The organism is Alistipes dispar, assembly GCF_006542685.1.
GTDB lineage: Bacteria > Bacteroidota > Bacteroidia > Bacteroidales > Rikenellaceae > Alistipes > Alistipes dispar.
In genome coordinates, this window is record NZ_AP019736.1 from 1,162,952 (window position 1) to 1,278,294 (window position 115,343).

Consider the following 115,343-nt stretch of genomic DNA (forward strand, 5'->3'; position numbering starts at 1 on the left):
CAGCACCAGCACCCGGTACGACATGCCGTCGGGCAGGACGATCCGCCCGTCGCCGGCCACCGACAGCCTTTCGAGCACCACGCTCTTCGAACACTTGTCCCAGTCGTAGCCGAACGGAAAGCCGGCCTCTTCCTCCTTCAGAAACACCATGTTCGGCACGTCGTCGCCGTTGTATATCAGCACGTCGGCCACGAACAGTCCCTGCTGCAGAAGGTACGAACAACGGTCGATATAGCCCACGAAATCCCCGGCCTGCTCCCACCACGTCACGTTGCGGTTGAGGTGCGTGCCGGCGAAATACTCCACGCCGGGCCGCCCCCATTCCGCGGGCGAGGAGGTGAAGGTGTGCCACACGAGACGATTGACGCCCGAGCAGAAGACACGGTCGAGCAGCCCCTTGAGCTCCTTCGGCGAGCGCTCCCAATGGGGGCCGATGCTGGTCGGGCCTTCGGCCTCGACGAACCGGCGGCCGTTCGTGTGCGCGACACAGGCGCTCTGCCGCACGGAGAGGCGCGCCCCCTCCGAGGCGACGTGCGACGTGGCCCGCGCCCAGAACTCGCCGTGCGGAATGTCGCACGCGCCCAGGACCTCCAGCGCATCGACCGGCGTGTAGCAGGGTCCGCCCGCCTCCGGATCGGTCATCATGCCGTGGGCGTTGGCCAGTTCGCGGAAAGGTTTGTAGTGGTAGTTCAGAATACAGTCGCTCACCGTGCGGCGCACGTCCTGCAGGAAGCGGTTCGAGACCTCCGGACTCTCCACCACCCGCCCGGTCATCACGGGCAGGTAACGCCACAGGTCGTAGCCGCGGAAACGGCGGAACTCCTCCGGGAAACGCTCCGTCCAATTGACGAGACCCATCTCCCAACTGTCGGTCAGCAGGAACCTGACGCTGTTGCCGGCCTCCTTCGCCGTGCGGATCAGCGGCAGCAGCACGCTGTCGCGGTAGAGCGCGAAGGCTTCCGGGTCGAGGTGATCGAGCGAAAGGCCCTCCCAGCCATCGCTCGTCGTCGAGGTGCGCGCCCCGGTGCAGGTCCAGGCGTAGCGGATCACGGTCCACTCCCCTTCAGGAGCGTCCCATACGAGTTTCCGCCCGTCGAAACAGGAGGTGATGTCGAGAATCTCCTCCCCGCGGAGCGGCTCGGCCCCCGCATCGTGATCGAAATCCGCGCTCAGCAGCCCGAGCGGGAAAATCTCCTGAAATCCCAACCCGCTGTAAAACGCCTTCGCGGACCAGTGCGGAATGGCCGCATCCTTCATCGGGGCTCCCTCCGGCGCTTTCCGCACGGCCTGTACGCAGATGTCCCGGCAGACGTACCACGTGGGAGGCTGCGGCAGTTCGACCTCGACCCGCCCGCCGCCCCGGACGTCCGTCTCGGAGTAGGTCAGCCGCTTCAGGGCGCGCTCGGGCGTGACGAATGGACCGCCGGGATTCCATCCGCTCGTGGCATTGACGCTCAGCGTGATGCCCAGCCGGTCGGCCTCGCGGACGGCATGGCGGTACAGTCTCTTCCACCCTTCCGACAGGAATACCTCCCCGGGACCCGGTCTGGCGGTGACGGGGTTGAATCCTCCGGCGTCGATCAGCGACGCCGAACCGTACCCCTTGGCCTTCATCTCCTCCAGATCGCGCGTGATGGCCTCTTCGGTCGTGTGGCCGTTCAGCCACCACCAATAGCACGACATGCCGGCCTCGCCGGGCGGCGTGCGGAATTTGCGGGCCAGTTCGGCCGTCGGGGTATCCATGACGGGCTCCAGCCGGAAATCGGCCTGCGCCCCGGCCCGCGGAGCCGCCGCCACCGACAGCAGCAGCGTCAGCACGAGCGCCCGAATGTCGTTTTCCATAATGTCGTCTCGGATTTATCGTTTGCCATTCACAACGCCCTGCGGAGTCCCTCGCTGCGCACGACCCACCCCTTCTCCGGGAATCCGGGGGCATCGCCCGCCGGAGCGCCGTCCCAGCCTGCGGCCATCATCGCCACGGCATACAGCAGTCCGCCGTTTCCCGGGAAGTAGGGGAACGGAGCGCGGCCGCCTCCCACCAGCCCGTGCGGGTCGAAGTCGAAGGCCGGATAGTCGAGCAGGTACTCCACCGCCCGTTCGGGATCGCCCAGCCGCGCGGCGTACATGGCCAGCATCGGGAAGTCCCAGCCCCAGGTTTCGCCGAGCTTCCACTCCGCATGGACCTTCGCCAGCGTGCGCCGCATCGTCGGAATGTCCACGCCGTCGCCCGGTAACATGCCGTAGGCCCCGACGAGCGCCGGATGCTCCCAGTTGTAGCTGGTCCACATCCGCTCGATATTCTCCCACGAGACGTAAACCCCCTCTTCGACCGGAAGCGGGGAGAGCTTGCGGAGCACCTCGTCGTACTCCCTCTTTTCGGGCAGCCCCAGCCGGACGCGCCACTGCTGCGCGAGGCGCAGCCCCGTACGCCAGTAGCTCAGCTCGAACGCCGGATTGATCGTGGTCCGCGGATCGGCGTTCTCGCCCACCACCTGCAGGGGATACCCCAGCACATAGCGGTCGCGCACCGCGTCGTAATGCGCGTAGGAGGCCATGAAATCGGCTGTCCCGAACACGACGTCGCGCCACTTCTCCAATGTCTCGCGCGTCGGGCGGAGCCGGTACTCCAGCTCGGCGTAGAAGATCGGATGGGGTTGCTGCCAGATCAACAGGGCCGTGGTCTCGAGCGGCCACTCCCACCACGCGTGGTCTCCGATGGTCTTGGGCCAGCGCACGCCGGCATACCCCTGCGCCGCGGCCTTGCGGCGGAAAACGCCGAGGTTGTCCGTAAAGACGCGCATCATCTCCGAAGCCAGCTCCCAGCGGTTCCAGAGCGCATAGTGGGCGCAATGCCACCAGATCATCTCGTAGTGATACTTGCCGTACCAGCCGTTGTTCACCAGTCCGCTCTCCTGCGGAGGCAGCGAGCCGGCCTCATTGACCGCCATCACATACTGCGAAAGCACCACGCGCCGCTCCAGTTCGCGCCAGCGCGGATCGCTGCTCTCCGAGAGGTCGATCGCTCCGCCGCTCTCCCAGAAGCGCCGCCAGTGGCGGGCGCTCTCCTCCGCCGTGCGGTCGAACGAGGGCAGCGCGGCGTTGTCCACGATGCGGTCGAAACAGACGACGAACGCGATCTCGTTCCGGCCGGTCTCGGGGACGAACTCGTAGCAGTGTTCGGCGGTCCGGCGCAGCCGCACGGGGCTGTCCCAGGCGACGTGGACGTCGTAAACCGTCTCGCCGAGCGTCCGGTGGAAGCTGGCGCGGAAAGCCTCGGAACGCACGTCGGTCCGGTGCTTCCCGGGGCTGTTCCAGTCGGCGGCATCGCTGAATTCGACGTTCGTCGGAAAAGGGAAGCGGAGCGTAAGCCCCGCGGAGCCGTCGCCCACCTTCGCCGACTCGATCCGCACGGCCACGGCGTCCAGCTCGGGATGCCCCACCGTGGTCACCCGCACGGGAATCCCCTCGACCGTATATTCGCTCGTGGCGATGCCGCTCCAGAGGTCGAGCCGCTGCACGGGATCGCCCAGCTCCTCCAGCCGCACCCGCTCCCCGCCGGTCTTCGTCAGCAGCAGTCCCACTCGGCCGAGATTGATACGCTGGGGGTTACGCACCATCCAGTCGCACAACGCCTTCTGCTCGGGATTCGGAATGTCGTAACGCACCATGCGCCCCTGCGTCTCCCAGACGGCGCCCCGGAACTCCTCGGGGGTCTGCCCCTCGGGCAGCGGGAAACGATACCATCCCCAGTTCGACATCGTGTTCGCATTGTCGGAGAAGGTCTGCAACCCGCTGATATCGAATCCGAAGGCGAACTCGCCGTTGCCGACCTGCGTCGGACCGGGCAGGTTGCGGTCCCGGATCTCGGGATTGTGCCGCGTGACGACCGCCCGGCGGTCGATTCCCCGCGCAGCGGCGGGCTGCCACGACAAGAGCAGACAAAGGGCGAGAAGGCACATCGCGGCCGCGGTACGGCGCGAGCGGAAGGGAAGGATGCGGTTCTTCATAGCGTTTTTCGGGTTGCGGCACGGATCGCCGGGTTCGGACGGATACGCCTCCGCCGGACGGAATCACGGCCCGGCGGGGTTTCCATCATACAAAATTATTCGATATTTTCCGAATTTCGGTTCCAGAATTTGATTTTCGGACTGTAAATTTTGATTCCGGCGGAACGGCCACTCCGTCCACGGGGCGAGCTCCCGCACGCCGGAACGGGCAGCGAAGACGGAGCCGGACCGCAGCGGCGGCACTACCGGAGCTCGAACTCGTAGGTCCCCGAGCCCACCGAGTAACGTATCTTCCCGTCACCGGAGGAGGGAATCGGCGCAATCGACGGAATGTCCCGCAGGCGGACGCCGTTCACGCGGGGATTCCGTCCGACCGCCCCGGCAGGCAGAATCAGCTCGGCCACGGTATTCGCCGGGACGCGGATCGTCAGCATACCCCCGCCGTCACGCCGTTTCCATGCCGAGACGATCTCCCCGTAGAGCGACCGGCATCCGACGCTGACCTCCGCGAGCCCCGAATCCAGCCCCGGCTCGATGACGAACTCCCGGAAGCCCGGCTTCGCCTCGTCGGGACGGATTCCGCCGAGGTACTTGTAAAGCCAGAAACCGATATAAGCGCCGTAGGGATGATGGCCGCTTCCGGGTCCGTTCTGGTTGATGGATTCGGACATCGTGCTCCGCTCGCTCTGCACCATGTGGAGCCACCCGGGGCTTTCCGGCCGGGTCAGCATCCGGTAGGCCACGTCGAAGCGGCCGCTGCGGGGCAGGTAGTCCATCGTGAAATTGCCACCGATGAATCCGGCGCTGATATGCCCGTTCCGCAGGTCGATCGCATCGAGCAGCCGCTGCCCGACCTTCGCCTTCAGCGTGTCGGGCACGAGCCCGAGAGCCAGCGGCAGCGCCTGCGCCGTCTGCGAATTCTCCGCATAGATGCCGGTCCGGGGATCGAGGAACTCCCGGTTGAACCGCTCCCGGATCCGTTCGGCGAGCGCCCCGTAATGCTCCGACAGCCGCCGGTCGTAGCCGAGGATTTCGGCGTATTCGGCCAGACGGCGGCTCATCCAGTAATAGCCCGCGGTCGAGGTCTGCGCCACGGGCGTCAGGTTCGACGCCTGGCTGGTGGTGTCGGGATTCAGGTCGAGCCAGTCGCCCAGCGACCATGTAACGATATGGTCGCGGGCCGTCGAGGTCAGGAAGTCCACATAGGCCTTGAGCGCGGGGAAGGCGTACTCCAGCACCCCGACGTCTCCGGTGTGAAGATAGAGCTTGTCGGTCAGCAGGAAGATCGAACCGCCCCACCACGGATCGTCCCAGTAGTCCAGACTGCCGTCCTCGTGGACATAGCCCCACCCGGCCGACGGCACGGTGGAGGGGATGTGCCCCGACGGGGCCTGGGCGTCCCGGAAGTCCCTCAGCGCCTTCTTATAGGCGTTCAGCGCATCGAAATTGTAGAGGTAGGACTCCATGACCACCGCCGCGTCGAGCGTCCAGCCCATCTTCTCCCGCGTGGGTTCCTCGCCGGGAATGCCGTGGATGGAGTTCAATAGCGTCCGCCGAACCGCCGCGTTCAGCTCGTTCAGCTTCGGCATGGAGCAATGGAACGTCCCGGCCGACGGCAGGTCCGTATGAACGCATTTGGCCGTGAAATCCTCCGGAGACGGCTCGTAGGTCAGCCCCCGCACCTGCATGTAGCGGAATCCGTGATAGGTAAAACGGGGTTCGAACGTCTCCATGCCCTCCCCGCCGAGAATCAGCAGTCCGGTCTGATAGCGCCCGCGGGTGTGCCACGTGCTGTTCTGCGTATCCAGCGAGCCGTCGGCCTTCAGCACCTCGTTGAACTGCAATTCGACGGTCTGTCCCCGCTCGCCCCGCACCCGCGCCTCGACCCAGCCGGTGAGGTTCTCGCCGAAATCCACCAGATAGACCCCGGGAGAGGTCTGCACGACCCGTTCCGCCGGCAACTCCCCGGTCACGCGCATCGGCGGCATCGGGTCCGCCGTCAGACGGCCCAACGGAGCGGGAACCCGGCAGACCGGCCGCCACAGGCTGTCGCGGAATCCGACCTCGTTCCAGCCGTGCACGGTCCGGGTGTGGTCGATCGTCTCGCCCGACCGGACGCTGTTGTAAACGATCTCGCCGTGGCCCCACCGCCACGTGCGGTCGGTGGCGATCACCTCGCGCGCACCCGATTCGTACTCGACGACGATATTCAGCCTCACCTTCGGCGGCGTGCGCCAGTTCACGTCGTGCATGCCGAAGACATCCCGCGTCGGCGAGCTGTACCAGCCGTTGCCCAGCACGATGCCCACGGCATTGCTCCCCGCCGCCAGCCGGTCCGTAACGTCGTAGGCCGCATACACCACCCGCTTGTCGTAATCGGTGAACAGCGGGTCCAAGACCCGGTCGCCGACCTTGCGGCCGTTGATATAGAGTTCGTAATAGCCCAGTCCGCAGATGAACGCCGTCGCCCTGCGGACCGGCGAGGGCAGCTCCACCTGCCGGCGCATATATACGGCGGCACTGTCCTCCATGAACCAGTTCTCCCGCTCGGTCCGCCGGTTCGACTTGTACCTGCGGTGCGGCAGCACCTCGGCGAAACGGGAGGACACCCACTCCCCCTTCCAGTCGAACTCGTCGAACAGCCCGGTCCGCCACGATGCCACCGGACTCCAGTCCGATTCGGCGCCGTCCGTGTCCCACACCTTCACCTTCCAATAGTAATCGCAGCAGGGCAGCAGCGGAACGCCCCCGAATTTCACATGCTGGCTCCGCCCCTCCCGCACGACGCCGGAGTCCCATACATCGCCGCGGTCCGCCTCCAACAGCTTTCGGTCCGAAGCGACCAGCACCCGGTAGGCTCCCTGCAAATACCCGGGTCTTCCGGTGTCGATCCGCCAGCCCAGCGACGGACGCCGGTCCCCCATGCCGAGCGGCTCCTCCGCGTAATTGCAGGTCAGCCCCAGCGGGCGGGCATCGCGGGCGGCGGCCGCTCCGGCCGCAACCGCCGCAAGGAGAAATGCCAAGGATAAAAATCCGTTTTTCAGGTAATTCATAACACCGGTGTTTTTTTCAAGGGTGAACGCCTCCCGCCCCGGATTGCGGAACGGCAGGCCTCCGGGGTCCGAAGCCCCGCCACGATTCCACCGGCCTCGTTCCGCCCCGCTTCCGGGCGCATTCTCCGGGTTCCGTCCGGAATCCCGGCCGACGGTCCTTCGCCGAACCGGACGTTCCTCCGCCAAAAGGCCGGCAGAGCGTGTCTCACGGCAAAAATACAACGGCACGCCCTGCCGGCCGCCAACAAAAATGCTCTTATCCCATGACAAATTGACACGCGTAAACCCATATCCGCGCATCCGTCCGAAAAGTCGTCCGTCCCGACGCGGACGAACCGCTGCGACGGACACTCCCGGCCGCACGGTCGGCGCCGCGTTCCTTCCGGACGCGGCACGGTCCCCGGCAGGAGGCCCCGCGATGCGGGCAGAGGCCCCCGAAGTGTGCGAAAAGCCCTGCGCATGTTTGCAGATACGCGATTAAATATTACATTTGCGGACGCAGACCGCCTCCTGTCCGACACGGGCGCGGCCGGGCAAACGCAGCAGACGAACGGATGACAGCCGCCGAAATACAGGACAACCGGAGAGTTGTCGATTTGCTTCGCAGGGGCGACGAGGCGTGTTTCGACGCACTCTTCCGGCGTTATTACAAGCCCCTGTGCGCCTACGCCTCGCGGTTCGTCACCGTGGACCGGGCCGAGGAACTGGTGCAGGATACGCTCATGTGGGTATGGGAAAGCCGCGATAAGCTGCTGCCCGAAATGCCCCTCAAGTCGCTGCTCTTCACCATCGTCAAGAACAAGTCGCTGAACAGCGTGGCGCGCGACACGATCCGCAGCAAGATCATCCGCCGGCTGGCCGAACAATACGAGGCCCAATTCGACGACCCGGATTTCTACCTCGAAAACGAACTGGCCGACAGACTGGCCGCAGCATTGAGAAAAATGCCGCCCGAATTTCAGGAGACATTCCGGATGCACCGTCTCGAAGGAATGACCCACAAGGAGATAGCCTCCGCGCTGGGCGTATCGCCCCAGACGGTGAACTACCGCATCGGACAGACCGTCAGAACGCTCCGCGAGGAGCTGAAGGAGTACTGGCCTCTGCTCGTGCTGCTGCTGGGCCAGCGCCTTTCCTGAAAAAAATTCCAAAAAAATCGTTTCTCCGCTTAGCAATCCGCCGCCGCGGATTGTATTACTATACAGAACGACGAAAAAATGACGGATTTCAAACCAGACGAAGGTACGCTGGCCGCCTATCTCGAAGGCAGGCTCGACCCGGAAACGGCCGCAGCGGTCGAAGCGTGGCACGACGCCTCGCCCGAACACCGCAAACGGCTCGAAGAGATCTACTACGTGCTGTTCGTCGGCGACCGGATTTCGGCCGTAGCCGGAATCGACGTGGAACGCTCCCTGAGAAGGGTCAAACGGCGCATGGCCGCCGGCCGCCGGTCCCGCATCCGGCGGCTGGTCTTCCGGACCGCCTCGGCCGCCGCTGCCGTCGTCCTGCTCCTGACGGGCGGCATGACGGCCGTATCGGTCTCGAAACGGCTGTCGCAGCCGACGATCGTCTCGACACAGATGGGCGAACGCTCGCAGGTGGTACTGCCCGACGGCTCGAAAGTCTGGCTCAACTCGTGCAGCCGCGTGGAGTACTCCGCCCCGCTTCTTTCACGCGAACGGCGCGTGAAGATGGAGGGCGAAGCCTACTTCGAGGTGGAACACGACCGGCACGCTCCGTTCGTCGTCAGTACGAACGGACTGAACGTCCGGGTGCTCGGCACACGCTTCAACATCCGCAACGACGACACGAACCACCGCGTCACCACCGTGCTGCTGGAGGGGGCCGTAACGGCCGACACCCGGGAACACCGGTGCGCCCCGATACGCCTGCGTCCGGCGCAGCAGCTCGTCTATGACACCCGGAAAGGAGAGATGCGCCTGACCGACTGCACCTCGGCCGAGGCGTCGATCAGCTGGATCGACGGCCGCCTGCACTTCGACCGCAGCACCTTCGCCGAGATCGTCGCCGAACTGAAACGCTACTACAACGTGGACGTGCACTTCACGGACGCCTCCCTGCGCAACGAACGCTTCTCGGGCGATTTCCACGTCGAGGACGGCATCTACCACATCATGGCCGTACTCCGGCTGACACGGAAATTCTCCTACACGGTGCATGGCAACGACATTTACCTCCACGCCATTCCGCCGAAATAGAAAAGCGGCGGAACGCCGCACATGCACGACCGAAACCAAAAACCGAATTACAAAATGCCAACCGACCTGCCTATGACCGAAACTTAGATCGCCGACCTCCGAAAGCCGCCGTCCGCGGCGGCGCCTCTCCACAACTATTTCTTAACCTAAATTTCGACCAATGAAAAAATCTTATCCTGCAGCAGGCGGGAGAGACCGTGCGGCGTGCGCATGGTTCCGCTGTCTGCTCATCGTACCGATGCTGCTGTTCGGACTTTCCGGCACGGAGGCCGCAGCCCAGACGCAGCCGCTCCGCGTATCCGTTCAGGCGCAAGACGAAGCCATTTCGGAAGTGTTCCGCTCCATCCGGGAGCAGACGGGGTATTCGTTCGTCTATAATAACTCCGACGTCGATCGGGCGCGCCGCGTCACGCTCGACGTCACAGACCAGACGCTGCCGGCCGTGCTGGACAGACTCTTCGACGGTTCGGACATCGCCTACACGATCAAGGACAAACACATCATCCTCTCGAAAAAATCCGCTCCGCAGCCGTCCTCGGGCTCCGAGGGGGGGGGAATTTCCGGCTCCGTCAGAGACGCTGAGGGAGTAGGACTGATCGGCGCCAGCGTCATCATCAAAGGCACGACGACCGGCGCGGCCGTAGATGTGGACGGCAACTTCGTCCTGCCGCAGGCCAGGCCGGGCGACATACTCGTCGTCTCGCTGATCGGCTACCAGACGCTGGAAATTCCCGTGACGGGGCAACCCCTGCAAATCGTCCTGAAGGAGGAGAACGAGATGCTCGACGCGGTGGTCGTGACGGCCCTCGGCATCAGGAAGGAGGAGAAATCGCTGACATACAACGTCCAGGAAGTCGGCGGCGAAGTGGTCAATACGGTCAAGGACGCCAACTTCGTCAATTCGCTGGCCGGTAAGATCGCCGGACTGCAAATCAACGCAAGCGCCTCCGGAACGGGCGGTTCCACGCGCGTGGTGATGCGGGGCGTGAAGTCGATCAGCGGCAACAACAACGCACTGTACGTCATCGACGGCATCCCGATGCCCGACCTGCGGTCGTCGCAGACCGAAGGCATCTACGAAACCCCCGACGGCGGCGACTTCGAAGGCATCTCCAACCTCAATCCGGAGGACATCGAGTCCATGTCGGTGCTCTCGGGCGCGACGGCCGCCGCGCTCTACGGTTCGCAGGGCGCCAACGGCGTCATCCTCATCACGACGAAGAAAGGATCGGCAGGACGCGTCCGCGTGAACTTCTCGAACAACACCACCTTCTCGTCCCCGTTCGTGATGCCCGACTTCCAGAACACCTACGGCACGAGCTCCACCTCCCCGTCGATGAGCTGGGGCACGAAGCTCGACTCGCCGACCTCCTACGATCCGCGCGACTTCTTCCAGACGGGATTCAACACCACCAACTCCGTCTCGATCTCGGGCGGCACGGAGCGCAACCAGACCTATTTCTCGGCCGCTTCGCTCAACTCGCGCGGCACGATCCCCAACAACGTCTACAACCGCTATAACTTCTCGGTGCGCAACACGACCCAGCTCGTCAAGGACAAGCTGACGCTCGACCTGGGCGCCTCCTACATGCGCCAATATTCGCGCAATCCGCTGGTGCAGGGTCTCTACCACAACCCGCTGATCGCCGTCTATCTCTTCCCGCGCGGCGACGACATCCGCAAATACCAGATTTACGAACGTTACGACGCCACGGCCGGATACAAGAAACAGTTCTGGCCGCTGGAATTCATCACCGGCGTCGAGAACCCGTGGTGGGTGGTCAATCGCCAGCTCTTCGAGAACACGGCGTCGCGCTACACCTTCAACGCCACGCTCAAGTGGGACATCGCCGACTGGATCAGCGTCATGGGCCGCGTCAGGACCGACAATACGGCGATGAACTACACGCGCAAGATCTACGCCTCGTCGAACACCCTCTTCGCATCGGAGTACGGCAACTACCTCGACCACAAGGTGAACCACAACAACTTCTATGCCGACGCCCTGCTGAGCATCGACAAGCGGTTCGTCGATGACAGGCTCTCGTTGCAGTTCAACCTCGGCGCGAGCCTCATGGACGACAAGAACAACGGTTCGGGATTCGAAGGCCATCTGGCGACCCTTCCGAACAAGTTCTCGCTCTACAACATCGACATGTCGCACTCGCAGACCAAGCCCTACGCCGACCGTTACCACGACCAGGTGCAGGCCATGTACGCCACGCTGCAATTGGGCTGGAACGGGATGCTCTACCTCGACGTGACGGCCCGCAACGAATGGGCCTCGCAATTGGCCGGAACCCCCGACGTCAATATCTTCTACCCCTCGGTGGGTCTCTCGGCCGTCATCTCCTCGATGACCGACCTCTCGGCCGCGGGCATCTCGTTCCTCAAGGTGCGCGGATCGTACGCCGAAGTGGGCAACGCGCCGCAGCGGTTCATCACCGGCGTGAACATCCCGCTCGCCACGGGCGGCGTCATCTCGTCGTCCACCTACGCCCCGGCGGTCAATCTGACGCCCGAGCGTACCAAGTCCTTCGAGGTCGGCCTGAACGCCAAGTTCCTGGGCAACAAGATCTGGCTCGACGCGACCTATTACAACACCAACACCTACAACCAGCTCTTCGAGTACGATGCACCGCCCAGCACGGGCTACAAGAAGGCCTATATCAACGCCGGCAAGATCAACAACTGGGGCATCGAGGCCGTGGTCGGCTACAAGAACCGGTGGGAAGAGTTCGCATGGTCCACGAACGTCAATTTCTCGATGAACCGCAACAAGATCAAGGAGCTGGTTCCCGAAGGCACGCGCGACGTATCGGGCAACCTGGTGGATATCGACGAGGTGAACATGGACTACGGCGGCTACCGCATGAAGGTCAAGGCCGGCGGTTCGATCGGCGACTTCTACGTAACGGGCCTCAAAACCGACGACTACGGCCGCATCTACGTCGATCCCAACACGAATACCGTCACGACCGATCCCAACACGTGGATCTACGGCGGCAACACCGAAGCGCGCTTCCGCCTGGGATGGAACAACCAGTTCTCCTACAAGGGCGTATCGCTCGGCGTGCTGATCGACACGCGCATCGGCGGCCAGGGCGTATCGGCCACGCAGGCCCTGCTGGACCGCTGGGGCGCCTCGCAGGCTTCGGCCGACGCCCGCGACGACGGCGGCGTATGGATCTCGGAGGACCAGAAGCTGCCCGACGTGCAGACCTTCTACTCCAACAACGGAAACGGCATGTCGATGCTCTCGCACTACGTCTATAACATGACCAACGTGCGGCTGCGCGAACTCTCGATCGGCTACGACCTCCCTTCGAAGTGGTTCAACGACAAGGTGGGCATGACCGTATCGCTCGTGGGACGCAACCTGTGGATGATCTACAACAAGGCGCCCTTCGATCCCGAAATCACCGCTTCGACCGGAACCTATTACCAGGGACTCGACTACTTCATGCAGCCCAGCACCCGGACTTTCGGTTTCAGCGTAAGACTCCAATTCTAAAACCCAAGACCTCATGACACGAATCAACCATATCAAACTGGGACTTCTCTCCGCAGCGGCGTGCATGGCGGCCTCCTGCACGGGAGACTTCGACTCCTTCAACACCAACCCCGACGCGGTGCAGCAGATCGACGTGAAGAACTACATCACCACGATGGAGCGCGACGCCGTGATTCCCACCAGCGACGAGGGCGCGAACGAATACCAGCGCGCCTGCAACCTGATGGGCGACACCTTCGGCGGCTATTTCGCCCCGATCCAGGCCTTCAACGGAGGCAGCTACACCTGCACCTACGACCTCGACGGCACGGACTACAACAACGTCCCCTTTTCGGTGGCCTTCACCAACGTGATGCCCGCATGGCTGCAACTCAAATACGCCCATGAGAACGGACAGATCACCGACGACATCTTCGCCGTGGCCGAAGTGATCCGCGTGATGGCGCTCCAGCGCGCCACGGACATCTACGGCCCGATCCCCGTGTCGCATTTCGGGGAGACCGAAAACCCCTACGAGTCGCAGCAGACCGTCTATGAGAATCTCTTCCGCGATCTGGACGCGGCGATCGCCACCCTGACCGAATACGCCACCAACTCGGCCGACGCGCATCCGCTCGAAAAGGTGGACGCCATCTACCAGGGCGACTATCCGAAATGGCTCAAACTGGCCAACTCGGTCAAACTCCGTATGGCGATGCGCATCCGCTTCGTCGAGCCCGGCAAGGCGCAGGAGTATGCCGAAGCGGCCGTGGCGGCGGGCGTGATGGAGTCCTCCGACGACGGAGCATGGCTCAAAACCTCGGGGTCGATCGTGATCTTCAATCCCCTCGAGGAGGTGTGGAACGCCTACGAGGACACCCGCATGGGAGCGACCATCGACGCCTATATGAACGGGTACGACGACCCCCGTCTGCCGATCTACTTCAAGGGCAGCGAGCTGGACAGCAAGTACCACGGCGTGCGCAGCGGCCTGAAGTCGATGCTCAAGGAACACTACACGCGCCTGTCCGTACCCAATGTCGCAAAGACGACGCCGGTGGTGTGGATGCTGGCCTCGGAGGTGGCCTTCCTGCGCGCCGAGGGCGCCATGCTCAACTGGGACATGGGCGGCAAGGACGAGGATTTCTACAAGAAGGGCATCGAACTGTCGTTCCTGGAGAACGGCCTTTCGGCCGGCGATGCCGCCGCCTACGCCGAGAGCGACGCACAACCGGGAAAATTCGAGGACAGCTCGGAAAGCACGAACAAGTACAACTACGCCCAGCCTTCGACAATCACCCCGAAGTGGAACGCCTCGGCCGGAGACGAGGAAAAACTCGAGCGCATCATCACCCAGAAATGGCTGGCCATGTACCCCAACGGACAGGAGGCCTGGTCGGAATTCCGGCGCACGGGGTACCCCAAACTCATTCCGATCGTGGACAACATGAGCGGCGGCAAGGTGGCGACCGACGAACAGGTGCGCCGCATGACCTTCCCGCGCTCGGAGTACTCGAACAACCTGACGGGCGTACAGCAGGCCATCTCGCTGCTCGGAGGCCCGGACACGGGAGGCACGCACCTCTGGTGGGACAAGAAAAACCGATGACCTGAAAATCCTTAAAGCGACAAACAACCATGAAAAACTTCCTGAAATACGCAGTGAGCTGTCTTGCGCTGGGAGCGCTGCTCGCCGGCTGCTCGGACTGGGTGGAATCCGAGCGCGTAATCACCCAGCATCCCGACGAGCAATCGCCCATCCTGCGCGACAACGCCTATTACGCCGCCCTGCGCGACTGGAAACGGAACACCAAGCACAAGATCGCCTTCGGCTGGTACGGCTCCTGGACGGCCGTGGGCGCTTCGTACCAGACCCGTCTGGCGAGCGCCCCCGATTCGATGGACATCATCTCGATCTGGAGCCAGTGGCATTCGCTGACGCCCGAACAGATGGCCGACAAGGAGTTCGTCCAGAAGATCAAGGGTACGAAAGTGACCTTCACGATCTTCGCCCACGAAGTGCCCGACGAATTTCTGGTGGACGGCGAGGTGACCCCCGAAGGGCTGGCCACCTACGCGAGGGCTTACGCCCGGGACTCGATGAACAAGTACTCGTACGACGGCATCGACCTCGACTACGAACCGGGATTCGGCGGCACGGGGCCGCTGGTGGGCCATGACAACGAGAACATGAAGATATTCTGTCAGGAGCTGAGCAAGTACGTGGGTCCGAAATCGGGTACGGGACGGCTGTTCATGATCGACGGCGTACCCTATGCCGTGCACAAGGAGATCGCCGAACTGTTCGACTACGGCATCGTGCAGGCCTACAACTCGAGCGGTTATACCGACTTGCAGAACCGTTTCGACAATGCCTACGCCAAGGGCTGGAAACCCGAACAGTACATCTTCGCCGAAAACTTCGAATCCTTCTGGAAGAACGGCGGCGTGACGCACACGTGCCGCGACGGACAGGTGGTCAATTCGTTGCTGGGCATGGCCCGCTTCAACCCCGAGCAGGGCTACTGCGGCGGTTTCGGCGCCTACCACATGGAATACGAGTACGGCAACTCGGCGATGCCCTACAAATACATGCGCGAGGCGATTCAGGACGTGAATCCCGCCGGCGGGTCGATCGTGGCCTCCTTCACGAAGAACGACATGCCCGAATATTCGTTCCTGATCGAGAGCGACGGTTCGATCTCGGGGTCGATGGACGAGAAGGTGCAGCTCACGCTCTCGCAGAAGGCTCCGGCCGATCTCACGGTTTCGCTGGCGATGGACAACTCGCTCGTGGAGACCTACAACCTGAAGAACGGCAAGTCCTACCTGACCGTCGATCCGGAGCGGGTGTCGCTCGGCACGCTCGAAATCAAGGCCGGGGAATTCCTGTCCGGCGAAGCTCCGGTCGGGTTCGACGCCGCAGGCGCCGCGAAGGGCGAGTACCTGCTTCCCATCGTGGCGGAACTCCCCGAAGGGGGCGCATACGTCTCGAAGAGCGACCCGATGGTGCGCTACATCGTCATCCGGGTCTCGACCATGGACATCGACACCGAAGCCACGGCGCTCACGGGCACGAAGATCGAACCCGCGGCAGGCTGGACCATCTCCTGCTACCAGGGAACCAACTCGTCGGGCGCCACCGGCGTCTGGAACTGCGACACCGACGAACAGAAAGCCAAAATGTTCGACGGCAAACTCGACGAACAGTGCTGGTACGCAAGCAGCCAATCCTTCTCGTGGGGCTACGGCGGCAACTTCATCATCGGACTGGACAAGACGTACGACGTGAGCGGCTTCCGCTGGCACTACTACTACGAGGACTCCAACCCACAGATCACGGACGTCCGGTACAGCGAAGACGGAAAGAACTGGACCAGCCTGAGCAATCAGGTGGCGTTCGTTCCCAAAGTCACCGACCAATGGAAGATCTTCCAGTTCAAGGAGGCCGTGAAAGCCCGTTACATCCGGGTGTACGTGGGGAACGTCTCCGGTTTCACGAGCATGAACGAGGCGGAAATCCACACGCCCGCAAACTAACGACATAAAAACCCGACAAAACCATGAAACTGAAATATTCGATCGCTCCGCTGCTGTTCGCGGCCCTTCTTTCGGGAACGGGCTGTCAGGAAGAGGCGGAGGTATATCCGGCGGTCTATATGACCGACGCCCAAAGCAACCCCGACAAGTCGATGACGGTCGAAGAGGCCCCGGCCAAAACGTCGTTCACGGTCTCCTCCTCGGAGCTGGCCCGGCAGGACGTACACGTGAAGATCGAGGTGCAGCCGCAACTGATCGACGCCTTCAACCGGAAATACGGCAAGAACTACCGGGTTCCGGCCGAAAACTGCTATGCGATCAGCGCGACGGAAACCGTCATCGAAGCCGGCTTCAGCACGTCATCTCCCGTGGAATTCACGGTGACGAGCATCGACGGATTCGCCGAAGGCGTGACCTACTGCGTACCTGTCAGCATCACCTCCGTATCGGGCGGCATGCGGGTCCTCGAACCCTCGCGCACGCTCTACATCGTGCTGAAGACACCGGTCATCAGCAAGGCGATCTACCTCGGTTCGGGGAACGTCTATAAAGTGCCCTCGTTCCAGGAGGACACCAATCTCGCGGCGCTTCCGCAGCTCACGCTCGAGGCACGCGTTTACATGGAGCGCTTCGCCAGCTCGGATCCCTACATCAGCTCGATCATGGGCATCGAAGGAGTCTGCGGCGTGCGTTTCGGCGACGTGAAGATCGACCCGAACGTACTCCAGATATGCCACGGCGACTACCAGCCGGCAGCGACCGACAAACCCTTCGACACGGAGAAGTGGTATCACGTGGCCGCCGTATGGACCGGCTCTTCGTGGGACATCTACATCGACGGCATCTACGCCACCGGCGTTCCCACGCAGGGCGAGACCGTGGATCTTTCGAGCGACAACTCGGGCGGCTTCTATCTGGGCGCCTCCTACGGCGGCGGCCGCTACATGTACGGCTACATCGCCGAGGCCCGCGTATGGACCCGCGCGCTGTCGCAGTCGGAGATCGCCAACAACATGAACTACGTCGATCCCGCTTCGGACGGTCTGCTCGCCTACTGGCGCATGAACGAATGGGAGCCGAACGAAGACGGTTCCGGCAATGTCGTGCGCGACGAAACGGGTCATGGCTACGACGCCATCGGAGGAAGCTCCGACCCGCAGATGATCGACACCAAGTGGAACTGATCCGCCGTTCCACGGACTGAAACCCGAGCGGCCCGGCAGCATCCGTTGCCCGGCCGCTCGGTCGTTTCGGCCCCGGCACATCCCCGGCCGGTCCGGACATCCGCCCGAAGAGCCGTCCGCCCCGGGATTTGGCCCCCTGCGCAAAAATCGCTATCTTCGCGGGAGAGGAGAAACGGACACGGCCATGAAAACCAATCGGGAGGAGATTCTGCAGAACTGTCTGTCGGTCTTTGCGACCATGAACTACGAAAGGGCCAGCATCACGGAACTGTCGCGGGCCTGCGGGCTGTCGCGCATGGCCATACACCACTATTTTCCCAACAAGCAGGCCGTATTCACGGCCGTCGTGGACCGCTACGTCTTCGGAGTGCAGGACCCGGCCAACAAGTTCGGCGCCTCGGAGGGCTCGCTCGCGGACTTCATCGACAACTACCTCGACGGCATCGTCCGCACCATGCGGCAGATCGTCGGTCTCTGTGCCGGAAAAACGGAGGGGGGGGGAGCCGTGGCCCCGAATTTCCACTACTTCAACCTGATGCTCCAGACCCGGCGGTACTACCCCGGCGCGGAGCGGAAATTCGAACAGCTCTACCGGAAGACGCGCACCTACTGGCGCAAAGCCGTGCAGCGGGCCGCCGAGACGGGCGAAGTGCGCCCCGACATCGACGTCGCACGCATCGCCGACATGTTCCATCAGATTCACTTCGGGCTTTCGTTCGAGCAGGCCATGCTGCAAGGGCTCGACATCGGCACGCTGGCCGGGCAGTTCCGCCAGCTATACGAGCTTATCCGGGCCTGATTTCCGGAAAGGCCGACCGGCACGGTCGCCGGGAGCCCGAAGAGGCGCGAACCGGCAGAACGAATCAATATCCTGACATACAATAAATTGCCTTCGCACGAGGGGGGGGGTTGCGCCCGACCCCGGAAACGGGCCGTTTTTTTCTCAAAAAAACATACGACCGTATAATTATCTGCCGTCTTTTTCCTATATTTGTACTCGCAGACACAATCCGAAACGAAACACACACCGAAAAACACCATGAGAACCTTCAACTACACCCCGTCCAGCCCCTTCTCGGGCAAACTGACGAACCTCGGCATCTCCCTCGTGATGATCGTCTTCCCGCTCGTCGCCCCGTTCGGCATCCGCATCGGCAGCATGCGGATCCTCGGACCTACGGCCGTCACGATCCTCTTCGTCGCGGGAGGCGCCGTACTGCTCCTCTGCACGCTGCTCGAAATCCGGAAGGCCCGCGCGCTGGCCGCCGCCGGAGGCCGAATCACCATAGACGGCGACCGGGTGACCTTTCCCGTCGTGCGCAAGGGCGCGGTGACGGAGGAGACGCTGCTCATCCCGCAGGTCGAACGCACGAAATTCGACGAGGAGGAGAACGAATTCGAAATCGCGCTGCCGGACGCGCACCACACCTTCAACGCCGGGTACTTCGACTCGGAGGAGGAGTTCGAGGCGTTCCGCGCCCTCTTCGAAAAAGCCTGACACACGGACCGGAAGGATTCCCCGGAAATGCGGACCGCCTTCCGTTCCGGAAGACAGTCCCGCGTCCGCGGCATCCCGGCAATCTTTTCCGTATCATCTCAAAACCATAACGAAATATGCGAAAACCGCTTATCTGCGCCGTCGCGCCGCTGCTCGCCGCCGCGACCGTTTCCTGCTCGATGATCTCGGGCTATTCCACCGACGAGGCCGCGAGCTACGCCCGTGCCGTCGAGCTGGTGAAAACCAACGTGGACACCGACAAGTTCAAGATCTACTCGATCGACTTCTTCGAACGGGAGGCTCTGTCGGACGACCTGTTCCTCGTCTCGGTGAAGATGGTGAACCGGGACGACCGGGCCTTCAGCCAGACCTACTACCTCAACGGGCTGGAACCCACCGATCTGGACGACGTATCGTTCGACGCTCCGAAATACGAAACCACCGCGGGCATCGACCCCGGAACGATCGACCCGGAAGAGATCGCCGCTCAGATCGCCCGGGCCAAGACGATGCTGCCCGAGGGGCACACCTTCAAGTCGGTCGGCAACTACACGATAGAGGAGGCCGTTCCCTCGGACAACGATTATCTCAACAGGGGCAAAGAGTTCGGCGGACGGACCGCCTCGTTCGTCGTCCGCTTCACCGAGGACGGCAAGGAGACCGAATCGAGCGCCGGCAAGACCTCCTATATCTATTACGAAGCGCAGGTCACCGTCGGAGAGGACGGACAGCTCTCTATCGAAGCGAAATAAACCCACATAACGTTCCGAACCCATGAAAACCACACACGCATACGTCGCTCCCGCGATCGGCTCCACGCAGAGCAAGGTCAGCATGGAGGCCTGGGAGCAGAGCCTCGAACGCTACAACGAAGGCAAACACCTCGAAGCGTTCCACCTGCTGCTCGACCACCTCAATCCCGGATTCCGGGCCAAGTACGGCAATGCCGACGGCACGGAGTTCCACATCCCCCACGGCTCGATCCTGGTCAATATCCTCGTCCGCGACGGACGGCTGGAGGTCCATGCCGATTTCCTCCGTCTCCCCGAAAAGGGCCGCGTGGCCATGCTGCGCCAGGTCGCCGACCTGACACTCAACCGCCTGCTGCTGCCGCGCTTCCGCAAGGAGGGCGACCGCCTGCGCATGGAGTACGTCTGCCCGCTCGCGCAGAGCCATCCCCACAAAATCTACTTCGTGCTGCGCAACATCTGCCACGTCGGCGACCGCTACGACGACGAGTTCTGCACGAAGTTCGGCGCCGAACGCTGCTACGAGCCGCGCGTCACGCCCTACTCCGCCGAGGAGTGCGCCCGGATCGTCGAGGCCATCCGCGCCACCTGCCGCGAGACGCTCGACGCGGTGAAGGAGTACGACGCCGAACGCAAGTACGGATACTCGTGGAACGTGATCGACACGGCTTTCTACAAGATCAGCTACTTCGCGCAGCCGCAGGGACAACTGTCGAACGACCTGGACAAGGCGGTGGACGACATGGACCGGGAGCTGCCCGTGGCGGAGCTCGTCGCCAAAGGACGGGCCTTCCTCGAGAAGCTGCTCGCGACGCCCGGGGAACAGCTCGCCGCCGACCTCTACTTCGTCGATACGCTCGTCTCGACCAAGCGCCGTTCGTCGCTGGCCAACGTGCAGGAGAACATGAAGGACCTCTACCAGGAGGCCACCGAGGCGATCGAGGCGGAGAATTACGAACGCAGCGTGGTGCGCATCCTCTACAAGTTCTACGAAATGTACTTCTACAACGACGTGCAGGACGACATCAACACCGTCGTGGCCCGGGCGCTGAAACAGTCGGCCGGGAAACCGATGGAGGAGGCGTCGGAGATTCTCTACGCGGCGCTCGAAAAGCTCATGGACGACGATCTGGAAGAGGACGGGCCGGATTTCTTCTCCGGAGCCGCCGGCCTCGACGGCGGGACGGCGGAGGCCGCCGCGGAGCAGATCGCCCGGATGCAGCAGACGGCGGCGGAGATGCAGTCGCAGGTGGCCCGGATGCAGGCCGACATGCAGGCCGCCATGGCGCGCGGCGACATGGCCGAATACATGCGGCTGGCGATGGAGTTCCAGCAGAAGATGATGGAGCAGGCGCTCAAGGATCAGCAATAAACCGTCAAAAAACAGGCACATACCATGGAAAACAATATCTTTCAGTCGATCTTCAAGGTGACCCACTCGGGCGGGTCGGGCAGTTGCTTCTACCTCAAGTCGCGCGACCTGTTCGTCACCAACTACCACGTCGTCGAGGGTTACCGCACCGTGGCGATCCACGACAACGACCGCAACCCCTACCTGGCGCACGTGGTCGTGGTCAATCCGCTGCTGGACATCGCGCTGCTGGCCGCCGAGGGGGACTTCACGGCACTGCCCGAAATCCCGCTGGCCGACGACGAAACGGTCTCCGTAGGCCGCAAGATCTACGTCGCGGGATACCCCTACGGAATGCCCTTCACCATCACCGAAGGCTCCGTCTCCGCCCCCAGGCAGCTCATGGAGGGACAGTACTACCTCCAGACCGACGCCGCGGTGAACCCCGGCAATTCGGGCGGCCCGATGCTCAACGACCGCAACGAGGTGGTCGGCGTGACGGTCAGCAAGTTCACGCAGGCCGACAACATGGGCTTCGGTATCCGCGTGGAGACGCTGCGCAAGCTGCTCGACTCGCTCGGCGAGGTGGACCGCACGCAGTTCCAGGTGCAGTGCGGCAGTTGCGACGAGCTGATCGCCGAGGAGGAGGAGTTCTGCCCCTCGTGCGGCGACAAACTGCCCGAAGGGGCCTTCGACGAGCGCGAGGAGTCGCCCCTGTGCGGCTTCGTCGAGAGCGCCATCCGCGAAATGGGCATCGACCCCGTACTGGCGCGAGACGGCTACGACTCGTGGCTCTTCCACAAGGGCAGTTCGGAAATCCGCATCTTCGTTTACGACGGCGCCTACCTCTTCTCCACCTCGCCGATCAACCTGTTGCCCAAGAAGGAGGTGGAACCGGTGCTCGACTACATGCTCTCGGAGGATTTCGGTCCCTACAAACTCGGCATCGAAGGGCGGCAGATCTACATCGCCTACCGCATCCACCTGTCGGACATCACCGACGCCTCGGAGGAGGAGATCCGGCGCAACATCGTGAACCTCGCGCTGAAGGCCGACGAGATGGACAACATGATGGTCGAACGTTTCGGCTGCGAATTTTCGGAATACTCCAAAGCGGACGCCCGATGAAACGGCTAGCCGCGCTGCTGTTCGTCCTCCTGCTGCCGGGGCCGTTCCGCGCGGCCCCGCGACGGGCGACGCAGGCGGAATGCGTCCGGAGCGACGTGCGGAAGGCTCCGCCCGCGGAACGGAATCCCGACGCCCGGCGGGAACGGACGCCGGAGAGGGCGGAGCGCTACTCCTCGGAAAACTGGCCGACGGACGACGATGCCGCCGTGCAGCGGCGGCTCAGGCCCCTGCACCGCCCGCGCGTGGGATTCCGCATCGAACAGGCGGCGCACGCGGGCGATTCGCTGTGGATCGTCGTGCGCATCGCCGTCCCGCACGGAGCCATCCGCCGCGGTGAGTGTTTCGAGGCGTCCTTCCTTCTGCACACCGATCTGCGCGACCCGGATGCGGTCGGCACCGAGCTGAACCGGATCTCCCTCTGCGGCGGCAGGGGCGCTCCGCAGGAATCCCCCACCGACGGACAGGGACCGGCGGCGGAGTTCGAGACCCGGCGGCGGCAGGTCCGCCACCTCTACTACTCCTGCAAGCTGGCCTTCGACCCGCGGCTCGAAGAGCATCCCTTCGTCGGCATCGTCCCGTCGCTCGCCGGACGAGGCTGCCGGTTCGACTACCAGGAACTTTTGCTGCCGTTCGCCTGGCGCACCGGACCGCAGGAGTGGAAGGACGCCGAAGGGTTGCAGCAGCAGGAGCTGCTGGAGCATTCGCCCCGTTCCTATTGACATGAAAGGGCTGTTTCTGAGCATGACGCTGCTGCTCTGCCCGCCGCCGTACGGAAATGCGGAGGCAAGTGCGGCGACGGCATCGAAGGAAGCGTCCGATCCCCGCTTCCGTGCGGAGCTGGACACCCTCGGCGGCCTTCGTGCCGGAGTGGAGTACACGCTGCGCTACGAATGCACCGCACCCTGCGATTCGATCCGGCCGCCCTGTTTCCGGGAGCCGATCGAAACCGTCGGGGAGGCGACGCACTACCGCGGGACCCGCCTGGAGCTCATCGACGGCCGCCGGCGCAAATACACGACGCAGGGCCTCTCTCTCCGCATCCGGTTCACGCGGGAAGGAGTTGCCGAAGTGCCTTCCGCCACGACACGGATCGGCGGCCGGAAGTACGCGACCCCGGCGGTGCGCGTCCGTGTCGGACCGCCCCGGCAGGACTTGCGGGACATCCGCTGCCGCTTCGAGCTGCGTCCCGAACATCCGCAGGCGGGAAGCGAATTTACCGTCGCGCTCGTCTGCACGGCCCGGCCCGACAACGGCGATCCCGGAATCGCCGCCGACGGACTGACCTTCCGGCGGAGCGGATCCGGAGTGCAGACCGGAACGGACGCCCCCCGCTACGAATACACCTTCCGCGTCCGGGCCGAACGGGAGGGGCGATACACGATCCGGACCGCAGGTCTCCGCTTCGGCGGACGCGAATACGCCCTGAGCCGGGAGGTCCGGATCGGCCGGACCGGAGCCGACGCTCCCGACCCCGACAGCCCCGAATCCCGGGACGCCCGCCCCGCAACAGGCCGCGCCTCCGACCCGGAGCACCCGTTTTTTCTCCTTTTCGGAGGACTGCTGACGCTCATGGCGGCCGAATGGCTGGCCGTCAGGCAATTCGTCCGGCACGAATGCGACGAACCGCTGGCGGATTTCGTCCTCCGCACCGGCCGCCTGCCGCTGACCGCATGGCAGGCTTCGACCCATTACGGACTGCCGCTGGTCCTCGTCCTGCTGCCGGCGGTCATTCTCGCCATCGCCGGATTCACCGACGGATTCTCCCGCGCGACCTTCGCCGCCTTCCCGTGGAAACGGTGCGCCGCGCTGCCGCTCGCGCTGGCCGTCATCACGGCCCGCCGCCAGTACCGCAAGCTCCGCTGCACGCCGGTCCGCACACCGCTGAAGGCCGGGGATTTCGGCCCCCTGCTGGAGGAGCTGTGCCGGCTTCACGGGTGGGAACCGCTCCATTACGGCACGGATTGCTTCGTCGGACGCACGCACCCCGGATTCCCGATCCCTTCGTGGGGCGAACGGCTCTACGTCGTCTTCGGCAAAGGGGAGGTGCAGATCAACAGCATCAGCGATCCGGACGAGCGCACGGCGATCTCCTCCTTCGGCCGCAACCGCCGCAACATCCGCCTGATCCGGGAGGCCGTCGAACGCGCCCGGAAGGCATGACCCGGCGGCCGGCCGCCCCGGAAGCTACGCGGAGGCCGCCTCCGATCCCCGTTTCGGTCCGCCCGAGCGGAACTCCGTCGGGGAAATGCCCGTGTACTGCCTGAAATAGCGCCCGAAAAAGGACTGGTTCGGGAATCCGAGCGCATCGGCGATCTCCTTGACGCTCAGAGCGGGATCGGAAAGCATCTTTTTCGCCTCGGCGACGACCGTGGCCGTAATCCATCGCAGGGCGGAACGGCCCGTCTTCTCGCGCACGACCGTCGAGAAGTAGCGCGGCGTCAGACACTGCTGCCCGGCGTAGAAGGCCACTTCGCGGTGCACCCGGAAGTTCCGGTGGAGCGAGATGAGGAATTGCTGGAAAATCCGGTCCTTGCGCTCCTGCGGCAGCGGGCGGATCGGCCTGCTCGAGAAATAGGCCTGCATGATTTCGTAGCAGACCGCCTGCCCCAGCGCCGAGAGCAACTGCCGATAGACCGTATCGCCGTGCGCCGCAGCGGTATATTCGCCGGCCTCGGCCTCCCGGTTGCGGACGGCGGCGATCAGCTCCCCGATCCGGACCCGCTGCCTCCCGTCGAGCGAGATGCAGGGGTTTTCGAGGATGAAGACCTGGTTCCGCGCATTGGAGACCTGACTGATGACCGGAAGCACGAAATCGAAATCGGCCACTCCGACGACGCATTGCAGGTCGTCGCTTATTTCGTGGATATAAGTGTGCGAAAAGGGCGGATAGATGTAGATGTCCCCCGTCCGAATCTCATAGACGCGTTCGTTCAGGGCCAGGTCGATTCTCCCCCGCGTACAGTAAAGAAAGCCGTTCCGGTCGAGGTGCACCACCGGCCCGAAGGTTTCGATCGAGGCTTTGTCCATATCGAAAAGGCCGATGCCCGGAATATCCGACGGATTGATCATAGATTCGACATTTTGCACAAAATAACGAAGAATCCGGCTTCTTCCGATGCTTCGGAACAAACATTTTGACAAGAATCGAACAAATAGGACAACTCCCGCTCACTATCATACTTTCCGGGGTTGCCGCAACCCCGTACATTTGTAACCGAACAATACCGGAACTTATGAAAACGAGAATCGGACTTATCTGCGCCGCCGCGCTGCCCGCGCTCCTCCTGCAAGGATGCGCCCCGCACAGGGACGGCGACAACCGGCCGCCGGCCGTACAGGTCGATACGGCCGAAACGTACGGCTCCGGCCGTACGCTGGAGTTCCCCGGACGCGTGAAGGCCGCCGAGGAGGTAAACCTGGCTTTCCAGATCCCCGGCACGCTGCTGCGCGTCCACGCCGGACAGGGCACGTCCGTCCGGCAGGGAGAGCTGATCGCCGAACTCGACGAGAGGGACTACCGGCTCCGGCTCGAAGCCGTCGAGGCCGAATACGAAAGCATCCGCGCCGAGGCCGAGCGTGTCATCGCCCTCTACGCCGACAGCGTCGCCACGCCCGACGCCTACGACAAGGCGCGCTACGGGCTGCGGCAGATCGAAGCCAAATACGAAAGCTGCCGCAACCAGCTCGCCGACACGAAGATATATGCCCCGTTCGACGGTATCGTGCAGCGCCGGCTGTTCGATCCGCCGACGGTCGTCGCCGCGGGAATGCCCGTCGTCACGCTGCTCTCGGGTTCCGCACCCGAAATCGAGATCAACATCCCCGGCTCGGAATACGTCCGCCGCGGCGAATTCGCCGCATTCGAGGCGGCGTTCGACTTCTGGCCCGGACGGCGGATTCCGCTGCGGCTGCTGAGCGTCGCCCCCAAGGCCAACGCCAACCAGCTCTACACCGTCCGGCTGGGGATTCCCGCCGGAACGGACCCGATGCCCGCCCCGGGCATGAACACGATGGTCAGCGTCTCGTACCGTCCTGCGGACACCGGACGGACGAGCGTCCCGGCCACGGCACTCTTCCGCGAGGGGGACGCCTCCTGCGTCTGGGTCTTCGCAGCCGACAGCACCGTGCATCGCCGCGCGGTCGCCGTCGAGAGCCTGCACACCGACGGGCGGGCGGTCCTCTCGTCGGGACTCGACGCCGGGGAGCGGATCGTCTCCTCGGGCGTACACCGGCTGCATGAGGGGCAGAAAACCGCTCCGCTGCCCGCCGAATCGGAAACCAACGTGGGAGGACTGCTATGATCGACTTCGGAAAGTGGGCTTTCGCAAACAAGAAGCTCGTTTACTTCCTGCTCGCCGTGCTGCTGGCCGGCGGTGCGCTCGCGGCCTACGACATGCCCAAACTCGAGGACCCCGAGATCAAGGTCAAGATGGCGATGGTCGTGGCGACCTACCCCGGCGCCTCGGCGCACGAGGTCGAGATGGAGGTGACCGACCCGCTCGAAAAGAGCATCCGCGCGATCGGCGAGGTGGACAACGTATCCAGTTGGTCGTACAACGATCTGGCGCTGATCGAGGTGGAGCTGAAAAGCACGGTTCCCGACGCCGACGTAGAGCAGTCGTGGGACATGCTGCGCCGCAAGGTCGGCGACACGCGGACGCAACTGCCGCAGGGCGCTTCGGTGCAGGTGCAGGACGACTTCGGACTGGTCTACGGCATGCTCTACGCCCTGACGGGCGACGGACTGACCGAACGCCGGCTCTCGGACTACGCCGAACTCATCCGCCGCGAGATCGGCGATCTGGAGGGCGTGGCCCGCGTCACGGTTTACGGCGAACGGGAGGAGTGCATCGACATTTCGATGCTCCCGGAGAAGATGGCCACGCTCGGCGTCTCGCCGGCCGAGGTGCTGGCGACGCTCAACGGACAGAACGATACCTATTATACGGGCTATTACAACAACGGTCCCGACCGGATCCGGGTGACCGTCGCCGACAAGTTCCGGACCGTGGAGCAGATCGAACGCATGGTCATCCAGGGGCACGAAGACGACCAACTGCGGCTGGGCGACATCGCCGCCGTGGAGCACGGCTATGCGACACCCGTGCGCAACGCCATGACCTACGAGGGACAACGGGCGTTGGGCATCGCCGTCGCGGCCGCTTCGGGAACGGATATCGTCAAGGTCGGCGCCGAGGTCGAGCGGCGGCTGGCCGAACTGGAAGCCGAACGGTTCCCGGCCGGCATCGAGTGCCACAAGGTCTTCTTCCAGCCCGAACAGGTGACCGACGCGCTGACGACCTTTCTGGTGAACCTCGTCGAATCGGTGCTCATCGTCGTGGCGATCCTCATGCTCACGATGGGTTTCCGCAGCGGCATGATCATCGGCATCAGCCTGGTGATGATCGTCGTCGGTTCGTTCCTCATTCTGGGGCTCTTCGACGGCACGATGCAGCGCGTCTCGCTGGCGGCCTTCATCCTCGCCATGGGAATGCTCGTGGACAACGCCATCGTCATCGTGGACGGCATTCTGGTGGACCTCAAGCTGGGACGGCCGCGCCGCGAGGCGATGACCGCGATCGGCCGCAAGACGGCCATGCCGCTGCTGGGCGCGACGCTCATCGCCATCCTCTCTTTCCTGCCGATCTTTCTCTCGCCCGACACGGCGGGCGTCTATGTCCGCGACCTGTTCATCGTGCTGGCCGTCTCGCTGCTGCTGAGCTGGATACTGGCACTCGTGCACGTGCCGCTGATGGCCGACCGCTGGCTGAAGCAGCCCGCCGGCGCCGCACGGGGCGAACGCCTCTACGACGGCCGGATCTACGGCTGGCTGCGCTCCGCCCTCGGATTCGGCCTGCGCCACCGCATTTCGTCGATCCTGCTCGCGCTCGGGCTGGTCGCCCTGAGCGCCTGGGGCTACGGCTTCATGCGGCAGGGCTTCTTCCCCGACATGGTTTACGACCAGCTCTACATGGAGTACAAACTCCCCGAAGGAACGAACTCGACCCGCGTGGCCGAAGACCTGCACGAAATCGAGACGTGGCTAAAAACCCGCCCCGAGATCGGCGCGGTGACCGCCTCGATCGGCGGCACGCCGGCCCGTTACAACCTCGTGCGGAGCATCGCCACGCCGTCGCTGTCGTACGGCGAGCTGATTATCGACTTCGCCTCTCCGAAGGCGCTGGAGGAGAACATGGACGAGATACAGCGCATCCTGACGGACCGCTATCCGGACGCCTACGTGAAGCTCAAACGCTACAACATCATGTACAAGAAATACCCGATCGAGGCGCTCTTCACGGGGCCCGACCCGGCCGTGCTGCACGCGCTGGCCGACAGCGCCCGCCGGGTCATGGAGACCTCGCCCGAAGTGTGCCTCGTCACCTCGGACTGGGAACCGGCGCTGCCCGTGCTCGAAATCGACTACGACCAGTCGGCGGCACGGCGCGCGGGGCTGAGCCGCCAGGAGGTGGCCACCTCGATCCTTTCGGCGGCGGGCGGCATTCCCGTCGGGGCTTTCTACGACGGAACGCACAAGAATACGATCTACCTCAAATGCACCGATGCCGGGGGCGCTCCGGTGGACAATCTGGAGAACGTCCCCGTCTTCCCGATGCTCCCCTCGCTCGACGGACTGCTCGACGAGCAGACCCTCGTCAGGCTGAAAACGGGGACGATCGACCGCAGCGAACTGGTCGAATCGGTACTCGGCACCGTACCGCTCCGGCAGGTGAGCCGCGGCGTGGAGGTGGCCTGGGAGGACCCCGTCGTGCCGCGTTACAACGGCCAGCGCGCCCAGAAGGTGATGTGCTCGCCCGTCCCGGGAACCGAGACCGAAGCCGCACGCCGCGCCGTCGCCGAAAAGATCGACCGCATCCCCCTGCCGACGGGTTACGCCCTCGCGTGGCAGGGCGAGAAGGGAGCCAGCGACGAAACGATGCGTTACCTGTTCCGGAACGTGCCGCTGGGCATCGTACTGATGATTACGGTGCTGATCCTGCTCTTCGGCGACTACCGCAAGCCGCTCATCATTCTCTGCGGCATTCCGCTGCTGGCCATCGGCATCGTGGGGGCCATGCTCCTCACGGGCAAGACCTTCACCTTCTGCGCCATCGTCGGCGCATTGGGGCTCGTGGGCATGATGATGAAGAACTGCATCGTGCTGATGGACGAGATCGGCGAACAGATCGCCGCCGGGACCGATCCCGCGAAGGCACTCGTCAGCAGCTCCGAAAGCCGCCTGCGCCCCGTAATGATGGCCTCGCTGACGACCATTCTGGGCATGATCCCCCTGCTGGGCGACGCCATGTTCGGCTCGATGGCCGCGACGATCATGGGCGGACTGCTCTTCTCGACCTTCGCCACGCTCTTCTTCGTACCCGTGCTCTACGCCATGTTCTTCAAAATCCGGATCGACCGATGAAACGACTACCCATCATCCTCGCGGCACTGCTCTGCGGCGGCGCATACGCCCAGACCGAACCGCTCACCCTCGACGCCTGCCTGCGTCTGGCGCAGGAGAACAACAAGGCTCTCGCGGCGGCCGAACGGCAGGCGCAGGCGGCGCAGTTCGACCTGCGGAGCATGAAGGGAAACTTCTTTCCCTCGCTCTCGGCCGCGGGCGTCGGGCTTTACTCCACCTCGGACGGACGGCTCGACATCGCGGGCGGCTCGCTGCCCGTATTGGACAAAAACGGCGTACCCACGGGTAGCACGGCCTATTTCCCGGGACTCGGCCTCGATTACAGCCTGGGATGGATCTACGGCGGGGGCGTCACCCTCGAACAGCCGCTCTACATGGGCGGCAAGGTCCGCACGGGCTACCGCATGGCACGGATCGGCAGTTCGCTGGCCGCCGAAAACCGCCGCCTGACGGAAGCCGAAGTGATCGTCGAGACGTCGCGGGCCTACGCCGGCGTGGTGCGCGCACGGGAGATCCGCCGGGTGGCGGAAAGCTACCGCAGACTGCTCGCCGAACTGCTGCGCTCGGTGGAGAGTGCCCGCAGACACGGCATCCAGCCACAAAACGACGTGCTGAAGGTGCGCGTGAAGTTCAACGAGAGCGAACTGGACCTCCGCCGGGCCGAAAACGCCCTGAGGCTGGCGACGATGAACCTCTGCCATTACATCGGCTGTCCGCTCGGCACGCCTCTCGACGTGGCGGGCGACCTGCCCGAGCCTCCGGCGGCCGCGGCACCCGGGACCGGCGACATGACGGCGCGCCCCGAATACCGGATGCTCGCCGGGAAGAGCGACCTGGCCCGCGAACAGATGCGGCTGGCCCGCAGCGAACGGCTCCCGCAGATCGGGCTGGCAGGCAACTACGGCTACCTGCACGGACTCGAGGTGAACGGGCAGAACCTGCTGGGCAGTTGGGGATTCTCCGCCGGCATACGGCTTTCCGTGCCGATCTTCCATTTCGGAACCCGCTCGAACAGGTTCCGCTCGGCCCGGGCCAAATACGAGCAGGCGCAGGCCGAGCTGGAGAGCGGCGGCGAGCTGCTGGCGCTCGAAATGACGCAGGCGGCCAACAACCTCGACGAGGCGCTGCTCGAACGGCGCTTGGCCGACACCTCGATGGAGGCCGCCGAGGAGAACCTCCGCATGAGCCGCCGCCAGTACGAGGCCGGCCTGGAGACGCTTTCGGACTATCTCGAGGCACAGGCCGTGTGGCAGCAGGCGAGCCGCACGCAGGTCGAAGCGCGGATCGGCTCCTACCTCCGCTGGCTGGAGTACCGCAAGGCCGCGGGCCTTCTCGACTGAATCCCGCCCCGAAAAAAAATACGGTCCGCCCCTGCCGCAAATCGGTGCGGCAGGGGCGGATCCGCAGAACGGGAAAGCGGGGCGGAAGCCGCCCGCAGCGTTTACAGCATCGGAATCACGGTCACGTAGATCGCGGCGATGACGGCCGAGGTGATGACCCCCGTGACGTTGGCTCCAAGCGCGTCGGCCAGCACGAACGAAGACGGATTGTCGTGCGAGACGATCTTCTGCGCCACCTTGGCCGTCGTCGGGACGCAGCTCACGGCCGCGATGCCGATGACGGGGTTGAAGTTGCCCCGCTTGAAGAAATACACGGCATAGCCGCCCAAGATGCCGCCGATGCCCGAAATCAGCAGGGCGAGGATGCCCAGCACGAGCAGTTTGAGCACCGCGGGATCGAGCAGCGTGTGGGCGTCGCAGAGAATACCCAGCAGAATTCCCAGGAAGAAGGTCGAACCGTAGAGCATCGGCCCGCTGATGAAGTCGTTCACGTGCCTGAGCCCCGACTCCTTGATGACGATGCCGATGAAAAGCGAGAAGAAGAGCGGTGCGGCCACCGGAAAGAGCAGGCACAGGATGACGCACATCACGACGGCGAACGAAATCTTCGTCGCGGGACCGTACTGCTTAGGCGCTTTTTTGGGCGGCTTCATCCGGATGGCCCGCAGGCGCTTGGGAACCATCGCCCGCACCAGATAGGGATAGCCTCCGTAGGTAAGGCCCAGATAGAGGTAGGCGACGACGGTGATCGGCACGAAAATCTCCTTCGAGAGGTTGAGCGACGCGAAGAGCACCATCGGCCCGTCCGCTCCGCCCACCATGGCGATCGAGGCGCTGTCGCTGGGGCTCAGCCCCATGGCGTAGGCGATCGGCACGACGGCGAAGGTCCCCAGCTCGGCGCACAGCGCGAGGAACATGCTCTGCAACGGTTTGGCCAGCAGGAAATTGATGTCGAGCATCGTTCCGATGCCCATAAAGATCAGACAGGCTATCAGGCCGTTGCTGAAGGTGAAGGTATAGACCGGCTGCAAGAAGTCGATCTGCAGGATGTTCATCAGCGCGTCGGTGTCCGTGACCATCGGATCGAGAAAGAGGTTTCCCGGCGTGCCGCCGGGAAAGATCAGCACGCCGGCGTTCACGGCGGCCATGCCCAGCCCCATGGGAATCATCACCAGCGGTTCGAGAACGCCCCTGCGGCCCAGATAGACCAGCAGGATGCCGAGCAGGATCAGTCCGATGCGCGCGTACATGATCGCCGGATCGGACTGCAACAGGGTCGAGATGCCCTGGAATATGTTGTTCAGATCGAATTTTTCCATGACTGAAAAAGCGTGATTTAACGGTTTGCATATCCCCGTTCAGGAGTTTCGGGGTTGCCGAAATGATACTCCGTCAGGCCGTTCATGCCGTGAATCGACTCTTCCTCCGTCGCAGGGTCCATCGGCATTTCGCGCACAGAACGCTCGTCGCCCACGAAGGAACGGATGTAGCGGTAGGAGTGTGCGACCTCCATACGGTAGGCCCGTCCCCAGATCCGGCTCCGCCGGACCAGCGAGGGCAGGTCCTCGCCATTCAGGTAGGAGAAGAACAGCGTCATCAGTTTCAGCACATAGGCGAACGCCACCCCCACGACGAACGTGAAGCCCATCATCAGCAGCGTCTCCCGGATAATATAAGTCAGTGTCATCTTACGGATTTTTTCGAATGGTTGTTGCCCGGCCGCCCGCCGCACCGCCGGACGGGTCCCCGCCCGGAAACGGGACGGAGCACGCCGTCTCCGGAGCGCGTGCGGAAGGCCGGAATCGCCCCGCACGCAGGCCGGAGCGGCCCGTGCGGAGACGTCGGAAAGCCCCTACGGCGTCCGGTCATGCCGGAACCCGCACGGGAAAACGGATCGGAAAGGAAAAAGGCTAAATCCGCAGGATGCCGAAACGAAGGTAATCGGAACGATGGGACACGACGGCGCCGCGCCCGGCGAAGAGGCGTACGGCCGCACTACAGGGGCGGCGGCCCGGCTCCATGCAGAACGACGGGAGCCCGAAAGCCTCCGGCGCTTCGCCGCCGGTCCGCTGACGCGTCTCGGGACTTTTGCGCAGCGCGCGCGTCGAAGGCGCGGGAACGGAGGTCCGGACCGCCTCCGCGGCCAAATCGCCCGGAAATCCGGAAGCGTCGAAACAGTACTGCGAGAACGAACGCCGGGTATCTGCCGCCGCAGTTCCGGCGGAGCCCTGCTTCAGCAGGGCCGCCGAGCAGGCGGCCAGCACGACAAAGAGTATGCGCAGCGACGTTCTCATCTTCCGGAAATCTCTTCTGGCAAAATTAGGACAAATCCGAGAAAAGAGCAAGTCCGCAGACGGATTTCGGCCGTCGTCCGGCCCGATTTCACCCGAATAGCCCTATCTTTGCGACGGATTGCGAACGGACCGATGAGAAAACGCCTGCTCCATACGCTGCTGGGCATCCTGCTGCTGGCGGGAGGAACGGTCCTGTCCGGCAATAAGGCCGCGGCAGGAGGACCTTCCGTCCGCACGGAGCTCCGCATCCCGGCGGAAGAGGACCGTGAGGCGGCAACGGTCCGCGAAACGTGCGGCGCACCGCGGTGCGGACTGGCCGCCGCGGCCGAAACCGTCCCGCCTCCGTCCCGGATACGCACCCTTCCCGGATTCCGGAATCCGCTTCTCCCGGCGCTACGCCCCGGCATCGCCCCCCGGAACGCCGCATCCGGACAGTTCCGCGGAAAACGCGGAAACGGAACGGGGCCGGCCCCGAAACCTCCGCGGTATTACATCTATACCCTGGAGCGTATCCGGATTTAGCCTCCGGACCCTCCCGCCGCCGGAATCCGACCGGAATCCGGTGCGGCACACCCCGTCCCGCCGGCGCCCGGCGGGTCTTCCGTACTCATTCACGCAAACAATACCCGAAACATGGATTTTCTGCTGGATTTCATCCTACATATCGACCAATACCTGCTCCGCATCGTCCAGGAGTACCATTTGTGGACTTACGCCATCCTCTTCGCCGTCATCTTCTGCGAGACCGGACTGGTCGTCACGCCGTTCCTGCCCGGCGACTCGCTGCTGTTCGTGGCGGGCGCCATCGCGGCGCAGCCCGGAACATCGGTGAACGCACACCTGCTCGCCGCCATCCTCTTCGCCGCGGCCGTCGCGGGCGACTCCTGCAATTACACGATCGGCCGATTCTTCGGCCGAAAACTCTTCGCCGACCCAAACTCCCGGATTTTCAAACGGAGCCATCTGGACAAGACGCACGCATTTTACCGGAAATACGGCGGCAAGACCATCGTCCTCGCCCGCTTCGTCCCCATCGTGCGCACGTTCGCGCCGTTCGTCGCCGGAATGGGACGGATGCACTACACGCGCTTCATGGCCTTCAACCTGCTCGGAGGCGCGGCGTGGATCGCGCTGTTCTGCTACGCCGGGTATCTCTTCGGGGACCTGCCTTTCGTGCAGCAGAACCTCAGGCTGCTGATCGTCGCGATCGTTTTCGTCTCCCTGTTGCCGGCCGTCGCGGAGGTGGTCCGGAGCAGGCGCCGGACCCGCAACGCCTGACGGAATACCCCGCCGCAGATTACTGCGGCGGGGTATTTTCAGACCACCGGCTCCGGCAGCGTCCCGCGGGGGAGAGCCGATCGTTCCGGCTTTCCGCACAGGGATGCCGCCGAAGCGGATTCCGGGCCATCAGACGGACGTTCCGTCCACGATCCGCACCTGCGTCAATGGCTTGTATTCCAGATCGGCGTATTCGAAGGCCTGCATCGCCACGAACCGGTCGTCGGGCGAACGGTACATGGAAACCGTCACGGCCGGAACGCGGGCCTGCGGTTTCCCGAGGAGCTCCCGGAAACCGCCCTCCTCGACGCACCGCGCCACGGCGGTCTTCTCGTAAATCTCGAAAAACAGCTCCTCGTAGCGCAGGTAACAGCGTCCCGCGGGATAATAGGGATTACCGGCGCTGAAGAGGCGAGCGAAAAGCACGGCCACTCCCGCCAGCAGCAGCGAGGCCCCGACGAAGACGATCGCGGAACGCAGGTCGTTCGACAGGTCGGCCCTGAAAGAGCGGTTCAGAATCAGCAGAGCGATACCTGCGGCGACGAGCAGAACAGGCATCAGAAAGGATTTGCGGCGGCGTATCACAACCGCTCCGGGCAAGGCGTACATCGCCTCGCAGATTTTCGTTTTATCCATTTTATGACATTATTTGACGTTTCGTGTTTCGGGAAAAGACGGGAAAGGCACGAATCGCTAAATAATGAGCCGGCACAGGCGGAAAACGTAGAAATCCGCGACCGACGGTCCGGCGAAGGAGTCGCGGAACGGGAAAGTGAAGGCGGAACGGAGGACGCCGGGACACTTGCCGCACGGAACGCCCTCCCGCAGGAGAGCCGCACGGCCGGCCGACGCCGGCCCTTCGCGCTGCACGAGGCGGACGACCGGGCAGGTCTCCGTCTCGCGGAGGGTGCGGAGCCGGTTCAGATCCGAGTTGCCGATGCGCTCCAGCCTCCACTGGTCCGCGCACCCGGCATCGACCGAGAACTCGGCCACGGGGCTTTCATGCAGCGCGGACGCATCCGCTCCGCCCTCCGAAAAGAAGAGCCAGCAAGCCGCGAAGGCAAAGAACAGCAACAGCGACTTTCGCATCCGAATCGGTTTTCCGTTCCGCAAAGATACGTTTTTTTTCGCGTCGGTACGCACTGCGCGCCGGGAAAATCCGGACAGCGGAGACGGCGTTCCCCGTCCAGCGGCGCATCCGACCGGCCCGCGCCGCGGCGAAGGCACGAAAAAACGTCCCTGCCGCAGCCGTTGCGGCAGGGACGGAAGCCTCGTTCCCGGGCGTTGCTGAGAACGTCTCCGGCGCATCGGAAGCCGGACCGGCGGCAGCTACTCCCCGGACAGGGCGTGGCGGTAGCCGTCGATCTTGTTCCAGTCTCCGCGCGTGAAGTCCGGAACGGCGACGGGAGCGCTGTTGTGGTCGAGCGACATGGCCGTAAGCGCGCCGATGCACGACCACTCGGCCGCGTCGTACACGTCCTGATCCAGCGGCAGGCCGTTGCGCAGGCAGTAGATCAGCCGGTAGTCCATGATGAAGTCCATGCCGCCGTGGCCGCCGACCTCGCGGGCCTTATCCTCGATGTCCCTGACGATCGGATCCTTGTACTGCTCCATCAGCGCGGCCTTCGCCTCTTCGGGAATGAAGGAGTGCTCGCTCAGGTTCTCGTGGTCGGGCACACCGCTCCCGGCCAGTTGTCCGGCACGGAACGCATAGCCCTCGACGGGGTATTTGTTGGCGAAGCCCTCGGTTCCCGTAAGCTGGTACATGCGGCTGTACGGACGCGGCGTGTAAACGTTGTGCTGCAAGTGGATCGTGCGACCCTTCTCGGTCTTGATGAGCGTCAGCGTGTGGTCTCCGTTGGCGAAGGTATCGACGCCCATCTTCTCCCGGGCGGCCTTCAGGCCGTTCACCGACTTGGTGTCCATCGCCACCAGGTAGTTCATCTTGTCGCCGCGGTGGATGCCGAGCAGTTGGCAGGCGGGACCCAGACCGTGCGTGGCGTAAACGTCGCCGCGGTGCTTCTGGTCGAAGTCCAGACGCCAGTTGCCCTGGTAGTAGTCCCAGAACTCGTCGAGGTTGTGGATGTAGGAGCCCTCGACATGCAGAATCTCGCCGAAAAGCCCGTGGCGCGCCATGTTGAGCGTCGTCAGCTCGAAAAAGTCATAGACGCAGTTCTCGAGCATCATGCAGTGGCGCTGGTACTTCTCGGCGGTGTTCACCAACTGCCAGCACTCCTCGAGCGACTGCGCGGCGGGCACTTCGACGGCCACGTGCTTGCCGTGCTCCATGGCGTACACGGCCATCGGCACGTGCTTGAGCCACGGCGTGGCGATATACACCAGGTCGATGTCGTCGCGCTCGCAGAGCTGTTTCCAGCCCTCCTCGCCGCTGTACGACGCCGCCTCGGGGAAGCCGCGCTTCGAGAGAATCCCCTGCGCGCTCTCCACCCGCTCGGGATAGAGGTCGCAGAGCGCCTTGATCTCCACGCCGTCGAGGTGCGTGAACCGTTCCACGGCCCCCGGACCGCGCATACCCAGCCCGATAAAGCCCACGCGGACCGTCTCCATGGGCGCCGTGCGCAGCCCGAGCACCGACTTCTGGCCCGGTTCGCGTTCGGGCGTGTCGAACACGATCACGCCGTCCACCCGCTTCCAGCCCTCCTCTCCGCCGCCGCAGGCCGAGAAGAGCAGACCGGCGAAGGCGCATAGCAAAACGGAAAATTTCTTCATGTCATCAGGGATTTTTTAGTTTCACACAAAAATAGGAAATATTTTTGAAATCTAAGCCCGTTTGACTACTTTTGCCTCACGTAAAAACGTAAAATCACACACGGCCTTCCCATGTCTCGAAAACTCGCGGCGGCAACTCTCTCGGCTCTCCTGCTCTCGACGGGCTGGCTGGGCATGACGGGACTGACGCTGCTCGTCGGATTCGTCCCCCTGCTGTGGATCAGCGGCTCGTACGACGGCTCGCGCCGCTCGTGGCGGGGCATGTTCGGCTGGGCGACGCTGACGTTCGTCCTGTGGAACGCGCTGACCATCTGGTGGATATGGAACGCCACGCCCGTCGGGCCGTTCGCCGCGACGCTGGCTTCGACGACCCTCAACATGATCGCCTTCATGTTGTTCCACACCGTTTCGAAAAAAGCCCCCGCGGCGCTGGCCTACACCACGCTCGCCGCGGCGTGGATCGCCACCGAATACTGGTACACGACCGGCGAGTTCTCGTGGCCGTGGCTCGTGCTGGGCAACGGTTTCTCGCACGAGGTCTGGGCCGTGCAGTGGTACGAATACACGGGCGTCTTCGGCGGATCGCTGTGGGTGCTGGCGAGCAATATGGCCGTCTTCGAGGCGCTCCGGCGGCGCACGCTGCGGCGCAGTCTCGCGGCGGCGGCCGTCGTCGTCCTGCCGCTGGCCGCCTCGCTGGCGATCCGGTGCGGATGGAAGCAGCCCGACGAAGGGACGGTCCGCGTCAGCATCGTCCAGCCCAACGTCGATTGCTACGACAAATTCCACGGCGACGCGGAACGCCAGCAGCGCAACATCGCGGAGCTGCTGCACGAGGTTCCCGCCGGGGCGCAGTTCATCCTGCTGCCCGAAACCGCCGTACCGGAACACTACTGGGAGCCGTCACTCTCCGACGCGCCCGGCGGGCGGACGCCCGGCGCATTCTGGCTGGAGCTGACCGACTCGCTCCGCACGGCGCATCCCGAAGCGATGCTCGTCACCGGGGCCAACACGCTGCGGCGCTACGAGGCCGGGGCGCAGACCCCCACGGCACGCTACAACCGGCTGGACGGCAGCTACTACGACATCTTCAACACGGCCGTGGGAATCGACTCCGCGGGACGTGTCAGCCTCCACCACAAGGGACGGCTGGTGATCGGCGTGGAGAACACCCCGACGTGGGTGTTCGACGTGCTGAAGTTCCTCGTCATCGACCTGGGGGGCACGCTGGGCCAGATCGGCATGGGCCAGCACGGCACGGCGTTCGGGCACGCCGGGGCGACGGTCGGCCCGGCGATCTGCTACGAAGGGCTCTACGGCGACTTCTGCGGCGACTTCGTCCGGCGCGGCGCACAGTTCCTGGCCATCATCTCCAACGACGGCTGGTGGGGCGACACGCCCGGCTACAAACACCTCTTCTCGATCTCGCGCCTGCGGGCCATCGAGCACCGCCGCGCCATCGCCCGCTCGGCCAACACCGGACGGTCGGGCTTCATCTCGGCGCGCGGCGACGTGGGGCAGACGCTGGGCTGGGAACAGCGCGGCGTCATCACGGCCGACGTGCCGCTCTCGTCGCAGGAGACCTTCTACACCCGCTACGGCGACTACATCGCCCGCATCGCGGAATACGTGCTGCTGCTCTGCATGCTCTATTTCGTCGCCTACCGCGTCAAACGCCGAAACTACCTCGTCAAATAACACCGTACACCATGAATTACACCCAAACCCTCGAATTCCTCTTCTCGTCGCTGCCCGCCTTCGAAACCCAGGGAGCGACGGCCTACAAGCCGGGATTGGAGCGCATCGCCGCATTCTGCCGCCACCTGGGCAATCCGCAGCGCAACTTCTTCACCATCCATATCGCGGGAACCAACGGCAAGGGCTCCGTGGCGCACATCATCGCCTCGGTGCTCCAGCAGGCCGGCTACCGCACGGGGCTCTTCACCTCGCCCCACTTGCAGGACTTCCGCGAACGGATCCGCGTGGACGGCGAGATGATTCCCAAGCAGAAGGTGGTGAACTTCGTGGACAAGCACCGCGAAAAGATGGTCGATCTGGAGCTGTCGTTCTTCGAAATGACCGCGGCGATGGCCTTCGACTACTTCGCGCAGAGCGACGTCGAGGTGGCCGTGATCGAAACAGGACTCGGGGGACGGCTCGACGCCACGAACATCGTCGTCCCGATCCTGAGCATCATCACCAACATCGGGCTGGAGCACACCGCGCTGCTGGGCGACACGCTGCAAAAGATCGCCGCCGAGAAGGCCGGCATCGTCAAGAAGAGCATCCCGGTTCTCATCGGCGAGGCAGACGAACGCTACGACGGCGTGATCGAGCAGGCCGCCGCCGCGAACAAGTCGAAGGTGATCTACGCCGAACGGGAGTTCCGCTGCGAGAGCTGCACCGAGCGGGGAGACCGGCAGTCGTTCAGCCTGCGCCGCACGCGCGACGACCGGACTTTCGACGTGGAACTGGACCTGCGGGGCATCTACCAGAGCCGCAACGTCGTGACGGCCTCGGCCGCCATCGACTTCCTGCACGAAGAGACGCCGCTGACGATCTCGCGCCGCGCCTACCTCGAGGGAATGCGCGACGCCGCGGCCCACACGTCGCTGCACGGCCGCTGGCAGAAGATCGGCGATGCGCCCCTCACGGTATGCGACACGGGACACAACGCCCACGGCATCGCCTATGTGGCCCGGCAACTGAAGGCCACGCCCTGCAAACGGCTCTTCTGCGTCATGGGATTCGTCCGCGACAAGGACCTGGCGCACATCCTGCCGCTGCTGCCGCACGAGGCGCACTATATCTTCACGCAGGCGCACTCCGACCGCGCCATGACCGCCGGGGAGCTGACCGCGAAGGCCGCGATCTACGGACTGCGGGGCGAGGCCGTCGCCGACGTCCCGGCCGCAGTGGCCCGGGCCCGCGAGCTGGCCGGCGCGGAGGACATGATCTTCATCGGCGGCAGCACCTACGTGGTGGGCGAGGCGCTGTAAGAAATCCGCGCAAGCACATCGGCATCGGGAGCTTCCCGGACACCGGGGTTTCGCGTGGCCGTACGCTCCCGGCCGGACAGTCCGCATCGGATCATCGTCCGAGGGTGCGAGGGATCGCCAAGACGCCCTGCGACTGTTCGGAGAACAGCGAACGGGCTATGCCCGTCTCGAGCCCCCGCAGTTCGGCGAGGCCTCGCAAGCGTCCGACATACGAATAGCCGGGATTGCCCTTTTTCTTCAAGTCGTCTCCCATTTGGTGTCCGTGGTCGGGACGCACCGGAATCGAGACCTTGTACCGTTGTTCGACCTCCAGAAGGGCTTTCATCATCTCGTACATATCCGTATCGCCCTCCAGATGGTCCGTCTCGACGAAGTTTCCGTCGGCATCGCGCCGTGTGTTGCGCAGATGCACGAAGCGGACCCGATCGCCGAACTCACGCATCATGGCGGGAAGATCGTTGTCCGCACGCACGCCGAACGATCCCGTACAGAGACACAAACCGTTCGAAGAGCAGGGCACCTCGGAGACGAGCCGCCGGAAATCGGAGGCCGTAGAGAGTATCCGCGGAAGCCCCAGAATCGGGAACGGAGGGTCGTCGGGATGAATGGCCAGCACGACCCCCGCCTCGTCGGCTGCCGGAGCGACCTCCCCGAGGAAAAGGATCAGATGCCGCCGCAACTGCTCCGCGTCGATGTCGCGGTAACGGTCCAACGCCTCCTGGAACTGCCGCAAGGTGAAACTCTCCTCCGAACCGGGAAGTCCGGCGATCATGTTGCGCACCAACCGGTTCTTTTCGGTTGCGGACATCCGTTCGAACCGCCGGCGGGCGCGTGCCTTCGCCTCGTCGTCGTATTCAACCCCGGCTCCGGGACGCTTCAGAACGAAGAGATCGAATGCGACATAGGCGTCGCGCTCGAAACGCAGGGCCCGGGAACCGTCGGGCATGGCAAAGGAGAGGTCGGTGCGGGTCCAGTCGAGCACCGGCATGAAATTGTAAGTCACGCAACGGATACCGCAGGCGGCCAAGTTGCGCAAGGTCTGTTTGTAGTTCTCCGTATAGCGACGGAAATCGCCCGTACGAGTCTTGATCTGCTCATGGACGGGAACGCTCTCCACGACGCTCCACACGAGTCCTGCTTCGGCGATGAGCCGTTTGCGACGCCTGATCTCCCCGACCGGCCACACCTCGCCGTTGGGTATGTGGTGCAGCGCATGCACGACGTCGGTGGCGCCCGCCTGACGGATATCCCGCAAACCGACCGGATCATCGGGCCCGTACCAGCGCCAGGATTGTTTGCACAAATACATGTTCGTTCGTTTTAGAATCAATCGTCGTCCAGACCGTTCAGATCGAGAAGGCGTCGAATCCGCCGTCGATCACCGTCAGCGTTCCCGAAACGAAACGCGACGCGTCGCTCGCAAGCCATTGCAGCGTGCCGAGCAGCTCCCCGGGCTCGCCGAAACGCCCGAAGGGCGTATGGGCCAGAATCGTCCGTGCCCGGGGCGTGAGACTTCCGTCGGGATTCGTCAGCAGCGTGCGGTTCTGCTCCGTAAGGAAAAAACCCGGAGCAATGGCATTCACGCGTAGCCCGGCACCGAACTTCGTGGCCAGCTCCCCGCACATGTAGCGTGTAAAGTTCACTACGGCAGCCTTCGCCGCGCCATAGCCCGCCACGCGGGTCAAGGGACGCAGGGCCGATTCGGAAGCGATGTTGATAATCGACCCCTCGCCCCGTTCGGTCATCGCGCGGGCAAAGACCATCGTCGGAAGGATCGTTCCGAAAAGATTCAGATCGACGACCTTGCGCACCGCCTCGGGATCGAGGTCGAAGAAGGTCTTGTCAGGAGGGATCGTCGCCCCGGGCATATTGCCCCCGGCGGCATTTATGAGCACGTCGATACGACCGAAACGGTCCATGATCTCCGCATGGTTTTCCGCAAGCGACGCACGGTCCAGAACGTCCGTCGCATACGCCGCGGCACGGCCCCCCTCGGCCGCGACCTCTGCGGCAAGCCGCTCTCCCGCCTCGAGATTGCGGTCCAAGACGACGACCTGCGCTCCCTGCTCGGCAAAGTGGCGGACCATGGCCGATCCCAGAATCCCCGCCGCGCCCGTGATGACGATGACGCGGTCTCCGACACTGAAGAGATTTCTCATATCCGATGGTTTTTTGAATTTTCCGATAACGGAACGGTCATTTCCGCCGGCAGCTCCGGATCACCCCGAGAACAAAGCGGCATTTGCCGGCGATCCACATCCAGTCCCCCGCCTCAAGCCGCGGGGCGGGAAATAGCCGCGACCCCATGCCGACGCAGGCGACGCCCGCCTCAAACCACGCCCGGAGACTCTCTTCCGTAGGTTCCACGGCGCCCGTCGCCATAATCTGCACGCGCGGGAGCGGTCCGCGGACACTCTTCACGAACGAAGGTCCGCCCGCACATCCCGCCGGAAAGAGCTTCACCAGGTTGCAGCCCGCCTCCTGGGCCGCCACGATCTCCGCAACGGTCCCGCAGCCGGGAACGTAAGGGACAACCCGGCGATTGCACAGCCGCGCCACCTCTTCCACGAAACAGGGACCGACCACGAAGTCCGCCCCGCAGTTCAGATAGGACGCCGCCGTAGGCGCGTCGGTCACCGAACCGACACCGAGTGCCATTTCGGGACACTCCTTCCCGGCGTATTTCACGAGCGAGGCGAAAACCTCGCAGGCGAAATCCCCGCGGTCCGTGAATTCGAACGCGCGGACGCCGCCCTCATAGCAGGCTTTCAGGACCTGACAGGCCACTGCGGCGTCCCGGTGATAAAAGACGGGAACCATGCCCGTATCGCGGAGTGTGCAGAGCACCTCCAAAAAGTCGAATCGTGCCATATCGCCTGTTTTTATCGGGAGACGCGTCCCGAGCCGTTGCCCCGCATCAGCCGCTCGACCTCCTCCGCGGAGACGAGGTTGTAATCGCCGTCGATCGTATGTTTGAGACACGAAGCCGCCGCCGCGAACTCCAGAGCCCGGGCATCGTCTCCGGGCCAGGCGAGCAGGCCGTGGATCAGCCCGCCGGCAAAGGAGTCGCCGCCGCCCACACGATCGACGATATGCGTGATGTCGTAACGTTTCGAACGGTAGAGACGCCGTCCGTCGCAGAGCACCCCGCCCCAGGTGTTGCGGCTCGCGTTGATCGACCCGCGCAGGGTGACGGCCACCTTCCGCAGACGCGGGAAACGTTCCATGAGCCGGCGGCAGACATCCCCGAAACGGCGACTGTCGATCCCGCCGCCCGCAGTCGCAGCGTCGAAACCCTCGGGTTTGATACCGAAGACCTTCTCGGCATCCTCCTCGTTGGCGATCGCCACGTCGCAGCCCGCCACCAGGCGGGGCATCACCTCGGCGGCCGTCTTGCCGTATTTCCAGAGTTTGTCGCGGTAATTCAGGTCGCACGAAACGGGGACCTGCATCCGATTGGCCGCTTCGACGGCCTCCCGGCAGGCTTCGGCCGCTCCGGCGCTGATCGCCGGCGTGATTCCCGTCCAATGGAACCACGACGCTCCCTCGAATACCCGCTCCCAGTCGATCATCCCCGGGCGGATCCCGGCCATCGAGGAGTGCGCCCGGTCGTAAACGACCTTGCCGGGACGGCTCACCGCTCCCGTCTCCAGAAAATAGATGCCGAGCCGCTCGCCTCCGAAAACGACATGATCGGTACGGACTCCGTACTTGTGCAGGTCCATCAGGCAGGCCGCGGCAAGATCGTTCTCGGGCATACGCGTTACGAACTGCGCCACGTAACCGTAATTGGCGAGCGACACGGCAACATTGGCTTCCCCGCCACCGAACGTGGCATCGAACCGGTTCGCCTGGCAGAATCGCTGATTCCCGGGGGCCGCCAGGCGCAACATGATCTCCCCGAAAGTAACCACCTTCTTCATTCGCGGTATCTTAATATCTCGATCATGAAACAATCAGTCGGGCAATCCCTCCGCGAACTCCACTTCAAGTACGGCCTCGCCGTCGGGCGCCTCGGTCGAGATCTCCAGATAGAAACGGTCGCAGTTGAAAGGCCATCCCTGCGGATAGTACGAAAAACGGCTGTCGAAGAGGTCCTCCTGGATGTTGGCCGCAGTGCCGTCCACCGAGAAGACGACATCCCGTTCGGTCCACTTGCAGACAAAGGTATGGAATCCGTCGTACAAGTTCTCGACCGGCAGGACCGACCGCTTGATATTTTGCAGTTTCACCTCGTTCATCTGCATCGTGTTCGCACCGCAGGCCACAGCGCCGGGCCGCGATCCGTCGTAGTCCATGAGGAACAGGTCGCCGCTGTCGGGCCACGCTCCGAGCCGCTCCGTGACGGGCAGCAGGCGGATGCGGGCCTTCGCTTCGGGATTGCGCGAGCGGATGCGGGCCCGCACGGCGATCGTGCCGTATTGCAGATCCCACCGGCCGCGCGTGTCGAGGCGGGTCGTACCCTTCAACAGCAGGCGTCCGCGCCGCACGACGGCCTTGCCGCCCGGCGCCTCGTTCCACGAAGCCGTATCAAGGCGCTTTCCGCCGAACGTCTCCCGGAAGTCGGGTTTCGCTCCGTCGAGCATCCGATGCCGGCGGTCGCGGATGAAGTAGGCCAGCGTATCGATAAAGGCCCGGTCTTCGGGAGCCGTGGTCTTCGTAAAATAATATACCCCGCCGCCCCCTTCGTAGTAGGCGATCGCCGAAGAGCGGTAAACTCCGTTCCTGCGGAACGACGACATATAGCCCATGCCGCGGTCGCGGCGGCACTCCTCCGACTTCACCGAAGCCCGCATGTCGAACTCCATTTCGAGCCCCATGCCGTAGGTCCGGGCCAACTCACAGGCCCGATCTACCCGTTCGTCGCCGATCTTGCGGTTCCAGAAGTAGGTCGGCTGCAAGTAGGCGGCATCGAAACCCAGATCGCGCCACTCGCTGTAACCCTGGGCGGTGTAGTAGGGAATCCAATAGAAGCGCAGCCCCTTGCTCCGCACGTAGTCGCCCAGGGCGCGGGTCACCTCGCGGCTCTGCCGCAGTATCTCGGGCAGCCAGTAGAATCCGGCCAACTCGAGGTGCCGAAAACCGCTGCTGCGGAAACGTTCCTCGAGGAGATCCGCATACCATTTGCAGGCGGCTATGCGATCCTCCTCATTCGAGAAATCCAACTTGCGGCCTTCCAGTTCGCCCCAGTCTTTCTGACCGCGCGGAGGCTCGGGAATCCCGATCACCACCTTGTGACGGAAGGGCGGCTCTCCCAACTCCCGAACGGCCGCCGCGATGCAGTCGTCGAGCGCCGCAATGCCCTTGCCGCTCTCGAAATGCCGATCGACAAGCCAGGCCCAGTCCTCCTTTCTGGCCAGCAGCGCGGAGCCCCGTACATGGTACGAGACCCCCTTGCCGCTGTCGAACTCCAGAAAGAGGAAGCCGTCAAAGAGCCAGTCGCGGTTCCCGAAGCGGTCCTCGTGGACGACATAGGGACGCAGTTGTTCGGCGTTGTAGTCCATGCGGTGAGAACCACCCTGATAGATCAGCACCAGGTCGCGAATATCGGTCATCGGCAGATATTTCCCCGGGGCGGGTTGTGCCGAGACTTCGTATCCGGCGATCAACAGAGACAACACCCCATACAGGGAGACGAGCATTCTCCTTTGCATATCGTTAGTATATAATACGTTATGTTTTTATCCCATGCGTTTCCGACGCGGTGTCAGACGCGAATCTCCCACCCCTTTTCGTAGGTGCGGCCCCAGAGGTCGCCGGCTTCGCGGTCGTCGAGGATGCGGCCCGTCGTCGGGTCGATCCGCAGCGAACGGCCCACGCGCTGAGCGATGTTGCCCAACTGGACCAACTGCGTACTGATGCAGGCATCGACGATTCCCGAATTGAGTTTCTCGCCCTTGCGGATCGCATCGAACCAGTTCCGGAAGTGAATGACATCGAGCTGCTCGGAGGGATTGAGCAGATTGCCCTCTTCGAACTTCAGGGCGCTCTGCACCTCCTTGACCGTCTTGCCGCCCATGTCGGCGATCCGGTATTCGTTGCCGCCGCTGATGAAGAGCGTGCCCGTCTCGCCGTAGAAGGCCGTGCCCACACCGAAGCCGTCCACCGGCGTGCCGTTGCAACTGCGGCCCTCCCACGAACAGGAGGCCTCGTCGCCGAACTGATAGGTAATGAGTTGCGTGTCGGGCGTCTCCCAGTCGTCCTGAAAGCGGTAGCGACCGCCCACGGAGGTGACCAGCGTGGGATACTCGACCCCGAGACCCCAGCGGAGAATATCCACGAAGTGCGTACCGTTGTTCAACGCCTCGCCCGTTCCCCAGTGCCAGAACCAGTGCCAGTTGTAGTGTACGACATTGTCCCTGAAAGCCTTCACGCGCGGCGCGGGGCCCTGCCACAGATCCCAGTCCAGCCACCCGGGGACCGGAACCTCCCTGCCGATGCCGATCGACGGGCGGTTGTTCACATACCACGATTTGGCGTAGCGCACCCTGCCGATCTCGCCGGCGCGGATCGCCGCAACGGCCTCGATCACGTTGGGCCACGAACGGCGCTGGTTGCCCACCTGCACCACACGGTCGTATTTCAGGGCCGCGCGGATCAGCAGTTCGTTTTCCGCAGGGTTATGGCTCGTAGGCTTCTCGAGATAGACATGCTTGCCGGCCTTCATGGCCATGACGGCCGCGGCGGCATGCCAGTGGTCGGGCATGGCGATCACCACGGCATCGACATCCTCCGACTCGAGCAGACGGCGCAGATCCCGCTCGCCGCGGGGCTTGCGCCCGCAGACCTTGGCGATATCCTCGCGGCATTTGGCCAAAGCGCGCGAATCGACATCGCACACACAGGTTACCTCGCAGTCCCTCATCTTCGCAAAACCCTGAGCCAGGGCATTGCCGCGCGAATTCACGCCGATCACGCCGATCCGGATGCGCTCGTTGGCTCCGGCGGCCCGTGCCGACACCACGCCGGGCAAGACGCTTCCCAAGGATACGGCAGCCGCCCCCGTCATCAGTTTCTTAATGAAGTCTCTTCTCGTAGTCATAGGTCGTAATGTTTATCCAAAATTAGAGATTTTACGGGGATTACGGCTCGTCAATCCCGACAATGAACCTTCAAAAAACGCAAAAGTCATCCGCGGCGGCCTCCCATACGCGAAACGAGCGCCGCGAGCAGCCGCGGGATCCACAGCAGCAGGTAGATCACCGCCGTAATTACGACGACGTAACCCATCTGCGTGAAAAGCTCGTACCACGGACGGTCGAAACGCACGACGGCATAGAGATTCGTCAGGAAAGCGACGATGAAAGCCGCCGCCGCAAAGCGGATCTCGCGACGGATGCGGCGTGCGGAGATAACAAGATCTTTCATGGTCTAAAATTTCATGTAGGGAATTCGGTACTGCTCGGGGAGGCGGATCGTGCGCAGCTCCTCCATGGCCCGGTTGCCCAACAGGCAGAGCACCGTCGAACAGTAGGCCTCCTCGACGACATTGGGAGCCTTCTCGCCCGTGATGCACGAGTGGCAAAAGGCCGAGAGGATGATGTCCGATCCGTCCTTGTCGGCGCCGACCATGCTCTGACCGCCGTTCACGTGGATCGCCCCCTCGACGATCGGATGCGGCGGATACTCCACACGCGTTTCGGGACGCCAGCTCGGCCCCGCCGCCGGAATCGCCGCGAAAACCCGGTCCTTCATCTGCCCGATAAGCTGGCGGATGCCCGACGCCGAGCGGTCCTCCTCGAGGTAATAGACTCCCTTGGCCAGCTCCATCGTGCCGCGGCTTCCGAGAATCTGGTCTTCCATGCCGTTGAACTTGTTCGAGATAAGCGACTCGTAACAGATCTTGCGGCCGTCGCGGTAGCGGTAGATGACATTCACGCTGTCATAGACCTCGCGGCCGTCCTTCCAATGAACGATGTCGCCCATGCCCGCGATCTCCTCGGGCATACGCCCTGCGGCCCAGTTGCACACCTCCAACTGATGGCAGGCCAGCTCGGTCATCAGACCGCCCGAACTCTCCCGATAGAGGCGCCAGTTGATCCGCCGCTCCAGCTCGGGCGACGGCACTGCACGGCGCCAGTCGGCGTTGCGGAACCAGTGGCAGCGCATGCCGACCACGTCGCCGATCAGTCCCGAACGGATCAGCTCCATGCCCCGGATGTATTTCTCATCGTACATGCGCTGCATGCAGAAATAGAGCACCCGGTCCGTCCGCCCGTAGGCATCGTAGATCGCCCGGCACTCGTCGAGCGTACGGGCCATCGCCTTCTCGCAGAAGACATGCTTGCCGGCCGCCAGGGCGTCGAGCGTCATCCGCCCATGCCAGTCGAGCGGCGTAGAGACGATAACGCCGTCAATCGAGGGGTCCTCGAGCAGCCGGCGGTAATCCGTATAACATTTCGCCCCGGGGCACAACCGCTGCGCCGCCCGCAGGTTGGGTTCGTAGTCGTCGCACAGGGCGACCACTTCGGCATGGGGGATCGCCCGCAGGTTGTGGAGATGGTACTGGCCGCGCGACCCCGTGCCGATGAGCGCCACACGGGCCCGTTCGCCCGCAATCTCCCGATGCTTCTCAGGAGTGCAGAACGTCAGCCACGGCGTGGCGGCCAGCAGCGTCACGCCGCCGGTCAGGCGCCCCATGTTCTTCAAAAAATCCCTGCGACTTATCTCCGCTCCGCCATTCTTCCTATCCATGATGCAATATGTATGCGTAAACTTCCAGTTTGTCGAATCCGCAGGCAATACGCCGCCGTTGCGGTTCGCCGGCGATCATCCACGCGGTGCTCACCACTTCGGCATCGAGCGGATCGTCGGCGACGACCGCCACGATCTGCCGCGAGGCGTCACGCAGGCCGGTATGCGGATTCACGATATGTTCCGTATGGGCCGCCGTATTGCCCGACACGGAGAGGGCCCGGTCCACGAGGTCGAACTCGGCCAAAGCATTCCCCGTTGCAGGATCGGGCAGGCTCACCCGCCAGCAGGGGCCGTAAGGATGACGGCCGATGCCGAGAATGGAGCTGTTGCCGAAATCGACGAAGGCCGATCCGACACCGGCTTCGCGCAACAGCACGCCGATCTTCTTCAGCGCATAGCCCTTGGCGAAGCCGCCGAAATCGAGCGACGTTTCCTCCCCGTCGAAGCGGACGCTGACGACACCCGCCTCCGTGCCGAGACGAACGCGGGAGAGATCCCGGAGGGTGATGTCGAAAAGCCCCTCGGTCCGTTCGCAATACGTCCGGCAAGACTGCAACGCTTCGCCAAGTTCGGGCCCGACCTCTACGGGGGCGCGTGCGGCCGCGGCATTCACCCGTGCGACCTCGCTCGCGGGATCGAAGCGGTCGAAGACCCGGTTCAGATGCTCCAGAAGGGCCGTTGTCCGCTCCCAGAGCGCATCCGCCCGCGGCAAGTCGATACCTGCAATCAACAGATCGAACCGCGTGCCCATGACATGCGGCACGAAACCATGGAAGAACGACTCTTCCGCATAATACTCCCGTTCGGTCGTCAGCATACGCCTTCCGGCGGCCCTTTCGTTTTTATTCCGGCGACGCCGTGCGGGCCTGTTCCACGGCCATCGTCGTAATGTAGTATTTCGCCAGCGTATTGGCCTCCTCCCATGCGGGCATCTCGCCCGTGCGGATACTCCGAAGGAACCGCTCGGCCACCTGTCCGAAATGCACCTCATGCCCGGGACGCGCCGCAACGGGCAAATCCACCAGGAAACGACCCGGAATATCCGTCTCCACGACCCGCAGCCCGGGATAATCCGGCTGCAGGGCGGCAACGCGCCGCCGCAAAGCCGTCAGCGTCTGCGCGGGATCGGCCTCTCCGGCCGCCAGCACATAGAGCGACTTGACATTTCCCGTCGTCTCGTCCTGCACGACCTCGATCGAGGCCCGGCTGCCGCGCACCACGGACGAAAAGGCATCCTCGCCGTTCGGCGAGCTCCAATTCCAGACCACCTCCATGCCGACGTGCACCCCTTTTACGCGGAAGAGTATCCGGCCGTTGGCCATCACCTCGAGCACCCCGTCGCGGAGGTACTTCTCCAGATAGGGCGGGAACGGTTCGACACCCGTCGATAGACGGAAATCCTCCGCACGGACAGCGGTCGGCCAATGACTGGCCGCCAGCACCTCGACATCCGTCTCATAGCGTACGGGATTCTCGGGAAAGCACTGCCAGAAGACCAGGTCGATCAGATGCGTCGTAACGTCGGCGATCCCCTCGCCCTGCTGCTCCACGTCGTAATACCACGCCGGGCGAATCAGCGGCCGCCCCGACACCGACTTGAAGAAGTGGTGGATGCTGCGCATCGAAATCGACGGATCGTCAGCCGATCCGGGAAGCAGGTCCCCGAACAGCTCCGCATCGTGCATCAGATTGCGGGTCAGAACGTTGAGCGCATCATACCGCTCGGTCATCAGGTCGCAGATCCATACGCCGCGGCGGTGCGCTTCGGCATAGGCCGCACGCAGCGTATCGAAGTCTTCGCGGCAGACAGCCAGCGGCTTGTCAGACAACACATGATATCCGGCTTTCACCGACGCGAGGATATAACCGGTTTTCTTCCGGTTGTTTCCGGCCAGGACGACCAGGTCGCCGGCACGCTCGCCGACCATCCGCTCGAGGTAGTCGGGACCGGTATAGACCACCTCCCGCCAGGAGGTAGGCTCTTCCGCACGTCCGTTGTAGGAGGCTACGGCCGCCAAGTACTGTTCGACCTCCTCTCCTTCCGGGGCATAGACACGGACCGTGTCCGAAAGCTCCGCAAGGGCGTTCTTCTGCAACAGGCTCGCATGGAAATGGCCCGGATCGAGCACGACCAGACGCAGGGGCCGCTGTCCCGCACTTCCCGAGCACGAAGCGAAGAGGAGCGGCACGGCGGGCAGCAGGCGCAGGAGCGATTCGAAGCGTTTCATCGTCTTGCGTCTATTCGTCGTAAGCCTTGAGAAGCCTGCGCGCCTCCTTCATGCCTTCGGCATAGGCTTCATCCATCATAACGGTACGTCCGCCGCGTTCGAGACTCATGTTCGAAGCCTTCATGAAAGTGAAGATCTCGAGGGTCTCCTCCTTCGATACGGGGCTCGCACCGCTTTTGAAATAGCGGAGAATCTCGTCGAGCAGCACCTTGTAGCCGGCGTATCCGCCCGCGGCAACGGTCCCCTTCTCCGTAAAGGCCGTACCGCCATAGACGGCCGGGCCCTTGACGACGGCGCGGAACGTGCCGAGACGTCCGTCGTTCCAACGTCCCGACACGATGTCGCCCATCGGCGAGTGGATACGGCTCACGGCCTCACAACCCGTACCCAGCAGCGTGTAGAGCGTCTCCACGCCGTGGATGCCGTAGAATCCGAAATCGGGATGCGTCGGCTCGACCGTATGGGGCGAATAGCAGTCGGCACCCAGGATCTTGCCGAAGTCGCCGCGACGCAGCGCCGCATTCTGCGGCGAATAGCGCAGAGCCGAAGAGGTGAAGACGCTCGCACCGTAACGTTCGGCCATCTCGTAGATGGCGATGGCCTCGCCGAGCGTCGCGCCAAGCGGTTTGTCGATGTAGCAGATTTTTCCCGAGCGGAAGACCTCGACGGCCTGTCCGAGATGCAGGCGGCCGTCGTTCGTCTCGAGCAACACGCAATCGACCTTGTCGAGCAGTTCGGCGACCGACGCGGTGATCTCCACGCCGAACTTCTTCACGGTCTCGATATATCCGGGAATGCGGTCGCGGCTCGACCGGATTGCCGTCGATCCGTAGGGATAGGCCGCAACGACCTCGAACTCACGGACGAGCGGATCGTCCGACGTACCGTTGAGCAGTTCGGTAAAGGCGGTGGAATGCGACGTATCGAGGCCGATGATGCCGATACGGATCACCCCCTGGGCCCGTACGGTGAAGACCGCGGCGAGGAGGCATGCGATGATGAGAATCTGTTTTTTCATGGTCGGTAGTTTTTCGTTTCGGAACGGGTTCGTCATTCGGCGGGAAGCAACCGGGCGCTCTCCGCAGTCAGATAGAGGCACGCATCCGCCTCGTTGCGCAGCACACTCGCGGGACAGTGTTCCGAGATCTCTCCGTAAAGCGTGCACCGCACGGCTTCGGCCTTGCTGGCGAAGGGGACGATGCAGAAGAGCCACCGACCCCGCAGCAATGCGGGAACCGTCAGCGTCAGCGCCTCGGAGGGCACCAGATCGAGCCGCTCGAAACATTTCTCATTGACCTGCTGCTGACGGCAGACGGGATCGAGCGCCACAACCTTCACCAGTTTCGGATCGTTGAAATCCGCCACATCGGGGTCGTTGAAGGCAATATGGCCGTTCTCGCCGATTCCCATGCAAACGATATCGACCGGATAGCGTTGCAGCAGACCGGCATAGCGCGCACACTCGGCATCCCGGTCGGAGGCCAGTCCGTCGAGGCAATAGACCGAACGGAAAGGCACCCGGTCGAAGATCCGCTCGCGCAGGAAGTGCGCGAAGCTCTGCGGCGCCGAAGGGCCGACACCGATGTATTCATCCATATGGAAGGCATTGATGCGTGTCCAGTCAATACGGCTATCGGCAATCAGGCTGTTCAGGAATGCCTCCTGCGAGGGGGCGGCGGCGAAGATCATATTGACCTCCTCCTTTTTTCCGAGCAGTTCGACAATCTTGGCGGCGACCTCCGCGGCCGCGGCGCGCCCCATCTCCCCGGTCGTGGAAAAGACTTTGACGTTCAGCATTTCCCGGCTGAACGTACGGAAATTATTCGGTATAGAGAACATGACCTTCAGAAATTGTGGTTACGACATGAATTCGGGAATCGAAAACGACGATATCGGCATCCTTGCCCTCGTCGAGCGAGCCCTTGCGGGCATCCAGCCCGAGAATGCGGGCCGGCGTGAGCGACATCATCCGCACGGCCTCGACGAGCGGCACTCCCGCCGCACCGACCATCGTGCGTACCAGACGGTCGGTCGTCGCGACGCTTCCGGCAAATGCCGAACGGTCGGGAAGTTTCGCCACGCCTTCCTCGATCAGCACGCGCCGGCCGTTGCGGAGACTGCCGAGAACCGACTCTCCGTCGGGCATTCCCGCACCGCGCATCGCATCGGTACAGAGCGCCGTACGGTCCGCTCCCTTGAACTTGTAAACGAAACGCAGCAGCGCCTCAGGCAGATGCACGCCGTCGGCGATGATCTCCACGGTCATCGCGTCGATCAGATAAGCCGCTTCGACGGCTCCGGCATAACGGCGGGCGTTGCGCCGCGTCACGGAAGACATGGCCGAATAGAGATGCGTCATGTGGGTATATCCCGCCTCATGGGCGCGGACCACCTCGTCATACACGGCGTCGGTATGCGCCACAGAGGCCAAAATCCCGCGACGGCGCAGTTCGCGTCCCATTTCGAGAGCGCCGTCCAGCTCCGGAGCGACACTCCAGCGGATGATTTCCGGGGCGGCTTCGAGAATCGTCCCGTACTCCTCGCGGCGGGGGGTCTTCAGATAGTGCGGATCCTGGGCGCCGCTCTGCCGGTGCGAAAAATAGGGTCCTTCGAGATGCAGGCCGAGCAGCCGCGCCCCGCGCTTGTTGCACCGGCCGGCTTCGCGGAAGACCTCGAACACCCGGTAAAGTTCCTCGTCGGTACAGGTCAGCGTCGTGGGAACGAGCGCCGTGGTACCATAGCGCGCATGGGTCTCGGCCACGCCGAGGAAAGCCTCGACCGTCCCGTCCATGAAGTCGTGCCCGCCACCGCCGTGCACGTGCATGTCGATGAATCCCGGAGCAATATATCCGCCCCGGGCGTCGATAACCCGGTCGCCGGGTTCGGGCGTCACCCCATTTCCGGGAAGAATCCGCTCGATACGGCCGTTGCGGCAGACGACGGCCATGCCGGACTCGATCCGCGTCGGGCGGATCACGTTTCCGTTCGTCAGTATCAGACGTTCCATATCATCCGTTGTTTTCGATTCGTTGCCAGGGCCAGCGCACGATCTTGTACCCCTTCACGGCGAAGAAGACCAGGTAGAGGAAGCAGGGCACGAGAACCCAGTAGCCCATGCGCATGCCGCAGCGCTCGGCGACGAAGCCATAGACCAGCGGCAGAATCGCATTGCCGCACAGGCCCATGATGAGCAGCGAGGACCCCATCTTGGTGAACCGCCCCAGCCCCCGGATCGCCAAAGGCCACACGCCGGCGTAGATCAGCGCGTTGGGAAGCCCCAGCGCATTGAGCAGGAAGATCGAGGCGTTGGCCCGGTGTCCGAACAGCGTCACCCCGAAATCGCACAGCACGACCCCCAGCGAGAGCAGAAGTCCCAGAGTGGAGCAGACGACGAGCGCCTGCTTCTGCGTGACGTACCTCGGAATCAGAACGATGCCCGACAGAAAGCCGATCATCGTGCAGGTCAGCGTGAACGAGGGAAAAACCTTGGATTCGACAAGGTCCATGCCCATGGACCCCGCGTAGTTGATGATCGTGTCGATGGCGACGACCTGAGCGCCCACCTGACAGAAGATCGCCAGAGCTCCCAGCCAGAGATACGGAAAATCGAAGAGGCTCCGCCGCCCGGGCGTGTCGTCGGCCCCCGACGCGGAGTTCTGCGAGTCGGTGTCGATCTCGGGCAGAACGGAGTAGCGGATGCCCACGCCCACGAGCAGCAGCAGCACGCCCAGCACCGCATAAGGAACGATGACGCGCCGGATCAGGCCGTCGAGCAACGGGGCTTTCGCCGCGGCGTCGAGCGTCCCGGAGTCGATCAGTGCGAACAGCTCGCTGTCCTCGGGCCGGAGAATCAGCGCCGCCAGGATGAGCGGGGCGATGATGCCCGCCGTCTTGTTGAAGACGCCCATGACGCTCATGCGCTGAGCCGCGCTCTCGATCGGACCGAGGATCGTCACGTAGGGATTGGCCGCGGTCTGGAGGACCGCCAGCCCCGTACCGATGCAGAACAGTCCGAGCAGAAAAATCTCGAACTGACGGAAAAGGGCCGCCGGGACGAAAACGAAGGCCCCCAGGGCCGTAAGCATGAATCCGTACATGATTCCACGCTTGAAGCCCACCTTTTTCAGCAGGATGCCGGAGGGTACGGCCATGATGAAATAGGCGATGTAGAAGGCGAAGGAGACGAAATAGGACTCGAAATGGGTGAGCTCGCAGCATATCCTGAAATAGGGAATCAGGATGGAGTTCACCCACGAAACGGCTCCGAAGATGAAGAACATACCGGCCAGAATACCCAAGGAGAGGAGGTAGTTTCTGCGCGGGGCGGAAGCGGATTTTGTCATAGGTCGTTGTTTTGGTGGTTTTCCGTGAATGAATAAAAAACGATGTTTTCAGGTCGGGGGGGGGAGCGTGAGAAACGTTCAGAAAACGTCCTCCGGGCCCTTTCGGTGCAAATCGACGGCCGGGGCGACGTCCCGCACACGGCCCGGATCGCCTCGCATGTCGTCCGGACCGCACCGGGACGTCCGGATCGGACGGCTCACGACGAAGGAGCAGAACGCGTGGTAAAGCTCCCTGTCGGCCGCTGCGGCCGAATATTTCAGCGTCCGCAGCGACTGGCCGCCCTGATAGTAGGCCAGCCGTTTGTCAGACCACACTCCGTTACGCCGGAAAGCCGACATGTAATCCCGCAGCCGGCCGGCCTTGCCCCGGCTCTCGAGCGCATTGTCGTCAAACTCCAGTTCGAGATGCATGTCCGCCTCCTCGGCCATCCGGCACGCCTCGTCCAGGCGCGATTCGGGGACCGATTCGCTGAAGAAATAGTTCGGCTGCAAGTAGGCACAATGGAATCCGTAGGACTTCCACTGACGTGCACCCGAGGCGCCGAAATAGGGAATCCAGTTGAAACTTTCGTTCAGCCCGTCGAGGTAACAGGCTATCGCTCCCAGAATTCCGCTCGTATCCGAGTCCTTCTCGGCAAGCCAGTAGAACCCGCCAAGCTCGACATGCGCGTATTTCCGGCGGTCGAACTCGGCCCGCACCGTGTCGATGAACCATTTGCAAGCCTTCAACCGATCGTTCGCATCCGAAAAATCGAGCGCCTCGCCATCGACACTCCCCCAGTATCGGGTGACCTTCGAATCGACGTCCCGATAGCGAATCGGTTCCGGAATCGCGACCACCACCCGGCGTTTGACGGCCGGGGCGCCGAGATGCGCGGCGGCCTCAGCCACCGCGTCCTCCAGGGCGCCGATGCCCGTATCGTCGCCGAAACAATAGTCGATCAGACGCTGCCATGCGGCCCGGTCGGCCGAGCGGAGCGGCCGACCGTCGTAGGTGTAGCCGTCGGCGAATTTCACCCCGGAGCCTCCGTTACCGTCGGGATCCATGATCTCCAGCAGCAGGAAGCCGTCGAAGAGCCATTGCGTCCTCCCGTCCGGATCCGTATAGGTGACGTAGTCGGACAGACGCTCTCTGTCCCATTCATACGGAGTCCGATGGTGCCCGCCGCCATAGATCAGCACCAGATCCGTAACGGAGGGTACAGCCCGGCGGGAAAGTTCCCAATCGTAGGGTTCGGCCATGAGGGCATCGGGAGGGACAGGCTTCAGGTACGGAGGCGGAGAGGCCGACGTCTCTTCGCCGCAGAACGTACATTGCAGGGATAGCGTGCACAACAGCATCGCGGAAAACAGAAAGCGCATAACCGGCTCGTTTTATTTCAGTACGCGCCGGAGAACCGGATACAGCAGGTCGGCATAGCGCATCATTCCCAGGTCGGTGAAGTGGATGCCGTCCACGGTCGCCTCGCCGTCGTCGCCCAGCATATCCTCCGAGCTGACGTAGTAGATATTGCGCTCGCCGCTTTCCCTGAGCCGCCGGTAGTGTTCGGCAAGGGCCGCGTTGAGCCGGCGGACGGACGCGGCGGCCTGCACGTCGAAGAACGTATGGGGAAAGACAGGGTCCTCGACGAAGACGATCGGCGTGTCCGGATGGCGGTCTCGGAGAATGCGATAGAACGGAAGCAGCTTCGTCTCGATCTGTTCGACCGTCACGTTGGGAACGAAGTCGAGAACGAAGACTCCCGCATCCACTTCGGCCATCAGGTGCGCGATCTCGTAGTCCAGCTGCCCGTTGCCGCTGAAACCCAGATTGATCGCCTCGCGGTTCAGACGCCGGGAGAGGATATTCGTATGAGCCATCCCCGGACGGGATGAACAGCCGCCCTGCAAAATGCTCGTTCCGTAAAATACAATGGGATGCTCGCGAACGGGGTACGAAAGACGGGGCGCGCCGATCATCGCGCAGGAATCAACGCCGATCGAGAGGCTGTCGATGCCGTCGTAAAGCGGCAGGTAGAGCATGTACTCGCGCTCCTCCGGAACCATATCCGAAACGATCCTCGACTCCGTGGTCTTTCCACTTCCGGGACGAGCGCAGTTCACGAACCTCCAACCGCCGTCCACCCAGGCGTAGAGGTCGAGGCCCCGAACTCCCGTAGGGGCCATGTGGTTCATCGAATTGCAGAAGGTGTTGGTCCACCGCACGGAGATCGTCGTGGAGTTGGAGCGGAACCGAACGGCCAGTCCCGCCGAGTGCAGCCCCAGGTCCCAGACGGGACGCCGTGCGAAATCTGCAACCGATCCGGGCAGACGTGTGTAACGCCCGAAAGTGGATTCCCTGGATTTCCCGTAAACCGGAAAAGACGACCCCTCGTGGTAAACCAACTGGGATAATACTGAAAACGGGAAAAGCAAACCTGCCAAAAGGAAGAAACAGATGAGATTTTTTTTCATGGAAAGACAACTTTATAAACAAAATAACACAAAGCGCTTCAAAAATAGAAAAATTTTATCTCTTTTTAAAGAATCCTGCCGTAGAAACCACCGCCCGACTCGCTTCGGCCGTCGTATCGTTAAGATGTTTGCCGTCAATGACCATACCGGTCGAACCGCCGCCGTCGAAATTCACGGCATCCGTACACCCGAGCCCCTTCATGATGGCCGCCAATTCGGTGAGTGTGGCCCCTCGGCTCGATTCGATGCGTCCGTCGCAGACGAAGAGCACGATACGGCCGTCGGCAGTGCTACCTACGGCCGTGCGGTCGGGCGATACGCCGACACCGAAAATATCGTAAGGCATGATCTCGTAGTTGCTCAGATAGTAGTCCGCGCCTTTCGGGGTCTCGGTGAAATCGAACGGGCATTTGCCGTCCTTGAGCAACACGGGCCCCGCACTGAGGGCATACTTCGGCATCCAGGCGATATCCGGAGCGGGGTTTTCAGCACTCACGACGTCGTAGCGAGCCTCCCCCTTGACCGAAGGCAGCGGGCGATCGAAATAACGGGCCGCCCCCCGGGCGTCGGTTCCGGCCCAACAGACGCCGGGGGTTCCCGAAGCATCGACACCGAACAGGCCGCGCGTCACGTTATACATCGTATCGTACTCCTCGGTATCGGACGTGCGGAGCGATCCGCGGACGGCCGGGATCGTTCCCGCGGTCTCGCCATCGACCACGGAAATCCCCGTATGGCGGCCGTTGTAGAAGTAACCGCCGTTGATCATCACGTAGCAGTCGCCGCCGAAGGCCGCCGACTGCTCCTCGATCGTCGCGGCGCCTTCGGGCACCGAAACGCGGAACTCCACCGTACCCTTCGAAAGGTCGGCCACGGCATACCAGGCGTGGAAATTGCGGCCGTTGAGCTTGCCGGTCGTCTCGTAGAGCCCGATCTCGGCCGGAAGCGACTCGTGCGAGAGTTTCGTCCAGTCGAAGGTGACGGCCGGAGGTTCCTCGCCGAGAGAGGCTTTCGTTTCGGAGCTGTAACAGGTCGCACCGCCGGAGGTCAGGAAAGCACGGACCGTGTACTCCCTGCCGTATTCGAGCAGGGCGTTGGGAATGACCTGCAGCACGGCGCCGCCGTCCTCGGGAAGCGCCGGACCGTACTGCATCGCATCCTCCGTCGTGGGCAGGCCGTCGGCGCTCCAGCAAAGTCCGTAGCGGGCATCCGAAGGCGCATTGTCGATCCGGTACGTCACAGCGATACAGGTCGCCGTGGCGGTCGGCTGCCCGTCGATCTCCACCACGGGAAGCTCCGACGACGGGGTCAGCGTGAAGAACTCATAAACGACGCGTGAATCGCCGGCCTCGGACGTGCCCTTACCCTGCACGCCGAAGAAGTAGCTGGCACCGTCCTCGAGGCCCTGCGAGATCGTATATCGCGTCTGATCGGCCTCCACGGATCCGGCGATCCACCGGTTCGTGGCATCGGCGGCATCGCGCACCCAGATGTCGAAACCTTTTTCATCGGTACTGTTGTCCTGCCAGGAGACCCGCACCGAGGCGGCTCCCACCCGTTCGATCCGGATATCCGAAGGAACCGCAACGCGTCCCGAGGCGCGATTTCCGTCGTCGTCCGCGCACGCCGCACAGGCGCAAAGGGCCACGAGAGCCCAGAATGTCGTTTTCATACTATTATCGTGTTTCTGGTTTCACCGGTCAATACGTATGGCATCGAGCGCCGGAACCGTGATCCGCCGCCCGTCGGGAAGTTCCACGCCGCGCGCCGTGTCGCCCATGTTCACCACGACGCAGGCCCGGCGCCCCGAGCGGCTCTCCCACTCGGCGGCCAGCACCTCGGGAGTCGTCTCGTAGTTCGGAATCTCCCGGCGCGGATTGTCGCCCCGGGGAACGATCTCGCCGAGGAAACGTCCGCCGACGAACAGGTCGTGCTGCCGGCGGCGGAATGCGGACAGCCGCTTCAGAAACTCCGCATCGAGACGGTTCTCCTCACGCATCAGCATCTCGGGATCGACCCATCCGAGCTGCGATCCCCACAACAGGCTCTTCATCGTAATGAAACGGAGCGAGCCGTCGTCGAAACGCCACGGAATATAGGTATATCCGCTGTAGATGCAGCGGTCGGAGTAGATCAGCGGGAAGAGCGGCACCATGCGCACGGAGGCATTGTGAGGCGAATTGACCACGAGCATCATGTCGAAGAGGTCGATATAGCATTCGGCGCACTCCTCGGTGGTCATCGCCCGGTCGGAACCGAAGAGACCGCGGCGCATCCCTTCGAGCAGATCACGGTAGGCGGCCGGCCACCATCCGCCGCCGCCCGGAGCATGGGGATGATCCGGGGCATAGCAAGCCTCGCTGCCGGCGCATCCGATCTGATCCATATAGACGCCGTCGGTCTTCAGTTCGGCGAGGATCCTCCGGTTCAGGTCGCGCAGCACCTCCTGCCAGACGGGCGACGAGGGACAGGTCACCGTATTGGGCACTTTGGAACCGTACACCTCCGTATAGAGCGTACCGTCGGCCTTGCGGCACGAAGCCTCCGAACCGTGCAACGTCCGGTAACTGTCGGTCGCAGGATCCCACAGCCGCCCGTTGATGTAGGGCGTAACGCGCGCCCCGAGGCGCTGCGCTTCGGCGACGGCCTCGGCAAATCCCTCCTGCGCGGGGAAATACTCCGGATAGTTCGTATCGAAAGGACGGGCGTGCCAATGGTACCAATGCAGGCCGACACCGCGGCCGTAGAATCGCAACGCCTTGCGCAGAGCCTCCCGGGCGCCGGGTTCCGCACCGTTCGGGCGCAGCCACATGTCGGCCTTGCGGATCCACTCCACGACAGGACGGTCGGCAAGCGTACGGGCGCCCCAGCGGGTTTCGAACGTGAAGGGACGGTACCAGCGGAGCGCCGCAGCCTGCCATCCCCCGCGGCTGAATCCCAGCACCGTCGGCCAGGGCAGCACGAAGCGGCCTCCGTCCGACCAGGCATAGGAGGTCGTCATCTGCTGTACGAAGACGACGGCATTGCCCTCGCTCACCATGCAGAGGCACTTGCCGCACCCCCGGCCATCCTCGGCGGCGAAATAGGCCGTGCCTCCCGCATGGTGCATCATGACGAGCTGCATGGTTCCCGTGCAGGAGGGATAACGCGCCTGCAGCCGACCGGAGTTTCCGATCGCATACTCCGTACCGTAGCCCACGGGCAGGATGCCCTTCGCATCGCGGGGACGCGCCACGGCGATGCGGGGAAACTCCGCTTCGGTGAGCACCCACCCTTCGGGCAGATCGGCATCGAGACGCCACTCGGGAAGTTCGGAATCGGCCCCGAGCGCAACGGTCACGCGCACAGCACGGGCCGGACCGCCGTCGAGATGCACACGCCAGGTGAAGCGCAGCGCCGCCATTCCCAGCGTATCGAGACGCTCTCCGCCGTCGTAGTATCCGTTCCGCGGCAGCAGGTTCGGATTTTCGCCGTTCACGCCCCGATAGACCAGACGCCAGGGATGGGTCGCACTCCCCCCGGCAGGCAGCATCTCCGCACCTTCGGAGCGATAGGATTCGAACAGGAAGGTCTTGCCGCCGGAGAAGACGAGCTCCGCGCGGTCGTTCTTCAACACGAGTTTTTCGGTCGGGGGTTCCGCCGCTCCGGAAGCGGCGGTCAGGAACAGTGAGGCAAGCAACAGACAGTGTTTCATGCGTATCGTCATTTTTGGGGTTCGATCGGACGGTTTATTTTCCGTACGGCCCCGAGGAAGAGCCGTTCAGCCTCCTCCTCGGGAAGATCCAGTTCGAGAACGGCCCGTCCGGCGGCAGGCAACAGGCAGAGTCGTCCTTCGCGGCGGAAGGCGATGCGCCGCCCCCGGTCATCGGTCAGCGTCGGTCGCGATGCGGGAAGCGTCAGCCGCAACTGATCCTCACCCGAGGTATGCCAATAGAGGATGCAGCTCTTCGTACCGCGCCGAAAGAGGAAGGCCCGCACGCCCGACTCGTCGTCGGGCGTAAGCTGCCGGCAGGGATAGAGCTCGAAGCGTCCCTGCGAATCCTCGAAAAGGAAAAACTCCCGGTCGGGATCCTTGAGCCGCTCCTTCTGTTCGGGCGTGAAGACATCCGCAAGCTTGGCTCGCTCCCAGCGCTCCATGACCCGCAGGTTGTCCTCCGTACGGGGATGCCGGCGCAGCTCCTCCAGATTGCCCACGAGCGACACGGGAGCATCCCAGGCCAGCGCCTTGCAGTAGATATATTCGTACATGTCGGGCTGCATGCCGATCGTCGCGCCGCCCGGAGCCAGGTAGTTCACCCATCCGAAATCGACCGCCGTGAAGTCCTCGGCGTTGCGGGCAGCGCAGCGCAGCGTATATTTCTTCATCGCCGGACGGATATACTCCGGAGGGAAGATGTCGAAGGCATTGCCGCGCGAAAGAATATGCCATCCAAAATGCGACTTGAGCGCTCCTTCGGCGAAAAGCGGCGCAGGCCGCAGTGCATCATAGACGACCGACTGCGACCGCGAAACATTGTACCAATAAGGCATCGGGACATCCTCGGCCCCGTCGAAATAGACGAAGCGGAAACCCGCCTCGGCATAGATGCGCCCCAGGCGTCCGGCGATCTCGCGCTGGATGCCCGTATTCTGGTCGATCCGCACGAACAACGGCCAGTCGTCCACATCGAGCAGCCGGGCACGGCTTCCGGCGGCATGTGCGGCGGGCTGCGAGTTGTGCAGCCCCCGCCGGCATCCCGTCAGCATATAGGGCGGACGGGTCGTGCAGTCCGCGTAGGAGATCAGTTCGTCGCCCAGATGCAGCAGCCGGCGGCCTTCCTCCCGGCGCAGCCCCTGCGTGTTGCCCTCGACGACGAGCACCGTGTCGGCGACACCTGCCGGCTCGGCGAGGACCAGTTCACAGACGGAGTTCATCCGCGTATCGGGATGTCCGCCGTTGATGTAGGGGTCGTTCACCCCCACCTTCGAATAATGGAAATGCAGACCCGGAATCATGCCTGCGGCACGGATGCGGTCGGTGACGTAACGCAGGTCTTCCATACCGCCCGGGTACTCCTCGCGCCAGCCGTAGTGGCCGCACGAGCGGGCGAAATCGACGTAATAGACCATCATCGTGCGGAATCCGCCCCGACGGGCGTATTCGATATGGGCGTCGATGTTTTCGGGCGTCACGCCGCGCAACGAATAGTACGAGCAGCGGTAGGACCCGTCACGGCGGCTCTCGACACCCCGCGGCAGGTCGTAATCCCGCTCTATCTGTCCGATGGCCGGAAGCAGCCCCTCGCGCGAGGAGACGACGAGCGCCGCCCCCGGACCGAACAATCCCACCTGCGCGTCGAGACCCGCATAGAGGGTCGTCGCCTCCGCCGTCGGGAAGGCGTCGATACGCGTCCCGGGATGGGTCCCCAGCAGATTGACGGCCACCCGGTCGTCCCAGACTACGTTGAGCCACTCGCCGAAGTGCGCCCGCGGACGCAGGGGCAGTTGCAGGAGCGCGAATTCGTCGATCTCGGTCTGGCGCTTGACGCCGTAGGCCTCGATGCGGTAATCGACGCGCTCGAGCGAAAAGCCGATGTAGTCGTCCTCGATGTCGAGCCGGATGACGGCGATGTCATAGGTATCCTCGAACCCGACATAGAGCCGGTCGCCGCGCCGTTCGACCCGACAGGCCGGAAAAACGCGCGGTTTGGCCGGATAGATCAGAAAATTCTCGTTATCATAGGGCCGGTACTGCGTAATCGCGCAGATCGGGGTCCGCATCTCCGCGGCGAGGCACTCCTCGCCCGTGGATTTGTGGATCAGGCTGCGGGCCGCGCCGTCGGCACCGATCACGAGCCGCACAGCGGCATTCTCGATGACGACATCCGCACCGCCGGCCTGCGCCAAGAGCGGAAAGAGGAGCACACACAGAGTGGAAAGTACATGTTTCATGTGATTCGTCGTTACAGGGAAATCAATCGCGGAAATCCATCTTTTGCGGACGGCGCCCGACGATCCCGGGGCCCGCGGGTTCGGGACGGCGGGCCGGATCGCGCGGATCGAAACAGCGGATGCCCTGCCGCTCGGAAAGCGCGGACACGGAATCCATACGCCGCATGCAATCCTCATAGTCCTTCACTTCGGGCTGCGTCCGGACCGAGGCGTGCCGCGGCATAGGCGACGATATCGCGAATCTCCTCCCGCGCATAGAACCGTGCCGGCGTACCGGAATCGCGGCGGCTCCCGACTCCGCCGACCGACGCAAGACGCGGATAACCCTCGATCTCGATGCCGGGGATCGGAAGAACCGACCGGAAGGCCCCCTTGCGGAGAGCCTTCCGGCAGCCGGTTCAGACGTCAAATGTCATATCGCGTGATTTCGTAAGCCAGAATACCGTTATCGGTCGTCAGCATGTAGGCCTGCACGGCATTACCGTCCTCGCTGGCTCCGAAGGCCACGTCGCCCGTGCCGTTTCCGTTCGCGCCCAGCACGACATCGCCCGAAACGAACGGATAGGAGGAGGTCATGCCCGTGGGAGAGTAGCCCGTCCCGGGAATATCGGCCGTTCCGGTCGTAAGATTGCCCTCGCGCGAATCGAAGAGAAATCCCGAAATAAGGGCTCCGGCGGCAGGATCCGCAATATCGGCGACATAGAGTCGGGCAGACTTGATACCGCTGGCATTATCCTTATGGCAGTTCTGAATGCCGATAAGCCGCATGCCGTTGAAGTCGATGCAATCGACACCCGTGATCTTGTCCGTCAGCCAGAAGTGCGTCGTCGGCACCGTGAACTGCGTAGCGGATATTCCGTTCGCGGGAACATAGGTTACCGTACGCCGCTCGTTGCCCGATCCGTAAACATACCCCGGCGACAGGTTGTCGTCGCCCATCGAGAAGAGCACCGGCTTGGTCGTGTACCACATCGAGGCGAGGCTGTTGGAGCGGAACTCCACGACGGCCGTCGCGGTCGAAGCGACGCCATCGGCGAGCGGAATGAAGACCGAACGGATCTTCTGGATGCAAGAGGTACCGATTATGGCTTCGCCCGAGGTCACGTCGCCGATCACATCGACCATACGGCCGATATCGTAGGTCGTCGTACCCGGATTGGCACTGCGCAGCGGAGCAAAATAGGGATCGGACGGCAGGCTCTTCGAGAAAATCAGGGTCGGAGCGTCCCCGATGCCGTTTTTCCATACCCACACCTCGAAGTCGGGCAAAGTCGATGAGTTCGTATAGGCGACAGCCACCAGATGACCGGCAGAATCGCTCGTGATGGCGTGGATCGACCTCGATATGCCCGTCGCATTGACGCTCAGTCCCGTCGGCTTGCCCGTAAAGCGGTTCATGACAACCATCTTCGACGCATCGCCGCTGTTGCCGACGATCAGGTAGTCGCCGACAACGGCCAGCGTACGGTTGTTCACCGCTTCGAATCCGTATTCGTTGTTCTCCAGAATCTGGAAACCGAACAGGCTGGCAATATATCCCGCCTTGCCCGAAGGCACGAACGACGGAAGATCGACTGCGGTCTTGTAGGTCTTGCGAACGGACCCGTCCTGCGAAACCACCACGATGTCAGGGAATTCAGACAGGTCGATCGTGCCGTCCCCGTTCATGGCCCGGCATTCGATCGTCGCCCAGGGCGATACGGTGACCGTTGCCGCCTTCAGCGCTCCGTCGATCGAAGAGGAGGTCTTGTACACGGTAATAGATCCGGTCCCGTCTTCCGTCTCAGGTTCCTCGATCGAGACGACGGCATTGGGCATATCGGCTAACGAAACCCGCGTAGCGAAGGCCTGATCCGACTTCACATAAGCCGCATTGATCGTGTAGTGCCTGCTCGATCCGTCCACATCGGACACCAGCGTGCGCTCGATACCCGCAGCCAGATCGTGAATCCCCGAAAGGCCCGGCTCGAAACGGGTGCCGTAGGGAAGCGACCCACGGACCTTCATGGCCGTCAGATCGCCCTGGACGGCCTCCGTGTCGGAAATGTAATAGGGAACCTGCACGGTAATGATTCCTGCCGCTTCGTCCACGACGGCATCGTATTCGACGTTTTCGTCCGAGACGAGACGGCCCTTGACGGTAAGGGTCTGCATATTTTCACTGCCGGACATCACCAATTCATCCGGATCCTCGCAGGCCCCGAGGACCAGCGCCGATACGAACAGTCCGGTAATCAAATGTCGCATTTTCATAATTATCGCGTGTTGAATGATTTGTCAAATTATTTCCAGATCTCGTTCTGCTCGCACAACGTATTGTTCTGCAGCTCGGTGTAGGGAATCGGGAAGATCGTATATTTCTCGGAGAAGAGACGATCCTGCGTGTCGCACTCCACGCGCTCGTAGCTGAAGCCGTCGCCCGTCCTGGTAATCTTCACACCATGCAGACGCTTGTTGTTGAGCGTCTCGACGGCAATGCCCCAGCGCACCAGGTCGAAGAAGCGGTGGCCTTCGAGCCCCAGCTCGCAGATACGCTCCTTGGCCAGATCATGCAGGTAATCCTGCCAGTTGCCCTTCTGCGCCAGTACGGGAAGCCCCACGCGATCGCGAATCGTTCTGAGGTCTTCGTACGCCGGTCCGAACTGGTTCTGGCGCGCATAGGCTTCCGAACGGATCAGATAGATCTCGGCCAGGCGCATCTCGGTCCAGTAGGTTCCGGAAAGAATGTTCGTGAAGTTCACCTTGCCGCTGTCGTCCATGAATTTGCGGAAAATGTAACCGGTCGTCGATTTGTGCACGTTGTCCTGTCCGGTGATGGAGAAGTCCATGTAATTGTCCTTGCCTCCGGCATAGAGTTCGAGCTTGCGGCCGATCCAGGTGGCATCGTTATAGAGAATCGACGCATAGAAGCGCGGCTCGCGGTTGTCGAAGGGCTTATTGCCGTATTTCGAAAGGTTATCCCAATCGAAGGCCTCGTAGCTGCCGCCTACCCTGATGTCGAACGACGAGGCGTACTCGTCGGTCGGCGTGGCCGATGCACCCACCTTGTCGGCGGCGCCATAGGGCTGACCGTCGTACGGAGGGCAGAAATAGGTGTTGAAATTGTGCTGCTTCATGCTGATGCCCGACTGGAAATAGACCGGGATAATCAGTTCCTGGTTGTTAGGCGTCGAGAAGATCTTGTAGTAATCGGCCGCAGTCTTGCCGGGAAGCAGGTCGTAGCCCAATTTCAGCACCTCGTCGCAGGCCGTGACGGCATCGCCCCAACGCTCCGCATAGAGCGACGCGCGGGCGATCATACCCCAGGCGGCGCCTTTGGTCAGACGCCCGGCTTCCGCAGCCTCCCAACTTGCCGGAAGATCGGCCTCGGCCTTCCGGTATTCACCGATGATGAAATCCCAGCACTCCTCCTCGGTCGAGCGGGCCTTGGCGCGCTCATCGGGCCCGTCAACGGCCGTGTCGCTGTTGCGCAGGATCACCCCGCCGTGACGGATCACCAGTTCCTGATAAGCGAACGCACGCAGAAAACGGACCTCGGCCGTACGGATCTTCACCTGGTCGGGATCGAGCCTGATAAGCCCTTTGTTCAGGTCCTCCAGATATTCGTTGAGCTTGCTGATCCAGGTGTACATAGCAGACCAGTTGGAGCGGAAGTTGCTCTGCTCGGTGACGTAATTGGGCTGATAGAAAAACCTGTTCATCGCACCGGCCGATACGCCGTACCAAGAGTATTTCACCAGATCGGTCGCGCCGTCGTCCATCAGACACGAACTGCCGCAGGCTATATCGGCATTGGCATAAAGCACGCCGTAGAAGTATTTGACATACAGGTCCAGGTTACTCAGGGACGAATAAGCCGTAGTTTCGCTGTAGCTTCCCGTCGGCTCCACGTCGAGCACATCGCACGACGCCGCCGAAAGACAGAGGACCGAAAGAAGTCCCGCCGTATATTTTCTGATCTTGTTCATATCGTTCGTAGATTTAGAATGAGAGATCCACACCGAAGGTGAAGGTACGCTGCTGCGGGTAGTAACCCGTCGGAACGTTCGCGCTTTCGGGGTCGATCCATCGGAACTCGGTTGCCGTAAGCAGGTTGTTGCCGCTGAAATAGATACGAAGGTTGTCGATGCCGATGCGGTTCATCCAACGCTTGGGAAAGGTATAACCCAACACGACATTCTTCAGACGCAGGTAGGCTCCATTGCGTTTCCAGAAGTCGGAGACCTGGGCGTTGTTGCCCGCCGACGACTTGGTTACCGACAGACGCGGATACTCCGCATTCGTGTTGTCCGGACGCCAGGCTCCCTCGACCAGATAGAGCGGTGCATTGTCGTAATTGCCGTACCAGGGAACGGTCAGCGGGGTCTGGTCCGCCACGCCGTTGTTCCAGGTAGCCTGGAGCATACGGTCGCAAAGAGCGGCTCCCTGCAACTGCACGGAGAGGTCGAAACCCTTGTAGTCGGCATCGAGCGACAGCGAGAACATCATCTCCGGCATACGGCTGCGGGCAATCCGTACATAGTCGTCGGCCGTAATGGATCCGTCGCCGTTGATATCGACATATTTGATATCACCCAGACGGGGCTGCACGCCGATCGGTTTCGGCGCATTGGCCAGCTCCTCCTCGGTCTGATAGAGGCCGTCGGACTTCAGGCCCCAAAGAGCTCCGAGCGACGACCCGAGCACGTTCTTCCACGGCAGCGTATTGTCGGCCTGCTGCTTGCTCAGAATGCGGTTGCGGGCGAAGGTGAGGTTGCCCGTGACGCCGTAGCTGAACTTGCCGATACGGTTGCGGTGGCGGAGCACCAACTCAAAACCGCGGTTGTCGAAAGTACCGTCGTTGATATAGGCCGGATAGTGGCCGCCCAGCGAAGGAGGATAGATGCCGCCGATCGACTGCAGGATGTTGAAGGTGTACTTATAGAAGTAGTCGAACTCCACGCCCAACAGGCCGTTCCAGGCGCTCATCTCGAAGCCGATATCGTAGGTACGCGTCCGCTCCCAGGTCAGATCCTCAAAGGGGAAGGCCACCGAGTTGGAGAGCGTACCCTGCGAGGCAGGCGTGCTTCCGAAGGCCACGCTGCTGGCATTGTAGGCAAACTGTTTGCGGTAAAGGAATGCCGTTACGTTGTCGTTACCCAGCGTACCGATCGAACCGCGCAGCTTGAAGTATTCGATTTTCGGGAGTGCAGACTGGAAGAAATCCTCCTGCGACATCACCCAACCCACGGATACCGAGGGGAAGAAACCCCAGCGATGGTCCTTGTGGAAGAGGTACGAACCGTCGTAACGGAACGAGGCCTCGATGAGGTATTTGTCATCGTATGCATAATTCAGACGTCCCACGAAACCGGCAAAGGCCGACTTTCCGGACGAAGAGGCATTCGTGGCGGTCGTCGGATCACCGAAATTGAGCTCCGGAAGATCGAACACGGGGAAATCGCGGCGGCCGGCGTTCATCGATTCCGAGGTATAAGTCGTCTGCTCGTAGAGGAACAGGGCTCCCACATCGTGCTTGCCGAACTTGTTCGCATAGGAGATCTGCGGACGCAGCACCACGCGCTGGTCGTTCGAATGGGCCACGTAGAGGTTGCCGTCCGGAGTCAGATTGGCCGCATTTACGAGCGAATACTTGCTCAGAGGATCGGCTCCGATGCCCGAACCGCGCTGGAACGTATAGGCCAGCACTTCGTAGGAGTGCGAGAAGGTACGACCCGTATAGTAATGGTAGTCCCAACTGGTGAACATGCCCAGTTTCAGACCCTTCACGAAAGGAACCGAATACTCGACGTTGGCCGAAGTCTCCAGACGGAGGTTGCGCGACTTGCTGAAGCCGGAGTGGGCCGAACCGTATTCGGGGCTGGCGGCGGACCACGAAGCACGATATCCCGAGACAGGATAAACGGTTCCGTCCTTCTCCAGCCATTTCGGAACGAACGGTATAGAGTACATCATCTGATGGAAGATGTTGTAACCTTCCTGGTTGGCATACGAATAGGCTCCGGGCTGGTAGTAATCCTGCAAGGATGCCGCCACGTTGAGCTGTACGCGCAGGTTGTCGTGCGGCGTCAGGTCCACGTTCGAGCGGAGGTTGCCGCGCGAATCCTCATGTCCCTTGATGATGCCTTCCTGGTTGCGGAAACCGCCGCTGACGAAATAACGGGCCTTCTCGCTACCGCCGCTCACCGAAAGGTTGTGCTGGTGCATGAGCGTCAGACGGCGCATCGGCGACATCCAGTCCGTATTCTCATAACCGTCCGACGGATCGCCGTTGTAGGTCATGGCGATCTCCTCGGGGGTGAACTGGTAGTCGGGCACGTCGTCGCCGCCCAGCTTGTCGAGGGCAAGACCGGCATTATAGTACTCCATGTACTGCGTGCCGTTCATGAAATCGGGCATGGTCGTCATCTGCGAGAGCGTTACGTTGCCGCGGTAGTTGATCGACATGGCGCCCTGATGACCGCGCTTGGTCGTGATAAGGATGACGCCGGCGGCAGCCTTCATTCCATAGACGGCGCTTGCCGAAGCATCCTTGAGAATCGTTACGGTCTCCACGTCGTTCGGATCGACCGTACCCATCTGACGCTCGACTCCGTCCACCAGCACCAGCGGGCTCGAGCCGTTGTAGGAGGTATAGCCGCGCACGAGCATCGTTACGCCGTCGGATCCGGGAGCGCCGGTCGCCTGCTGCGTAATCAGTCCCGGGAGCTTTCCGACCAGGGCCTGCGAAATGGTGCTGACGGTCGATTTCTTGATTTCATCGTCGGAAACCGCCGCAATGGATCCGGTCAGATGCACCTTCTTCTGCGTACCGTAACCGACCACCACGACCTCGTCCATACGGGCCGCATCCTCCTGCATCACGACATTGATTTCCGTACGGCCGTTTATCGCCAGCTCCTGGCCTTTCATACCCAAGTACGAGAAAATCAGCACATCAGCCCGGGGGGGGGTATCCAGACGATACGATCCGTCGCTCGTGGTCATCGTGCCCACGGTGGTCCCCTTGACGATCACATTGACACCCACGAGCGGATTCCCCTGAGCGTCGGTAACGGTTCCCGAAATGTACGACTGTGCGAAAGCGGTTGACAGACCGGCTCCGAACAACATCAATACGCATGCGACGAAATGCCGCATCCGGGAAACGCGTTCTCGTTTCGAATAATTGTCCTTCATAGATTCATAGAATTAGGTTGATAGGTTGATTGAAAGCGCTTCATTGCGGATGTTCCGGTCTCCGGACACCGGCGGAAAACCGGACATGAGAACCGTCAGCACGAGTTCATAAGGCTATTTTTTTAAGGTTCGCTCATCGGATTCTCCGCAGGGGCCGCACCCGAAAAAGATGCGCCCTACGGATTTTATCCAAACAAAATTAGGCAGCAAAAACGGCATTTTACGCAGAAAAAAACGCAAACCGATATTCAAAAAACGAAAAACCCGCCCTTTTTCACCTGTTCACCGTCTCAGGATGTAACCAAAACTCGAAAAAGGCATAGGCCAAGGCGTTCGACAGCGAATCGGGATCGTGCAGCGGCCGATTCGTCATGGCGACACGCCCTTCGTATCCGAGCAGGCGGTTTACGGCCACCGCATGATTGAGTGCCGTCCAGCGTTCGGAACCGTCCGAACAGCCTCCCGACACGAGGAAAGGCCGGGGCGCCATCAGGGCGTGCAGCTCATGCAGATCGTGCCCGTCGCGGCGCAGCGAGGGATATGCGCCGCGGGCCTTCACGGCACCCTGCTCGTCCCAAGTATGCTCCCAGGGCGGCGGATAGTAGCCCAGATACCAGGGCTCCCAATAATTGACATACCCCCCTTTCGTCTCGTCGAAGACCACGCCCGGATCGCCCCAGACCGCACAGGCGAACTTCTCCCACAGGCACGAGGCGAACATCGCCCACTTGCCACCGTAGGAGTGGCCCATGACGCCGATGCGCGTGGAATCGACCTCGGGAAACCCGGCCAGCGCCTCCCAGGCATTCGCAGCGGCGTATGCCAACGCCGACAAGGGCTGCAACGTCGCGCTATCGACCGAGGGATAGTAAAGCGAATAGGTCTTCGTACGGGTGGTTTGCGTCGTCCCGAGCGAAAGGGCGACAAAGCCCCGTTCGGCAAGGCGGAGCGCAAAATCCCGATTCGGTTTGCCGCCCAGGCCGACGGCTGTCTCCGGTTCGTAGAAAAGGGTGATGACGGCGGGTTTGCGACCTTTGCGGTGCGGGACGAGCAGGTATCCTTCGGTCGTTTCCGAAGGCAGCCAGCGGAACCGGACGCGATAACGGTCGAAATCCTCACCCGGAAGCGTATCGGCATATTCGAAGCGCTGTCCCGCAATCACCGGCGGCCAGGCGCCCAGAAGCGAATCCCAGCGGGTGCGGATCTCCGCACGGCGGCGAACCCAATCGGCAGCCGTCCTTACGCTGTCGCCGTTGTAGAAAAGCAGCGGAGAACGATAGGTTCCATACTCCTCCCGATAGATTTCGGGAGGTTCGGTAAAGGGCCGCAATTCCCGCCCGAGCTCCGCTGTTCGGTCCCGGGCATCCCGACAGCCCGTCAGCAAAGCCCCCAACAGCAGGATACCCGATAAAAATTTCATGTCGCGCATAATGATCCGCCGGAGCTTCGCACCCCGTAGTACAAAGATACGGGGCACCGCCACGGATCGGTCGTCGAAAAACGAAAAGCGTGTTTCGAAAAACGCACTATTTGCCGGCCGAACGCCGCTGACGGTATTCGATCGGCGAGCAACCCATAAACTTCTTGAAAATCCGCGAAATGTTGTTGCAGTCGCGGAAACCCGCCTCGCCGGCAATCTCGGCCAGCGGGAGATCGGTCGTCAGCAGCAGGTTGGCAAAACGCTTCACGCGGCACTTCAGCACATACTGGTATATGGAGGTGTTCATGACGCGCTTGAACTTGAGTTCGATGTTGCGCCGCGAAAGCGGAATCTGCCCGATGATCGCATCGATCGTCAGATCGGCCGCGATATGCCGCTCGATGTATTTGACGATCCGCAGCACGTAGGGATCTTCGATATTGTGTTTCTCGGTCGATTGGCGCAGTTCGATGCGGATCGGGTTGATCACCACGTTGAAGGGCCCCACGAACTCCTTGCGGATCTGCCTATGGAGCAGCTTCCCGACAGCATAACCGCCCTTCTCGACCTCCAGCTCGATCGACGAGATCGGCGGATCGGAGATGTTGCAGATCAGCTCGTCGTTGTCCACGCCCAGCAGCGAGACATCCTCCGGAATGGGGATGTTCTCCATTTTGCATATCTCCGAGATAATGAGTGCATGGGCATCGTCGCAGCAGAACAACGCCACGGGTTTGGGCAGTTCGCGCAGCCAGCGGCCCAACACCTCGCGGTTTTTCTCGCTGTCCTTTCCGGTCTCGAAGGCATGGAACGTCCCGCCGATGCGCTCCACCTCGCCGCGGTACCCCTTGCAACGTTCGTCCGACCAGACGACCCCCTTGACGCCGAAAAAGGCGAAGTTACGGAACAGGCGCTCGGCAAAGAAACGGGCCGCCATCAGGCCCGTGCCCTCGTAGTCGCCGGTCAGATTCGAATAGGTCGTACTGCGGTGGCGGTAGTTCTGCAGGACGACCGGAATGTTCAGCTCCTTGAGCAGATCCATCGCGTCGTCGTTCCACTGGCCGATGATGGCGTCGGCCTTCCACGCCTTGGCCCACTCGAGGATGCTCCGCTCGCCGTTTTCGATGCTCCTGTAATAGGAGGGCAACCGGTAAAAGAGCCACGGACCGTTCTCGCGCGAATAGCGCACGATCCCCCGAAGCAGGTTGCGGTCGAAATCGTTCGCGCAATCGACGAGCAGCAGAATCCGGATCATAGCGTTTGTTCATTGAGAATCGGCCGCGGGTTCTCCGTCCGGCAGAAAACGGCCGCCGATCGCCGCCTCGAGACGGAGAAACGGGTCCGTCAGGACGTCGAACCGCGTCCGGTCCGACCGCCCCGCGTTCGCGCTGCCCTCGATCACTCCGCCGTATTCGCCAACTTGGGGACAAGCGCCCGTTCCGCACGGCAACAGGAGCCGCGCCCCAATCGAAAAGACTCGTTTTTTCAATTCAGATATTCGGAAATTTTAAACTCAAAGACCTTTCATCCGCTCGGAACCCGTCCGAAAACCCGCCGGTCGAATCAAAGCACCAATGCCTGCCGATGAAAAATACACGCATATCCCTGACATTCACCAAATAACAGCAATCGGACCATTAAATTACGAATCAGCGCATGCACAACGCCATCGTAAAGTTCAGAAAAAACCGTGACATCCGCAATCATTTCGCAGAAAATCGTGCGAACAATAACGACAACGCCCCCGATGCCGCGGGCTCCCCCTTTCGGATCCGGACGCGACCGCCTCTATCCCAGCCGGAGCGCTCGGCCATGACAGCGCGCCGCCGTGCCGGAAGGACGGCCGACGCAGGATGCACTCTACGACTCCAAGGCCATACCGGCGTCACCTGCCCGACAGCCGGAAACGGGCGGTTCCCGAGGACGCTACGGCAGAAGAAGTCGGGAGGGCGCTCTTCCGCCGGAAAGAGGACGCGGAGCTTGCCGCCCCGGACGGCCCGTCAGGCCTGCCCCATCTTGGGCCCCGCGTCGGGCGTCCCGGCCGGCGTCGGAATCTCGATCTTGCCCACGCTGCTCTCGTAGCGCACGATGTTCTCCTGCAACGAGCGCAGCAGCCGTTTGGCGTGTTCGGGCGTGAGGATGATGCGGCTCTTGACGCGCGCCTTCTGCACGCCGGGCAGGACCGCCGCGAAGTCGATGATGAACTCCGATGTGGAGTGCGATATGATCGCCAGATTCGAATAGTGGCCCTGGGCCACGGCTTCGTCCAGCTGGAGGTCGATTCCGAATTGTGTCGTCTCTGCCATAAGCGTTTCGTCTTTGCCATACAAAAATAGGGGCTTTCGGGCTCCGGTATGCGGCCCCGCGGCCAAAATTTCGACATTTTATCAACAGAACGCCCGCATCGGACGAAATCCGCAATATCGCGGACGAATCCGGGAACCGTTCCCCGAAAAGCCGCGCCGACGCCCTCCGGCCCGCATTTCCGCATCCGGCGGCAGCCCGGGGCGGGGCAAATAAATTTGTTTCTGCGCACGGGTTGTATTATCTTTGTTCCCTAAAAACCCGGTAAGCCGAGAAAATGACATTCGGAATCCTGAACGATCTCTTCCGCGGTATCTGCGTGGGGGTGGCGGCGTCGATCACGGTCGGCCCCGTGGCCGTGCTCTGCATTCAGCGCACACTCTCGAAAAGCCGCCGGTCGGGCATCGTCTCGGGTATCGGCGTGGCGTGCGCCGACACCTTCATGGCCATGGCCGCACTGTTCTTCTATTCGATGCTCCAGACGCAGATCGAACAGTACAACACGCTGCTGCGCGTCATCGGCGGCATCTTCGTCGTCATCGTCGGCGTCTTCATCTTCGCCCAGAACCCCGTGCCGCAGATTCGCCGCAACCGGGCGGGCAAAACCTCGCTCTGGCAGGATTTCGCCTCGATCTTCGGACTGACGATCGCCAACTTCATCATGGTCATCCCCTACATCCTGGCCTTCTTCGCCGTCTTCAAGATCTCGAGCGGCGACGTGACCGGCTCGGGATTCAGCGGCTTCGTGCGCTCGGTGTTCGTCATCGCCGGATTCCTCGGCGGCGCCACGGCATGGTGGACCCTGCTGGCGTGCGTCATCAGCCTGTTCCGCCGCCGGTTCCGTCCGCGGCACATGCTCACGATCAACCACGTCGCGGGCCTCATCATCGGCATCTTAGGCATTTACACCATATTATCCACCTTCTACGCCATCTTCCCCAATGTCGGACACTAAACAGCACAGAATCATAATCGCCATCGACGGCTTCTCGTCGTGCGGCAAGAGCACCTTCGCCAAGGCCATCGCCGCACGGCTGGGCTATATCTTCATCGACACGGGCGCCATGTACCGCGCCGTGACGCTCCATGCGCTCGAACACGGCGCGATCCGCTCGGGTATCGTGGACGAGGAGGCCGTGGTGAAGCTGCTCGGCGAAACCGCCATCACCTTCCGCTTCAACCCCGAACGGGGAGCCAGCGACATCTACGTGAACGGCGACCTGGCCGAAGGGAAGATCCGCACCATCGAGGTCTCGAACTGCGTGAGCCGCGTGAGCGCCATTCCCGAGGTGCGCCGCAAGCTCGTGGCCATGCAGCAGGAGATGGGACGCCGCCGCGGCGTGGTGATGGACGGCCGCGACATCGGCACGGTGGTCTTCCCCGACGCCGAACTGAAGATCTTCATGACGGCCGACCCCGCCGTGCGGGCGCGGCGTCGCTACGACGAGCTGCGCGCCAAGGGCGACGACGTGTCGCTCGAGGAGATCGAACGCAATGTCCGCGAACGGGACAGGGCCGACATGAGCCGCGCCGTGTCGCCCCTGCGGCAGGCGCCGGACGCCGTCGTGCTGGACAACAGCCGCATGAGCGTCGAGGAACAGATGGCGTGGTTCATGGAGCTGTTCGAAAGGAGAATCGCGGAATAACGACGCCGCATGGAGCCGGTGCACATAGAGATCGACGACAAATCGGGATTCTGCTTCGGCGTGGTCCGGGCGATCACCGAGGCCGAACGGGCCCTCGGCGAAGGCGGCACGGTCTATTCGCTGGGCGACATCGTCCACAACCGGATCGAGGTGCAGCGGCTCGAAGCGCTGGGGCTGCGGACCGTGACCCACGCCGACATGCCGCGGCTGGCCGGCTGCCGTCTCTTCATCCGCGCCCACGGCGAGCCGCCGACGACCTACGCCGCGGCACGCAGGCTGGGTATCGGGATCATCGACGCCACCTGTCCCGTGGTCGCACGGCTGCAACGGCGGGTCAAGCAGGCACACGAGGCGATGCGCGCCGTCGGCGGACAGGTGGTGATCCTCGGCAAGCGGGGCCACGCCGAGGTCGTGGGGCTGACCGGACAGGTCGCCGAGCCGACCGTCGTCATCGAGCGCGCCGAAGACCTCGCGCAGATCGACTTCGCACGGCCGATACATTTCCTTTCGCAGACCACGCAGAGCATCGCCCTGTTCGAAGAGCTCGGCGCCGAAATGCGCCGCCGGGCGGCCGATCCGGCGCAGGTGCGCCTCGACGACACGATCTGCCGGCAGGTCTCGGGCCGCGAGGCGCACCTGGCGCAGTTCGCGGCGCGTTTCGACGCCGTCGTGTTCGTCTGCGGCCGCAAATCCTCGAACGGCAAGGTCCTCTACGAGGTGTGCCGCCGGGCCAACCCCCGCTGCCGCAACATCGAGGAGCCCGCGGAGCTGGACCCGGCATGGTTCGAGGGAGTGCGGTCGGTGGGCATCTGCGGCGCCACCTCGACCCCCAAATGGCTCATGCAGCGGGTCGCGGAAGCGATCCGTGCGATGGGACCCGAAAGCGAATGACCGCCCGCACCGGAAACGGCCGCCGCTCCCGGCAGGGCATCCGACAGAATACACGACACGCAAAATTTCGAACTTATGAAACGTTATTTGATCCGCTCGCTGAAATATTTCGCCGCCCTCTGCGTTCTCTGTATGGCGATCATGGCGCTGAACCTCACGACGGGCATGGCCTCGCTCTCTCTCGAAGAGACGCTCTACGTCATATTCCACACCCCGCGGGGACTTCTGCTGCCCGCCGTCATCGTCCTGCTCGCGGCCTTCTATCCGCGGTTCGGATTCATCGTCCGGCGGGTCGAGGGCGACGTGGAGGAGCACCGCGAACAGATCGTGAACGCCTTCCGTTCGGCCGGCTTCGAGCTGCGCCGCGAAGAGGACGACGCACTGTTCTTCCGGGCCAAGGGACCGCTGCACAGGCTCCTGCTGCTGGGCGAGGACGAAATAAAGGTTTCGCAATACGGACAGTGGATCGAGCTGGAGGGTATCCGCCGGGGCGTGGCCCGGGTCATCTACCGCCTCGATTCGCACATACGCATGGCACGATATGACAAAGAGTAGAAAATACCGCATCCTGGCCCTCGCGGCCGGGCTGGCCGCCGTGGCGGGCGCGACGATCCATGCGTCGCACAACGACTTCGGGCTGGGCCGCAACATGGAGATCACGGTCAATATGATGCGCGAGCTGTCGCTCGGGTACGTGGATCCGATCGACCCCGACCGTCTGATGGAGGGGGCCGCGGCGGGCATGGTCAGCGACCTGGACCCCTACACGGAGTATATTTCCGAGGAGGGCATGTCCGATTTCGAGCTGCTCACCACGGGCAAATACGGCGGCGTGGGGGCGCTCATCCGCAAGAAGGGCGACTGGGTGGTCATCGCCCAGCCCTACCAGGGCACTCCGTCGGACCGCGCGGGACTCAGGATCGGCGACCGGATTCTCGAAATCGACGGCAGGGACGCCCGGGGCTTCACGACCGAGGAGGTCTCCTCGCGCCTGAAGGGCGAGCCGGGCAGCCGGGTGAAGGTGACGGTCCTGCACCTCGACAGCACGCGGCAGACGGTGACGCTGCGCCGCGAGCGGATCGCCATTCCCGGCGTACCCTACGCCGGCTGGGCGGCCGACGGCATCGGCTACATCCGCCACAGCGACTTCACCGAAGGATGCTACGAGGAGATGCGCGCGGCCGTCGAGCGGCTCCGCGCCGAGGGCGGGCTGAAGGGCCTCATACTCGACTACCGCTCCAACGGCGGCGGCATCATGCAGGAGGCCGTGAAGATTCTCTCGATGTTCGTCCCCAAAGGCACGGCGGTCGTCACGACCAAAGGCCGCAACGAACGGCAGGACTACCGCACCGAGTCGGAGCCGATCCTCCCGGACCTGCCGCTGGCGGTGCTGGTGAACGGCAACACGGCGTCGGCCTCGGAAATCGTGGCCGGCGCGTTGCAGGACCTCGACCGCGCGGTGCTCATCGGCCAGCGGAGCTTCGGCAAGGGGCTCGTGCAAACCACCCGCCCGCTGGGTTACAACACGATGCTCAAGCTCACCACGGCCAAATACTACATTCCCTCGGGCCGCTGCATCCAGGCCATCGACTACTCGCACTCGCAGGAGGGCTCGGTGCGCGTCGTTCCCGACTCGCTCGTTTCGGAGTTCACGACCCGTGCGGGCCGCAAGGTTTACGACGGCGGCGGCATCATGCCCGACATCGCCACCGAACCGGAGTACATCTCGCGCTTCGCCGCGACGCTCTACGCGCTGGGCTTCATCGAGGATTTCGGCGACGACTACACGCGCCGCCACCCGGGGCAGCGGATCGACCTGCGCACCTTCTCGATCACGGACGCCGACTACGCCGACTTCGTCGAGTTCATGCAGAACAAGGAGGTTCCCTACGAGTCGGACACGCGGCGGGCGCTCAAGGCGCTGAAAAAGGCCGCCGAGGACGACCGCTTCGCCGAGCTGAAGGAGCGTTTCGAGCGGGTGGAGGCCGAGCTGAAGGACGACACGCGGACCAACCTCGAAACCTACCGCGAACAGGTCGTCGATGCCATCAACAACGACATCGTGCTACGCCACGGCTACACGGCCGGGGTGATCGAGCACGCGCTGCCCGGCGACCGGGAGGTGACCGAGGCCGTCGCCGTGCTGCGCGACTCCGCGGAATACGCGCGCATCACCCGCGAGCAGGACACCCGGCGCAAATGACCCCGAAAAAGACGTCGCGATGAAAAAGTGGTGCACCAATCTGCTCTCGTTCCGCAACCGCGTGGTGGTGATCGTCGTCGGCATCTCGCTGGGGGCCATGTCGCTGCTCTACACCAACGACATGGCGCGGCGGCTCAGGGAGAAGGAGCAGCACGACGTGGCGCTATGGGCTCACGCCATGGAACGCATCAACCGCGACGTGCTGGGCGGCAGCACCTTCCAGGATCCGCTGCTGCGCGACATCATGTCCAACGGCAACAACATCCCGTTCATCATCACCGACGAGAACCTCCGGGTGGTGCACTCGCACCTCATCCCCGACCGGATCATCGAGCACCCGGACCGACTGCGCGAACAGATCGACCGCTTCACCGAGGAGAACACCCCCATCCCGGTCAAGGTGCTCTGGTCGGCGCAGCACTACCACATCATCTTCTACGGCAAGTCGGCGCTGCTCAAGTCGCTCTACTACTTCCCCTACGTCCAGATACTCGTCATCACGGCCTTCATCGCGCTGGGGTTCATCGCCTTCCGTTCGTCGAAGCACGACGAGCAGAACCGCGTCTGGATCGGCCTGGCCAAGGAGACCGCCCACCAGTTGGGCACGCCCACCTCGTCGCTGCTCGGATGGATCGAATACCTGCGCGCGCAGCCCGTGGACCAGTCGGCCGTGGACGAAATGCAGAAGGACCTCACGCACCTGATGAAGATCGTGGACCGCTTCTCGAAGATCGGGTCCGAAACCCCGCTCACCCCGGCCAACATCAACGAAGTCGTGGGCGAATCGGTCATGTATTTCCGCAAGCGCATCCCCCGCAACGTCACGCTGGACTACAACGGGCTGGCCATCGCCCCCGTGCAGGCCAACATCAACGCCGCGCTGTTCGAGTGGGTCGTGGAGAACCTGATGAAGAACTCGCTCGACGCCCTGCAAGGCCACGGAGCGATCGCCGTGCGCATCTCCTCGGACGAACAGCACGTGATGATCGACGTCAAAGACACCGGCAAGGGAATCCCCAAGAGCAACTGGAAGCGCATCTTCGAACCGGGCTTCACGACCAAGACCCGCGGCTGGGGCCTCGGGCTGTCGCTCTCGCGCCGGATCGTCGAGGAGTACCACCAAGGTAAGATCGCCGTGACCGAATCCGAAATCGGAAAGGGCACGACCATCCGCATCACCCTCAAACGCATCTTCGCCTGATGGATGCGCGGACGGCATATCCGGAAGACGCCGCGTTTCCCGCCGATTCCCTCTCCGGCGCACACGCCCCGGCCGGGACAACCGCCGGAATCCGCACCGCAGAGACCCGCGCCGCAGCACCATACGGAGCCGAGGTTCCGAAGGCCGCACCCCGTGCCATAAACGCCGCAGAGGCTTCGGACGCGGGACGCTCCGATTCGTCCGGAACCGCCCCGTTCCGGGCGGAGGTACGGACGGAAATGCCGGCCGGCATCCTGCCCGCACCCGCGGATTCGCTCCGCACGGATTCGCTGCACGCCGACTCGCTGCCGGCGTTCCCCTTTCCGGTGCAGTCCGGTCCGGCGGACCTTCCCGGAGAGACGCCCGCCGTCCGCTGGCGCGACACGACCGCCGCCGCGGTCTTCGGTCCGGCCTCGGTCGAAGCGGCCCCCCGCACGCTGCCGCCCTCCGGCGCGCCGTCGCTCACGGACAATGCCGTGTTCCAGAGCTTCGTCCTGCTGCTCGCCGCCACCTACGCCACCCTGCTCTACCGCAACATCGGCGACATCCGCACCCTCGTGGGCCACATCTCGCGCGACGCCGCCTCACGGCAACGTCTCTCCGAGGATCCGGGCAGCAGCGGATTCTCGCGGTTCCTGCACATCGTCACGGCGATCGGAATGCTCTTCCTGGGCGTCTTCGCCGTGAAATACGGCGACGCCCTGATGCCCCGCCTGCTCACCGACACGCTCTCGCACGGCGCCGTGCTGGCCATGAGCCTGCTGGCGACGCTGGCCTGCACGGCCATCGTCGCCTGTCAGGCCGCGCTCGTCCGCATCGCCGGGGCCGTGACCGTTTCGCAGCCGTTCGTCTCGCAACTGATGCTACTCCGCCGCACCTATTTCGCACTGGCGGTCATCGTCACCTCACCCGCGCTGCTGCTCTTCGCGCTCTGTCCCCGCGGTACGGGCAACGTGTGGTTCTCCGTCATTACCATCGAATTAGCCATGACGGCTTTCTTGTACCTCAAAGAGTCGCTGAATCTGTTTATTTCCAAAAAAATTTCAATTTTGCATTGGTTTTTGTACCTTTGCACCGTGGAAATCTTCCCGGTGAGCCTTCTGTGGCTGTCGCTGGTGAGGTGACCCCCGAAAGCTACAAACTAAACATCTCCGCAATTGAAAGTAAAGAGTGTGCTCATTTCGCAGCCGAGACCCGCTAACATCGAGAAGTCTCCGTTCTACGAATTATCCCGGAAATACCAGGCAGAGATCGCCTACAAGCCTTTTATCCGCGTAGTGGGCGTATCGCTCAAGGAGTTCCGCGCTCAACGGGTCGAAATACTCGACCACACCGCCGTCATCTTCACGTCGCGCACGACGGTGGACAGTTTCTTCCACATTTGCGAAGAGGCGCGCATCACCGTGCCCGAAACCATGAAATACATCTGCCAGACGGAGGCCGTGGCGCTCTATCTGCAGAAATACATCGTCTATCGCAAGCGCAAGATTTCGTTCGCCGACGGATCGTTCACTTCGCTCGTAGAGTTGATTATCAAGCACAAGGAGGAGAAGTTCCTCCTGGCGCTGAGCGAACCCCACAAGCCCGAGCTGCCCGAGACGCTGGCCAAACTCAAACTGCCGGTGGACCCCGTGATTCTCGCCCGCACCGTGGCATCGGACCTCGACGACGTGAAGCTCTCCGATTACGACGTGCTGGCGCTCTACTCGCCGACGGACATCAAAACCCTCGTAGAGAAGTTCGGGACCGACAACCTGCCCGCCGTGGCGGTCTTCGGCGAAGGCACGCTGCGCGCCGCCGTGGAGGCGGGAATCACCGTGCTGGCCAACGCCCCGACGCCCGAAGCCCCCTCGATGGCCAAGGCTCTCGACATCTACCTCGCACGGGTCGAGGCGGGCGAGGAGATCGAACCCGTCGCCGTCACGACCGACACGCGCAAGGAGGAGTTCATCCGCAGCCAGCAGCACAAGCTGACCAAGAAGAGCCGCGTGCGCCGTCCCGGAACGGCGGAACCCCGCAAATAGAGACCGCCATGTCCGACGACCGCTCGCTTCCCCGCACGGAACGGCTCCGTTCGCTCGGAGCCGTCCGGCGCCTGTTCGAGAGCGGCGAGAGCGGTTTCGTCTTCCCGTTCCGGTACGTCTGGTTCGCCGAGGCGGACAGCGTGCCGTCGGTGGAGGTGCTCTTCTCGGTCCCCAAGAAGTTCCACAAACGGGCGAACCGGCGGAATCTGCTGCGCCGCCGCACCAAGGAGGCCTACCGGCTGCAAAAAGGGATCGTCCGCTGCGGCGCACCGGTCAATCTCGACCTGGCCCTCATCTACTCCTCGAAGGAGGCGCTGCCCTACAAAACCATCGCACATGCGGTCCGCCGGATTCTGGAAACGATCGCGGAGCGTCTTTAGGCGGCTCTGCGCCCTGCCGTTCATCGTGCTCGTGCGCTTCTACCAGCTCTGCATCTCCCCCTTCACGCCGCCGTCGTGCCGCTTCACCCCCACCTGCTCGCAATACGCGCTCGAGGCGCTGCGAAAATACGGTCCCCTGAAAGGCGGCTGGCTCGCCCTGCGGCGGCTCGCCCGCTGCCATCCCTGGGGCGGCAGCGGTTACGACCCCGTGCCGTGACGTCGCAAAAAAGACCGCCGGCGCACGGGGCCGTCCGGGCTCCCGCATGAAAGCCGCGCCACCCCGGCCGGCTGCCGGGTTTTCCCCGCAACGGAGAGGAAAGCCCCCGGAACAGAAACTCCGGTCCGGGAACGACCCGAACCGGAGACTCTTCAGCATTCGTTATTTCAACCAATCATTTCAGTCGCACAGATCGCAGCAGCGGGCCGCCGCCGACTCGAATTCGAGCGTCGCATGGGGAATGCCCTCCCCGGCGAGCCGCTCCTTGAGCCGCCGTTTCACCTCCTCCAGCCGGGCGAGGTCCTCCAGCACGACATGCGCCGTGAGGGCGTTCTCGGTGGTGCTCATCGCCCAGATATGGATATGATGCACCGCCCGGACCCCCTCCACGGAGGTCATCTCCGCCTCCACGCGCCCGACGTCGATTCCCTCCGGCACGCCGTCGAGCGAGAGCCGCAGGCTGTCGCGGGTCAGCGACCACACCGAAGCCACGATCACTCCGGCCACGGCCAGCCCCACAACGGGGTCCACGACCGTCCAGCCCGTCCACGAGATCACGACGCCCGAAACCAGCACGCCGATCGACACCAGCGCATCGGCGGCCATGTGCAGGTAGGCGCCCTTCACGTTGAGGTCTCTCTCCTTGTCCTTCATGAAGAGCCACGCCGTAAAGCCGTTCACGACGACCCCGACGCCCGCCGTCCACGCGATCGCCCCGCCCGCGATCGGCTCGGGATGCAGCATCCGCCCGATACTCTCGGCGACGATGACGCCCACGGCGATCAGCAGGATCACGGAGTTGAGCAGCGAAATGAGCACCGTGCTCTTCTTGTATCCGTAGGTGTACCTGGGCGTGGCGTGCGCCTGCGCCAACCGGAACGCCAGCATGGCCAGCAGCAGGCCGGCCACGTCGGAGAGGTTGTGCCCGGCGTCGGAGAGCAGCCCCATCGAACCGTAGAAAAGTCCGACGGCGAACTCCACGACGACGAATCCCACGTTGAGGACGATCCCCACGAGAAACGCCCGGTTGAGCGACGTGATCCGGTGCTCGTGGTGGTGATGGAGCCCGGCGTGTGCGTGTTCGTGTGCCATGTCACAGATCCGTTATGGTGTCCTTGATCTCGGACAATTCGACCAGCTTATTGACGATGGCGTAGATCGTCAGACCCGCCGCGGAGTGTATTTGCAGCTTCGCGGCGATATTGCGCCGGTGCGTGATGACGGTGTGGGCCGATATGCAGAGCGCTTCGGCGATCTGCTTGTTGGTCATGCCCTTCACCACGCAGACGATGATCTCCCGCTCGCGGGCGCTCAGCGGCTCGGGCTTCTCGTCGCGGACGCCGTCGGCCGCCAGCCGCTCGACGGCCGGAATGAAGATGTCGTCCTCCACGGCGTTGTGCGACGCCAGCTCCTGCTCGCAGGTGAAGATGTCGAACAGCACGCCGTTGAGCTCGTTCGTGCTGCCCGAAGGGTAATACTTGATGATGATGTTCTTCAGCTCGCGCAGCTTCGCATCGACCTGGTCGTGCTGGCGGCGGAAGACGTCGATCGAATAGGCCGTATTCTTTTCACCGGCCAGCAGCGACTCGACGTACGGGAAGACGGTCTGCTCCTCGTAGGACATGTGCCGCTGCACCTCGGCGGCGTATTCGTCGAAAAAGCGCATGATGGCGAACGACACGTCGTTCTGCGCGCAGTCCACCGCCTCGATCAGCTTGCGGCGGATGGCCGGCAGGCGGAAGTCGAGGAAGTAGCCGTGCGAATTGTGGAGGTAGTCCGTAAGCGCCCGCACCGACACCCCGGCAGCCGCCTCCGAGGCGTTGCAGCCCGCATTCATCTGCATATTGACCACGGCGAGGAAGGTCGCCGTATCGACCTTGTTCTCGGCGCACACCTCGGCGATGGTCTTGTCGCCGAATCCCAGAGCGATTCCGAAGCGGCTCATCACCTGCAAAACAGGGTATCGGTCGCAGACCAGATCGCACATCCGGTCCTCGCCCGTGTATCCGCTATTTCCATACATACATATAGATATTTTTATCGTTTGCAAAAATAAGCCGGGCCCCGTTGCGGAACAATACCTAAAACAGGGTATTCTCAGCGCCCCGCGAGATCCGTGTAGGTCGTCTGCAACATCGTGCGCCCCACGTCCAGCAGCTCGGGGTTCGTCGCCGACACCACGCGGTCGCCCGTGGCGTCCCAGATCGCTTCGCCCGTGGCGTCCACGACGCCGAAGCCGTCGTTGAACGTGTAGTAGGCGAACTTGCGGGGGGGGGCCGGGGCGAAAATGTCCTTGCTGTACTCGAAATCGTCGTGCCCGATCCCCAACTGGCCGAGCAGCGTCGCGGCCAAGTCGATCTGCGAGGCGTACTCCTCCACGACACGCGGCGCGGCGACGGCCCCGCCCGTCCAGATCATCGGAATCCGGTGACGCAACGGCACGTTGTAGGGCAGCGTCTTCGGATAGGGATAGCCGTGGTCGGCGACCAGCACGACGAGGAGGTTCCGCCACGCCGGAGAGGCTTTCAGCCGGTCGATCATCGCCCCGACGCACGCATCGGAGAAGGCCATGGCGTTGAGCACCTCGTTTTCGAATTTCGCATAGGGAACGTCGAAGGGCTTGTGGCTGCTCAGCGTCAGCAGCCCCGCCAGAAAGGGCCGGCCCGCGGCGTCGAGCGCGATGACCCGGTCGGCGAACCAGTCGCACATGACCGCATCGTCGTAGCCCCAGTCCGCGGGCGGCGTGTCGAAACGCAGGTCCTTCTGCCAGACAAGTTCCTGCCATCCCGTAGCGTACATGTACTGCGCCTGGTTCGTGAAGTTGAGATCGCCGCCGTAGGCGAAACTCGTGGCATACCCCTCCCGGCCGAGCGACCGGGCCACGGAGGGCAGCGTGCGGCTCTTGGCCGGCAGCTTCATGACCGACGTCTTCGTCTGGGCCGGGAAACCGCTCAGGATCGCCACCTCGCCGCGGTCCGTGCGGAACGAGTTGGCGAAGAAGTTCTCGAACCACACCCCTTCGCGCTTCAGCCGCTGCATGTTGGGCATGACCGGTTCGCCGTCCACCTCCTCGTCCATCACCGTGCGGGCGAAACTCTCGAGAATCACCACCACGACATTCGGCCTGAGCGTGTCGAGCACCCGCACTGCGGGTTCCGCGTTCCGGCCGTTTCCGCGCAGGGCGTCGAACCGCACGGCCCGCGTCCGCTCGTCGAAGAAGGGATAGGCCGCAGCGTAATCCGCATTGTCGCCCAGACTCGACAGAAACGAAAAGACGGGGTTCGTCGCCGCATGGTTGAGGAACATCTCGGAGCTGAAATAGACCTTCGACACGTTGGCCACCGAAGCCCCCGTACCGCCGCGGATCGCCAGGAAGTCGCCCCCGGCCAGCAGCAGGAAGAGCAGCGTCGCGGGCAAAGCGCGCCGCGCGCCGCACGGCTCCCCGTCGAAGAGCCGCAGCACCCGGCCGTAGAGCCACAGCATCGCCGCCGTATATACGCCTCCCAGCAGGGTCTGCCGCACGCCCAGCGCCCAATCGACGCTCGCCATCGCCTCCTTCGGATCGGCCAGATAGATCAGAATCGTGGAATCGAGCCGGAACCCCCAATGCTCGTACAGGGCGACATCCACGGCGAAAACGACGGCCGTCAGAAGCGCGACGAGGACGAAATAGCCCGTCATCACCCGCCTCCAGAGGCGTTCGGGGAAGCGCACCCAGCACGACAGCAGGGTCAGAAGCAGCGGCAGCGCCGTCACATACCCCGCCACCGTCGCATCGAGCGACAGTCCGTGCCAGATCACGGCGCACCAGCCGCCGAAACCCGCGCCGGCCGCCTCCGCGGCGTACCACGCCAGAAAGACGGGCTTCTGCACCGCCATCGCAAGAAGGGTCGCGCCGAAAACGGCAAGAACGAACGTAATTTTTCTTTTCATCTCCAGTTTTTCCCGCGGTTATCGTTTCTCATCCGCCGCCCGGACGCCGGAATCAGAGCTTTTCGCCGTAGGCCAGGTCGCCCGCGTCCCCGATTCCGGGCACGATGTAGGAACGCGACGTAAGCTCCTCGTCCACGGCGGCGACCCAGATGGAGGTCGTCTCGCGCGGCATGTGCTTCATCGCGTAGTCCACGCCCTGCTCGCTGGCGATGACCGAAGCGACGTGCGTATGGGCCGGCGTCCCGCCCTTCTCGCACAACGCATTGTAGGTCAGTGCGAGCGACGTCCCGGTGGCCAGCATCGGATCGACCAGCAGCAGCGTCTTGCCCTCCAGGCTGCCGCACGAAATGTACTCGACCTTCACGGTGAACTTGCCGTCCTTCGTGCTCTTGCGGTAGGCCGACACGAAGGCGTTCTGCGCGTCGTCGAAATAGTTGAGGAATCCCTGATGGTAGGGAAGCCCGGCGCGGAGGATCGTGGCCAGCACGATCTCGTTCCCGATCGTCTCGACCGAAGCCTCCCCCAGCGGCGTCGTGACGATCTGCGGCCGGTAGGTGAACTCCTTCGAAATCTCGTAGGCCATGATCTCGCCGATCCGCTCCATGTTGCGGCGGAAGCGCATCGAATCCCGCTGAACCGCCTTGTCGCGGATCTGGGCGATGAACTTGTTGAGAACGGTGTTCTGCCGGGAAAGAATGTGCAATGTCATACGGTTATGTGCGGTTGGTTGGTTTTCAGTAGAGGAAATTGTTGAACGGGTAGCGTCCGGCGTGAATCTCGCGGACCATTCCGTAGAGGTCCGTGCGGAACTTCTCCAGATTGGTCTTCGCCAGCGCCGACAGGAAGATGCAGGGCGTATTGGCCCGGGCGATCCAGCTTCGCTTCAGGTCGTCGAGCGACAGGTTCTCGCGCGTCGGAGGCGTGAGGTCGTCCTCCTCTTTCTTTATATAGGTGTAGGCATCGACCTTGTTGAAGACCAGATAAACGGGTTTGTCCCCCGCTCCGATCTCTTGCAGGGTCTGCTTCACCACGGCGATCTGCTCCTCGAACTGCGGATGCGAAATGTCCACCACATGCACCAGCAGGTCGGCTTCGCGCACCTCGTCGAGCGTCGATTTGAACGACTCGATCAGCTCCGTGGGGAGCTTGCGGATGAATCCCACCGTGTCCGACAGGAGGAACGGCAGGTTGTCGAAGACCACCTTGCGCACCGTCGTGTCGAGCGTGGCGAAGAGCTTGTTCTCTGCGAAGACCTCGCTCTTCGCGATGAGGTTCATCAGCGTCGATTTGCCCACGTTCGTATAACCCACCAGCGCCACGCGGACCAGTGCGCCGCGGTTCGACCGCTGCACGGCCATCTGCCGATCGATCCGCCGGAGGTCCTCCTTGAGCTTGGCGATCCGGTTGCGGATGATCCGGCGGTCGGTCTCGATCTCGCGCTCGCCCGCGCCGCCGCGGGTTCCCGTGCCGCCGCGCTGCCGCTCGAGGTGGGTCCACAACCCCGACAGGCGGGGCAGCATGTACTCGTAATTGGCCAACTGCACCTGCGTCTTGGCGTAAGCCGTCTGCGCCCGCGACATGAAGATATCGAGGATCAGGCGCGTGCGGTCCAGCAGGCGGCAGGGCATCTCCTTTTCGATGTTGCGCGTCTGCGACGGCGTCAGCTCGTCGTCGAAGATCACCACGTCAATCTCCTCCTCGCGGCAGAAGTCGGCTATCTCCTGCAACTTGCCCGGCCCGACATAGATCCGGGCCGACGGCTGCGGCAGCCGCTGCGTGAAACGCCTGACGGCCCGGATGTCGGCCGTCTCGGCCAGGAACTCCAGCTCGTCGAGGAACTCTTCGGCCTGCCGCGGGTCCTGGTTGTCGCGGACGACGGCCACCAGCACCGCACGTTCGCACGGCGCTCCGGTCCCGGCTGCGGAAGCCGCGGCCGGCTTGTTGTTTTCGTTATTCTCTTTCAATCGTTTCGTTTTTTTGATCCGTCGCCGTTTCCGCCCGCCTTCCGGACCGGACGGGAAACGTCGCTCCAAACTACAAATAAGGGTATCCGCCCGAAAGCAGGATACCCTCAAAATCTGCGGTCCGCGACCCTATTGCTGCACGCGGAAATCTACCGGCAGGGTGTACTTCACACGCACGGCCTGGTTACGCTGCTTGCCGGGGCTCCACTTCGGAGACTTGCTCAGCACGCGGATCGCCTCCTCCGACAACGAACGGTCGGGCGTCTGCAACACCTCGATATTGGTCAGACGGCCGTCCTTCTCGATCACGAACGTAAGGACCACGCGGCCCTGAATGCCGTTCTCGAGAGCGATCTGCGGGAAACGCACGTTCTGCTGCACCCACGTACGGAACGTATTGAGGTCGCCGCCCTGGAACGAGGGCATCGTCTCGGCGATCAGGAAGGGCTGGTCGTCCTCGATCTCCTCCTCCTGCACCTCGACCTGCTGGATCACCTCCGTGTTCTCGTCGAACTCGGCGAAGTCCACTTCGGTCGTGATCTTCGTGTCGTTGGTCACCACCTGCAACAGGTCGGCGATCACCTTCACCTCCACCTTCTTGGGAGGCTCGGGCGGCTTCTGGTCCTGACGGGTGATCTCGGTGATCTGCTCCTCGACGATCGCGGTCTGCAGATCGAGCTTTTCGATTTTACGCTCCTTCGGCGTGTACCAGAAGGCCAGAATCACCAGGCCGAGCGATACGACGAGGCCGATTTCGAGCAAAAGACCCCGCTTGTTCTGAAGGTCCGCTTTGCGTGATTTCTTGATTTCCATCTATCTAAATTTTAATTGTTCGCTGAACGGGACCGGCGCATACGCGCGCTATCCACCACAAATATATGGATAAAAATTCAAAAATGAACGTTCCCGCGCAAAAATCTTCGGATTTTGCCTATTTTTGTTCCCGAGAAAAGGCCCGGAGAGGGCGGATATGACGGAAAAGGAGACATTGTACGGAAAAAATCCGGAGGAGCTCGCGGCTCTCTGCGCCGAGCTGGGGCTGCCGCGCTTCGCCGCGCGGCAGATCGCCCGCTGGCTCTACGTGCGCGGAACCGAAGACCCGATGCGGATGACCGACCTCGCGGCGACGGCCCGCGAACGCCTCGCCGCACGGTTCGCCCCGGCGCTGAGCGCCCCCGAGCGGGTCTCGGTCTCCGCCGACGGCACGAAGAAGTACCTTTTCCGCACGCGGCGCGGCCACTACGTCGAGTCGGCCTACATCCCCGACGGCGAGCGGGCCACGCTCTGCGTCTCCTCGCAGGCGGGCTGCCGCATGGGCTGCCGTTTCTGCGCCACGGGCCGCCAGGGGCTGCAGGAGTCGCTGCCGGCGGCCGAAATCCTCAACCAGATCGTCTCCCTGCCCGAGCGCGACCGTCTCACGAACCTCGTGTTCATGGGGATGGGCGAACCGCTCGACAACCCGGACCAACTGCTGCGGACGCTCTCCGTCATCACTTCGGAGTGGGGCTTCGGCTGGTCGCCCACGCGCGTCACCGTCTCCACGGCGGGCGTCGTGCCGCAACTGCGGCGGTTTCTGGACGCCACGAAGGTCCATCTGGCCGTGAGCCTGCACAACCCCTTCCGCGAGGAGCGCATGGAGATCATGCCCGTCGAACGGGCGTGGCCCATCGCCGAGGTGACCGCCATCCTGCGCGGGTACGACTTCACCCACCAGCGGCGGGTCTCGTTCGAATACATCGTCCTGGAGGGGCTCAACGACTCGCCGCGCCACATCCGGGGGCTTTCGCGGCTGCTCGACGGCATCAAGTGCCGCATCAATCTGATCCGTTTCCACCGCATCCCCGGCTCGCCCTACTTCTCGCCCGACGACGAAGCGATGCGCCGCTTCCGCGACGCGCTGACCGCGCGCGGCATCCAGACCACGATCCGCGCCTCGCGCGGCGAGGACATCCAGGCCGCCTGCGGACTGCTGAGCACCGAGGCGCTCGGCGGCCGGTAGCCGCCGCAATCTTTCTTGCAACCCCATACCCGAAACGGGCTCAAACCGGGCTCCATACCGCACGGCGCCGTTCTGCGGACGGGGAACGCCCGGCAGAAAAGACGGCGAGACACCTATTTCTTAGGCGTGTAAACGACCTTCTTGGTTTCGAAGAACGGTTCGTCGAAGAAGCGGGGAATGTCGTAAACATACCACCGCTTTCCCGTGAGGGCCAGTTCCTCGGCCAGATCGCCCCCCTTGAGATAGAGCACGCCGTTGGGCAGCGAACCGGCCTGTCCGCGCTCGATCCGGTTCCAGGTCAGTCTCAGGAACTCCGGCATGGCCGTCACGGCGCGCGAAACGACGTAGTCGAAACGCTCTTCGAGGGTCTCGACCCGCACGCAGCGGGGCGTCAGGTTCCGCAGCCCGAGCGCTCCGGCGACCCCTTCGACCACCGCGATCTTCTTGCGGATCGAATCCGCGGCGGTGAAGCGCGCCCCGGGAAAGAGGATCGCCAGCGGCACGGAAGGGAATCCGCCGCCGCACCCCGCGTCGAGGATGCGCGCCCCGTCGGCGAACGCGCACACCTTCGCGATGGCGAGCGAGTGCAGCACGTGACGCAGGTAGAGCTGGTCGAAGTCCTTGCGCGAGACGACATTGATCTTGGCGTTCCAGTCGGCGTAGAGACCGTACAGCGCGGCGATCCGCCGCCGCTGCTCCTCCGTGAGGTCGGGAAAGTATTTGTCGATGAGTTCCATGTGTCCGTGTTTTCCGGCATCAGTGTTTTTCGCCCTCCGAGATCATCCGGCACATCTGCTCGCGGGCGCGGTGTATCTGCGTCTTCACGGTTCCGAGCGGCAGCGCGAGCTTGGCGGCGATCTCCTCGTAGGAGTACTCCTCGAAGAAGCGCATCCGCACCAATTGCCGGTAGCGGGGCGTGAGGCGTTCGAGGTAGTGTTCGATCTGCGTCCGCTGCTGGAGGTTGATGAAACTCTCCTCGGGTGTCGGGGCGCTCGAGGCAGGCGCCGCAAAGCGGTCGTCGATCGACAGTCCGTCCTGCCGCCGCCGCACGAAGTCGATGAAGGTGTTGCGGGCGATGGTGTAGGCCCACTGCCCGAAGGTGTACTCCGCATTGTAGCGGTGCAGGTTGATATAGACCTTGATGAAGGTCTCCTGCAGCAGGTCGTCGGCGTCGTTCGCTCCGCCGAGCCGCTGGACGAACAGGCGGTGGATCGCGTCGCGGTAACGGTTGAAGAGGTACTCGAAGGCGTTGTCGTCGCCCTCCAGCACCCGTCCGACCAGCTCGCGGTCCGAGGCTACGATATAGTCGTCTATCTCCATACGCGTTCGTCGCGGCGCAGCAGCAGCAGTCCCAGCGCCGCAGCCCACAACGGGCTCAACAAGTCGTAGAGGAAATAGAGCCCCGCGATGCCGCTCTCGCCCAGCCGGCGGGCGATGCGCCGCACCTGAACGGCCACGACGGCATAGCGCGCGACGACCAGCGCAGCCGTCGCGAGCTTGTACTCGACCGGCATCACCGCGAGGGCGCAGAGCGCCGTGAGGAAGAAGAGCGCCCGCGATCCCAGCTCCCACCGCACGAAGGTCCGGACCGACAGCGGGTAGAAGCGGAACGCCGAGCCGTAGTAGCGCAGCCGGCCCATCCACCAGCCCATGCCGCCCCACGCCTTTTCGCGCAGCGTGGCCCGCGGCGAGAGGATGACGCTCACGTTGTCCGCCGTGATGACCTTTTGCAGGAAGAGGTCGTCCTCGCCGATGTTCATATTGAGGTGGCTGAAGCCGTTCGCCCCGAAATAGAGGCTCTTGGTGAATCCGAAGTTGTGAAGCGTGCCCCGGTAGGCGCGGCGCCGCACGGCCCGGGCGATCCAGTCCGCGGCGTGCATCATCCGCCAGGTGCGCATCAGGTAGTTCGCCAGCCCCTTCGCGCGCTCCACGCCGCAGTATCCCAGCACGATGTCGCCCCGCATGAACCCCTTGGCCATGAGCGACAGCCAGCGGTCGGTCTGGGGCACGGCGTCGGTCGAGGTGAAGACCATATGCTCGTAGTGCGCCGACTTGATGCCCACGTTGAGCGCCATCTTGCGCGAGATGGGAAAGCGCGGATCGAGCTGGATCTTCGTGGTGGAGATCTGCGGAAAGGAGTGCCGCAACTGCACGAGGTCTTCGTAGAAGTCCGAATCGTGGCCCACATAGACGATGACGACCTCGAAATCGGGATAGTTCTGGGCCAGCACGAGCGGCAGCCGCTCCTCGACGAACGAGTAGTCCTCCGCAAAGAGCGGAATGACGACCGACACGGGCGGCTCGGCGCCGAGCTTCGCCGCACGGCGGTTGTTCCTGTAGCCCGGGATGCGTCCATAGACGGCCAGATAGTAATAGAGCTGCACGCCCAGCATCACGAGCATCGCCCCCGCGAGAGCCGCGCCCTCCCAACCGTAGCACGCCAGAAAATGATCGAAGAACTGCATATAGGCGAATTGTCAGGCAAAGATAGTGCAAGCCGGGCGCAATGCCAAATTTATTTACGCATCTATTTTGGATTCGGGAATTCCGGAATCCGGATTTTTTTGCGTATTTTTGCCAAATATATCGAGTATGGAATTCACCCTGCAATACAAAGACCCCGCGTCGCAGGCCCGCGCCGGGGAGCTGCGGACCGACCACGGCACGATCCGCACCCCGATCTTCATGCCCGTGGGCACGGCCGCGACCGTCAAGGGCCTCTTCCACCGCGACGTGCGCGACGAGGCGAAGGCGCAGATCATCCTCGCCAACACCTACCACCTCTACCTGCGGCCCGGCATGGAGATCATCGAACGGGCCGGCGGCGTACACCGCTTCTCGACGTGGGAGGGCCCGATGCTGACCGACAGCGGCGGCTTCCAGGTCTTCTCGCTCGCGGCGTGCCGCAAGCTCCGGGAGGAAGGCTGCCATTTCCGTTCGCACATCGACGGCTCGAAACACCTCTTCACGCCCGAGAGCGTGATCGACACCGAGCGCACGATCGGCGCCGACATCATGATGGCCTTCGACGAGTGCCCCCCCGGAGACGCGCCGCGCGACTATGCGGCCAAATCGCTCGCGCTGACCGAACGGTGGCTGGACCGCTGCTTCGACCGCTACCACCGGACGCAGTCCAAATACGGCCACTACCAGGCCCTCTTCCCCATCGTGCAGGGATGCGCCTACCCCGACCTGCGGGCGAAGGCCGCCGAAAACGTCAAGCGGTACGACGCCGACGGATATGCCATCGGCGGACTGGCCGTGGGCGAACCCACGGAGGTCATGTACGAAATGATCGAGGTGGTCAATGCCATCCTCCCGGAAAACCGCCCCCGCTACCTGATGGGCGTCGGCACGCCGGTGAACATCCTCGAGGGAATCGCGCGGGGCGTGGACATGTTCGACTGCGTGATGCCGACGCGCAACGGCCGCAACGGGCAGCTCTTCACGTCGGAAGGCATCATCAACATCCGCAACCGGAAATGGGAGGACGACTTCTCGCCCATCGACCCCGAAGGCACGGCCTTCGTCGATACACTCTACACGAAAGCCTACCTGCACCACCTCGCGGTCTGCGGCGAAATGCTCGCGGCGCAGATCGCCTCGCTGCACAACATCGCCTTCTACCTGCGCCTCGTGACCGCGGCCCGCGAACACATCGCGGCGGGCGACTTCGCCGCATGGAAAGAGACGATGGTCGGAAAACTGCAAAGACGACTCTGAAAAGATGAAAGCGCGCTGGCCCGGGTTCAGGATACTGGACCGCTACATACTCGGAAAGTTCCTCTCGACCTTCTTCTTCGCCATCGCGATGATCATCGTCATCGTGGTCATCTTCGACTATGTGGAGAAGGTGGACAACTTCACCGAATCGCACGCGCCGTTCAAGGGGATCGTATTCACCTACTACCTCAATTTCATCCCCTACTTCATCAACCAGTTCAGCGGCCTGTTCACCTTCATCGCCTGCATCTTCTTCACCTCGAAGATGGCCTACCAGACCGAAATCGTGGCGATGCTCTCGGGCGGCATGTCGTTCCGGCGGCTCATGTGGCCCTACTTCCTCGGCGCGCTGATCATCGGTTCGCTCTCGCTCGCGCTGAACCTCTGGCTCATCCCGATCTCGCAGCGCAAGGTCGTGGCTTTCAGCCAGGAGTACATCGACAAGGAGAAAGGGTCCTACGAACGCCACATCTACCGGCAGATCGAACCCGGCACGTTCGCCTACATCCGCGGCTACAACGGCACGACGCAACAGGCGTCGTTCTTCGCGCTGGAGCACTACGACGGCGGTTCGATGACCCATTCGCTCGAAGCCGCCGACATACGGTTCAACCCCGAGACCAAACGCTGGACGGCTTCGCGCTACACCAAGCGCGAGTTCGACTCGCTGGGCATGGAGACCTTCGAACAGTTCCGCAACCTCGACACGCTCATCAACCTCGAGGTGACCGAACTGGGCGAGATCAACGACCTGATCCAGACCATGAACATCTCCCAGCTCAGCGAATTCCTCGACCAGCAGCGCGCCAAGGGCTCCGACTCGATCAACATCATCGAGGTCGAGCGCCACTCGCGCTACGCCTACCCCTTCTCGACCTTCATCCTGACGCTCATCGGCGTCTCGCTCTCCTCGCGCAAGGTGCGCGGCGGCACGGGACTGCACATCGGCATCGGCACGGGTCTGTGTTTTTCGTACATTCTCTTCAACCGTTTCTTCGAGGAGTTCGCCAAGAGCGGCTCCCTGCCTCCCGGACTGGCCGTCTGGCTGCCCAACATCATCTATCTCTGTATCGCCATTTACCTCTACCGGAAGGCGCCGAAATAACCCGTACTACTCTTCGCTCGCATGGAAAAACCGCAGAATTTCCTCACCCGGTTCCGGCGGAACCGCCTGCTCTGGAACCTTTCGCTCATCGCCGCGATCATCCTCTCGATGGCCGTCGCCGCGCACCTCGTCATGCAGGCCGGCACGCGCCACGGAGCACGCCGCATCGTGCCCGACTTCTCGGGCACGGCGCTCGACGAAGCCCGCCGCATCGCCCGGGCGAACGACCTCGAGCTGCATGTGAACGACTCGCTTTTCGTCCCGGCCTACGCCGGGGGCATCGTCCTCGACCAGTTGCCCGAAGGGGGTGTCGAGGTCAAACCCGGCCGCACGGTCTATATCACGATCAACTCCTTCCGGCAGAAGACCGTCCGCGTGCCCTACGTGGCGGGCCGGTCGCTCCGGCAGGCCAAGAACATGCTCGAGGTGGCCGGGCTGGAGATCGACGAGCTGATCTACCGCCCCGACCTGGCCACCAACTACGTCCTCGAAGAGTACTGCGGGGAGAAGCCCGTGACGCAGACGAGCCGCCTCGAAGCCGAGATCGGCTCCGGCGTGACGCTCTACGTCGGCGTGCGCGACGGGGACAGCCTCACGGTCGTCCCGCAGGTCGTGGGCGTACCGCTCGCGCAGGCGAAAGGGCGTCTCTGGGAGCTGGGACTCAACGTCGGACGCATCGACTTCGACGAAGGGGTGAACCTGCTCAACGAGAAGGAGGCCCGCGTCTTCGTGCAGACCCCCTCGGCCGAACGCGAGGCCAACCTCGGGTCGCGCGTGGACCTGCGCCTGACGCTCGATGAGAAGAAGCTGGCCCGGTTCCGCGCCGAGGCCGAGAAACTGGCGGCCGAGACCGCCGAGGAGCGTATCCGGGCCGAACGGGAGCGCGACTCGCTCGCCCGAGCCGGCGCGTTCGACCGCCCCGACACCGGAGAGGAGAGGCTCCCGGACACCGCCGCCCCCGCCTCCGAACGCCAAAGCCCGGAGCAGGCCGAACACCGCCGTCCCCGGACCGAACCCGACGAATTCTTCGACTGATGCGCACCGAACGGTACGATACGGAACGCTCCGGGGAAGAGCGGCTTCCCGCGCCCGGATTTCCGGACGCGACCGGCGATCTCCCCGCGTCCGACGGGGACGCCGTGACCGGGGAGGAGGACGAGGAAGACGGCGAGGAGGCGGGGCTGTACGAGCACTTCGCCGTCACGGCCGACAAGGGACAGACGCCCCTGCGGCTGGACAAGTTCCTGACCGTCCGCATGGAGCACTGCTCGCGCAACCGCATCCAGGCGGCGGCCGACAGCGGCAACATCCTCGTGAACGGCAAACCCGCCAAGTCGAGCTACAAGGTGAAACCGCTGGACCGCATCCGGATCGTGATGCCCTACCCGCGGCGCGAGACGGAGCTGCGGCCCGAGCCGATGCCGCTCGACATCCCCTACGAGGACGACGACCTGCTGATCGTGAACAAACCCGCGGGGCTGGTCGTCCATCCGGGCGTGGGCAACTACACCGGCACGCTCGTGAACGGTCTGATGCACCACCTCAACGCGCAGGGCATCCCCGCCGGGGAGCAGAACCGCGCCGGGCTGGTGCACCGCATCGACAAGAACACCTCGGGGCTGCTGGTCATCGCCAAGAACGAGCAGGCGCACGCCCGGCTGGCCAAACAGTTCTTCGACCACACGATCCAGCGCCGCTACGTGGCCCTCGTGTGGGGCAACTTCGAACAGGACGAGGGGACCATCACGGGCAACATCGGACGCAGCCCCCGCGAGCGGCAGAAAATGTACGTCTTCGCCGACGGATCGGACGGCAAGCACGCCGTGACGCACTGGAAGGTACTGCGGCGCTACGGCTACGTGACGCTCGTGGAGTGCCGGCTCGAAACGGGCCGCACGCACCAGATCCGCGTGCACATGGCCTGGATCGGCCACCCGCTCTTCAACGACGAGCGCTACGGCGGCGACCGCATCCTGAAGGGCACGACCTTCGCCAAATACCGCCAGTTCGTCGAGAACTGCTTCGCGGTGATGCCGCGCCACGCCCTGCACGCCCGGCTGCTGGGTTTCGAACACCCGGCGACGCACCGCCCGATGCTCTTCGACAGCGAGCTGCCGGACGACTTCAAGGCCCTGCTGACCAAGTGGGACGCCTACGCCGTCCGCCCCGAAGAGGAGTGACGGCCCGCCCCGGCAACGACCCATACCGGATTACGAACATGGAAAAACGACAAACTCCCGCCCGACATCCCGGCGACGCCCCGGCCGCCGGGACCTGCGACTTCGACCGCCCCATCGACCGGCGCGGCACGAATTCGGTGAAATACGACACGCTCGCGGAGCACTTCGGCCGCGGCGACCTGCTGCCGATGTGGGTCGCCGACATGGATTTCGAGACGCCCGACTTCATCGTCGGCGCGCTCCGCCGGCGGCTGGAGCACCCGCTCTACGGCTACACGGCGGAACCCGCCGACTACCGCCCCGCGATCACCGACTGGATCCGCACGCACCACGGATGGGAGGTGCGCGGCGAATGGATCGCCTACATCCCGGGAATCGTCAAGGGCATCGGACTGGTCATCGACCGCTTCGTCGGGAAAGACGAGAAGGTCATCATCCAGCCGCCCGTCTACCACCCCTTCCGGCTCGTTCCCGAGGGAAACGGCCGGCAGGTCGTCCTCAACCCGCTGCGCGAGCACCCCGGCGGGGGCTACTCGATGGACTTCGACCAGTTGGCGCGCGTGGCGGACGACCGATGCCGCCTGCTGCTGCTCTCCAACCCGCACAACCCGGGCGGCATCGTCTGGGACCCGGAGACCCTGCGCCGGCTGGCCGCCTTCTGCGACGAACGCGGCATACTGGTCGTCTCCGACGAAATCCACTGCGACATGGCCCTGTGGGACAACCGCCATACGCCCTTCGCCTCGGTCTCCGAAGCCGCCGCACGGTGCAGCATCACCTTCGGCGCCCCGACCAAGACGTTCAACATCGCCGGCATCGTCAGCTCCTACGCCATCGTGCCGGACGAGACGCTGCGCAACCGCTTCTTTTCGTGGCTCGCGGCCAACGAACTCGACGCACCCAACCTCTTCGCGCCCATCGCCACCGTCGCGGCGTTCCGCGAGGGCGAGGCATGGCGGCGGCAGATGCTGCGCTACGTCGAAGGGAACGTCGAACTGGTCATCGGCTTCTGCGCCGAGCACCTTCCCGCCATCCGGCCCCTGCGGCCGCAGGCATCGTTCCTCGTCTGGCTCGACTGCCGCGGGCTCGGCCTCCGGCACGAGGAGTTGCAGCGCCTGTTCATCGACGAGGCGCGCCTCGCGCTCAACGACGGCGCCCTGTTCGGCCGCGAGGGCGAAGGCTTCATGCGTCTGAACGTCGGCGCACCGCGCGCCGTCGTCCGCGAAGCGCTGGAACGGCTGCGCGACGCCGTGGCCCGGACCGTAAAATAACCCCCTGAAAAGATTCCGCCTTGTTCCTGCCCACCACCATAAAAGAGGTCCGCGAACGCGGATGGGACAGCCTGGACGTCATCCTCTTCTCGGGCGACGCCTACATCGACCACCCCGCCTTCGGACCGGCCGTCGTGGGGCGGCTGCTCGAAGCCGAGGGCTACCGCGTGGCGATCGTCCCGCAGCCCAACTGGCGCGACGACCTGCGCGATTTCACCAAGCTGGGACCGCCGCGCCTCTTCTTCGGCGTCTCGGCCGGAGCGATGGATTCGATGGTGAACCACTACACGGCCAACCTCCGGCTGCGCCACGACGACGCCTACACGCCGGGCGGCAAGGCGGGATTCCGCCCCGACCATGCCGTGACGGTTTACACGCGGATCCTCAAACGGCTGTATCCCCACGTCCCGGTGGTCGTCGGAGGCATCGAGGCCTCGCTGCGCCGTCTGACCCACTACGACTACTGGAGCGACTCGCTCAAGCCCTCGGTGCTGGCCGAGTCGGGCGCCGACCTGCTGATCTACGGCATGGGCGAACGGGTCGTGCAGCAGGTGGCCCGGGCGCTGCGCAACGGCTACAACGCCAAGCTGCTGCGCCGCATCCGGCAGGTAGCCTTCCTCGCCGACGAAAGCTATGTCGCGCGGCTCGACCCCGCCGCGACGATCCGCCTGCACTCCTACGAGGAGTGCGTGCGCGACAAACGGGCCTTCGGGGAGAACTTCACGGTGATCGAGACCCAGAGCAACCTCATGGAACCGGAGGCGACGCTCGTGGAACCCACGGGCGACCGGTACGTCGTCGTGACGCCTCCCAATGCGACGCTCACGACCGAAGAGCTGGACCACTCGTTCGATCTCCCCTACGAACGCGCCCCGCACCCGCGCTACCGCGGCAAGGGCGACATTCCGGCGTGGGAGATGATCAAGTTCTCGGTCAATATCCACCGGGGTTGCTTCGGAGGCTGCTCGTTCTGTACGATTTCCGCCCATCAGGGCAAGTTCATCAACTCGCGCAGCGAGCGGTCGATCCTCGACGAAGTGCGGCGCGTCGCCGCCATGCCCGGATTCAAGGGCTACCTCTCGGACGTCGGGGCCCCCTCGGCCAACATGTACCGCATGGGCGGCCGCGACCGGGAGCTGTGCCGCAAGTGCCGCCGCCCGTCGTGCCTCCACCCCGCCAGGTGTCCCAACCTCTGCAACGACCACCGGCCGCTACTGGCGCTCTACGAAAAGATCCGCGCGGTGAAGGGCATCAAAAAGGCCTTTATCGGCAGCGGCATCCGCTACGACCTGTTCGACGGACCCGCCTATCTGGAGACGGTGCTGAAGCACCACACCTCGGGCCGGCTCAAGGTGGCGCCCGAGCACACGGAGGACAACGTACTGAAACTCATGCGGAAACCGCCGTTCGCACTCTTCGAGCGGCTCAATGCGGATTTCCGCCGCATCTGCGATGAGGAACATCTGCCCTACCAGCTCATCCCCTACTTCATCTCCTCGCACCCGGGCTGCACCGAGCAGGACATGAAATCGCTGGCCGACAAGGTGCTGGGCCGCCTGCACTTCAACCTGGAGCAGGTGCAGGACCTCACCCCGACGCCGATGACCCTCTCGTCGGTAATGTTCTGGACGGGCGAAAACCCCTACACGCACAAACGGATCTACGTCGCCCGCTCGCAGGAGGAGAAGCGGCGGCAGAAAAGCTACTTCTTCGGCGGAAGACGCCCCGGACCGGACCGCAGAAAACCGGTCCCGGACAAAAGAAAGCCGGAAGCGGACGAAGGGAAAACCGGAACAGACGGTTTGCGGTCCTTTTCTCCGGCGGGAAGCGGGCAGGGGACGGAGGAGACACGGCGGAATTTCCGGCGTTCTGCGCCCCGGAGGGACGCATCCGCAACGAGAGACACGGACCGGGCAAAACACAGTTCAAGAAAAAAAGGCCGACCGAAATAAGGAAATCCGACCGATCCCGGAACAATGGGTTCCGGGATCTCCCTTCGATTCCAACGGCGACCGGACGTCCGCAAGCCGCCGGCAGCCCGGGACACGAAACCACATGGTTCGGACCGTCATGGTCCATGCACGTCCGATACCGAAGCTGTCTGAAATGGAGGACAGCTTCGGATCAGGTATTTCCAGCAAGGCCCTTCCGTATCGTACACCGCAGGATACGACATACGGGATACGACCGGACGAGGGTACGCCAATCTGCGGCGACAATCCTTTCGGCCAATCAATTTCCGGCTACGATGATGAGTCCCAATCCTCCGATGAAAAGCAGGAACATCAGGGCGAGCAGCCGATTGACAAGGGGTGTCGCGCCCTTGAACTCCTTCCAGATGAAAACGCCCCAAACAGCGGCGACCATCGGAGCACCCTGTCCGAGTGCATAGGAAATGGCGGGCCCCGCTTCGCCCGAGGCAATGTAGCTGAACGCCGTGCCCAGACACCAGACAGCTCCGCCCAGCATACCGACCAGGTGAGTCGGCAACGATCCTTTGAAATAGGTTCCGTAGCCTACAGGAGCGCCGACAAAAGGCCATCGCATGACCAGCGTATTGAAAAGCAGGTTGCTGACCAATACGCCGAGCGAAAAGACGAAAACGGCCGAATAGGGAGTCAGCATACCCGCAGCAGGATGATGGAAATCGGCAATGTCCATGCCCATGACGACGAATCGGTAGAAAAGAGACATCAGCACACCGGCGACGACTGCCAGCAACAGTCCTTTGCGGTTGTTTCTTCGGCTCTCCTCGCCATGCTGCACGCACCCCGAAGCGATGCCGTTGCAGACGATAGCCAGCACGATGAACGCAACCCCCAGAAACAACACCAACGGATTGCCCGAGGGCGCTCCGACGTAATTGATGATGACGCCCAGCACCAGTGCGATACCCACACCCAACGGGAATGCCACGGCCATGCCGGCCAGCGAGACGGAGGCCGACAACAAAATATTCGAGGCATTGAAAATCACGCCCCCCAGAACGACCCATCCGACGGATGCGCCGGCTGCCTGTCCCAGATCCGCAAGGAACGGACGGCCCGCATCGCCGGCGCTGCCCATCGTAAGCCCCAGCAACAGTGCAAAAAGCACCATACCGATCACATAGTCCCAGTAAAAGAGTTCGTAACGCCAACTCCTCGACGCGAGTTTCTGGGTATTGCCCCAGGAACCCCAGCACAGCATCGTGATCATGCAGAAAACGACGGCCGTAAAATAATTACCGACAATATACATAATTCATTTTTTTGGTTAGTGCCCGATCGATATAGCTTGTTAAAGAGCGGACAACGCTTCGCGCAGTGCCTGCCGGTGCAGTTCGGGAAATGAGCGGAAGCAGATGCCGAAGCTGCCCGGTCCGTCGGCCGGAGCGAAACGAAACAGTCCGCAGAGAATCGCCGAAACAGCCACGGGTCGCCGTTTCACGCCGAGAGTCCGACTGCCGGAGTACCCGCTTCCGGGGACCGATCGCCAAATTCCGTCGGAGCATCGGGTCGGTCTCCCGGACGTCGGGGCGAGAGACCGACCTGACCTTCGTACAAAGCACGGCGGCCCCAACGGAGGGCATTATCGGTCCGAATGTTCCCCCGAATCCATCTTCGGACGGATCACGGCGGCAAAACCGCCTCCCGTCGCCAATGCGACCGGAATCCGGTCGGCGGCCGTCACTTCCTGCCCGAAACATTTATAATCCCGGCCATTCACCTCGGCATTCACACCGTCGCAGAAGGCCGTCATGACATAGTTCCCGTTACCGAGAAACGAAAGATCGAACGTCACATTCTGGAGTGTGTCGCCGCTCATGATGCCGACGAACCATCTGTCACCGCTACGGCGCGCCACGCCGATATTGCGGCCGATCTCCCCGAACAGCGGACGCGTCTCGTCCCAGACGGTGGGGACCTGTTTCAGGAAATCGAAACACTCCGGATTCTCAAGGTACTTGGTCGGACTGTCCGAAAGCATCTGCAACGGGCTTTCGTAGACGACGTACATCGCCAACTGGTGCACGCGCGTACCCTGGCTCATCGGTTCCACCGCATTGACGCGGAACGATTCCCGCTGGGCGTTGAGCATGGCGCCGGGAGTGTAGTCCATCGGCCCCACCCACATCCGCAGGAAAGGAATGATCAGGTCGTGACGCGGGGTGGCGCGATCGCTCCATTTGTTGTATTCGAGACCCACGACTCCTTCGCGTGTCATCAGCAGCGGATATTTCGCCCGCATGCCCTCGTTAGGATACGACCCGTGGAAATCGACCAGCATACGGCACTCTTCGGCCTTACGGGCCACACGCTCATAGAAATTGACCATCTTGGCATCGTTCCGGTCCATGAAGTCGATCTTCACGCCCTTCACGCCCCACGACCGCATCATTTCGAATGCCTCGTCGAGCTGCCTGTCCACATTGATCCATTTGGCCCAAAGCATGATGCCCACACCTTTTTCGGCAGCATGGCGGCAAACGGCAGGCATGTCCACCTCGGGATTGAGCGTCAGAAGATCGTCACGCTCCGACCATCCCTCGTCGATGAGCAGATACTCGATACCGTGTTCGGCCGCGAAATCCACCATATAGAGATAAGTCGTGGTGTTGATGCCCGCCTTGAAGTCCACCCCGTAGATGTTGTTGTGGTTCCACCAGTCCCAGAGCACTTTGCCGGGACGCACCCACGAATAGTCGTTCCGGGTTTTGTCCGAGAGCAGATAGATAAGCTCGCTGCCGAGAATCGAGGCGTCGTCATCGAAAATACCCGTGACACGCCATGGAAAGGCCCGGTCGAGCCCGCATTTCACCAGATAGGGTTCACGCTCGGTAGCATAGATCTTGTTGGTGCCGTCGAAAAACTCCTCCTTGCGGGGATAGGCGGCCTGCACACCCTCGAACCCCCGCCCCGTGGGGCGCAGGTAGAGGCCCGGATAGTCGTAGAGGTTGGCCTCGGCCAGCAACACGCCGTAACGTCCGACACGGACCAGGACCGGGGTTATCGAAATACTGTCGGACGGGAGCTCGCTCAGCATCCGTTCAGAGTAGTTCTCCTCAAACCAGTTTTGCAGATTCCCGGTCAGCAGGGTATAGGAGGGGCAGTCCGCATCGAATGCGTAGGCGACTCCCTCCCGTTCCACACAGCCTTCGCGGCCGGTCGTCCCGACAAACCGATAGGCAACGCCGTCGTTATAGGCGCGCACTTCCACCCGGTAGCCGGAATAGTGTAGCGAAACCTCCCGGTAACTGTCGCGTACGGATGGGTATTTACGAGCGACGACGAAACGTTCGGTTCGGTCCGCGCCGCCGCACGAGATTTCGTTCGGCCGGGCGTCGGAGCCCCAGATACGACCGTCAACCGTCATGGTCAGCGGCGACGGCGCGAGGATGCGCTCTTCGTTACGGAAGACTTCGTAATGGAGCGTCTGCCCGTCGTAGAGAATGTTCACGATATTTTTGGCATCGGGCGAAGCCACGCTCGCCACGCGGTGTTCCTTCGCGGCGACCGGACACAATGATGCCAGGAGCAGCAGACAGGTCAGCAGACTTTTCATGGGTTCATGTCTTTAAGATTCTTGCCGGTCGTACAGTTCACGAGAGCCTGCAACGCAGCGGCGGCCTTTTCCTGCGGAATGACGAGGTATTCCTGCATACCCGTCTCGGACGCCTCGAACGAACTGCGACCGTCGGCGGCGATCCGGATCGTACCTTTCGGCGAACGGTCAAACCATTTGCCCGGTTCCACGGCCTCGAGCACAGCCGTCAGATCCCACGTCGGCCGGTCGTAGGGCATCTGCATGTAGTGACGGTAGGCGACGGGCAGCGGATGCGCTTCGGGATCGCCGAAATCCGTCAGGATGCTTTCATGGGGATACGGCAGCAGATTGCCGACTTCCCATCCGGTGGTGGTCAGGGGAACGGGACACAGTTCGAACGTGCGGTGCGAGGCCTCGAGGTCGCAGACGACGTTGTACTCCGGAAAATCGAATTCGTCCCCGAACAGCCCGGCCATCGTCACCACGCGGCGTACCTTGGCGGCGACCAGATCACGCCCCGAAAGGGATGAAAATTCGTCGGCTTCGCTGACCAGCAGGTTGCCGATATTGGTCAGCGGTCCCACGGCGACCAGCACGACCGATGCGTCGGGCTGGGCCGCAAGCAGTCGCCGCAGCAGTTTGTACCCTTCGGGCAGCCCGCTGTCGATGGTGCGGGCCGGTCGCAGCAGAGGTTCGCCGCCGAATGATGCCTCCAGCGTCGGCAACAGGTAGGTTCCGTCCTCCGGCGTGACACCGTCATAAGCGTAACCCAGCGGAATGTCGCCGCGTCCGTCGAACCGACAGTAGCCGTCGGTAAAGGCGATGGTGGCGGGATTGGCTTTGCAAAGGGTGATGCCCAGCAGTTCGGCCCGGCCTTCCTTCTCGTAGTTGAGAAGCATCTGCAGGGCCAGCACGTCGTCGATGTCGTTGCCCAGATCCGTGTCGAAGATGATCCGGACGGGTTCCCCGCCAGGTGCGGGGTCTTTTTGTCCGCACGAAACGGCGGACAGCAACAAGACGATAATCAGAAGTCGTTTCATGGTTTCAGGTCGTTTTTACGGTTTGTAATTCAAAGTCGTGTCGCTTCGAAGGTCGTCGAAGTCCGCCGGATCGAGGGCCGGAGCCGATTCGGACTCCCCGACACCGACATATCCCAACGGATGATAACCGCCCGTGAAATAGTTCGTATTGGCAAAACGGACGGTGGGACGGCCGCAGGCCGGATCGAGAATGCCCAGCGCCAGGATGTAACGGCCCTCGGGAAGGTCATCGCCGAGAAGAGGCCGTGCACGGACAGTCACGGTTTCGGGCCGGATGCGGTAGGACGTTCCGTCCCAATCCTCTCCGGGCATCCACTGCGAGAGACGCACGTCGTCGAGTACCGTCCCCCAGACCTTCGCATGCGTTCGGACATCGAGCAGGGCGACCTCGACGGGCCAGTCGTAATAGAAAGGCGAGGAGCCCGTGTTCCGCAGCGAAAACTCCATTCCGAACGCCTCGCCCCTGTCGATCCGGCAAGGGTAGGAAGCATCGGAGAGCACGAACCGGTACCCCATCGCTTTCTGCAATTCCGCGGCGTTGCGGGCAAAGACCGGATCGTTGAAGTCGGCCCAGGTGATGCCGCCCAGATGATTGCAGTGCAGATTGCGAATCTGTTCGATGACGGTATGCCGGGTCGTATCGTCGGCTACGACCGCCTCGAAACTACGGTATTTGGCCAGGTCGCCCCAGTTCCAGGTGATCTCGCCGCCGACGGGCTGCGTCCGCCAGTAATCGCCCCGACGAATCATCGCGTTGTAGCCGCGCTCCATCTCCTGGGGCTGGGCCCACGAATCCCAATAGATTCCGAAATCGTAATCCTCGAACTCATAGGCATAGCGCACCATCACCTTCTTATTACGGAACGCCTCGCGGAACGCGTCGCCCAGTACTTTTTCCATGCCGGGAATCCAGGTACGGCCGGCGACATGACGCGGCTCGTCATGGGGCGGGAAGACGGTCGAAAGGTCGGGATCGTGGTGCTCGCCCCACTCTCCGACGATACCCATTTCGACATAGGCCACGCGCGGATCGTTGTCCCATGCTTCTCCCAGCTTGCGAACCAGGTTTCGCACACGGTCGGGAAACGACGGATCGAAATAACCGCCCGAAATGGGCGTCAGCGAGTCCTGCGGCTCCACATAGGCGCCCACCGAACCGGGAATCTGTTTGTAAGGCCCCGTCTCTCCGGGAAGGTCCTCGGGCCAGTGCCAGCCGTTCAGGTCGTCGCGGTTGGCCGGGTCCTTGGCCCATCCGCCGTGCCACGGCTCAACCCACACGAGCAACACGCGCGGAATCACCTTGACATTCTGCTCCTCAACGCCCTGCCAGCGGTGGTCGCTGTAAGCGATGACGGTCGCTACGCTGTCCGCCGCATTGCGCTCGAGCAGGTTCCACTGCATGTATTCCTTGATGAGCGAACCATAGGGATAAGGGTATTCGGGCCGACGAGCGTCGGTCCCGACCATGAAGTACTCCCGGAATCCTTTCAGCGGATTGCGGAAAGCGGAGTCGTATTCGGCCATCGTGACGCGTACGGTCTCTCCGTCGGAAATGGCCGTATAATGCGCCGCGGAATGCGGGGTGCCACAACCTGCGCAAACGAAGGCACAGAACAGGGCGATCGTCGGAAAACGTGTCATGGGCATCGTCAGTCTACGATATATCTCAAGGTCTTGTCGCTCTGGATGTCGTCGAATTCGGCATTTTTGAGCTCATATTCGTCGCTGTCGGCCCCCACTCCGACGTATCCCATCGGATGGCGGCCTCCGGTAAAGTAGTTCATGGCGGCGAAGCGCAGCGAAGGCAGCATACCGGCAGGATCGAGGACGGCGAGCGACACGATGTATTTGCCCGGCCGCAGTTCCTCGTCGAGCGTCAAGGCGGCAGTCACCTCGTTCTCGGGAGCCGGCGTACCGTAACTGCCGCTCGCAGGATCCCAGTTCTCCCCGGGCATCCACTGAGAAATGTGCGCATCGGCGAGCGTGGCGGACCACACTTTGCGGTGCGTCGATACGTTGAGCAGCGCCACCTCGACAGGCCAGTCGTAATAGAAAGGCGACGAACCCGTATTGACCACCTTGAGCTTCACCTCGAACGGCTTACCCTGCTCGATGCGCGCGGGATAGCAGAACTCCTTGATGACGAAGCGGTATCCCAGCGCTTTCTGTACCGTGGATGCATTGACCTGGAACACGGGATCGTTGAAATCGGCCCATGTCACGCCGCCCAGATGGTTGCAGTGAAGCGAGCGAATCTGTTCGATGACCTTCGCGCGGGTCTCCGCATTGGCCAGACAGTCTTCGAGGCTGCGGTAGCCCTTGTCGTAAAGATCGCCCCAGTTCCAGGTTATCTCGCCGCCGACAGGCTGCGTGCGCCAATAGTCGCCCCGGCGCATCATGGCGTTGTAACCGCGCTCCTCTTCCTCGGAGATGGCCCACGAGTCCCAATAGACGCCGAAATCGTAGTCCTCGAACTCGTATGCATAGCGGATCATGACCTTCTTGTTCTTGAAAGCGGCCTTGAATGCGTCGCCCAACGTCTTTTCAATGCCGGGAATCCAGGTCCGGTTGGCGACATGCTCCGGCTGCGAATGAGGTTTCCAATAGGTCGTGATGTTGGGGTCGTGGTGTTCGCCCCATTCGCCGACAATGCCCATTTCGACATAGGCCACACGCGGATCGTTATCCCACGCCTCGCCCAGTTTGGCGACGAACTTCTTGACACGCTCCTGGAACGTCGGGTCGAAATATCCACCCGTAGAAGGAGTGTTGTCATCGTCCGAACGCACCTCGCGCGGAATGTCCGAAGGCCAGTGCCAGCCGTTCAGGTCATCGGGATGATCCGTGTAGGTATTCTTCTCCACGCCACCCTCGTAAGGCTCTATCCATACGATAAAGGGGCGCGGCACGACCTTGACGTTCATCTCCTCGACGCCTTCCCAACGGTGGTTGCTGTAAGCGATCACTTTGTCCACGCCGTCCGATTCGACGTTCTCCATCATGTTCCACTGCATGTACTCTTTGATGAGCGAACCGTAGGGATAGGGATATTCCGCCCTCTTTTTGTCGATGCCGGGACCGAAGAACTCGCGGAATCCCTTCATCGGATTGCGGAATGCCTGGTAATATTCGTAGGGAACGACCTTCACGACACCGTTCTCTACGGTCGTGCTTCCCGTGTCCCCGCCCTGCGGGAAGTGTTCGCCGCTATCTTTTTCGCATCCTGCCCCGGCGGCGAACAACAGGCAGAATCCCAACCGGAAGATTGTCTTCATAAACAGATTGAATATCGTGAGTTTTCGGAACGGGGAGGCGACGGAACGCCTCCCCGTCAGAACCGTATCAATAACCCGGATTGTTTTCCGTAATGGCATCGTTCGCATCCATGGCGCTCTGCGGAATCGGATAAAGCACATGGAAGTCGCGGATCGTGATATCGTAGGCAGCCTTCACCTGTTCGGCCAGCTTGCCGAAACGGATCAGGTCGAAACGACGCACGTGTTCGCAGCACAGCTCGTGCAGGCGCTCTTCGAGAAGGACATCGGCGAACTGCTGCTTCGTAAGGTTGTCCGCCGCGGTGATCTCGCCCAGCCCGGCGCGTCTGCGCACCTCGTTGAGGCAATCGTACTTGGCATCGGTCTTGTCGTCGATGGCGTTGAGCGCTTCGGCCCGCATCAGCAGCACGTCGGCATAACGGATGTAGATGAAGTTCAGATCGTCGTTCTCGATCTCATTGCCGTATTTCGGATCCCAGAACTTCTTGATCGCCGGCGGAGTCTGCGGAATACCGGCAAACTCGGTCCAGAAGAAAGCCGTCTTGCGCTTGTCCTCGGCGTCGTAACTGTCATAAAGATACTGCGAAGGGCCGAATCCACCCCAGCCTCCGAAAGCCGTCGTGCTGCCCGGAATGTTGCGCGGTCCCCAATAGCTGTGCTGAAGCGAACCCTCCTCGCCCCATTTGCCCGAGTGCTTGAACTGCACCTCGAAAATGTTTTCATACTCTTCGTTCTTATGGTCAGGCGAGAAAATGTCGGCATAGTCGTCGTAGAGATGGAACTTGCCGTAAACCTGATCGAGAGCGGTCAGCGCCTCGCCGGGACGCCCCCACTGCAACAGGACACGGCCCAGCAGGGCATAGGCCGCATAGCTGGTTGCGCGGCCCTTGTCCGATCCGGACTCCCACGACGGGGGAAGTACGCCCGCGGCATCGCGCAGGTCCTGTACGATGACTCCGTAAACGTCATCGGCCGTCGAACGCGGTTTCATGATCTGGTTCTTATCGACCGACGCCGAGGTCCAGAGCGGCACGCCGCCGTACATGCGCACCAGATCGAAATAGAGCAGCGCACGCACGAATTTGGCCTGGGCGATCATCAGACTGCGCGCCTGTCCGCTCACAGGAGCCTCGGAAGGCATGTCGATGACGATATTGCAACGCTTTATACCATCGTAGCAGAGGGTATAGTGATTATCGAAAAAAGAATGCGAGGCCGAAAAAGTGTAATAATGCAACTCGGCATAGGCTGCCCATCCGAGGTCGAACGGCAGTACCTCGTCGGTGCCGAATTCACCCAACGTAATGGCATATTTCGCCTCGAATCCGGCGGTGATGTTCTGCAACGCCCCGTAAGCGGCCGTCAGGGTGTTGTCCCAATCGTCCTCGGTCTTGAACGAGTTTTCGGGAGTCAGCTTGCTTTTGGGGGTTTCATCGAGAAAACTTTCGCAGGAAGTGACCGCACCCAGCATCAGCAGGAATCCCGCGGCACATATCATCTTTTTCATGGTTCGTTTTTTTAGGTTGCGTGTTTTAGAAATTGACGGAAACTCCGCCGATGAAACTGCGCGAACCGGGATAAGGGTTCGTATTGTCCCACGCCTCTACGTCGTAGCCCGTGTAGGCGGTGAAGGTCGCGAGATTCTGCACCGAGAAGAATACGCGGATGCTGTTGGCGCGAATGGCATCGGTCCAACGCTTAGGCAGTGTGTAGCCGATCTCCAGATTCTTGATGCGCAGGTATTTGCCATCCTGCAGGTTGGCATCGGTGCCATCTCCGTTGGCATAGGCGCTGCCTACGCGCGGAGCCGGGTAGACGTTGCTCGGGCGGTCGATGCGCCAATAACCGAAGTAGTAATCCCGGCTCATATTGCCCCATACGTTGTAGGAATTCTGCGAACGCAGCAGCGTGTTGTTGATCTTGTGGCCGCCGGCGAAGTTCATGAACAGCGTGACATCGAAACCATAGAAGCGGAACGTGTTGGAGAAACCGCCGTACCAGGTCGGAGTGCTCTGACCGGCAAACATACGGTCATCGCCGTTGATGACATTGTCGGGCTCTCTGTCGAGGATCTTGCGATCGCCCGGATAGGCGCCGTAGACAGCGGCCTTGTCGGCTTCATCGAGCTGCCATATGCCCTGCGAGTGGAGCAGGTAAAATTCCCCGAGCGAGTGCCCCACGAAAAGCGATTTATTGACATCCTGCTTGCCGTCGTAAAGCTCGATAATCTCGTTGCGGTTATAGGAGATGTTGAACGAAGAGGTCCACTGAAAATTACGCAGATTCAGATTGACCGTGTTCAGCGTGAACTCAATGCCCTTGTTGTCGAGCACGCCCACGTTGGTCATCGAGCTCGTGTAACCCGACTCCTTGGGCAGCGGCACGGTCCAGAGCAGATCGTTCGTGCGTTTGTAGTAACCCTCGATGGTACCGGCGATACGGTTGCCGAACAGGCCGAAGTCCAGACCGATATCCAACTGTTTGGCTTTCTCCCAGGTGAGATCGGGATTGCTGATACTGCTGTAGACGGCTCCCGATACGAGGCTGTTGCCGAAAACGTAGTCAAGACCCGAACCGCCCTGGCTGATCTGCGCGGCATAGGAGTAATCGCCGATATTCTGATTGCCGAGCATACCGGCGCTGACACGCAGTTTGAGGTTATCCACCCATCTGGCTTTCTGCATGAACCGCTCTTCGGAGATACGCCATGCGGCAGCCAGCGAGGGGAAGTAGCCCCACCGGTGTCCCGGAGCGAAGCGCGAGGAACCGTCGCCGCGCATGGTCAGCGTTACGAGGTAACGCTCGTCGAAATTATAGGTCGCACGTCCGTAAAACGACACGAGCGTCGAAGCCGAAGCATAGGACCCGTTGGGACCGTGGGTGGTCGCACCGCTCAGGTTGTTGTATTTGGTCGTCGCATTGAGTCCCTTCGAGTCGGCCGTGACCTCTTCGTAGTCGGTCCGCGAAGCGGAGAATCCGCCCATGACCGTCAATTTGTGCCGGTTGCGCATAAAGTCGTAGGTGACGGTGTTCTCGGTTTGCCAGTACCGTTTCTTGTTGGTCATGATACGGGCATGTCCGTCAGCGGCATAGTGCTGACCCATGCGTCCGTCTTCGTATTCATTGACCTTGAAAAATACCAGCTCCCCGCCGTTGTCCGAACGGATGCGCAGGTTCTTGACAGGCTCCAGCTCCAGATAGAACGATCCCACGACACGGGTCTTCTTGGTGGGTTTGTCCAGCAGATCGACGATGGCTACGGGATTGGCCTTCGTATTGAGGAAACCGTCGAAATAACTGCCGTCGGCGTTATAGATCGGAGCGGTGGGCTGTGCAGTGATGGCGCTGTGCATCGTACCGTAACCCGAGTCGGACTCCTCGTTGATATTCATCAGTTTGGATTCGATGACATTCATCCTCACACCCGAACGCAGCCATTTGTTCAGCGTAGCGTCCATATTGTAACGAACGGTAAATTTGTTGAACGAGGAGCGCTTGACGGTTCCCTGCTGGTCGTAATAGTCGAGACCGAGGTAGTGGGTGGTTGTCTTGCCGCCGCCCGAAATCGAAAGATTATAGTTCTGGAAACTGCCGTTCTGCGTCACGGCATCCTGCCAGTCGGTCGATTCGCCGCGGCTGAGCTGGCGCAATTCCGCCGAAGTCCAGGTATAGGTCTGCCCGGTGGATTCGATCAGGTCGTAATACTGCTGAGCGGTCATCATGTCCTGCTTGTTCATGAGCTTTTGTACGCCGCCCGTGACGTTGAACGACACGCGGGTCTTTCCTGCCGTACCTCTTTTGGTGGTGACGAGTACGACGCCGTTCGAGCCGCGCGATCCGTAAATCGAGGCCGAGGAAGCGTCCTTCAGCACCTCGATGGACTGGATATCGCCGGCCGAAAGATCCTGCAGACCACCCTCCACAGGCACGCCGTCCACAATGTAAAGAGGTTCCGTCCCAGCGTTGATCGAGCCGGCGCCACGGATCAGAATGCTGGCATCGGCTCCGGGTTTCATATTGCCCTGCGTGACCTGTACGCCAGCCGCCGCACCCTGCAGAGCGGCCGAAACCATTCCGATCTTGCTGTTTTTGAGCACATCGGACTTGATGGAGGCCACCGAGCCCGTCAGATCGCTCTTTTTGGCCGACCCGTAACCGATGACCACCACATCGTCCATGTTGTAATTATCGGGGACCATGCGGATTTCCATTCGTGTATCTTTCCCCACGGGAACGGACTGATCGATCATGCCTATGAAAGAGAAAACCAGGGTCTCACCTCTTTTTGCATCGATCGAAAAACATCCCATGGCATCAGTCGATACACCCTTCTGCGTATTTTTTACGACAACGGCAACACCTGCGAGCGGTTCGGAATTTTCATTCATCACCACGCCTTCGACCTTGTTTTGGGCAAAACCGGCCGCAGCCAGCAGCAGTGCTGCCAGTAAAAACAATATCTTTTTCATTGTTGTTCTCGGTTAGTAGTTAGACGCTAAAATTGACGGATCGCGCGGATTCCGATGGCCCATCCCTCCTTGTCCGAAGCCGCCGTCACGAGATTCTCCGCTTCATAGAAGTTCACGTAGTAGGCGCTCCATATCGGCGCGCTGTCGTCGGCATCGCCTTCAGACGACGACCAATAGTTGTTGGCCGCAAGTCCGGCACCCTTTTCGGCAAGCATGTTTTTCTGGTAGAACAGTTGTACGAGTTCCTGCTGCGAAGGGAGAAACCAATCGTCGTACACGATGCCGTCCACGGTCTCGGTCTCCGCATCGCACTGTTCGGCAGCCGACTTCTTGCTCGACGGCCATGTCTCGAACTGCTGGTGGAAATTTTTCATGGCCTCCACGCAAATACGCGTGTTCTCCTTGCCGGCGTATATATCCTTTCTGGTTTCGCCGTGTCTGGAGGTCGGTCCCCATTGTTCGGTCGCCGAACCGGTATTGCTGCGCTTGGCGATCAGTCCGTGAATGCCTCCGTCGGAAATATAGTAGACGATACCTCCGCCTATCTCGTCTCCCACGGCGACGGCCACACTGACCTCTCCCAGACGTCCCTGCCGGTTTCCCCGGGTCAGCGTCAGCGTATTCACTCCATAGCATTCCTCGGGAACAACGATCTCGACTCCCTCGCCGGTCAGTGCGACGTCCGCCGTATGGGATACGCCGGACGGATAGGCGTCGGAAGTAAAGACGGCCTTGTCGCCCGCCTCGAAGCCTTTGCCTCCGATCCGGATTTTCGTACCCCGGGCCGCATGGTCCGTCGGCATCACCAGATCGTCGATAGCGATCACATAAGCCACTTTCAAGTAGTCCGGCAGCGTACTGACAAGACCCGCACGCTCTACGTCCACCTCGTATGTGCCGGCGGCATCGGACGGGATAACGATCGAAATGCCGTAATCGGTCACCTCGATTACCTGGGGTTCAAAGTCCTTTTCCTGCGAAAGCGACGTACAATAAAGTTTGTCCCCTGTGTCGAAACCCTTGCCGGAGATCGTTACCGTCGTGCCGGGAATCGTACTGCTCTCCGCCGGCATGACCACATCTTTCAGAATCGGGGCCACGGGCTCCGCTTTCTGTTCGTTCTCATCGTCGCATCCCGCGGTTGCGAGTGCGAAAAACGAGAAAAGAAGCATAAAGTTCAATTTTCTCATAGATGTTTGGGTTTTTAGGTTCGTGTATCTGATTTTGGATTGGTCAGAGCTGTGCGACCCGAATATCGTCGATTTCCCGGCGATAAGGAACGGAATTTTGCGCGCCGAGCCGAGTTACTGAGATCGAGGCGACGAGCGAGGCGAAACGGGCAGCCTGCACGAGATCGCGTTCTTCGGCCAGCGCAACACAGAGAGCTCCGCAAAAGGTATCGCCGGCAGCCGTAGTGTCTACGGTTTTCACCTTGAACGGAGCGATGTGCGTACATT

General features: G+C 62.6%; 91 protein-coding genes (2 of these 91 running past the window's edge). 36 read left to right on the plus strand and 55 right to left on the minus strand.

Annotated elements, in window-relative coordinates; translation table 11 throughout:
- From FME97_RS05100 to FME97_RS05110, 3 genes are all read right to left on the minus strand, one after another.
- Positions 1 to 1,842: the 5' portion of a glycosyl hydrolase gene (locus FME97_RS05100; RefSeq protein ID WP_141428180.1), read on the minus strand. Its footprint begins 1,320 nt before the window's first position; 1,842 of the gene's 3,162 nt are visible here — the first part of the coding sequence; it begins with the start codon at positions 1,840 to 1,842; its stop codon lies beyond the left edge, outside the window.
- Between the two features lie 29 nt (positions 1,843 to 1,871).
- Complete coding sequence (locus FME97_RS05105) at positions 1,872 to 4,007, minus strand: glycoside hydrolase family 95 protein (RefSeq protein ID WP_179954826.1); 2,136 nt, start codon at positions 4,005 to 4,007, stop codon at positions 1,872 to 1,874.
- A gap of 242 nt (positions 4,008 to 4,249) precedes the next feature.
- Positions 4,250 to 7,030 (minus strand): family 78 glycoside hydrolase catalytic domain, encoded by a 2,781-nt coding sequence (locus FME97_RS05110; RefSeq protein ID WP_162502055.1) that lies wholly within the window; start codon positions 7,028 to 7,030, stop codon positions 4,250 to 4,252.
- 584 nt (positions 7,031 to 7,614) lie between these two features.
- Here FME97_RS05110 and FME97_RS05115 point away from each other — a divergent pair.
- From FME97_RS05115 to FME97_RS05175, 13 genes are all read left to right on the plus strand, one after another.
- A complete protein-coding gene (locus FME97_RS05115; protein WP_141428182.1) occupies positions 7,615 to 8,199 on the plus strand; it encodes an RNA polymerase sigma-70 factor in 585 nt (194 codons plus the stop codon).
- A 78-nt stretch (positions 8,200 to 8,277) separates the two neighbouring features.
- A complete protein-coding gene (locus FME97_RS05120; protein ID WP_141428183.1) occupies positions 8,278 to 9,279 on the plus strand; it encodes a FecR domain-containing protein in 1,002 nt (333 codons plus the stop codon).
- A gap of 160 nt (positions 9,280 to 9,439) precedes the next feature.
- Complete coding sequence (locus FME97_RS05125; protein ID WP_141428184.1) at positions 9,440 to 12,793, plus strand: SusC/RagA family TonB-linked outer membrane protein; 3,354 nt, start codon at positions 9,440 to 9,442, stop codon at positions 12,791 to 12,793.
- 13 nt (positions 12,794 to 12,806) lie between these two features.
- Complete coding sequence (locus FME97_RS05130; RefSeq protein ID WP_141428185.1) at positions 12,807 to 14,381, plus strand: SusD/RagB family nutrient-binding outer membrane lipoprotein; 1,575 nt, start codon at positions 12,807 to 12,809, stop codon at positions 14,379 to 14,381.
- A gap of 29 nt (positions 14,382 to 14,410) precedes the next feature.
- Entirely contained in the window at positions 14,411 to 16,312 is a 1,902-nt protein-coding gene (locus FME97_RS05135) for a glycoside hydrolase family 18 (RefSeq protein WP_141428186.1), read from the plus strand.
- Between the two features lie 23 nt (positions 16,313 to 16,335).
- Positions 16,336 to 17,496, plus strand: a complete 1,161-nt coding sequence (locus FME97_RS05140) for a DUF1735 and LamG domain-containing protein (protein ID WP_141428187.1) — start codon at positions 16,336 to 16,338, stop codon at positions 17,494 to 17,496.
- A gap of 184 nt (positions 17,497 to 17,680) precedes the next feature.
- Positions 17,681 to 18,295 carry a TetR/AcrR family transcriptional regulator gene (locus FME97_RS05145; RefSeq protein WP_141428188.1) on the plus strand — a complete coding sequence of 205 codons (615 nt, stop codon included), beginning with the start codon at positions 17,681 to 17,683 and terminating at the stop codon, positions 18,293 to 18,295.
- Between the two features lie 240 nt (positions 18,296 to 18,535).
- Positions 18,536 to 18,994: a hypothetical protein gene (locus FME97_RS05150; RefSeq protein WP_141428189.1), complete on the plus strand. Its 459-nt coding sequence runs from the start codon at positions 18,536 to 18,538 to the stop codon at positions 18,992 to 18,994.
- Positions 18,995 to 19,110: 116 nt separating this feature from the next.
- Positions 19,111 to 19,746, plus strand: coding sequence for a hypothetical protein (locus tag FME97_RS05155; protein ID WP_141428190.1), 636 nt, complete (start codon positions 19,111 to 19,113; stop codon positions 19,744 to 19,746).
- A gap of 22 nt (positions 19,747 to 19,768) precedes the next feature.
- A complete protein-coding gene (locus tag FME97_RS05160) occupies positions 19,769 to 21,115 on the plus strand; it encodes a phasin family protein (protein WP_141428191.1) in 1,347 nt (448 codons plus the stop codon).
- Positions 21,116 to 21,139: 24 nt separating this feature from the next.
- Positions 21,140 to 22,222 carry a trypsin-like peptidase domain-containing protein gene (locus FME97_RS05165; RefSeq protein ID WP_141428192.1) on the plus strand — a complete coding sequence of 361 codons (1,083 nt, stop codon included), beginning with the start codon at positions 21,140 to 21,142 and terminating at the stop codon, positions 22,220 to 22,222.
- The gene (locus FME97_RS05170; protein ID WP_141428193.1) at positions 22,219 to 22,941 is read left to right on the plus strand and encodes a hypothetical protein; all 723 of its coding nucleotides are present in this window, start codon (positions 22,219 to 22,221) and stop codon (positions 22,939 to 22,941) included. The genes FME97_RS05165 and FME97_RS05170 overlap by 4 nt, the downstream gene beginning before the upstream one ends.
- Position 22,942: 1 nt before the next feature.
- On the plus strand, positions 22,943 to 24,382 hold the full coding sequence (locus FME97_RS05175; RefSeq protein ID WP_141428194.1) for a protein BatD: 1,440 nt from the start codon (positions 22,943 to 22,945) through the stop codon (positions 24,380 to 24,382).
- 24 nt (positions 24,383 to 24,406) lie between these two features.
- Here the strand turns inward: FME97_RS05175 and FME97_RS05180 are convergent, their stop codons facing one another.
- Complete coding sequence (locus FME97_RS05180) at positions 24,407 to 25,291, minus strand: AraC family transcriptional regulator (protein ID WP_141428195.1); 885 nt, start codon at positions 25,289 to 25,291, stop codon at positions 24,407 to 24,409.
- Between the two features lie 164 nt (positions 25,292 to 25,455).
- Here FME97_RS05180 and FME97_RS05185 point away from each other — a divergent pair, with 164 nt between their 5' ends.
- The 3 genes from FME97_RS05185 to FME97_RS05195 are packed head-to-tail and all read left to right on the plus strand — an operon-like array spanning position 25,456 to position 30,985.
- Positions 25,456 to 26,523, plus strand: a complete 1,068-nt coding sequence (locus FME97_RS05185) for an efflux RND transporter periplasmic adaptor subunit (protein WP_141428196.1) — start codon at positions 25,456 to 25,458, stop codon at positions 26,521 to 26,523.
- Positions 26,520 to 29,645: an efflux RND transporter permease subunit gene (locus tag FME97_RS05190; RefSeq protein ID WP_141428197.1), complete on the plus strand. Its 3,126-nt coding sequence runs from the start codon at positions 26,520 to 26,522 to the stop codon at positions 29,643 to 29,645. Before FME97_RS05185 ends, FME97_RS05190 begins: the two co-directional genes overlap by 4 nt.
- A complete protein-coding gene (locus FME97_RS05195) occupies positions 29,642 to 30,985 on the plus strand; it encodes a TolC family protein (protein WP_141428198.1) in 1,344 nt (447 codons plus the stop codon). Before FME97_RS05190 ends, FME97_RS05195 begins: the two co-directional genes overlap by 4 nt.
- A 101-nt stretch (positions 30,986 to 31,086) precedes the next feature.
- Here FME97_RS05195 and FME97_RS05200 read toward each other — a convergent pair whose 3' ends face one another.
- The 3 genes from FME97_RS05200 to FME97_RS05210 form a co-directional block, all read right to left on the minus strand.
- Positions 31,087 to 32,304 carry a sodium ion-translocating decarboxylase subunit beta gene (locus FME97_RS05200; RefSeq protein WP_141428199.1) on the minus strand — a complete coding sequence of 406 codons (1,218 nt, stop codon included), beginning with the start codon at positions 32,302 to 32,304 and terminating at the stop codon, positions 31,087 to 31,089.
- A gap of 17 nt (positions 32,305 to 32,321) precedes the next feature.
- Positions 32,322 to 32,672, minus strand: a complete 351-nt coding sequence (locus FME97_RS12455) for a hypothetical protein (protein ID WP_179954827.1) — start codon at positions 32,670 to 32,672, stop codon at positions 32,322 to 32,324.
- 223 nt (positions 32,673 to 32,895) lie between these two features.
- Entirely contained in the window at positions 32,896 to 33,279 is a 384-nt protein-coding gene (locus FME97_RS05210; RefSeq protein ID WP_141428200.1) for a hypothetical protein, read from the minus strand.
- Between the two features lie 633 nt (positions 33,280 to 33,912).
- Here FME97_RS05210 and FME97_RS05215 point away from each other — a divergent pair.
- On the plus strand, positions 33,913 to 34,557 hold the full coding sequence (locus tag FME97_RS05215; RefSeq protein ID WP_141428201.1) for a DedA family protein: 645 nt from the start codon (positions 33,913 to 33,915) through the stop codon (positions 34,555 to 34,557).
- 129 nt (positions 34,558 to 34,686) lie between these two features.
- Here FME97_RS05215 and FME97_RS05220 read toward each other — a convergent pair whose 3' ends face one another.
- The 3 genes from FME97_RS05220 to FME97_RS05230 all read right to left on the minus strand — a co-directional run bounded on the left by FME97_RS05220 (position 34,687) and on the right by FME97_RS05230 (position 37,287).
- The gene (locus FME97_RS05220) at positions 34,687 to 35,193 is read right to left on the minus strand and encodes a hypothetical protein (RefSeq protein WP_232522939.1); all 507 of its coding nucleotides are present in this window, start codon (positions 35,191 to 35,193) and stop codon (positions 34,687 to 34,689) included.
- A gap of 57 nt (positions 35,194 to 35,250) precedes the next feature.
- Positions 35,251 to 35,646 carry a hypothetical protein gene (locus FME97_RS05225; RefSeq protein ID WP_141428202.1) on the minus strand — a complete coding sequence of 132 codons (396 nt, stop codon included), beginning with the start codon at positions 35,644 to 35,646 and terminating at the stop codon, positions 35,251 to 35,253.
- A 240-nt stretch (positions 35,647 to 35,886) separates the two neighbouring features.
- Entirely contained in the window at positions 35,887 to 37,287 is a 1,401-nt protein-coding gene (locus tag FME97_RS05230; protein ID WP_141428203.1) for a Gfo/Idh/MocA family protein, read from the minus strand.
- Between the two features lie 111 nt (positions 37,288 to 37,398).
- Between FME97_RS05230 and lnt the strand changes: the two genes are divergently transcribed.
- Both lnt and FME97_RS05240 read left to right on the plus strand, forming a co-directional pair.
- Positions 37,399 to 38,982 carry an apolipoprotein N-acyltransferase gene (gene lnt, locus FME97_RS05235; protein ID WP_141428204.1) on the plus strand — a complete coding sequence of 528 codons (1,584 nt, stop codon included), beginning with the start codon at positions 37,399 to 37,401 and terminating at the stop codon, positions 38,980 to 38,982.
- A gap of 11 nt (positions 38,983 to 38,993) precedes the next feature.
- Complete coding sequence (locus FME97_RS05240; RefSeq protein ID WP_141428205.1) at positions 38,994 to 40,283, plus strand: bifunctional folylpolyglutamate synthase/dihydrofolate synthase; 1,290 nt, start codon at positions 38,994 to 38,996, stop codon at positions 40,281 to 40,283.
- 91 nt (positions 40,284 to 40,374) lie between these two features.
- Here FME97_RS05240 and uxuA read toward each other — a convergent pair whose 3' ends face one another.
- The 27 genes from uxuA to FME97_RS05375 all read right to left on the minus strand — a co-directional run bounded on the left by uxuA (position 40,375) and on the right by FME97_RS05375 (position 74,841).
- A complete protein-coding gene (uxuA, locus tag FME97_RS05245) occupies positions 40,375 to 41,592 on the minus strand; it encodes a mannonate dehydratase (RefSeq protein WP_141428206.1) in 1,218 nt (405 codons plus the stop codon).
- 37 nt (positions 41,593 to 41,629) lie between these two features.
- Positions 41,630 to 42,442, minus strand: a complete 813-nt coding sequence (locus tag FME97_RS05250; RefSeq protein ID WP_141428207.1) for an SDR family oxidoreductase — start codon at positions 42,440 to 42,442, stop codon at positions 41,630 to 41,632.
- A 37-nt stretch (positions 42,443 to 42,479) separates the two neighbouring features.
- Complete coding sequence (locus FME97_RS05255; RefSeq protein ID WP_141428208.1) at positions 42,480 to 43,154, minus strand: bifunctional 4-hydroxy-2-oxoglutarate aldolase/2-dehydro-3-deoxy-phosphogluconate aldolase; 675 nt, start codon at positions 43,152 to 43,154, stop codon at positions 42,480 to 42,482.
- A gap of 11 nt (positions 43,155 to 43,165) precedes the next feature.
- Positions 43,166 to 44,206: a sugar kinase gene (locus tag FME97_RS05260; protein WP_141428209.1), complete on the minus strand. Its 1,041-nt coding sequence runs from the start codon at positions 44,204 to 44,206 to the stop codon at positions 43,166 to 43,168.
- Positions 44,207 to 44,239: 33 nt separating this feature from the next.
- Positions 44,240 to 45,937, minus strand: coding sequence for a DUF4855 domain-containing protein (locus FME97_RS05265; RefSeq protein ID WP_141428210.1), 1,698 nt, complete (start codon positions 45,935 to 45,937; stop codon positions 44,240 to 44,242).
- A 53-nt stretch (positions 45,938 to 45,990) separates the two neighbouring features.
- Positions 45,991 to 47,325 carry a Gfo/Idh/MocA family oxidoreductase gene (locus FME97_RS05270; protein WP_141428211.1) on the minus strand — a complete coding sequence of 445 codons (1,335 nt, stop codon included), beginning with the start codon at positions 47,323 to 47,325 and terminating at the stop codon, positions 45,991 to 45,993.
- 86 nt (positions 47,326 to 47,411) lie between these two features.
- The gene (locus FME97_RS05275) at positions 47,412 to 47,651 is read right to left on the minus strand and encodes a hypothetical protein (RefSeq protein WP_141428212.1); all 240 of its coding nucleotides are present in this window, start codon (positions 47,649 to 47,651) and stop codon (positions 47,412 to 47,414) included.
- Between the two features lie 3 nt (positions 47,652 to 47,654).
- Positions 47,655 to 48,923, minus strand: a complete 1,269-nt coding sequence (locus tag FME97_RS05280) for a Gfo/Idh/MocA family protein (protein WP_394344260.1) — start codon at positions 48,921 to 48,923, stop codon at positions 47,655 to 47,657.
- Between the two features lie 46 nt (positions 48,924 to 48,969).
- Entirely contained in the window at positions 48,970 to 49,797 is an 828-nt protein-coding gene (locus tag FME97_RS05285) for an FAD:protein FMN transferase (protein WP_141428214.1), read from the minus strand.
- A 25-nt stretch (positions 49,798 to 49,822) separates the two neighbouring features.
- Positions 49,823 to 51,208 (minus strand): putative oxidoreductase C-terminal domain-containing protein, encoded by a 1,386-nt coding sequence (locus tag FME97_RS05290; RefSeq protein WP_141428215.1) that lies wholly within the window; start codon positions 51,206 to 51,208, stop codon positions 49,823 to 49,825.
- Positions 51,209 to 51,218: 10 nt separating this feature from the next.
- Positions 51,219 to 52,226 carry a Gfo/Idh/MocA family protein gene (locus FME97_RS05295; protein WP_141428216.1) on the minus strand — a complete coding sequence of 336 codons (1,008 nt, stop codon included), beginning with the start codon at positions 52,224 to 52,226 and terminating at the stop codon, positions 51,219 to 51,221.
- Between the two features lie 32 nt (positions 52,227 to 52,258).
- Positions 52,259 to 53,047, minus strand: coding sequence for a glucosamine-6-phosphate deaminase (locus FME97_RS05300; protein WP_141428217.1), 789 nt, complete (start codon positions 53,045 to 53,047; stop codon positions 52,259 to 52,261).
- Positions 53,028 to 54,215 (minus strand): N-acetylglucosamine-6-phosphate deacetylase, encoded by a 1,188-nt coding sequence (gene nagA, locus FME97_RS05305; RefSeq protein ID WP_141428218.1) that lies wholly within the window; start codon positions 54,213 to 54,215, stop codon positions 53,028 to 53,030. Before nagA ends, FME97_RS05300 begins: the two co-directional genes overlap by 20 nt.
- A 1-nt stretch (position 54,216) precedes the next feature.
- The gene (locus tag FME97_RS05310; protein ID WP_141428219.1) at positions 54,217 to 55,551 is read right to left on the minus strand and encodes a sugar MFS transporter; all 1,335 of its coding nucleotides are present in this window, start codon (positions 55,549 to 55,551) and stop codon (positions 54,217 to 54,219) included.
- Positions 55,552 to 55,629: 78 nt separating this feature from the next.
- On the minus strand, positions 55,630 to 56,913 hold the full coding sequence (locus FME97_RS05315; protein ID WP_141428220.1) for a DUF4855 domain-containing protein: 1,284 nt from the start codon (positions 56,911 to 56,913) through the stop codon (positions 55,630 to 55,632).
- A 12-nt stretch (positions 56,914 to 56,925) separates the two neighbouring features.
- On the minus strand, positions 56,926 to 58,005 hold the full coding sequence (locus tag FME97_RS05320; RefSeq protein WP_141428221.1) for an SGNH/GDSL hydrolase family protein: 1,080 nt from the start codon (positions 58,003 to 58,005) through the stop codon (positions 56,926 to 56,928).
- Between the two features lie 55 nt (positions 58,006 to 58,060).
- Positions 58,061 to 59,677: a phosphodiester glycosidase family protein gene (locus FME97_RS05325; protein ID WP_141428222.1), complete on the minus strand. Its 1,617-nt coding sequence runs from the start codon at positions 59,675 to 59,677 to the stop codon at positions 58,061 to 58,063.
- Positions 59,678 to 59,698: 21 nt separating this feature from the next.
- Entirely contained in the window at positions 59,699 to 61,699 is a 2,001-nt protein-coding gene (locus tag FME97_RS05330) for a DUF6259 domain-containing protein (RefSeq protein WP_141428223.1), read from the minus strand.
- A gap of 8 nt (positions 61,700 to 61,707) precedes the next feature.
- Positions 61,708 to 63,936 carry an alpha-amylase family protein gene (locus FME97_RS05335; protein ID WP_141428224.1) on the minus strand — a complete coding sequence of 743 codons (2,229 nt, stop codon included), beginning with the start codon at positions 63,934 to 63,936 and terminating at the stop codon, positions 61,708 to 61,710.
- 22 nt (positions 63,937 to 63,958) lie between these two features.
- Positions 63,959 to 64,159 carry a hypothetical protein gene (locus FME97_RS05340; protein ID WP_141428225.1) on the minus strand — a complete coding sequence of 67 codons (201 nt, stop codon included), beginning with the start codon at positions 64,157 to 64,159 and terminating at the stop codon, positions 63,959 to 63,961.
- Positions 64,110 to 64,283, minus strand: a complete 174-nt coding sequence (locus FME97_RS12710; RefSeq protein WP_141429953.1) for a family 20 glycosylhydrolase — start codon at positions 64,281 to 64,283, stop codon at positions 64,110 to 64,112. The genes FME97_RS05340 and FME97_RS12710 overlap by 50 nt, the downstream gene beginning before the upstream one ends.
- A gap of 58 nt (positions 64,284 to 64,341) precedes the next feature.
- Entirely contained in the window at positions 64,342 to 66,189 is a 1,848-nt protein-coding gene (locus FME97_RS05350) for a DUF5018 domain-containing protein (RefSeq protein ID WP_141428226.1), read from the minus strand.
- Positions 66,190 to 66,218: 29 nt separating this feature from the next.
- Positions 66,219 to 67,904 (minus strand): RagB/SusD family nutrient uptake outer membrane protein, encoded by a 1,686-nt coding sequence (locus tag FME97_RS05355; RefSeq protein WP_141428227.1) that lies wholly within the window; start codon positions 67,902 to 67,904, stop codon positions 66,219 to 66,221.
- 13 nt (positions 67,905 to 67,917) lie between these two features.
- A complete protein-coding gene (locus FME97_RS05360) occupies positions 67,918 to 71,115 on the minus strand; it encodes a SusC/RagA family TonB-linked outer membrane protein (RefSeq protein WP_141428228.1) in 3,198 nt (1,065 codons plus the stop codon).
- Between the two features lie 274 nt (positions 71,116 to 71,389).
- The gene (locus FME97_RS05365; RefSeq protein ID WP_141428229.1) at positions 71,390 to 72,544 is read right to left on the minus strand and encodes a prolyl oligopeptidase family serine peptidase; all 1,155 of its coding nucleotides are present in this window, start codon (positions 72,542 to 72,544) and stop codon (positions 71,390 to 71,392) included.
- Between the two features lie 97 nt (positions 72,545 to 72,641).
- Positions 72,642 to 73,790: an AraC family transcriptional regulator gene (locus FME97_RS05370; RefSeq protein ID WP_141428230.1), complete on the minus strand. Its 1,149-nt coding sequence runs from the start codon at positions 73,788 to 73,790 to the stop codon at positions 72,642 to 72,644.
- Between the two features lie 745 nt (positions 73,791 to 74,535).
- Complete coding sequence (locus FME97_RS05375; protein WP_141428231.1) at positions 74,536 to 74,841, minus strand: DUF3467 domain-containing protein; 306 nt, start codon at positions 74,839 to 74,841, stop codon at positions 74,536 to 74,538.
- Positions 74,842 to 75,116: 275 nt separating this feature from the next.
- On the opposite strand from FME97_RS05375, the gene FME97_RS05380 reads away from it, so the two are divergent.
- The 10 genes from FME97_RS05380 (at position 75,117) to yidD (ending at position 83,401) form a co-directional block, all read left to right on the plus strand.
- Complete coding sequence (locus tag FME97_RS05380) at positions 75,117 to 75,794, plus strand: LysE family translocator (RefSeq protein WP_141428232.1); 678 nt, start codon at positions 75,117 to 75,119, stop codon at positions 75,792 to 75,794.
- A complete protein-coding gene (cmk, locus tag FME97_RS05385; RefSeq protein ID WP_141428233.1) occupies positions 75,781 to 76,485 on the plus strand; it encodes a (d)CMP kinase in 705 nt (234 codons plus the stop codon). The genes FME97_RS05380 and cmk overlap by 14 nt, the downstream gene beginning before the upstream one ends.
- Positions 76,486 to 76,503: 18 nt before the next feature.
- The gene (locus FME97_RS05390; RefSeq protein ID WP_179954837.1) at positions 76,504 to 77,376 is read left to right on the plus strand and encodes a 4-hydroxy-3-methylbut-2-enyl diphosphate reductase; all 873 of its coding nucleotides are present in this window, start codon (positions 76,504 to 76,506) and stop codon (positions 77,374 to 77,376) included.
- Between the two features lie 75 nt (positions 77,377 to 77,451).
- On the plus strand, positions 77,452 to 77,931 hold the full coding sequence (locus tag FME97_RS05395) for a hypothetical protein (protein ID WP_141428235.1): 480 nt from the start codon (positions 77,452 to 77,454) through the stop codon (positions 77,929 to 77,931).
- Positions 77,918 to 79,579, plus strand: coding sequence for a S41 family peptidase (locus FME97_RS05400; protein WP_141428236.1), 1,662 nt, complete (start codon positions 77,918 to 77,920; stop codon positions 79,577 to 79,579). The genes FME97_RS05395 and FME97_RS05400 overlap by 14 nt, the downstream gene beginning before the upstream one ends.
- A gap of 19 nt (positions 79,580 to 79,598) precedes the next feature.
- A complete protein-coding gene (locus tag FME97_RS05405) occupies positions 79,599 to 80,780 on the plus strand; it encodes a sensor histidine kinase (RefSeq protein ID WP_141428237.1) in 1,182 nt (393 codons plus the stop codon).
- Positions 80,781 to 81,019: 239 nt separating this feature from the next.
- Complete coding sequence (locus tag FME97_RS05410) at positions 81,020 to 81,904, plus strand: DUF4271 domain-containing protein (protein ID WP_232522941.1); 885 nt, start codon at positions 81,020 to 81,022, stop codon at positions 81,902 to 81,904.
- 33 nt (positions 81,905 to 81,937) lie between these two features.
- Positions 81,938 to 82,804 (plus strand): uroporphyrinogen-III synthase, encoded by an 867-nt coding sequence (locus FME97_RS05415; protein WP_141428239.1) that lies wholly within the window; start codon positions 81,938 to 81,940, stop codon positions 82,802 to 82,804.
- A gap of 71 nt (positions 82,805 to 82,875) precedes the next feature.
- Positions 82,876 to 83,184 (plus strand): ribonuclease P protein component, encoded by a 309-nt coding sequence (locus FME97_RS05420; protein ID WP_232522958.1) that lies wholly within the window; start codon positions 82,876 to 82,878, stop codon positions 83,182 to 83,184.
- On the plus strand, positions 83,141 to 83,401 hold the full coding sequence (yidD, locus tag FME97_RS05425) for a membrane protein insertion efficiency factor YidD (protein ID WP_141428241.1): 261 nt from the start codon (positions 83,141 to 83,143) through the stop codon (positions 83,399 to 83,401). Before FME97_RS05420 ends, yidD begins: the two co-directional genes overlap by 44 nt.
- Positions 83,402 to 83,581: 180 nt before the next feature.
- On the opposite strand, the gene FME97_RS05430 is transcribed toward yidD, so the two are convergent.
- The 6 genes from FME97_RS05430 to FME97_RS05455 form a co-directional block, all read right to left on the minus strand.
- The gene (locus FME97_RS05430; protein ID WP_141428242.1) at positions 83,582 to 84,493 is read right to left on the minus strand and encodes a cation diffusion facilitator family transporter; all 912 of its coding nucleotides are present in this window, start codon (positions 84,491 to 84,493) and stop codon (positions 83,582 to 83,584) included.
- Position 84,494: 1 nt separating this feature from the next.
- Positions 84,495 to 85,424, minus strand: a complete 930-nt coding sequence (locus FME97_RS05435) for a helix-turn-helix transcriptional regulator (RefSeq protein WP_141428243.1) — start codon at positions 85,422 to 85,424, stop codon at positions 84,495 to 84,497.
- A gap of 74 nt (positions 85,425 to 85,498) precedes the next feature.
- A complete protein-coding gene (locus FME97_RS05440; RefSeq protein ID WP_141428244.1) occupies positions 85,499 to 87,334 on the minus strand; it encodes an LTA synthase family protein in 1,836 nt (611 codons plus the stop codon).
- A gap of 52 nt (positions 87,335 to 87,386) precedes the next feature.
- Entirely contained in the window at positions 87,387 to 88,043 is a 657-nt protein-coding gene (upp, locus tag FME97_RS05445) for a uracil phosphoribosyltransferase (RefSeq protein WP_141428245.1), read from the minus strand.
- A gap of 25 nt (positions 88,044 to 88,068) precedes the next feature.
- Entirely contained in the window at positions 88,069 to 89,298 is a 1,230-nt protein-coding gene (gene hflX, locus FME97_RS05450) for a GTPase HflX (RefSeq protein WP_394344258.1), read from the minus strand.
- A 129-nt stretch (positions 89,299 to 89,427) separates the two neighbouring features.
- Positions 89,428 to 90,111 (minus strand): energy transducer TonB, encoded by a 684-nt coding sequence (locus FME97_RS05455; RefSeq protein ID WP_141428246.1) that lies wholly within the window; start codon positions 90,109 to 90,111, stop codon positions 89,428 to 89,430.
- Between the two features lie 157 nt (positions 90,112 to 90,268).
- Here FME97_RS05455 and rlmN point away from each other — a divergent pair, with 157 nt between their 5' ends.
- Entirely contained in the window at positions 90,269 to 91,297 is a 1,029-nt protein-coding gene (gene rlmN, locus FME97_RS05460; RefSeq protein WP_141428247.1) for a 23S rRNA (adenine(2503)-C(2))-methyltransferase RlmN, read from the plus strand.
- Between the two features lie 113 nt (positions 91,298 to 91,410).
- Here rlmN and FME97_RS05465 read toward each other — a convergent pair whose 3' ends face one another.
- The 3 genes from FME97_RS05465 to FME97_RS05475 are packed head-to-tail and all read right to left on the minus strand — an operon-like array spanning position 91,411 to position 93,762.
- On the minus strand, positions 91,411 to 92,034 hold the full coding sequence (locus tag FME97_RS05465; protein WP_141428248.1) for a 16S rRNA (guanine(527)-N(7))-methyltransferase RsmG: 624 nt from the start codon (positions 92,032 to 92,034) through the stop codon (positions 91,411 to 91,413).
- A 19-nt stretch (positions 92,035 to 92,053) separates the two neighbouring features.
- Positions 92,054 to 92,617, minus strand: a complete 564-nt coding sequence (locus tag FME97_RS05470) for an RNA polymerase sigma factor (protein WP_141428249.1) — start codon at positions 92,615 to 92,617, stop codon at positions 92,054 to 92,056.
- Positions 92,608 to 93,762, minus strand: a complete 1,155-nt coding sequence (locus FME97_RS05475; RefSeq protein ID WP_141428250.1) for a glycosyltransferase family protein — start codon at positions 93,760 to 93,762, stop codon at positions 92,608 to 92,610. Before FME97_RS05475 ends, FME97_RS05470 begins: the two co-directional genes overlap by 10 nt.
- Positions 93,763 to 93,889: 127 nt before the next feature.
- Here FME97_RS05475 and tgt point away from each other — a divergent pair, with 127 nt between their 5' ends.
- The 6 genes from tgt to FME97_RS05505 are packed head-to-tail and all read left to right on the plus strand — an operon-like array spanning position 93,890 to position 101,528.
- A complete protein-coding gene (gene tgt, locus FME97_RS05480; RefSeq protein WP_141428251.1) occupies positions 93,890 to 95,020 on the plus strand; it encodes a tRNA guanosine(34) transglycosylase Tgt in 1,131 nt (376 codons plus the stop codon).
- A 4-nt stretch (positions 95,021 to 95,024) separates the two neighbouring features.
- Positions 95,025 to 96,125: an LptF/LptG family permease gene (locus FME97_RS05485; RefSeq protein WP_141428252.1), complete on the plus strand. Its 1,101-nt coding sequence runs from the start codon at positions 95,025 to 95,027 to the stop codon at positions 96,123 to 96,125.
- Between the two features lie 21 nt (positions 96,126 to 96,146).
- Positions 96,147 to 97,160 carry a PASTA domain-containing protein gene (locus tag FME97_RS05490; protein ID WP_141428253.1) on the plus strand — a complete coding sequence of 338 codons (1,014 nt, stop codon included), beginning with the start codon at positions 96,147 to 96,149 and terminating at the stop codon, positions 97,158 to 97,160.
- On the plus strand, positions 97,160 to 98,305 hold the full coding sequence (locus FME97_RS05495; protein WP_170215057.1) for an RluA family pseudouridine synthase: 1,146 nt from the start codon (positions 97,160 to 97,162) through the stop codon (positions 98,303 to 98,305). Before FME97_RS05490 ends, FME97_RS05495 begins: the two co-directional genes overlap by 1 nt.
- A 38-nt stretch (positions 98,306 to 98,343) precedes the next feature.
- Positions 98,344 to 99,576: a MalY/PatB family protein gene (locus tag FME97_RS05500; RefSeq protein ID WP_141428254.1), complete on the plus strand. Its 1,233-nt coding sequence runs from the start codon at positions 98,344 to 98,346 to the stop codon at positions 99,574 to 99,576.
- Between the two features lie 20 nt (positions 99,577 to 99,596).
- On the plus strand, positions 99,597 to 101,528 hold the full coding sequence (locus tag FME97_RS05505) for a YgiQ family radical SAM protein (RefSeq protein WP_141428255.1): 1,932 nt from the start codon (positions 99,597 to 99,599) through the stop codon (positions 101,526 to 101,528).
- 280 nt (positions 101,529 to 101,808) lie between these two features.
- Here FME97_RS05505 and FME97_RS05510 read toward each other — a convergent pair whose 3' ends face one another.
- From FME97_RS05510 to rbsK, 9 genes are all read right to left on the minus strand, one after another.
- The gene (locus FME97_RS05510) at positions 101,809 to 102,816 is read right to left on the minus strand and encodes a multidrug DMT transporter permease (RefSeq protein ID WP_141428256.1); all 1,008 of its coding nucleotides are present in this window, start codon (positions 102,814 to 102,816) and stop codon (positions 101,809 to 101,811) included.
- Between the two features lie 330 nt (positions 102,817 to 103,146).
- Complete coding sequence (locus FME97_RS05515) at positions 103,147 to 105,120, minus strand: glycoside hydrolase family 97 protein (protein ID WP_141428257.1); 1,974 nt, start codon at positions 105,118 to 105,120, stop codon at positions 103,147 to 103,149.
- A complete protein-coding gene (locus tag FME97_RS05520; protein ID WP_141428258.1) occupies positions 105,117 to 106,142 on the minus strand; it encodes a nucleoside hydrolase in 1,026 nt (341 codons plus the stop codon). Before FME97_RS05520 ends, FME97_RS05515 begins: the two co-directional genes overlap by 4 nt.
- Before the next feature lie 15 nt (positions 106,143 to 106,157).
- Positions 106,158 to 107,783 (minus strand): DUF4832 domain-containing protein, encoded by a 1,626-nt coding sequence (locus tag FME97_RS05525; protein WP_232522942.1) that lies wholly within the window; start codon positions 107,781 to 107,783, stop codon positions 106,158 to 106,160.
- A gap of 8 nt (positions 107,784 to 107,791) precedes the next feature.
- Positions 107,792 to 109,417: a DUF4832 domain-containing protein gene (locus FME97_RS05530; RefSeq protein ID WP_141428260.1), complete on the minus strand. Its 1,626-nt coding sequence runs from the start codon at positions 109,415 to 109,417 to the stop codon at positions 107,792 to 107,794.
- Between the two features lie 67 nt (positions 109,418 to 109,484).
- On the minus strand, positions 109,485 to 110,924 hold the full coding sequence (locus FME97_RS05535; protein WP_232522943.1) for a RagB/SusD family nutrient uptake outer membrane protein: 1,440 nt from the start codon (positions 110,922 to 110,924) through the stop codon (positions 109,485 to 109,487).
- Between the two features lie 25 nt (positions 110,925 to 110,949).
- Positions 110,950 to 113,886 (minus strand): SusC/RagA family TonB-linked outer membrane protein, encoded by a 2,937-nt coding sequence (locus tag FME97_RS05540; protein WP_141428261.1) that lies wholly within the window; start codon positions 113,884 to 113,886, stop codon positions 110,950 to 110,952.
- 26 nt (positions 113,887 to 113,912) lie between these two features.
- Positions 113,913 to 115,076 carry an IPT/TIG domain-containing protein gene (locus FME97_RS05545; RefSeq protein ID WP_141428262.1) on the minus strand — a complete coding sequence of 388 codons (1,164 nt, stop codon included), beginning with the start codon at positions 115,074 to 115,076 and terminating at the stop codon, positions 113,913 to 113,915.
- A gap of 43 nt (positions 115,077 to 115,119) precedes the next feature.
- On the minus strand, positions 115,120 to 115,343 hold the final stretch of the coding sequence (gene rbsK / locus FME97_RS05550; protein WP_141428263.1) for a ribokinase. It continues 703 nt past the right edge of the window; the window shows 224 of its 927 coding nt (coding positions 704-927); its start codon lies beyond the right edge, outside the window; it ends in the stop codon at positions 115,120 to 115,122.

What these genes read in the sequence shown, in the direction of transcription:
- FME97_RS05105 (WP_179954826.1), bottom strand. Translation starts at nt 4,007, where the DNA reads ATGAAGAACCGCATCCTTCCCTTCCGCTCGCGCCGTACCGCGGCCGCG.
- FME97_RS05115 (WP_141428182.1), top strand. Translation starts at nt 7,615, where the DNA reads ATGACAGCCGCCGAAATACAGGACAACCGGAGAGTTGTCGATTTGCTT.
- FME97_RS05120 (WP_141428183.1), top strand. Translation starts at nt 8,278, where the DNA reads ATGACGGATTTCAAACCAGACGAAGGTACGCTGGCCGCCTATCTCGAA.
- FME97_RS05125 (WP_141428184.1), top strand. Translation starts at nt 9,440, where the DNA reads ATGAAAAAATCTTATCCTGCAGCAGGCGGGAGAGACCGTGCGGCGTGC.
- FME97_RS05130 (WP_141428185.1), top strand. Translation starts at nt 12,807, where the DNA reads ATGACACGAATCAACCATATCAAACTGGGACTTCTCTCCGCAGCGGCG.
- FME97_RS05135 (WP_141428186.1), top strand. Translation starts at nt 14,411, where the DNA reads ATGAAAAACTTCCTGAAATACGCAGTGAGCTGTCTTGCGCTGGGAGCG.
- FME97_RS05140 (WP_141428187.1), top strand. Translation starts at nt 16,336, where the DNA reads ATGAAACTGAAATATTCGATCGCTCCGCTGCTGTTCGCGGCCCTTCTT.
- FME97_RS05145 (WP_141428188.1), top strand. Translation starts at nt 17,681, where the DNA reads ATGAAAACCAATCGGGAGGAGATTCTGCAGAACTGTCTGTCGGTCTTT.
- FME97_RS05150 (WP_141428189.1), top strand. Translation starts at nt 18,536, where the DNA reads ATGAGAACCTTCAACTACACCCCGTCCAGCCCCTTCTCGGGCAAACTG.
- FME97_RS05155 (WP_141428190.1), top strand. Translation starts at nt 19,111, where the DNA reads ATGCGAAAACCGCTTATCTGCGCCGTCGCGCCGCTGCTCGCCGCCGCG.
- FME97_RS05160 (WP_141428191.1), top strand. Translation starts at nt 19,769, where the DNA reads ATGAAAACCACACACGCATACGTCGCTCCCGCGATCGGCTCCACGCAG.
- FME97_RS05165 (WP_141428192.1), top strand. Translation starts at nt 21,140, where the DNA reads ATGGAAAACAATATCTTTCAGTCGATCTTCAAGGTGACCCACTCGGGC.
- FME97_RS05170 (WP_141428193.1), top strand. Translation starts at nt 22,219, where the DNA reads ATGAAACGGCTAGCCGCGCTGCTGTTCGTCCTCCTGCTGCCGGGGCCG.
- FME97_RS05175 (WP_141428194.1), top strand. Translation starts at nt 22,943, where the DNA reads ATGAAAGGGCTGTTTCTGAGCATGACGCTGCTGCTCTGCCCGCCGCCG.
- FME97_RS05180 (WP_141428195.1), bottom strand. Translation starts at nt 25,291, where the DNA reads ATGATCAATCCGTCGGATATTCCGGGCATCGGCCTTTTCGATATGGAC.
- FME97_RS05185 (WP_141428196.1), top strand. Translation starts at nt 25,456, where the DNA reads ATGAAAACGAGAATCGGACTTATCTGCGCCGCCGCGCTGCCCGCGCTC.
- FME97_RS05190 (WP_141428197.1), top strand. Translation starts at nt 26,520, where the DNA reads ATGATCGACTTCGGAAAGTGGGCTTTCGCAAACAAGAAGCTCGTTTAC.
- FME97_RS05195 (WP_141428198.1), top strand. Translation starts at nt 29,642, where the DNA reads ATGAAACGACTACCCATCATCCTCGCGGCACTGCTCTGCGGCGGCGCA.
- FME97_RS05200 (WP_141428199.1), bottom strand. Translation starts at nt 32,304, where the DNA reads ATGGAAAAATTCGATCTGAACAACATATTCCAGGGCATCTCGACCCTG.
- FME97_RS12455 (WP_179954827.1), bottom strand. Translation starts at nt 32,672, where the DNA reads ATGACACTGACTTATATTATCCGGGAGACGCTGCTGATGATGGGCTTC.
- FME97_RS05210 (WP_141428200.1), bottom strand. Translation starts at nt 33,279, where the DNA reads ATGAGAACGTCGCTGCGCATACTCTTTGTCGTGCTGGCCGCCTGCTCG.
- FME97_RS05215 (WP_141428201.1), top strand. Translation starts at nt 33,913, where the DNA reads ATGGATTTTCTGCTGGATTTCATCCTACATATCGACCAATACCTGCTC.
- FME97_RS05220 (WP_232522939.1), bottom strand. Translation starts at nt 35,193, where the DNA reads ATGGATAAAACGAAAATCTGCGAGGCGATGTACGCCTTGCCCGGAGCG.
- FME97_RS05225 (WP_141428202.1), bottom strand. Translation starts at nt 35,646, where the DNA reads ATGCGAAAGTCGCTGTTGCTGTTCTTTGCCTTCGCGGCTTGCTGGCTC.
- FME97_RS05230 (WP_141428203.1), bottom strand. Translation starts at nt 37,287, where the DNA reads ATGAAGAAATTTTCCGTTTTGCTATGCGCCTTCGCCGGTCTGCTCTTC.
- lnt (WP_141428204.1), top strand. Translation starts at nt 37,399, where the DNA reads ATGTCTCGAAAACTCGCGGCGGCAACTCTCTCGGCTCTCCTGCTCTCG.
- FME97_RS05240 (WP_141428205.1), top strand. Translation starts at nt 38,994, where the DNA reads ATGAATTACACCCAAACCCTCGAATTCCTCTTCTCGTCGCTGCCCGCC.
- uxuA (WP_141428206.1), bottom strand. Translation starts at nt 41,592, where the DNA reads ATGTATTTGTGCAAACAATCCTGGCGCTGGTACGGGCCCGATGATCCG.
- FME97_RS05250 (WP_141428207.1), bottom strand. Translation starts at nt 42,442, where the DNA reads ATGAGAAATCTCTTCAGTGTCGGAGACCGCGTCATCGTCATCACGGGC.
- FME97_RS05255 (WP_141428208.1), bottom strand. Translation starts at nt 43,154, where the DNA reads ATGGCACGATTCGACTTTTTGGAGGTGCTCTGCACACTCCGCGATACG.
- FME97_RS05260 (WP_141428209.1), bottom strand. Translation starts at nt 44,206, where the DNA reads ATGAAGAAGGTGGTTACTTTCGGGGAGATCATGTTGCGCCTGGCGGCC.
- FME97_RS05265 (WP_141428210.1), bottom strand. Translation starts at nt 45,937, where the DNA reads ATGCAAAGGAGAATGCTCGTCTCCCTGTATGGGGTGTTGTCTCTGTTG.
- FME97_RS05270 (WP_141428211.1), bottom strand. Translation starts at nt 47,325, where the DNA reads ATGACTACGAGAAGAGACTTCATTAAGAAACTGATGACGGGGGCGGCT.
- FME97_RS05275 (WP_141428212.1), bottom strand. Translation starts at nt 47,651, where the DNA reads ATGAAAGATCTTGTTATCTCCGCACGCCGCATCCGTCGCGAGATCCGC.
- FME97_RS05280 (WP_394344260.1), bottom strand. Translation starts at nt 48,923, where the DNA reads ATGGGGCGCCTGACCGGCGGCGTGACGCTGCTGGCCGCCACGCCGTGG.
- FME97_RS05285 (WP_141428214.1), bottom strand. Translation starts at nt 49,797, where the DNA reads ATGCTGACGACCGAACGGGAGTATTATGCGGAAGAGTCGTTCTTCCAT.
- FME97_RS05290 (WP_141428215.1), bottom strand. Translation starts at nt 51,208, where the DNA reads ATGAAACGCTTCGAATCGCTCCTGCGCCTGCTGCCCGCCGTGCCGCTC.
- FME97_RS05295 (WP_141428216.1), bottom strand. Translation starts at nt 52,226, where the DNA reads ATGAAAAAACAGATTCTCATCATCGCATGCCTCCTCGCCGCGGTCTTC.
- FME97_RS05300 (WP_141428217.1), bottom strand. Translation starts at nt 53,047, where the DNA reads ATGTTCTCTATACCGAATAATTTCCGTACGTTCAGCCGGGAAATGCTG.
- nagA (WP_141428218.1), bottom strand. Translation starts at nt 54,215, where the DNA reads ATGGAACGTCTGATACTGACGAACGGAAACGTGATCCGCCCGACGCGG.
- FME97_RS05310 (WP_141428219.1), bottom strand. Translation starts at nt 55,551, where the DNA reads ATGACAAAATCCGCTTCCGCCCCGCGCAGAAACTACCTCCTCTCCTTG.
- FME97_RS05315 (WP_141428220.1), bottom strand. Translation starts at nt 56,913, where the DNA reads ATGCGCTTTCTGTTTTCCGCGATGCTGTTGTGCACGCTATCCCTGCAA.
- FME97_RS05320 (WP_141428221.1), bottom strand. Translation starts at nt 58,005, where the DNA reads ATGAAAAAAAATCTCATCTGTTTCTTCCTTTTGGCAGGTTTGCTTTTC.
- FME97_RS05325 (WP_141428222.1), bottom strand. Translation starts at nt 59,677, where the DNA reads ATGAAAACGACATTCTGGGCTCTCGTGGCCCTTTGCGCCTGTGCGGCG.
- FME97_RS05330 (WP_141428223.1), bottom strand. Translation starts at nt 61,699, where the DNA reads ATGAAACACTGTCTGTTGCTTGCCTCACTGTTCCTGACCGCCGCTTCC.
- FME97_RS05335 (WP_141428224.1), bottom strand. Translation starts at nt 63,936, where the DNA reads ATGAAACATGTACTTTCCACTCTGTGTGTGCTCCTCTTTCCGCTCTTG.
- FME97_RS05340 (WP_141428225.1), bottom strand. Translation starts at nt 64,159, where the DNA reads ATGCCGCGGCACGCCTCGGTCCGGACGCAGCCCGAAGTGAAGGACTAT.
- FME97_RS05350 (WP_141428226.1), bottom strand. Translation starts at nt 66,189, where the DNA reads ATGAAAATGCGACATTTGATTACCGGACTGTTCGTATCGGCGCTGGTC.
- FME97_RS05355 (WP_141428227.1), bottom strand. Translation starts at nt 67,904, where the DNA reads ATGAACAAGATCAGAAAATATACGGCGGGACTTCTTTCGGTCCTCTGT.
- FME97_RS05360 (WP_141428228.1), bottom strand. Translation starts at nt 71,115, where the DNA reads ATGAAGGACAATTATTCGAAACGAGAACGCGTTTCCCGGATGCGGCAT.
- FME97_RS05365 (WP_141428229.1), bottom strand. Translation starts at nt 72,544, where the DNA reads ATGCGCGACATGAAATTTTTATCGGGTATCCTGCTGTTGGGGGCTTTG.
- FME97_RS05370 (WP_141428230.1), bottom strand. Translation starts at nt 73,790, where the DNA reads ATGATCCGGATTCTGCTGCTCGTCGATTGCGCGAACGATTTCGACCGC.
- FME97_RS05375 (WP_141428231.1), bottom strand. Translation starts at nt 74,841, where the DNA reads ATGGCAGAGACGACACAATTCGGAATCGACCTCCAGCTGGACGAAGCC.
- FME97_RS05380 (WP_141428232.1), top strand. Translation starts at nt 75,117, where the DNA reads ATGACATTCGGAATCCTGAACGATCTCTTCCGCGGTATCTGCGTGGGG.
- cmk (WP_141428233.1), top strand. Translation starts at nt 75,781, where the DNA reads ATGTCGGACACTAAACAGCACAGAATCATAATCGCCATCGACGGCTTC.
- FME97_RS05395 (WP_141428235.1), top strand. Translation starts at nt 77,452, where the DNA reads ATGAAACGTTATTTGATCCGCTCGCTGAAATATTTCGCCGCCCTCTGC.
- FME97_RS05400 (WP_141428236.1), top strand. Translation starts at nt 77,918, where the DNA reads ATGACAAAGAGTAGAAAATACCGCATCCTGGCCCTCGCGGCCGGGCTG.
- FME97_RS05405 (WP_141428237.1), top strand. Translation starts at nt 79,599, where the DNA reads ATGAAAAAGTGGTGCACCAATCTGCTCTCGTTCCGCAACCGCGTGGTG.
- FME97_RS05410 (WP_232522941.1), top strand. Translation starts at nt 81,020, where the DNA reads ATGCCGGCCGGCATCCTGCCCGCACCCGCGGATTCGCTCCGCACGGAT.
- yidD (WP_141428241.1), top strand. Translation starts at nt 83,141, where the DNA reads ATGCGGTCCGCCGGATTCTGGAAACGATCGCGGAGCGTCTTTAGGCGG.
- FME97_RS05430 (WP_141428242.1), bottom strand. Translation starts at nt 84,493, where the DNA reads ATGGCACACGAACACGCACACGCCGGGCTCCATCACCACCACGAGCAC.
- FME97_RS05435 (WP_141428243.1), bottom strand. Translation starts at nt 85,424, where the DNA reads ATGTATGGAAATAGCGGATACACGGGCGAGGACCGGATGTGCGATCTG.
- FME97_RS05440 (WP_141428244.1), bottom strand. Translation starts at nt 87,334, where the DNA reads ATGAAAAGAAAAATTACGTTCGTTCTTGCCGTTTTCGGCGCGACCCTT.
- upp (WP_141428245.1), bottom strand. Translation starts at nt 88,043, where the DNA reads ATGACATTGCACATTCTTTCCCGGCAGAACACCGTTCTCAACAAGTTC.
- FME97_RS05455 (WP_141428246.1), bottom strand. Translation starts at nt 90,111, where the DNA reads ATGGAAATCAAGAAATCACGCAAAGCGGACCTTCAGAACAAGCGGGGT.
- rlmN (WP_141428247.1), top strand. Translation starts at nt 90,269, where the DNA reads ATGACGGAAAAGGAGACATTGTACGGAAAAAATCCGGAGGAGCTCGCG.
- FME97_RS05465 (WP_141428248.1), bottom strand. Translation starts at nt 92,034, where the DNA reads ATGGAACTCATCGACAAATACTTTCCCGACCTCACGGAGGAGCAGCGG.
- FME97_RS05470 (WP_141428249.1), bottom strand. Translation starts at nt 92,617, where the DNA reads ATGGAGATAGACGACTATATCGTAGCCTCGGACCGCGAGCTGGTCGGA.
- FME97_RS05475 (WP_141428250.1), bottom strand. Translation starts at nt 93,762, where the DNA reads ATGCAGTTCTTCGATCATTTTCTGGCGTGCTACGGTTGGGAGGGCGCG.
- tgt (WP_141428251.1), top strand. Translation starts at nt 93,890, where the DNA reads ATGGAATTCACCCTGCAATACAAAGACCCCGCGTCGCAGGCCCGCGCC.
- FME97_RS05485 (WP_141428252.1), top strand. Translation starts at nt 95,025, where the DNA reads ATGAAAGCGCGCTGGCCCGGGTTCAGGATACTGGACCGCTACATACTC.
- FME97_RS05490 (WP_141428253.1), top strand. Translation starts at nt 96,147, where the DNA reads ATGGAAAAACCGCAGAATTTCCTCACCCGGTTCCGGCGGAACCGCCTG.
- FME97_RS05495 (WP_170215057.1), top strand. Translation starts at nt 97,160, where the DNA reads ATGCGCACCGAACGGTACGATACGGAACGCTCCGGGGAAGAGCGGCTT.
- FME97_RS05500 (WP_141428254.1), top strand. Translation starts at nt 98,344, where the DNA reads ATGGAAAAACGACAAACTCCCGCCCGACATCCCGGCGACGCCCCGGCC.
- FME97_RS05510 (WP_141428256.1), bottom strand. Translation starts at nt 102,816, where the DNA reads ATGTATATTGTCGGTAATTATTTTACGGCCGTCGTTTTCTGCATGATC.
- FME97_RS05515 (WP_141428257.1), bottom strand. Translation starts at nt 105,120, where the DNA reads ATGAAAAGTCTGCTGACCTGTCTGCTGCTCCTGGCATCATTGTGTCCG.
- FME97_RS05520 (WP_141428258.1), bottom strand. Translation starts at nt 106,142, where the DNA reads ATGAAACGACTTCTGATTATCGTCTTGTTGCTGTCCGCCGTTTCGTGC.
- FME97_RS05525 (WP_232522942.1), bottom strand. Translation starts at nt 107,783, where the DNA reads ATGACACGTTTTCCGACGATCGCCCTGTTCTGTGCCTTCGTTTGCGCA.
- FME97_RS05530 (WP_141428260.1), bottom strand. Translation starts at nt 109,417, where the DNA reads ATGAAGACAATCTTCCGGTTGGGATTCTGCCTGTTGTTCGCCGCCGGG.
- FME97_RS05535 (WP_232522943.1), bottom strand. Translation starts at nt 110,924, where the DNA reads ATGAAAAAGATGATATGTGCCGCGGGATTCCTGCTGATGCTGGGTGCG.
- FME97_RS05540 (WP_141428261.1), bottom strand. Translation starts at nt 113,886, where the DNA reads ATGAAAAAGATATTGTTTTTACTGGCAGCACTGCTGCTGGCTGCGGCC.
- FME97_RS05545 (WP_141428262.1), bottom strand. Translation starts at nt 115,076, where the DNA reads ATGAGAAAATTGAACTTTATGCTTCTTTTCTCGTTTTTCGCACTCGCA.